The sequence below is a fragment of the Sphingomonas sp. AC522 genome, from assembly GCF_979258125.1.
Map to the genome: position 1 here is coordinate 108,609 of NZ_OZ409836.1, position 113,150 is coordinate 221,758.

Annotated in this window: 102 protein-coding genes (2 of these 102 cut by a window edge); 64 read left to right on the plus strand and 38 right to left on the minus strand. The window is 65.1% G+C overall.

Annotated elements, in window-relative coordinates; genetic code table 11:
- Nucleotides 1–435: the 3' portion of a phosphatase PAP2 family protein gene (locus ACZZZM_RS00630; protein WP_463593177.1), read on the plus strand. 279 nt of this gene lie to the left of the window's left edge; 435 of the gene's 714 nt are visible here — the last part of the coding sequence; its start codon lies beyond the left edge, outside the window; it ends in the stop codon at nucleotides 433–435.
- Between the two features lie 159 nt (nucleotides 436–594).
- Here ACZZZM_RS00630 and galE read toward each other — a convergent pair whose 3' ends face one another.
- Nucleotides 595–1,587, minus strand: a complete 993-nt coding sequence (gene galE, locus ACZZZM_RS00635; RefSeq protein WP_463596349.1) for a UDP-glucose 4-epimerase GalE — start codon at nucleotides 1,585–1,587, stop codon at nucleotides 595–597.
- Between the two features lie 80 nt (nucleotides 1,588–1,667).
- Here galE and msrA point away from each other — a divergent pair, with 80 nt between their 5' ends.
- The gene (msrA, locus tag ACZZZM_RS00640; protein ID WP_463593178.1) at nucleotides 1,668–2,213 is read left to right on the plus strand and encodes a peptide-methionine (S)-S-oxide reductase MsrA; all 546 of its coding nucleotides are present in this window, start codon (nucleotides 1,668–1,670) and stop codon (nucleotides 2,211–2,213) included.
- Here msrA and ACZZZM_RS00645 read toward each other — a convergent pair.
- The gene (locus tag ACZZZM_RS00645) at nucleotides 2,210–3,169 is read right to left on the minus strand and encodes an L-threonylcarbamoyladenylate synthase (protein ID WP_463593179.1); all 960 of its coding nucleotides are present in this window, start codon (nucleotides 3,167–3,169) and stop codon (nucleotides 2,210–2,212) included. The two genes, msrA and ACZZZM_RS00645, sit on opposite strands and share 4 nt — an antisense overlap.
- A 46-nt stretch (nucleotides 3,170–3,215) precedes the next feature.
- Between ACZZZM_RS00645 and ACZZZM_RS00650 the strand changes: the two genes are divergently transcribed.
- Entirely contained in the window at nucleotides 3,216–4,919 is a 1,704-nt protein-coding gene (locus tag ACZZZM_RS00650; RefSeq protein ID WP_463593180.1) for an acyl-CoA dehydrogenase, read from the plus strand.
- Here ACZZZM_RS00650 and ACZZZM_RS00655 read toward each other — a convergent pair.
- The 4 genes from ACZZZM_RS00655 to ACZZZM_RS00670 all read right to left on the minus strand — a co-directional run bounded on the left by ACZZZM_RS00655 (nucleotide 4,916) and on the right by ACZZZM_RS00670 (nucleotide 7,032).
- On the minus strand, nucleotides 4,916–5,086 hold the full coding sequence (locus ACZZZM_RS00655; RefSeq protein WP_463593181.1) for a putative quinol monooxygenase: 171 nt from the start codon (nucleotides 5,084–5,086) through the stop codon (nucleotides 4,916–4,918). The genes ACZZZM_RS00650 and ACZZZM_RS00655 overlap by 4 nt on opposite strands.
- Before the next feature lie 127 nt (nucleotides 5,087–5,213).
- Nucleotides 5,214–6,056, minus strand: coding sequence for a signal peptidase I (gene lepB, locus ACZZZM_RS00660; RefSeq protein ID WP_463593182.1), 843 nt, complete (start codon nucleotides 6,054–6,056; stop codon nucleotides 5,214–5,216).
- Nucleotides 6,057–6,060: 4 nt separating this feature from the next.
- The gene (locus ACZZZM_RS00665) at nucleotides 6,061–6,417 is read right to left on the minus strand and encodes a GntR family transcriptional regulator (RefSeq protein WP_463593183.1); all 357 of its coding nucleotides are present in this window, start codon (nucleotides 6,415–6,417) and stop codon (nucleotides 6,061–6,063) included.
- A gap of 18 nt (nucleotides 6,418–6,435) precedes the next feature.
- Nucleotides 6,436–7,032, minus strand: a complete 597-nt coding sequence (locus ACZZZM_RS00670) for a nitroreductase family protein (protein ID WP_463593184.1) — start codon at nucleotides 7,030–7,032, stop codon at nucleotides 6,436–6,438.
- 177 nt (nucleotides 7,033–7,209) lie between these two features.
- Here ACZZZM_RS00670 and ACZZZM_RS00675 point away from each other — a divergent pair, with 177 nt between their 5' ends.
- Complete coding sequence (locus ACZZZM_RS00675; RefSeq protein ID WP_463593185.1) at nucleotides 7,210–8,808, plus strand: peptide MFS transporter; 1,599 nt, start codon at nucleotides 7,210–7,212, stop codon at nucleotides 8,806–8,808.
- A 24-nt stretch (nucleotides 8,809–8,832) separates the two neighbouring features.
- Complete coding sequence (locus tag ACZZZM_RS00680; RefSeq protein ID WP_463593186.1) at nucleotides 8,833–9,522, plus strand: NnrU family protein; 690 nt, start codon at nucleotides 8,833–8,835, stop codon at nucleotides 9,520–9,522.
- Between the two features lie 98 nt (nucleotides 9,523–9,620).
- On the opposite strand, the gene ACZZZM_RS00685 is transcribed toward ACZZZM_RS00680, so the two are convergent.
- Nucleotides 9,621–11,660 (minus strand): M13 family metallopeptidase, encoded by a 2,040-nt coding sequence (locus ACZZZM_RS00685; RefSeq protein ID WP_463593187.1) that lies wholly within the window; start codon nucleotides 11,658–11,660, stop codon nucleotides 9,621–9,623.
- Between the two features lie 69 nt (nucleotides 11,661–11,729).
- A complete protein-coding gene (gene acs / locus ACZZZM_RS00690; protein ID WP_463593188.1) occupies nucleotides 11,730–13,667 on the minus strand; it encodes an acetate--CoA ligase in 1,938 nt (645 codons plus the stop codon).
- Nucleotides 13,668–13,788: 121 nt separating this feature from the next.
- On the opposite strand from acs, the gene ACZZZM_RS00695 reads away from it, so the two are divergent.
- The 4 genes from ACZZZM_RS00695 to ACZZZM_RS00710 are packed head-to-tail and all read left to right on the plus strand — an operon-like array spanning nucleotide 13,789 to nucleotide 18,517.
- Nucleotides 13,789–15,219, plus strand: coding sequence for an efflux transporter outer membrane subunit (locus ACZZZM_RS00695; protein ID WP_463593189.1), 1,431 nt, complete (start codon nucleotides 13,789–13,791; stop codon nucleotides 15,217–15,219).
- A complete protein-coding gene (locus tag ACZZZM_RS00700; RefSeq protein ID WP_463593190.1) occupies nucleotides 15,209–16,609 on the plus strand; it encodes an efflux RND transporter periplasmic adaptor subunit in 1,401 nt (466 codons plus the stop codon). The genes ACZZZM_RS00695 and ACZZZM_RS00700 overlap by 11 nt, the downstream gene beginning before the upstream one ends.
- Entirely contained in the window at nucleotides 16,596–17,309 is a 714-nt protein-coding gene (locus ACZZZM_RS00705; RefSeq protein WP_463593191.1) for an ABC transporter ATP-binding protein, read from the plus strand. Before ACZZZM_RS00700 ends, ACZZZM_RS00705 begins: the two co-directional genes overlap by 14 nt.
- On the plus strand, nucleotides 17,309–18,517 hold the full coding sequence (locus ACZZZM_RS00710; RefSeq protein ID WP_463593192.1) for an ABC transporter permease: 1,209 nt from the start codon (nucleotides 17,309–17,311) through the stop codon (nucleotides 18,515–18,517). Before ACZZZM_RS00705 ends, ACZZZM_RS00710 begins: the two co-directional genes overlap by 1 nt.
- Nucleotides 18,518–18,524: 7 nt before the next feature.
- On the opposite strand, the gene ACZZZM_RS00715 is transcribed toward ACZZZM_RS00710, so the two are convergent.
- Nucleotides 18,525–19,118 (minus strand): nucleotidyltransferase family protein, encoded by a 594-nt coding sequence (locus tag ACZZZM_RS00715; protein ID WP_463593193.1) that lies wholly within the window; start codon nucleotides 19,116–19,118, stop codon nucleotides 18,525–18,527.
- A complete protein-coding gene (locus ACZZZM_RS00720; RefSeq protein WP_463593194.1) occupies nucleotides 19,105–20,016 on the minus strand; it encodes an XdhC family protein in 912 nt (303 codons plus the stop codon). Before ACZZZM_RS00720 ends, ACZZZM_RS00715 begins: the two co-directional genes overlap by 14 nt.
- Before the next feature lie 73 nt (nucleotides 20,017–20,089).
- Here ACZZZM_RS00720 and ACZZZM_RS00725 point away from each other — a divergent pair, with 73 nt between their 5' ends.
- Nucleotides 20,090–21,130, plus strand: coding sequence for a glycerophosphodiester phosphodiesterase (locus ACZZZM_RS00725; protein ID WP_463596350.1), 1,041 nt, complete (start codon nucleotides 20,090–20,092; stop codon nucleotides 21,128–21,130).
- 8 nt (nucleotides 21,131–21,138) lie between these two features.
- On the plus strand, nucleotides 21,139–21,432 hold the full coding sequence (locus tag ACZZZM_RS00730) for a hypothetical protein (protein WP_463593195.1): 294 nt from the start codon (nucleotides 21,139–21,141) through the stop codon (nucleotides 21,430–21,432).
- Here the strand turns inward: ACZZZM_RS00730 and ACZZZM_RS00735 are convergent.
- Nucleotides 21,429–22,148: an esterase/lipase family protein gene (locus ACZZZM_RS00735; RefSeq protein WP_463593196.1), complete on the minus strand. Its 720-nt coding sequence runs from the start codon at nucleotides 22,146–22,148 to the stop codon at nucleotides 21,429–21,431. The genes ACZZZM_RS00730 and ACZZZM_RS00735 overlap by 4 nt on opposite strands.
- A gap of 46 nt (nucleotides 22,149–22,194) precedes the next feature.
- Between ACZZZM_RS00735 and phhA the strand changes: the two genes are divergently transcribed.
- Complete coding sequence (gene phhA / locus ACZZZM_RS00740; protein WP_463593197.1) at nucleotides 22,195–23,067, plus strand: phenylalanine 4-monooxygenase; 873 nt, start codon at nucleotides 22,195–22,197, stop codon at nucleotides 23,065–23,067.
- Nucleotides 23,068–23,108: 41 nt separating this feature from the next.
- On the opposite strand, the gene ACZZZM_RS00745 is transcribed toward phhA, so the two are convergent.
- Genes ACZZZM_RS00745 through ACZZZM_RS00760 form a run of 4 tightly spaced genes read right to left on the minus strand, consistent with a single transcriptional unit; the run spans nucleotide 23,109 to nucleotide 27,503 of the window.
- Nucleotides 23,109–24,074, minus strand: a complete 966-nt coding sequence (locus tag ACZZZM_RS00745) for a 50S ribosomal protein L11 methyltransferase (protein ID WP_463593198.1) — start codon at nucleotides 24,072–24,074, stop codon at nucleotides 23,109–23,111.
- Entirely contained in the window at nucleotides 24,071–24,775 is a 705-nt protein-coding gene (locus tag ACZZZM_RS00750; protein WP_463593199.1) for an SDR family NAD(P)-dependent oxidoreductase, read from the minus strand. Before ACZZZM_RS00750 ends, ACZZZM_RS00745 begins: the two co-directional genes overlap by 4 nt.
- Before the next feature lie 24 nt (nucleotides 24,776–24,799).
- Nucleotides 24,800–26,167, minus strand: a complete 1,368-nt coding sequence (locus ACZZZM_RS00755) for a methyl-accepting chemotaxis protein (protein ID WP_463593200.1) — start codon at nucleotides 26,165–26,167, stop codon at nucleotides 24,800–24,802.
- A 10-nt stretch (nucleotides 26,168–26,177) separates the two neighbouring features.
- Nucleotides 26,178–27,503, minus strand: a complete 1,326-nt coding sequence (locus tag ACZZZM_RS00760; protein ID WP_463596351.1) for a methyl-accepting chemotaxis protein — start codon at nucleotides 27,501–27,503, stop codon at nucleotides 26,178–26,180.
- 210 nt (nucleotides 27,504–27,713) lie between these two features.
- On the opposite strand from ACZZZM_RS00760, the gene sdhC reads away from it, so the two are divergent.
- The 9 genes from sdhC (at nucleotide 27,714) to ACZZZM_RS00805 (ending at nucleotide 36,660) form a co-directional block, all read left to right on the plus strand.
- Nucleotides 27,714–28,136, plus strand: a complete 423-nt coding sequence (sdhC, locus tag ACZZZM_RS00765; protein ID WP_463593201.1) for a succinate dehydrogenase, cytochrome b556 subunit — start codon at nucleotides 27,714–27,716, stop codon at nucleotides 28,134–28,136.
- The gene (sdhD, locus tag ACZZZM_RS00770) at nucleotides 28,129–28,515 is read left to right on the plus strand and encodes a succinate dehydrogenase, hydrophobic membrane anchor protein (RefSeq protein ID WP_463593202.1); all 387 of its coding nucleotides are present in this window, start codon (nucleotides 28,129–28,131) and stop codon (nucleotides 28,513–28,515) included. The genes sdhC and sdhD overlap by 8 nt, the downstream gene beginning before the upstream one ends.
- A complete protein-coding gene (gene sdhA, locus ACZZZM_RS00775) occupies nucleotides 28,515–30,320 on the plus strand; it encodes a succinate dehydrogenase flavoprotein subunit (protein ID WP_463593203.1) in 1,806 nt (601 codons plus the stop codon). The genes sdhD and sdhA overlap by 1 nt, the downstream gene beginning before the upstream one ends.
- Before the next feature lie 159 nt (nucleotides 30,321–30,479).
- Complete coding sequence (locus tag ACZZZM_RS00780) at nucleotides 30,480–31,445, plus strand: C13 family peptidase (RefSeq protein WP_463593204.1); 966 nt, start codon at nucleotides 30,480–30,482, stop codon at nucleotides 31,443–31,445.
- A gap of 279 nt (nucleotides 31,446–31,724) precedes the next feature.
- Entirely contained in the window at nucleotides 31,725–32,345 is a 621-nt protein-coding gene (locus ACZZZM_RS00785; RefSeq protein ID WP_463596352.1) for an ATP-dependent Clp protease proteolytic subunit, read from the plus strand.
- A 68-nt stretch (nucleotides 32,346–32,413) separates the two neighbouring features.
- A complete protein-coding gene (locus tag ACZZZM_RS00790; RefSeq protein ID WP_463593205.1) occupies nucleotides 32,414–33,199 on the plus strand; it encodes a succinate dehydrogenase iron-sulfur subunit in 786 nt (261 codons plus the stop codon).
- A complete protein-coding gene (locus ACZZZM_RS00795) occupies nucleotides 33,196–33,666 on the plus strand; it encodes a PaaI family thioesterase (protein ID WP_463593206.1) in 471 nt (156 codons plus the stop codon). The genes ACZZZM_RS00790 and ACZZZM_RS00795 overlap by 4 nt, the downstream gene beginning before the upstream one ends.
- Before the next feature lie 10 nt (nucleotides 33,667–33,676).
- Nucleotides 33,677–34,789, plus strand: a complete 1,113-nt coding sequence (gene zapE, locus ACZZZM_RS00800; protein WP_463593207.1) for a cell division protein ZapE — start codon at nucleotides 33,677–33,679, stop codon at nucleotides 34,787–34,789.
- Between the two features lie 29 nt (nucleotides 34,790–34,818).
- Nucleotides 34,819–36,660 (plus strand): glycoside hydrolase family 2 protein, encoded by a 1,842-nt coding sequence (locus tag ACZZZM_RS00805; RefSeq protein WP_463593208.1) that lies wholly within the window; start codon nucleotides 34,819–34,821, stop codon nucleotides 36,658–36,660.
- On the opposite strand, the gene ACZZZM_RS00810 is transcribed toward ACZZZM_RS00805, so the two are convergent.
- Nucleotides 36,657–37,199: a winged helix-turn-helix transcriptional regulator gene (locus tag ACZZZM_RS00810; RefSeq protein WP_463593209.1), complete on the minus strand. Its 543-nt coding sequence runs from the start codon at nucleotides 37,197–37,199 to the stop codon at nucleotides 36,657–36,659. The two genes, ACZZZM_RS00805 and ACZZZM_RS00810, sit on opposite strands and share 4 nt — an antisense overlap.
- Nucleotides 37,200–37,254: 55 nt before the next feature.
- Between ACZZZM_RS00810 and ACZZZM_RS00815 the strand changes: the two genes are divergently transcribed.
- The 9 genes from ACZZZM_RS00815 (at nucleotide 37,255) to ACZZZM_RS00855 (ending at nucleotide 47,643) form a co-directional block, all read left to right on the plus strand.
- Nucleotides 37,255–37,671: a VOC family protein gene (locus tag ACZZZM_RS00815; protein WP_463593210.1), complete on the plus strand. Its 417-nt coding sequence runs from the start codon at nucleotides 37,255–37,257 to the stop codon at nucleotides 37,669–37,671.
- 157 nt (nucleotides 37,672–37,828) lie between these two features.
- Complete coding sequence (gene mdh / locus ACZZZM_RS00820; RefSeq protein WP_463593211.1) at nucleotides 37,829–38,791, plus strand: malate dehydrogenase; 963 nt, start codon at nucleotides 37,829–37,831, stop codon at nucleotides 38,789–38,791.
- Between the two features lie 55 nt (nucleotides 38,792–38,846).
- Nucleotides 38,847–39,137: a GIY-YIG nuclease family protein gene (locus ACZZZM_RS00825; protein ID WP_463593212.1), complete on the plus strand. Its 291-nt coding sequence runs from the start codon at nucleotides 38,847–38,849 to the stop codon at nucleotides 39,135–39,137.
- A gap of 53 nt (nucleotides 39,138–39,190) precedes the next feature.
- Nucleotides 39,191–40,075 carry a succinate--CoA ligase subunit alpha gene (sucD, locus tag ACZZZM_RS00830; RefSeq protein ID WP_463593213.1) on the plus strand — a complete coding sequence of 295 codons (885 nt, stop codon included), beginning with the start codon at nucleotides 39,191–39,193 and terminating at the stop codon, nucleotides 40,073–40,075.
- A gap of 55 nt (nucleotides 40,076–40,130) precedes the next feature.
- Nucleotides 40,131–43,061, plus strand: coding sequence for a 2-oxoglutarate dehydrogenase E1 component (locus ACZZZM_RS00835; protein WP_463596353.1), 2,931 nt, complete (start codon nucleotides 40,131–40,133; stop codon nucleotides 43,059–43,061).
- 1 nt (nucleotide 43,062) lies between these two features.
- A complete protein-coding gene (gene odhB, locus ACZZZM_RS00840) occupies nucleotides 43,063–44,292 on the plus strand; it encodes a 2-oxoglutarate dehydrogenase complex dihydrolipoyllysine-residue succinyltransferase (RefSeq protein ID WP_463593214.1) in 1,230 nt (409 codons plus the stop codon).
- Nucleotides 44,293–44,320: 28 nt separating this feature from the next.
- Nucleotides 44,321–45,715, plus strand: a complete 1,395-nt coding sequence (gene lpdA, locus ACZZZM_RS00845; protein WP_463593215.1) for a dihydrolipoyl dehydrogenase — start codon at nucleotides 44,321–44,323, stop codon at nucleotides 45,713–45,715.
- Nucleotides 45,716–45,887: 172 nt separating this feature from the next.
- Nucleotides 45,888–46,250, plus strand: coding sequence for a DUF2314 domain-containing protein (locus ACZZZM_RS00850; protein WP_463593216.1), 363 nt, complete (start codon nucleotides 45,888–45,890; stop codon nucleotides 46,248–46,250).
- A 55-nt stretch (nucleotides 46,251–46,305) separates the two neighbouring features.
- Entirely contained in the window at nucleotides 46,306–47,643 is a 1,338-nt protein-coding gene (locus ACZZZM_RS00855; protein WP_463593217.1) for a serine hydrolase, read from the plus strand.
- A gap of 144 nt (nucleotides 47,644–47,787) precedes the next feature.
- Here ACZZZM_RS00855 and ACZZZM_RS00860 read toward each other — a convergent pair whose 3' ends face one another.
- Entirely contained in the window at nucleotides 47,788–48,429 is a 642-nt protein-coding gene (locus ACZZZM_RS00860; protein WP_463593218.1) for a YoaK family protein, read from the minus strand.
- A 50-nt stretch (nucleotides 48,430–48,479) separates the two neighbouring features.
- Between ACZZZM_RS00860 and ACZZZM_RS00865 the strand changes: the two genes are divergently transcribed.
- Together ACZZZM_RS00865 and ACZZZM_RS00870 are read left to right on the plus strand one after the other, a co-directional pair.
- The gene (locus ACZZZM_RS00865) at nucleotides 48,480–49,127 is read left to right on the plus strand and encodes a trimeric intracellular cation channel family protein (protein ID WP_463593219.1); all 648 of its coding nucleotides are present in this window, start codon (nucleotides 48,480–48,482) and stop codon (nucleotides 49,125–49,127) included.
- Nucleotides 49,128–49,157: 30 nt separating this feature from the next.
- On the plus strand, nucleotides 49,158–50,078 hold the full coding sequence (locus ACZZZM_RS00870) for an SRPBCC family protein (RefSeq protein WP_463593220.1): 921 nt from the start codon (nucleotides 49,158–49,160) through the stop codon (nucleotides 50,076–50,078).
- Here ACZZZM_RS00870 and ACZZZM_RS00875 read toward each other — a convergent pair.
- The 3 genes from ACZZZM_RS00875 to sppA are packed head-to-tail and all read right to left on the minus strand — an operon-like array spanning nucleotide 50,075 to nucleotide 52,964.
- The gene (locus tag ACZZZM_RS00875; protein WP_463593221.1) at nucleotides 50,075–50,458 is read right to left on the minus strand and encodes an STAS/SEC14 domain-containing protein; all 384 of its coding nucleotides are present in this window, start codon (nucleotides 50,456–50,458) and stop codon (nucleotides 50,075–50,077) included. The two genes, ACZZZM_RS00870 and ACZZZM_RS00875, sit on opposite strands and share 4 nt — an antisense overlap.
- A gap of 53 nt (nucleotides 50,459–50,511) precedes the next feature.
- Complete coding sequence (locus ACZZZM_RS00880; RefSeq protein WP_463593222.1) at nucleotides 50,512–51,072, minus strand: N-acetyltransferase family protein; 561 nt, start codon at nucleotides 51,070–51,072, stop codon at nucleotides 50,512–50,514.
- The gene (gene sppA, locus ACZZZM_RS00885) at nucleotides 51,069–52,964 is read right to left on the minus strand and encodes a signal peptide peptidase SppA (RefSeq protein WP_463593223.1); all 1,896 of its coding nucleotides are present in this window, start codon (nucleotides 52,962–52,964) and stop codon (nucleotides 51,069–51,071) included. The genes ACZZZM_RS00880 and sppA overlap by 4 nt, the downstream gene beginning before the upstream one ends.
- Nucleotides 52,965–53,212: 248 nt before the next feature.
- Between sppA and ACZZZM_RS00890 the strand changes: the two genes are divergently transcribed.
- From ACZZZM_RS00890 to pepF, 4 genes are all read left to right on the plus strand, one after another.
- A complete protein-coding gene (locus ACZZZM_RS00890; RefSeq protein ID WP_463593224.1) occupies nucleotides 53,213–54,616 on the plus strand; it encodes an MATE family efflux transporter in 1,404 nt (467 codons plus the stop codon).
- 112 nt (nucleotides 54,617–54,728) lie between these two features.
- On the plus strand, nucleotides 54,729–55,016 hold the full coding sequence (gene groES, locus ACZZZM_RS00895) for a co-chaperone GroES (protein WP_463593225.1): 288 nt from the start codon (nucleotides 54,729–54,731) through the stop codon (nucleotides 55,014–55,016).
- A 55-nt stretch (nucleotides 55,017–55,071) separates the two neighbouring features.
- Nucleotides 55,072–56,715 (plus strand): chaperonin GroEL, encoded by a 1,644-nt coding sequence (gene groL, locus ACZZZM_RS00900; protein ID WP_463593226.1) that lies wholly within the window; start codon nucleotides 55,072–55,074, stop codon nucleotides 56,713–56,715.
- A gap of 431 nt (nucleotides 56,716–57,146) precedes the next feature.
- Nucleotides 57,147–59,009 carry an oligoendopeptidase F gene (pepF, locus tag ACZZZM_RS00905; protein ID WP_463593227.1) on the plus strand — a complete coding sequence of 621 codons (1,863 nt, stop codon included), beginning with the start codon at nucleotides 57,147–57,149 and terminating at the stop codon, nucleotides 59,007–59,009.
- Nucleotides 59,010–59,011: 2 nt separating this feature from the next.
- On the opposite strand, the gene ACZZZM_RS00910 is transcribed toward pepF, so the two are convergent.
- Nucleotides 59,012–59,608, minus strand: a complete 597-nt coding sequence (locus ACZZZM_RS00910; RefSeq protein WP_463596354.1) for an aspartyl/asparaginyl beta-hydroxylase domain-containing protein — start codon at nucleotides 59,606–59,608, stop codon at nucleotides 59,012–59,014.
- A gap of 49 nt (nucleotides 59,609–59,657) precedes the next feature.
- On the opposite strand from ACZZZM_RS00910, the gene ACZZZM_RS00915 reads away from it, so the two are divergent.
- Nucleotides 59,658–60,764: a hypothetical protein gene (locus ACZZZM_RS00915; protein WP_463593228.1), complete on the plus strand. Its 1,107-nt coding sequence runs from the start codon at nucleotides 59,658–59,660 to the stop codon at nucleotides 60,762–60,764.
- Here ACZZZM_RS00915 and ACZZZM_RS00920 read toward each other — a convergent pair.
- Nucleotides 60,730–61,776 (minus strand): mannose-1-phosphate guanylyltransferase/mannose-6-phosphate isomerase, encoded by a 1,047-nt coding sequence (locus ACZZZM_RS00920; protein WP_463593229.1) that lies wholly within the window; start codon nucleotides 61,774–61,776, stop codon nucleotides 60,730–60,732. The genes ACZZZM_RS00915 and ACZZZM_RS00920 overlap by 35 nt on opposite strands.
- A gap of 176 nt (nucleotides 61,777–61,952) precedes the next feature.
- Here ACZZZM_RS00920 and ACZZZM_RS00925 point away from each other — a divergent pair, with 176 nt between their 5' ends.
- The 6 genes from ACZZZM_RS00925 to ACZZZM_RS00950 all read left to right on the plus strand — a co-directional run bounded on the left by ACZZZM_RS00925 (nucleotide 61,953) and on the right by ACZZZM_RS00950 (nucleotide 70,742).
- Complete coding sequence (locus ACZZZM_RS00925) at nucleotides 61,953–63,341, plus strand: TIGR03013 family XrtA/PEP-CTERM system glycosyltransferase (protein ID WP_463593230.1); 1,389 nt, start codon at nucleotides 61,953–61,955, stop codon at nucleotides 63,339–63,341.
- Nucleotides 63,341–65,395 carry an XrtA/PEP-CTERM system histidine kinase PrsK gene (prsK, locus tag ACZZZM_RS00930; RefSeq protein WP_463593231.1) on the plus strand — a complete coding sequence of 685 codons (2,055 nt, stop codon included), beginning with the start codon at nucleotides 63,341–63,343 and terminating at the stop codon, nucleotides 65,393–65,395. Before ACZZZM_RS00925 ends, prsK begins: the two co-directional genes overlap by 1 nt.
- Nucleotides 65,392–66,750: a PEP-CTERM-box response regulator transcription factor gene (gene prsR, locus ACZZZM_RS00935; protein WP_463593232.1), complete on the plus strand. Its 1,359-nt coding sequence runs from the start codon at nucleotides 65,392–65,394 to the stop codon at nucleotides 66,748–66,750. The genes prsK and prsR overlap by 4 nt, the downstream gene beginning before the upstream one ends.
- Entirely contained in the window at nucleotides 66,734–68,800 is a 2,067-nt protein-coding gene (locus tag ACZZZM_RS00940; RefSeq protein ID WP_463593233.1) for a tetratricopeptide repeat protein, read from the plus strand. Before prsR ends, ACZZZM_RS00940 begins: the two co-directional genes overlap by 17 nt.
- Nucleotides 68,801–68,841: 41 nt before the next feature.
- Entirely contained in the window at nucleotides 68,842–69,651 is an 810-nt protein-coding gene (locus ACZZZM_RS00945; RefSeq protein ID WP_463593234.1) for an ATP-binding protein, read from the plus strand.
- A gap of 74 nt (nucleotides 69,652–69,725) precedes the next feature.
- A complete protein-coding gene (locus tag ACZZZM_RS00950) occupies nucleotides 69,726–70,742 on the plus strand; it encodes a sensor histidine kinase (RefSeq protein ID WP_463593235.1) in 1,017 nt (338 codons plus the stop codon).
- Here ACZZZM_RS00950 and ACZZZM_RS00955 read toward each other — a convergent pair.
- Nucleotides 70,739–72,514 (minus strand): ABC-F family ATP-binding cassette domain-containing protein, encoded by a 1,776-nt coding sequence (locus ACZZZM_RS00955; RefSeq protein WP_463593236.1) that lies wholly within the window; start codon nucleotides 72,512–72,514, stop codon nucleotides 70,739–70,741. The genes ACZZZM_RS00950 and ACZZZM_RS00955 overlap by 4 nt on opposite strands.
- Before the next feature lie 147 nt (nucleotides 72,515–72,661).
- Between ACZZZM_RS00955 and ACZZZM_RS00960 the strand changes: the two genes are divergently transcribed.
- The 5 genes from ACZZZM_RS00960 to ACZZZM_RS00980 all read left to right on the plus strand — a co-directional run bounded on the left by ACZZZM_RS00960 (nucleotide 72,662) and on the right by ACZZZM_RS00980 (nucleotide 76,690).
- Nucleotides 72,662–72,925, plus strand: a complete 264-nt coding sequence (locus tag ACZZZM_RS00960) for a hypothetical protein (RefSeq protein ID WP_463593237.1) — start codon at nucleotides 72,662–72,664, stop codon at nucleotides 72,923–72,925.
- A gap of 22 nt (nucleotides 72,926–72,947) precedes the next feature.
- Complete coding sequence (locus ACZZZM_RS00965) at nucleotides 72,948–73,610, plus strand: response regulator transcription factor (protein WP_463593238.1); 663 nt, start codon at nucleotides 72,948–72,950, stop codon at nucleotides 73,608–73,610.
- Between the two features lie 100 nt (nucleotides 73,611–73,710).
- Nucleotides 73,711–75,018, plus strand: a complete 1,308-nt coding sequence (locus tag ACZZZM_RS00970; RefSeq protein WP_463596355.1) for a sensor histidine kinase — start codon at nucleotides 73,711–73,713, stop codon at nucleotides 75,016–75,018.
- A gap of 83 nt (nucleotides 75,019–75,101) precedes the next feature.
- Nucleotides 75,102–75,830: a hypothetical protein gene (locus ACZZZM_RS00975; RefSeq protein ID WP_463593239.1), complete on the plus strand. Its 729-nt coding sequence runs from the start codon at nucleotides 75,102–75,104 to the stop codon at nucleotides 75,828–75,830.
- Between the two features lie 38 nt (nucleotides 75,831–75,868).
- Nucleotides 75,869–76,690, plus strand: a complete 822-nt coding sequence (locus tag ACZZZM_RS00980; RefSeq protein ID WP_463593240.1) for a hypothetical protein — start codon at nucleotides 75,869–75,871, stop codon at nucleotides 76,688–76,690.
- 192 nt (nucleotides 76,691–76,882) lie between these two features.
- Here the strand turns inward: ACZZZM_RS00980 and ACZZZM_RS00985 are convergent, their stop codons facing one another.
- Nucleotides 76,883–77,875, minus strand: a complete 993-nt coding sequence (locus tag ACZZZM_RS00985) for an LLM class flavin-dependent oxidoreductase (RefSeq protein ID WP_463593241.1) — start codon at nucleotides 77,873–77,875, stop codon at nucleotides 76,883–76,885.
- A 65-nt stretch (nucleotides 77,876–77,940) separates the two neighbouring features.
- On the opposite strand from ACZZZM_RS00985, the gene ACZZZM_RS00990 reads away from it, so the two are divergent.
- From ACZZZM_RS00990 to ACZZZM_RS01005, 4 genes are all read left to right on the plus strand, one after another.
- Entirely contained in the window at nucleotides 77,941–78,609 is a 669-nt protein-coding gene (locus ACZZZM_RS00990) for a pyrimidine 5'-nucleotidase (protein ID WP_463593242.1), read from the plus strand.
- Nucleotides 78,606–79,406, plus strand: coding sequence for a 2,3,4,5-tetrahydropyridine-2,6-dicarboxylate N-succinyltransferase (gene dapD / locus ACZZZM_RS00995; protein ID WP_463593243.1), 801 nt, complete (start codon nucleotides 78,606–78,608; stop codon nucleotides 79,404–79,406). The genes ACZZZM_RS00990 and dapD overlap by 4 nt, the downstream gene beginning before the upstream one ends.
- A gap of 108 nt (nucleotides 79,407–79,514) precedes the next feature.
- Nucleotides 79,515–80,270, plus strand: coding sequence for a tryptophan 2,3-dioxygenase (locus ACZZZM_RS01000; RefSeq protein WP_463593244.1), 756 nt, complete (start codon nucleotides 79,515–79,517; stop codon nucleotides 80,268–80,270).
- The gene (locus tag ACZZZM_RS01005; protein ID WP_463593245.1) at nucleotides 80,267–81,376 is read left to right on the plus strand and encodes an aminotransferase class V-fold PLP-dependent enzyme; all 1,110 of its coding nucleotides are present in this window, start codon (nucleotides 80,267–80,269) and stop codon (nucleotides 81,374–81,376) included. The genes ACZZZM_RS01000 and ACZZZM_RS01005 overlap by 4 nt, the downstream gene beginning before the upstream one ends.
- A 41-nt stretch (nucleotides 81,377–81,417) precedes the next feature.
- On the opposite strand, the gene ACZZZM_RS01010 is transcribed toward ACZZZM_RS01005, so the two are convergent.
- Nucleotides 81,418–81,711, minus strand: a complete 294-nt coding sequence (locus tag ACZZZM_RS01010) for a UrcA family protein (RefSeq protein WP_463593246.1) — start codon at nucleotides 81,709–81,711, stop codon at nucleotides 81,418–81,420.
- Nucleotides 81,712–81,874: 163 nt separating this feature from the next.
- Between ACZZZM_RS01010 and ACZZZM_RS01015 the strand changes: the two genes are divergently transcribed.
- Nucleotides 81,875–83,440 (plus strand): winged helix-turn-helix domain-containing protein, encoded by a 1,566-nt coding sequence (locus tag ACZZZM_RS01015; RefSeq protein ID WP_463593247.1) that lies wholly within the window; start codon nucleotides 81,875–81,877, stop codon nucleotides 83,438–83,440.
- Here ACZZZM_RS01015 and ACZZZM_RS01020 read toward each other — a convergent pair.
- Complete coding sequence (locus ACZZZM_RS01020; RefSeq protein WP_463593248.1) at nucleotides 83,437–83,865, minus strand: CoA-binding protein; 429 nt, start codon at nucleotides 83,863–83,865, stop codon at nucleotides 83,437–83,439. The genes ACZZZM_RS01015 and ACZZZM_RS01020 overlap by 4 nt on opposite strands.
- 3 nt (nucleotides 83,866–83,868) lie before the next feature.
- Complete coding sequence (locus ACZZZM_RS01025) at nucleotides 83,869–84,825, minus strand: Mrp/NBP35 family ATP-binding protein (RefSeq protein WP_463593249.1); 957 nt, start codon at nucleotides 84,823–84,825, stop codon at nucleotides 83,869–83,871.
- Between the two features lie 72 nt (nucleotides 84,826–84,897).
- On the opposite strand from ACZZZM_RS01025, the gene hflK reads away from it, so the two are divergent.
- The 4 genes from hflK (at nucleotide 84,898) to ACZZZM_RS01045 (ending at nucleotide 90,226) form a co-directional block, all read left to right on the plus strand.
- Nucleotides 84,898–86,007, plus strand: coding sequence for a protease modulator HflK (hflK, locus tag ACZZZM_RS01030; RefSeq protein ID WP_463593250.1), 1,110 nt, complete (start codon nucleotides 84,898–84,900; stop codon nucleotides 86,005–86,007).
- Nucleotides 86,004–86,861, plus strand: coding sequence for a protease modulator HflC (hflC, locus tag ACZZZM_RS01035; protein ID WP_463593251.1), 858 nt, complete (start codon nucleotides 86,004–86,006; stop codon nucleotides 86,859–86,861). Before hflK ends, hflC begins: the two co-directional genes overlap by 4 nt.
- A gap of 110 nt (nucleotides 86,862–86,971) precedes the next feature.
- Nucleotides 86,972–88,468, plus strand: a complete 1,497-nt coding sequence (locus tag ACZZZM_RS01040) for a Do family serine endopeptidase (RefSeq protein WP_463593252.1) — start codon at nucleotides 86,972–86,974, stop codon at nucleotides 88,466–88,468.
- 99 nt (nucleotides 88,469–88,567) lie between these two features.
- On the plus strand, nucleotides 88,568–90,226 hold the full coding sequence (locus ACZZZM_RS01045; RefSeq protein WP_463593253.1) for a helicase HerA-like domain-containing protein: 1,659 nt from the start codon (nucleotides 88,568–88,570) through the stop codon (nucleotides 90,224–90,226).
- A 48-nt stretch (nucleotides 90,227–90,274) separates the two neighbouring features.
- On the opposite strand, the gene ACZZZM_RS01050 is transcribed toward ACZZZM_RS01045, so the two are convergent.
- Together ACZZZM_RS01050 and ACZZZM_RS01055 are read right to left on the minus strand one after the other, a co-directional pair.
- Entirely contained in the window at nucleotides 90,275–91,117 is an 843-nt protein-coding gene (locus ACZZZM_RS01050; RefSeq protein ID WP_463593254.1) for an ABC transporter permease subunit, read from the minus strand.
- Nucleotides 91,110–92,036 (minus strand): ABC transporter ATP-binding protein, encoded by a 927-nt coding sequence (locus ACZZZM_RS01055; protein WP_463593255.1) that lies wholly within the window; start codon nucleotides 92,034–92,036, stop codon nucleotides 91,110–91,112. Before ACZZZM_RS01055 ends, ACZZZM_RS01050 begins: the two co-directional genes overlap by 8 nt.
- Before the next feature lie 160 nt (nucleotides 92,037–92,196).
- Here ACZZZM_RS01055 and ACZZZM_RS01060 point away from each other — a divergent pair, with 160 nt between their 5' ends.
- Nucleotides 92,197–94,221, plus strand: a complete 2,025-nt coding sequence (locus ACZZZM_RS01060; RefSeq protein ID WP_463593256.1) for an OPT family oligopeptide transporter — start codon at nucleotides 92,197–92,199, stop codon at nucleotides 94,219–94,221.
- A gap of 144 nt (nucleotides 94,222–94,365) precedes the next feature.
- Here the strand turns inward: ACZZZM_RS01060 and ACZZZM_RS01065 are convergent, their stop codons facing one another.
- From ACZZZM_RS01065 to queF, 3 genes are all read right to left on the minus strand, one after another.
- Entirely contained in the window at nucleotides 94,366–95,652 is a 1,287-nt protein-coding gene (locus ACZZZM_RS01065) for a glycoside hydrolase family 130 protein (RefSeq protein WP_463593257.1), read from the minus strand.
- A 40-nt stretch (nucleotides 95,653–95,692) separates the two neighbouring features.
- Nucleotides 95,693–97,963, minus strand: a complete 2,271-nt coding sequence (locus ACZZZM_RS01070) for a glycosyltransferase family 4 protein (protein ID WP_463593258.1) — start codon at nucleotides 97,961–97,963, stop codon at nucleotides 95,693–95,695.
- Nucleotides 97,964–98,106: 143 nt separating this feature from the next.
- On the minus strand, nucleotides 98,107–98,553 hold the full coding sequence (gene queF, locus ACZZZM_RS01075) for a preQ(1) synthase (RefSeq protein WP_463593259.1): 447 nt from the start codon (nucleotides 98,551–98,553) through the stop codon (nucleotides 98,107–98,109).
- 53 nt (nucleotides 98,554–98,606) lie between these two features.
- Here queF and ACZZZM_RS01080 point away from each other — a divergent pair, with 53 nt between their 5' ends.
- The 4 genes from ACZZZM_RS01080 to ACZZZM_RS01095 all read left to right on the plus strand — a co-directional run bounded on the left by ACZZZM_RS01080 (nucleotide 98,607) and on the right by ACZZZM_RS01095 (nucleotide 103,232).
- A complete protein-coding gene (locus ACZZZM_RS01080) occupies nucleotides 98,607–99,434 on the plus strand; it encodes a sulfurtransferase (protein ID WP_463593260.1) in 828 nt (275 codons plus the stop codon).
- On the plus strand, nucleotides 99,431–100,618 hold the full coding sequence (metC, locus tag ACZZZM_RS01085) for a cystathionine beta-lyase (protein ID WP_463593261.1): 1,188 nt from the start codon (nucleotides 99,431–99,433) through the stop codon (nucleotides 100,616–100,618). Before ACZZZM_RS01080 ends, metC begins: the two co-directional genes overlap by 4 nt.
- Nucleotides 100,618–101,889, plus strand: coding sequence for a mechanosensitive ion channel family protein (locus ACZZZM_RS01090; protein WP_463593262.1), 1,272 nt, complete (start codon nucleotides 100,618–100,620; stop codon nucleotides 101,887–101,889). Before metC ends, ACZZZM_RS01090 begins: the two co-directional genes overlap by 1 nt.
- A 206-nt stretch (nucleotides 101,890–102,095) precedes the next feature.
- Nucleotides 102,096–103,232 (plus strand): GNAT family N-acetyltransferase, encoded by a 1,137-nt coding sequence (locus ACZZZM_RS01095; protein ID WP_463593263.1) that lies wholly within the window; start codon nucleotides 102,096–102,098, stop codon nucleotides 103,230–103,232.
- 5 nt (nucleotides 103,233–103,237) lie between these two features.
- Here ACZZZM_RS01095 and ACZZZM_RS01100 read toward each other — a convergent pair whose 3' ends face one another.
- The 6 genes from ACZZZM_RS01100 to ACZZZM_RS01125 form a co-directional block, all read right to left on the minus strand.
- Nucleotides 103,238–104,923, minus strand: coding sequence for a hypothetical protein (locus ACZZZM_RS01100; protein WP_463593264.1), 1,686 nt, complete (start codon nucleotides 104,921–104,923; stop codon nucleotides 103,238–103,240).
- Nucleotides 104,924–104,967: 44 nt separating this feature from the next.
- Nucleotides 104,968–106,740, minus strand: a complete 1,773-nt coding sequence (locus tag ACZZZM_RS01105; protein ID WP_463593265.1) for a hypothetical protein — start codon at nucleotides 106,738–106,740, stop codon at nucleotides 104,968–104,970.
- On the minus strand, nucleotides 106,737–108,248 hold the full coding sequence (locus tag ACZZZM_RS01110) for an NAD(P)/FAD-dependent oxidoreductase (RefSeq protein ID WP_463593266.1): 1,512 nt from the start codon (nucleotides 108,246–108,248) through the stop codon (nucleotides 106,737–106,739). Before ACZZZM_RS01110 ends, ACZZZM_RS01105 begins: the two co-directional genes overlap by 4 nt.
- Nucleotides 108,188–109,126, minus strand: coding sequence for a hypothetical protein (locus ACZZZM_RS01115; RefSeq protein WP_463593267.1), 939 nt, complete (start codon nucleotides 109,124–109,126; stop codon nucleotides 108,188–108,190). The genes ACZZZM_RS01110 and ACZZZM_RS01115 overlap by 61 nt, the downstream gene beginning before the upstream one ends.
- A 92-nt stretch (nucleotides 109,127–109,218) precedes the next feature.
- Nucleotides 109,219–109,518 (minus strand): hypothetical protein, encoded by a 300-nt coding sequence (locus ACZZZM_RS01120; protein ID WP_463593268.1) that lies wholly within the window; start codon nucleotides 109,516–109,518, stop codon nucleotides 109,219–109,221.
- Between the two features lie 92 nt (nucleotides 109,519–109,610).
- Nucleotides 109,611–110,855 carry an argininosuccinate synthase gene (locus tag ACZZZM_RS01125; protein ID WP_463593269.1) on the minus strand — a complete coding sequence of 415 codons (1,245 nt, stop codon included), beginning with the start codon at nucleotides 110,853–110,855 and terminating at the stop codon, nucleotides 109,611–109,613.
- A 139-nt stretch (nucleotides 110,856–110,994) separates the two neighbouring features.
- On the opposite strand from ACZZZM_RS01125, the gene ACZZZM_RS01130 reads away from it, so the two are divergent.
- Nucleotides 110,995–112,071, plus strand: coding sequence for a tetratricopeptide repeat protein (locus ACZZZM_RS01130; protein WP_463593270.1), 1,077 nt, complete (start codon nucleotides 110,995–110,997; stop codon nucleotides 112,069–112,071).
- A 43-nt stretch (nucleotides 112,072–112,114) separates the two neighbouring features.
- A protein-coding gene (locus tag ACZZZM_RS01135; protein WP_463593271.1) for a tetratricopeptide repeat protein crosses the window boundary here: on the plus strand, nucleotides 112,115–113,150 show its 5' portion. 41 nt of this gene lie beyond the right edge of the window; the window shows 1,036 of its 1,077 coding nt (coding positions 1–1,036); its start codon is at nucleotides 112,115–112,117; its stop codon lies beyond the right edge, outside the window.

Here is a 113,150-nt window from a genome sequence, read left to right on the forward strand (position 1 = left end):
ATCGCGACCGCGGTTTTCCTCGGCCTTCGGGGGCGGATGCGCAGCCTGTTATTGGTGGTGCTGGCGACGACGCTCGGCTCGCTCGCGATCACGCTGATCAAGGCGCTGGTCGGCCGCAGCCGCCCCGAACTGATCGACCGGCTGATGGACGAGACTTCGCACAGCTTTCCCAGCGGCCATGCCGCAAACAGCGCGATCGTCTATCTGACGTTGGCCACATTGCTCTTCCCAGTGCTCAAGGACCGCCACATGCGCGCCTTCGTGCTCGGGATCGCACTGCTGCTCACCGGCGCCATCGGCACCAGCCGCGTCTATCTCGGCGTCCACTGGCCCAGCGACGTCGTCGCCGGCTGGGTGTTTGGCGGCTTCTGGGCGATGCTGTGGTGGTGGATCGAGCTAAGGCTGCTGGGTGCCAAACCAAGGCTTGCAATGTAGGATTTCGCCTGCTTGGATCGATCGGGCGGCAGCTGTCGCCCGCTCTTTGAGACCGTCGATTCAACCCGCGAGTGCGCACGTCAGCCTCGCCGTCGCGCCGGGGTCCAATGCCCTTGGCCAATGCCCTTGGTCAGTGCGAACATTGGGAAGATTCGCGCCTCAGCGCTCGGCGAGCTTGCGCTCCCAGGCCAGCGCATCGCGAACGATCTGGTCGAGATCGTCATTCTTCGGCCGCCACGGCAGCGCCGCGAGAATTGCGCTATTGTCCGAGATCAGCAGGTCGGGATCGCCCGCCCGGCGCCCCTCCAGCTTGCGCTCGATCGTCATGTTGGTCACCCGATCGACGGCGTCGAGCACTTCGAGCACTGAGAAACCCCGGCCATAGCCGGCATTCATCGTGTGATTGCGCGACGGTTCCGCAATCAGCAGGTCGAGCGCATCGACATGGGCCGCCGCAAGATCGCTGACATGGATATAGTCGCGCACCCCGGTGCCGTCGGGCGTGTCGAAATCGGTGCCGAATACGCCGACCGAGTCGCGCTTTCCCGTGGCCGCTTCTACCGCGACCTTGATCAGATGCGTGGCACCCGCCGTCGATTGCCCCGAACGCCCCTGCGGATCCGCCCCCGCCACGTTGAAATAACGCAGCGCGCAATAATTGATCGGATGCGCCGCTGCTACGTCCTTGAGCATGATTTCGGTCATCAGCTTGGACATGCCATAGGGGTTGATCGGCAGCTTCGGGCTGTCTTCCTTCACCGGCACCACTTCGGGAATGCCATAGGTCGCCGCGGTCGAAGAGAAGATGAAGTGCTTCACGCCCTCTGCCACGGCGCTCTCGATCAGCGCCCGGCTGGCGACAGTGTTGTTGCGATAATATTTGAGCGGGTCGCTGACGCTCTCGGGCACCACCACCGATCCGGCGAAATGCATGATCGCGACGACATGATGCTCGCGGATCGTCGCGCGAACCTTGGCATCGTCCTCGATATTGGCGACCACGAGGCTGGCACGCTCGTCCACCGCCCAGTCGAAGCCGGTGACCAGATTGTCGATCACCACGACCTTCCAGCCCGCATCGAGCAGCGCCAGCACGGCATGGCTGCCGATATAGCCTGCCCCGCCCGTCACCATCACCGTTTCGTCGCGCATCATCGTCCCCGAGTTGCCTTGGCCCGCATTGCCGTTGCCGCGCTCAATCCTATCTTGGGGAGGTAAGCAAGGAGTTCCCAATGACGATCGAGACCGCGACGCTGGCAGGCGGATGTTTCTGGTGCACCGAAGCGGTGTTCAACGACGTGATCGGCGTGACCGGCGTCGAGAGCGGCTATATCGGCGGCTCGGTCGCCAACCCGACCTACAAGCAGGTCTGCAGCGGCTCGACCGGCCATGCCGAGGCGATCCGGGTCAGCTTTGATACCGATCAGATCAGCTATGGCGAGATCCTCGACATCTTCCTCGCCACCCATGATCCAACCCAGCTCAACCGCCAGGGCAATGACGTCGGCACGCAATATCGCTCGGCGATTTTCCCGCATTCGGCCGAGCAGGAACAGGAAGCCGCCGACGCACTGGAACGCGCCCGCCCCGATTGGCCGCAACCGATCGTCACCAGCGTGGAAACTCTCGGCGAATGGTGGCCGGCCGAGGAATATCACCAGGAATATTGGGCCGGCGAAGGCCAGCGCAATCCCTATTGCCTGGCGATCATCCCCCCCAAGCTGCGCAAGCTCCGCAAGAGTTTCGCCGCCCGGGCCAAGGCGGGCGAGACTGCCTAATCCCGATGCGCGGCGCGGCGAAGGCGATCGTTGATCGCCACGCCCACGCCGGTCTCGGGAATCGGCGCGACGGCGATTGCCTGTGCCGCGGACGCATCGGCACGATGCAGCGCATCGAACAGGTTCGCGGCGGCCTCGGCGAGGTCGCCGCTCGCCGAGAGCGTATCGTCGCCCGCGATTTGACCAAAGCCGATCAGCCATTCGCTATTGCTGTCGGTCGCGTTCAACCGAAGTGGCTTACTCGGCGCGTAGTGGCTCGCGAGCTGGCCGGGAGCAACCACCCCTGCTTTCCCCGGCGAAGGCCGGGGCCCAGACTTGAGCTCCGAGGCTGGGCCCCGGCCTTCGCCGGGGAAAAGCTCTTCGGCCGACAAGGGCCCGGGCCGCAATACACGACCACCCATCACGATCGTCGATTCCAACCCAGCCTGCGTAGCCCCATCGTCAATCACCAGCGGTACCCGCCCAGCCAAACTCGCCGCAACATGCCCCGCCCGAGTAGGACTGATCCCCCCGCTAGCATTTGCGCTCGGAGCCGCCAGCGGCACCCCGCAAGCCGCCAGCAAAGCTTGCATAGCCCGATGCGCCGGCACCCGAACCGCAATCGTATCCAGCCCCGCCGTCACCAGCGAAGCGATCCCGCTCCCCTCGCGCACCGGCAGCACCAAGGTCAGCGGCCCCGGCCAGAACCGATCCGCCAGGCCCCGCGCCGCATCGTCGAACACCGCGATCCGCTCCGCTGCCGCCAGGTCCGCTACATGCACGATCAGCGGGTTGAAGCTCGGCCGCCCCTTCGCCGCATAGATCCCCGCCACAGCCCGCGAATCGGTAGCGTCGGCGGCGAGCCCATAGACCGTCTCGGTCGGCACCGCGACGCACTCGCCCGCCGCAATCAGCCGCGCCGCCTCGGCAATCGCGGCCTGGCCGTAAGGTAAGATACGGGGGTTTGTAGCACTCACCCGAGCGGCGCTATAGCCCTGGCAACCAGCATACAAGAGAGGCTCGATGTTCACTCCCGCAGTCGCCGACCAGCGCTTCGTTCTCGACCATATCGTGCGGCTGGGAGAATTGTCCGACGAGGCGACGCCCGACTTGGTCGATGCAGTCCTCGAAGGCGTCGGCCAATTCGCGGCGGGTGAGTGGGCGCCGCTCGAGCGCGTCGGCGATCAGGTCGGCGCTAAATGGACCGAGCAAGGCGTGGTGATGCCCGAAGGCTTCGCCGCCGCCTACAAGGCCTATGTCGAAGGCGGCTGGGGCACGATCGGCTCACCGACCGCTTATGGCGGCCAGGGCCTGCCGGTCAGCCTCGCCACCGCTGTGATCGAGACGCTCGGCACCTCGAACATCGGCTTCGCGCTCGCACCGATGCTGACTGTCGGCGCAATCGAGTCGCTTGTTCACCACGGCAGCCAGGCCCAGCAGGACGCCTATCTGCCCAAGCTCGCCACCGGCGAGTGGACCGGCACGATGAACCTCACCGAGCCGCAGGCCGGATCGGATGTCGGCGCGCTGCGCACCACCGCCACGCCGCGCGGCGATGGCAGTTTCCTGATCAAGGGCACCAAGATCTTCATTTCGTTCGGCGACCACGACATGGCCGACAACATCGTTCACCTGGTCCTGGCCCGCACGCCCGGCGCGCCCGCGGGCACCAAGGGCATCTCGCTCTTCCTCGTCCCCAAATATCGCCTTCAGGAGGACGGAACGCCAGGCGAGTTCAACGACGTCCGCGTCGTGTCGATCGAGCACAAGATGGGAATCCACGCTTCCCCCACCTGCGTGCTCAGCTTCGGCGACAATGAGGATTGCGTCGGCGAGTTGATCGGCAATGAGATGGGCGGGATCGTCGCCATGTTCACGATGATGAACAATGCGCGGTTGAATGTGGGACTTCAGGGCGTCGAAGTTTGCGAGCGTGCCACCCAGCGCGCCGTCGCTTATGCCCGCGAGCGCATCCAGTCCGCCCGGCCTGGCGCAAGCCGCGAACCCGTCGCGATCATCGAACACCCCGACGTTCGCCGCATGCTGCTGCGCATGAAGGCGCAGACCCAGGCATCACGCGCACTCGTCTATTATGCCTTCGGCCAGCTCGACCGCGCGCATGCCGGGGATGCCGCCGCCAAGGCCCGCCTCGAGCTGCTCACGCCCCTCGCCAAGGCCCATGCCACCGATATAGGCAACGAAGTCGCCAGTCTCGGCGTGCAGGTCCATGGCGGCATGGGCTATATCGAGGAGACCGGCGCCGCGCAGCATTTCCGCGACGCGCGCATCTTCCCGATCTACGAAGGCACCAACGGCATCCAGGCGGCAGATCTGGTCGGCCGCAAGCTTGGCATGGACAATGGCGGAACGCTGTTCGGCCTGTTGCAGGAGATGCGCGGCGATGCCGAGGACCGCGAGCTGATCCGCCTCGTCGACGCATGCGAGGAAGTCGCTCGCAACCTGCTCGCCTCCGAGACCGACGACCGCCTCGCGGCGAGCTACCCCTTTCTCACCATGCTCTCCACCGCAGTGTGCGGCTGGCTGATGGAAGAAAGCGGTCGGATAGCAGTGCGCTCGGAAGGCGACCCGGCATTCCTCAAGATGAAGGCCGTGGCGGCGCGCTTCTATGTCGAGCAGATCGTGCCCGAGGCACTTGGGCTGAAGGCTGCCGCGATGGCGAAGGCAGAGGTGCTGTATGCCGTGAATGCGGAGGAATTCGCGGCCTAGCAGGCGGCGCCCTCGTCCGTCTGGAACAGCGTCAGGCTCCGTTCGCCGACCCCCAGCGCCGGCCAACTCGCGCGCCATGCCTTGATGTGATCGGCAACACCGTGCGCTACCAAGGCTTCGCGGCTAGACCAATGCTCGATGACGTGGATCAATCCGGGATCAAGCACGTCCTCGCCATAGCTATAGTGCAGGCACCCCCCTCGGCGCGGCTGGCACCGATCATTGCCGCCATGTGCGAGCGCGCGGCCTCGAGATTTGCGGGCGGCACGCGGAACGTGCCGGTGATCACCAGCATCAGCGCCGTTCGGGGCGCAGCGATGTTCCGGCGCGGCCGCCCCGCAGCTCGCTCACCCAACTCATCGGATTCCACCACGCAGCGTCGCCATTATAGCTGTGCGTGACGAACTCGGCGCGGCCGCTGATCGTCTCGAGCGGGACCGGGCCGCCCAGCCCCTTCTCTTCAAGCGTGAAGCGGCTGTCAGCGGATTGGTCGCGATTGTCGCCCATCAGGAAGACATGGCCCGCGGGCACGCGCACCGCAGCGAAATTGTCGCGCGGGCTGAGATAGCCATTGGGCAAATAGGTGTCGCCGAGATCGACCGTGTCGTAGCTCGCGCCACCCGGCAGCGTCTCGCGGTACAGCGGTAGCTGGCAGTAGAGCGCACCATCGGGGCCCGGCTTGCGGAACGGGCGGACCATCTCGGCATCGCAAGGCGTGTTCGCATCGACCGGGATCATCGCATGGCCGTTCGCCACACGCGGTACAGCCATGCCGTTCAATATCACCCGGCCGTGGCTGACTGCGATCGTATCGCCCGGCAGCCCAATGACGCGCTTGATAAGATCCGCACCATCCCCGCGCCGCGCGACCGTGACGATATCGCCGCGCTCGGGCATCCCGCCGAACAGCCGCCCGGGCACCACATCGCGCCCATGGATCGAGAGCGAGGAATAGGCATAGCCATAAGGGTATTTGCTGACGAGCAGCCGATCGCCGGTAAGCAGCGCAGGCATCATCGATTGGGAGGGAATGTAGAAGGGTTTGGCGATCGCGGTCTGGAAGGTGAAGGTGCCGAGCACCAGCAATATCCAGGGAGTGAAGGGGCGCAGCCAATTGGGAATGGCGAGCCGCTTCATCGCGTCAGGCCAGCTCGCGGCCCAGCAGCTCGTTCGCATCGAGCCCGAGCAGGGCGATGTGATCCTTCACGCGCGGCCAATAGCCGGTCAGGAAGCGCTCGCGCTCGGCAACGCGGAGGCGCTCGACGGCGCCCGGCAGCACGAACATGCCCACGCCGCGGCGAACCTCGACATAGCCATCGTCTTGGAAGCTCTGATAGGCCTTGGCGACAGTCAGCGGATTGGCGCCGTGCTCGGCGGCTAACGCCCGCACCGAGGGAAGCTGATCGCCCGCGCGAAACTGGCCGCGCAGGATCGCCGCGGAGATGCTCGCGCGGAGCTTGAGATATACGGGCGAGTCTTCGTGCTCTAGCGCTGTCATGCTGCTATAATACACCGACTAGCCCGGCTGTCCATACCCCGATTCCCAAAACTGTACGATTTCGGACACTAGCGGTCGCGGGCGCTCCGACAGTTCGCGCTCGGCGCTGCCGATAAAGACGAATCCGGCGATGCGCTCGTCCTTCTTGCCGAACAGATCTCGAACTGCTTCAGAATAGGCGGCCCAGCCGGTAAGCCAGCCACCGACAAAGCCGAGTGCATGGACGGCGTGAAGCAGGTTCATGCACGCGGCACCCGCCGAAAGCTCCTGCTCCCACAACGGAATTTTGTGCTCGCGAACCGGCGCGGACAAGACCACGATCAGGGCCGGAGACTGGGTGGCGAACTGCGCCGCGGCCTCGACATCGCGCTCGGTGCAGTCTGCCTTTTCGGCGCGGACGATCTCGCCCAGCCGCTGGGCCAGCGCGTCCCTCGCCCCGTCGGGCACGATCACGAAGCGCCACGGGAAGAGCTTGCCGTGATCGGGCGTGCGCGAGGCGATTTCGACCATTTCGAGCAATTGCTCGCGGCTCGGCCCGGGCGCGACCATGTCGCGTGGCTTGCCCGAGCGGCGGGTCTTGAGGAGCGAGAGCGGCGTGGTGCGATCGTTGAACATGGCTCGCATCTAGGGTTGCCGGACGGCGGCGGCAAATCCGTCTGCCGCCGCGAGCGATAGGAGCAGCGCCGCGAACTCGTTGCAAATGCAACCATTCGGGGCTTCACAGCCGGACAAACCCCGTTAGGGTGCCGCCCAATCGGCTCCGAGCCAAGGAAACTAAGGGGTTACGGTCGCATGGCCAGCACGCAAGCCGCCGGCGGGGGCATTCCCGCCGACGCGAAGACATTCCTGGGGCACCCGCGCGGGCTCTACATGCTGTTCTTCGCCGAGATGTGGGAGCGCTTCTCCTATTACGGGATGCGCGCCATCCTGATCTTCTACCTCACCAAGCACTTCCTGTTCGACAAGGACCCGGCCTACGCCATCTACGGCGCCTACACCTCCATGGTGTACATCACGCCGGTGATCGGTGGCTATCTGGCCGATCGCTATCTGGGCGCGCGCAAGGCTGTGCTGGCCGGCGGCGTGTTCATCGCGATTGGGCATCTGCTGATCGCCTTGGTCGAAGGACCAACCGGCGAGCAGGGCTTCTATCTCAATGGCTTCTATGCGGGCCTCGCCTTCATCATCGTCGGCACCGGCTTCCTCAAGGCCAACATCTCGGTGCTGGTCGGCCAGCTCTATCGCCGCGACGATGTGCGCCGCGATGGCGCCTTCTCGATCTTTTACATGGGGATCAATCTGGGCGCGTTCATCGGCCCGCTGCTGGTCGGCTATCTCGGCGAGCGCGTCGGCTGGTCCTATGGCTTCGGCGCCGCAGGCGTCGGCATGCTGCTCGGCCTAATCGTGTTCGTGCTGTTCCGCCGCGAGCTCTACAATGCGGGCGAGCCGACCAACCCGGCGTTGCTTGTCCAGCGCACCTCGGTCGGTATTTCGCGCGAATGGCTGATCTATCTGGGCGCGCTCGCAACCGTCGGCATTGCCTGGCTGCTCATCCGCGACGAAAGCGTGGTCGGAACGCTGCTGCTCGCCTGTGTCGGCCTCACTTTCCTCTATATCTTCTATCGCGCGATCTTCACGCTTCCCAAGGTCGAGCGGCACCGGATCTTCGCCGCGCTTTACCTGATCGCGCTGTGCCCGCTCTTCTGGGCATTGTTCGAGCAGGCCGGATCGTCACTCAACGTGTTCACCGACGAGCAGGTCGATCGCCATTTCCTCGGCTTCGAGATGCCCGCTTCGTGGTTCCAGTCGGTCAACAGCTTCTGGATCATCACCCTCGCGCCGCTGTTCGCGATGCTCTGGACGTGGCTGGGCAAGCGCGGTCTCGAGCCAAGCGCGCCGCTCAAGTTCGCCTTTGGCTTCATCCAGATCGGCCTCGGCTTCCTGGTGCTTGTCGCGGGCGCAGGTCAGGGCGGCGCGATGACTCCGATGATCTTCGTCATTCTGCTCTATCTGTTCCACTCGACCGCGGAGCTCTGCTTCTCGCCGGTGGGGCTTTCGAGCATGACGCGGCTGTCGACCGGATCCATGGTCGGCCTGATGATGGGAACCTGGTTCCTCTCGACCGCGGCGGGGAATTTCCTCGCGGCAAAGATCGCCCAGGCAACGGGCGGCGAAGGCGCGGGGCCGGATCGCGTGCTCGAAGTCTATCAGTCGATCGGCTGGTACATCATCATCATCGGCGTGGTCGCGATTCCCATCAGCTGGTTCGTCACCAAGCTGATGCATCTCGACACGATCGGCCAGGACGAAGCGGGCCATGGACTGGCGGGCGAAGCGCAGCTCGCCGAGCCGGCCGCGCCCGGCACGCGGACGCGCAACGAAACGCTATGAGGGTTTAATCGGGGAGAGACAGAAATGGAGTCGTTGATCGCAGCGAGTGTCGCGTTCGTAGGGTTCCATTTTCTCCTCTCGCATCCCTTGCGAAGGCCCCTTGTCGATCGGATCGGCGAGGGGCCTTTTCTTGGGCTGTACTCCATGGTTGCGCTGGGTAGCTTCGCCTGGATGGCGCTCGCTTTCCGCGCCGCGCCGCCCGAGCCGCTCTGGTGGGACCTGGGCGATACCGGCTGGGCCATTGCCAGCGCGGCGATGCTGCTGGGCAGCGTGCTGTTCGTCGGATCGCTGTTCGGTAACCCCGCTTTCCCCAACCCAAAAGCCGGCGGGCATGAGGCGATCGGCGCGGCCAGCGGCGTCTATGCAGTCACGCGGCATCCGATGATGTGGGGCTTCGCGATCTGGGCGCTGGTCCATTTCACGGTGTTCGCAACGAGCGGGAATCTGGTGCTGACCGCGGCGATCCTGATCCTCGCGCTGGTCGGCGCCGCGCTCCAGGATACCAAGAAGACCGGGCTCATGCCCGCATGGCGCGACTGGAAGGCGGGGACGTCATATTTGCCCTTTGCTGCACAGATCGCGGGGCGTGCGCAATGGTCGCTCGGCGGGGGCCGCGCGATCCTCGGTGGGCTAATTCTGTGGCTGGCCGCGACCTGGGCGCACGAGCCGCTGGGCGGCCCGCTCGCCGCGGGTATCTGGCGCTGGCTTCATTAGCCCCTCATCCCCAACGTCGTCCGGAATCCACGAACAAACAGGTGACAAAAAGAAGAGCGCCGCACTCTCGTGCGACGCCCTGCCTTCCATTCGGTCGGTTACCAGATATGCACGCGCTTCTCTGGAGCGAGATACAGCGCGTCGCCCGGCTGGATGTTGAACGCCTTGTACCAGGCATCGACATTGCGGACGATGCCGTTGACACGATACTTGGCGGGCGAGTGCGGATCGGTGAGCAGCGCCTGGCGCTCGGAATTCTCCCGCACCTTGGCCTGCCACGCCTGGGCATAGGACAGGAAGAAGCGCTGGTCGCCGGTCAGACCGCCGATCACCTTCGCCTTGCCGTGCTTGACCTGATAGCGCTGATACGCGGCATAGGCCGCCTCGACCCCGCCAAGATCGCCGATATTCTCGCCGAGCGTCAGCTTGCCGTTGATCTTGGTGCCCGGGATCGGCTCGTACGCATCATATTGCGCGGCGAGCGCAACGGTGCGCTCCTTGAACGCCGCCTTGGCCGCGTCGGACCACCAATTCTCGAACTTGCCCGTCGGGCCGAACTGGCTGCCCTGATCGTCGAAGCCATGCCCCATTTCATGGCCGATGATCGCACCGATCGCACCATAATTGATCGCCGGATCGGCGTTCGGATCGAAATAAGGCGGCTGGAGAATCGCCGCGGGGAAAGTGATCTGGTTGGCAAGGGGGCTGTAATAGGCGTTCACCGTCTGTGGAGTCATGTTCCACAACGAGCGGTCCACGGGCTTGGGGAAGCGCTGGAGCTGCAGCTGATGCTGGAATTCCGCCGAGCGCATCGCATTGCCGAGCAAATCGCCGCGATCGACCTTCATCGACGTGTAATCGATATAGTTTTCCGGATAGCCGATACGCGGCTCGAACGCAGCCAGCTTGACGAGCGCAGCCTTGCGCGTTGCCTCGTCCATCCAGGTCGAGCCCTGGATCCGCTCCTGATAAGCGCCGCGCAGATCCTCGATCAGCTCGGTCATCTGCGCCTTCGAAGCGGGCGGGAAATATTTGGCGACATAGATCGCGCCGACCGCTTCGCCGAGTGCGCCATTGACGAGCTGGATGCCGCGCTTCCAGCGGTCGCGCTTGGTCTGCACGCCGCTAAGCGTCGTGGAATAGAAGCCGAAGCGCGCGTCATCGAACGCCTTGGGCAAGAAGCCGGCATTGTCACTGACGAAGCGGAAGGCGAGATAGTCCTTCCAGGTCGCGAGCGGCGTTGCCACCATGATCTTGCCGATCTCGGTCAGCGCGGTGTTGTTTCCCATGATGATCGTCGGCGCCTTGTCGATGCCCGCGGTCTTGAGCATCAGCTCCCATTCGAATTCGGGCGCCTTGGCCTCGAGCCCGGCGATCGACTGCGGATCGTTGAGCTTGGCGAGGTCGCGGCTTTCCTGGGGCGACCATTGCTTCCTGGCGATCGCAGTCTCCAGCGCAATGATCGCATCCGCCTTGGCCGCGGCATCGGCAATGCCCGCAAGCTCCTGGATCTTGACGACATAGGCGCGATAGGCAGTGCGGAAGGCGTCGTATTTCTCGCCTTCGAGCAGGTAATAATCGCGCGGCATGCCGAGCCTGCCCTGCGATACCATCGCAGTGTAGCGCGTCGGATCGGCGAAATCGGGGATGACCTCCACGTCCACCGGCGAGGCATAGCCGACGCTGGCGAACAGCACCTGGAGCCCGGCGAGATCCTGCACGCCGGCGATGCGCGTTAGATAGGGCTTGAGCGGCGCAGTGCCGCGGGCTTCGATGCCCGCCTCGTCCATCCAGGCCGCATAGAAATCGCCGACCTGCTTGCCGGTCGCGCCATAGGCAGCGGGGTTCTTCGCCATGTCGTCGAGGATGGTGCGGACATTTGCTTCCGCCTCGAGCACCAGCTGGATGCCATAGCCGGCGGCAGGAAGCTCAGGCGCAATCTGCACGGTATCGGCCCAGCTACCGTTGGCATAGGTCCAGAAGTCTTCGCCAGGCTTCACGGTCTTCTTCTGCCCGCTCGTGTCGATGCCGAACGTACCGTAGCGCGGCGCATTGGGCGCAGTCTGCGCGAGCGCGGGAATCGCGCCGGCAAAGAGCGCCGCACCCGCCATCAGGCGCGCCAAAGTCTTGATTTTCATATGGTATCCTCGTGCCGGAAGCTGTGTTGGCAAGATATAACGCCGTGCCGGCATTGCCGCAACTTAGTTTCAATCGATACGGTTCGCCACCAGATCGTCCACCACTGCCGGGTCCGCCAGCGTGCTGGTGTCCCCAAGCGAGGACACGCCCCCCTCGGCGATCTTGCGCAGGATGCGGCGCATGATCTTGCCCGAGCGGGTCTTGGGCAGGCCCGGCGCGAATTGCAGCGCGTCGGGGGTGGCGATCGGACCGATCTCGGTGCGCACCCATTTGCAGAGCTCGTCGCGCAATTCCTCGGACGCGGCCACGCCGCTGTTGAGCGTGACATAGGCATAGATGCCCTGCCCCTTGATGTCGTGAGGCATGCCGACGACAGCGGCCTCGGCGACATTGGGATGGAGCACCAGCGCGCTCTCGACTTCGGCCGTGCCCATGCGGTGGCCGCTCACATTGATCACGTCGTCCACCCGGCCGGTGATCCAGTAATATCCGTCCTCGTCGCGGCGGCAGCCGTCGCCGGTGAAATATTTGCCGCGATAGGTGCTGAAATAGGTCTGGAAGAAGCGTGCATGATCGCCCCAGACGGTGCGCATCTGCCCCGGCCAGCTGCGCGCGATGCACAGATTTCCCTCGGTGGCGCCGTGCAGCACATTGCCCTCGGCATCGACGATCTGCGGATCGACTCCTGGCAAGGGCAGTGTCGCCGAGCCGGGCTTGAGCGCAGTGGCGCCCGGCAGCGGCGAGATCAGCATGCCCCCCGTCTCGGTCTGCCACCAGGTATCGACGATAGGGCAGCGGCCCTCGCCGACTACTTCGTGATACCAGCGCCACGCCTCCGGATTGATCGGCTCGCCGACAGTGCCGAGCAGCTTCAATGATTTGCGGCTGGTCGCGCTCACATATTGATCGCCCTCCCGCATCAACGCGCGCAACGCCGTGGGCGCAGTGTAGAGGATCTCGACCTGGTGGCGATCGACGACCTGCCAGATGCGCGACGCATCGGGCCAATTGGGCACGCCTTCGTACATCAGCGTCGTGCCGCCATTCGCCAGCGGGCCATAGACGATATAGCTGTGCCCGGTGACCCAGCCGATATCGGCGGCGCACCAATAGATTTGGCCGGGCCGGTAATCGAAGACCAGCTCGTGCGTGTAGCTCGCCCAGAGCAGATAGCCGCCGCTGGTGTGCAGCACGCCCTTGGGCTTGCCGGTCGATCCCGAGGTGTAGAGGATGAAGAGCGGGTCCTCCGCGCTCATCGGCTCGGCCGGGCACTGGTCCGAAACCTGCGCCGCGGCTTCGTGATACCAGACGTCGCGGTCCGGCTGCATCGTCACTTCGCCACCCGTCGCGCGCACGACGATCACTTTCTGCAGCGCCGGCGCATTCCTGGCGGCGGCATCGACATTAGCCTTCAACGGCACCTTCCGCCCCGCGCGCCGGCCCTCATCGGCGGTAATCACCACCGCGCTGTCGCAATCGGTGATCCGGCCGGCCAGCGCCTCGGGCGAGAAACCGCCGAACACCACCGAATGGATCGCGCCGATCCGCGCACACGCAAGCAAGGCAAACGCCGCCTCGGGAATCATCGGCATATAAACCGTCACGCGATCGCCCTTGGCCACGCCCTGGGTCTTCAGGACATTGGCGAAGCGGCAGACCTCGGCATGCAACTGACGGTAAGTATAGCTTCGCGGTGCCTCCGAAGGCTCATCAGGTTCCCACAGGATCGCCACCGCGTCGCCCCGCTTGGCGAGATGCCGGTCGATGCAATTGGCCGAGACGTTGAGCTTACCGTCCGCGAACCACGAAATGTGGAAATCGCCCTCATCGAACGACCAGTCGCCGGCCAGTTCGGGCCGCTTGATCCAGTCGAGCCGCTTCGCCGCATCCAGCCAGAAGGTCCCCGGATCGGCCAGGCTGCGGCCGTGCAACTTCTCATAACCAGCCGCATCCACGCGAGCCTTGCGCGCCCATTCTGCGGGAACGGGATAGACGCTGTCGGACATCGGTTTCTCCTTAGTTCGTCCCTGATAGGAGCCGCGGCCGCGCGCGCCAAGCGATCCACTGCGACAAACTGCGACAATGTTTTGGTGGAACTGAATCGCTCGCGAAACCATCTACGAGGTCATGATCAGCCGCCCCTTCGCCTGGACGCTCGCACTCGCGATCCCGCTCGCCGCCTGTTCGTCCGGGCCGGATTACCGTCCGCGCGCCGCCGCCGAACTCGGCGTGCCCAATGATTATTCGGTCGCGGCCAACCAACAGGCGCAGGAAGACCTGACGCATTGGTGGACCAAATTCGATGATCCGACGCTCGCCAGCCTGGTCGATCGCGCCCGCGCAGCCAATCTCGATATCGCGCTCGCCGTTACTCGGCTGCGCCAAGCGCGCGAATCGCTCACCCAGTCGCGCGCCAGCCTGTTGCCGACGATCAGCGGCGGCGCGGGCTATTCGCGGGGCCTCCCGATCGCCGGCGGCAGCTTCGGATCGAACGACAATTTCTCGATCGGCGCGGACGCCAATTACCAGGTCGACTTGTTCGGCGGCGTCCGCCGCGGCGTCGAGGTATCGCGTGCCGGTTATGAAGCGAGCGGCTTCGATTATGCCGCGGTTCTGATTTCGATCCAGGCCGAGACCGCCCGCAATTACGTGCTTGCGCGCCTTGCCCAGGCAAACCTCGCCAATGCCCGCGACGCGCTGGCGATCCAGGACGACAATCTCCAGATCGCTGGCTGGCGCGTCCAGGCAGGTTTAGTCTCCTCGCTCGATCAGGAACAGGCGCGCGCCAGCCGCGCCCAGACCGCGGCTTCGATCCCCTCGCTCGAAGCGAGCTATAACAGCTTCGTCTCGCGGCTGGGCGTGCTGACCGGCCAGGCGCCGGGCGCGCTCAAGGCCGAACTCGAATCGCCCAAGCCGATCCCGCGCGGCCCCGCCAGTGTCGCCACCGGAATCCCCGCCGACGCCCTCCGCCAGCGTCCCGATGTGCGCGCTGCAGAGCGCAATCTGGCGGCCGCGACTGCCCAGATCGGCGTCGCCACCGCCCAGCTTTATCCGGCGCTTTCGATCGGCGGCAGCCTCGATGGCGGAGGCGGAGCGCTCTCAACGATCTTCGACGCGATCAGCGGACGGCTGTTCGCCAATATCGCGCAGACTATCTTTGACGCCGGGCGCACGCGCAGCCAGATCCGCTCCACCGAGGCCGCGGCCGAAGGCGCGTTCCTCAGCTACAAGCAGACCGTGCTGACCAGTCTGGAGGATATCGAGAATGCAGTCGTCGCGCTCCAGTCGGCCCAGCGCCGCGAGACCGAGTTCCGCGTCGCGCTCGATGCCGCGAACAACCAGACACTGCTGGCGCGCCTGCAATACCGCTCCGGGCTGACCGATTTCACCACGCTCAACCAGGCCGAGGCCAGCCTGCTCTCCGCGCGCAACGGCCTCACCCAGGCGCAGGCCGATCAATCGACGGCGCTGATCCAACTCTATCTCGCATTGGGCGGCGGCTGGGACAGCAATGTCACGCCCACCGCTCCCGAACAGGCTCGCAATAATGGCAACTGATCCCAAGAAGCTCGACGAATTCCTCGGCACGCCCGCCGCGCCTTGGTGGCGGCGCTATCTGAAATGGGTACTGATCGGGATCGGCGTGCTGCTTCTGGTGCTGCTCGCCTTTCGCCTGTTCGGCGGCTCGGGCGAAGTCAGCTATTCGACTGCGGAAGTCGAGCGCGGCAATCTGACGGTCACGGTTTCGGCGACGGGCAAGCTCGCGCCGACCAACCAGGTGACGGTCGGCTCGGAGCTTTCGGGCCTCGTCGAAAACGTCAGCGCCGACGTCAACGACCGCGTCGTAAAGGGCCAGCCGATCGCTTTGCTCGATACCTCAAGGCTCGATGACGCGATCGCGCAAAGCGTGGCTGCGTTGAATGCCAATATTGCCCAGGTCTCGCAGGCTGCGGCCACGGTGAGCGAATCACAGGCGCAGTTGGCGCGTCTCGAGGAAGTCAGCCGCCTTTCGGGCGGGCGCGTCCCCGCCAAGGTCGAGCTCGAACAGGGGCGCGCCGCCGTGCAGCGCGCAGTCGCCGCACAGCGCGCGGCGCAGGCCAATGTCGCCTCCGCGCGCGCCGCGCTCTCGTCGAACCAGACCCAGCGCGCCAAGGCCGTCATCCGCTCGCCCGTCAACGGCGTCGTCCTCGCGCGTCAGATCGAGCCGGGCCAGACCGTCGCGGCATCGTTCAATGCGCCAGTTCTGTTCGTGATCGCAGAGGATCTCTCGGCAATGGAGCTTCAGGTTTCGATCGACGAAGCCGATGTCGGCTCGGTCCAGCAGGGCCAGACCGCGACCTTCACGGTCGATGCCTTCCCCGGCAAGACCTTCCCCGCGACGATCACGCGCGTCGATCTGGGCTCGAACCTCTCGGCATCGACCACCACCACCACATCGACCACGGCACAGGTAGTCTCCTATGCGGCGACGCTCAGCGTCTCCAATCCCGATTTGCAGCTGCGCCCCGGGATGACCGCCACCGCGGAAATCACCACCAAGGCCAAGCCCAATGTCCTGCTCGTCCCCAATGCGGCGTTGCGCTTCACCCCGGCAGTGGCGGGCGCTGCGGACAGCAGCGGCAAGAGCGGCATCACTGGTGCGCTGGTGCCCAGCCGCCCGCGCCGCGGCAACCAGGCCGAAAAGACCGCTACCGTCGCGCGCGGCGCGCAGCAGACGGTCTACATCACCGGCGAAGACGGCAAGCCGCAGGCCGTTCAGGTCACCACCGGCGATACCAACGGAACCGTCACCGAAGTCACCGGCGGCCAGCTCAAGCCCGGCGACAAGGTCATCACCGGCCAGCTTTCGGCAAACGGTGCCAGCAGCAAGCGCGGCTCCGGCCAGCGCCGCCAAAGCGGTGCAGGCGGCCAAAGCGGCCAAAGCGGAGGTCAGCGTGGCGGACAATGAAGCTCCGCTGATCCAGCTGCGCGGCGTCACCAAGATCTATGGCGAGGGCGCGACGCAGTTCCAGGCGCTGAAGGGCATCGACTTGGACATCGCCGCGGGAGATTTCGTCGCGGTGATGGGCCCGTCGGGTTCGGGCAAGTCAACGACGATGAATATCCTCGGCTGTCTCGACGTGCCTTCGGGCGGCGAATTCCGCTTCAAGGGCGTGCATGTCGAGCAATTGGGCCGCGATCAGCGCGCCTTGCTTCGCCGCAAATATCTCGGCTTCGTCTTCCAGGGCTTCAACCTCCTCGCGCGCACTTCGGCGCTCGAAAATGTCGAATTGCCTTTGGTCTATCGCGGCGACGCCAAGCAGGCGCGGCGCGATGCGGCGATGGCGGCGCTCGAGAAAGTTGGCCTCGATAAATGGTGGGACCACACCCCCGCCGAGCTTTCGGGCGGCCAGCAGCAGCGCGTCGCGATCGCCCGCGCGATCGTCACCAACCCCGACGTGCTCCTCGCCGACGAGCCGACCGGCAATCTGGATTCGGAGCGCTCGGTGGAGATCATGCAATTGCTCACCGACCTCAACCAGAACAGCAACATCACCGTTCTGATGGTCACCCACGAGCCCGACATGGCCGCCTTCGCGCGCACGCTGGTCCACTTCAAGGACGGGCTGGTCGAGCGGATCGAGCATAACGACAAGGTGCCTGCCTGATGTTCGGCACCACCTTCATCCTCGCGATCCGATCGATCCTTCGCCACAAATTGCGCTCGATCCTGACTGCGCTCGGCATCATCATCGGCGTCGCCGCGGTCGTGACGATGGTCACGCTCGGCAAGGCGACCACTGCCGCGGTCCAGCAGCAGATATCGTCGCTCGGTACCAATATCCTCCAGGTCCGCCCCGGCCAGGGCTTCGGCCGTGGCGGCGGCGGCCCGCGTCCTGCCGATTTCGAAGAAGAGGACGTCTCGGCGATCCGCTCGCAGGTCGCCGGCGTCACCGCTGTTGCGCCCCAGGCCCAATCGACTGCGACGGCGATATATAACGGTGCCAATTGGTCGACCACGGTCAATGGCACGACCGCCGATTTCTTCCGCGTCCAGCCTTGGCCGCTGGCGCAGGGCCGCATCTGGAACCGCACTGAGGAACAGGCCGGCAAGGCAGTCTGCATCATCGGCAACACGGTGCGCACCAATCTCTTTCGCGGCGGCAGCGCGGTAGGTGAGCGCGTCCGCGTCAACGGCGTTTCGTGCGATGTCATCGGCGTGCTCACCGCGCGCGGCCAGGCAGGGTTCGGCGGCGATCAGGACGATGTGATCATCATGCCGATCAAGCAGGTCCAGCGCCGCTTCACCGGCAATCGCGACATCCGCCTGATGCTGGTCGGCACCGATCCAGATTATGAAAGCGCGCAGGTCCAGTCGGGCATCACCGATCTCTTGCGCGAACGCCGCAACATCTCGGGCGGCAAGCAGGACGATTTCAATATCTTCGACACGGCCCAGATCAGCCAGACGCTGACCGGCACGACGACCCTGCTGACGCAGATCGTCGCGGCGGTGGCCGGCATCAGCCTGGTCGTCGGCGGGATCGGGATCATGAACATCATGCTCGTCTCGGTTACCGAACGGACCCGCGAGATCGGCATCCGGCTGGCGATCGGCGCTGTCGCGAGCGAAGTGCTGATGCAATTCCTGGTCGAAGCCGTGGTCCTGTCGATGCTCGGCGGCGTGATCGGGCTGGTGCTGGCGCAGCTTGCCGTCGGGATCATGTCCTATCTCGGCAGCCTGCCCTTCCTGTTCGACGTGCAGATCAACGTCATCGCCTTTGCAATCTCGGCAGTGATCGGCGTGGTTTTCGGCTATTTCCCGGCTCGGCGCGCGGCAGGGCTGAACCCGATCGACGCGCTGCGGCACGAATGAGCAACGCCTATTTCCCGTCCGTGGGCAGCCCATAGAGTTCGCGCAATTTTTCGAGCTCGTCCCGCGTATCGATATCGACCAGTTCCGCAGGCGAAGTCACCACATGCCGCCCGCTCTTGATCAACTCGCGCGCGCCCTCGTCGCCGTCGAGCGCGAGCAAGTCATCGAAGCGGCCGCTGCCGAACAAAGCCGGCGGCATCGGTCGCACCCCGTCGCTCGACGCCACGATCGTGTCGGGGCCATTGGCGGCGTCGAACAGCCGATAGACATGCGCCGCCGTCACCCGCGGCATGTCCGCAAGCGCGACGAGCACATAATCGCACCCGGCCTCCTTCGCCGCGCTAACGCCATGGCAGAGCGAGCGCGCCTGTCCGAGCGACGGATCGGGGTTCTCGACCACGCGGTAACCCCGCTCGGCGAAATCGAGCCGCGTATCGGAGACGATTGCAATCCGCGCACAGAACGGGATTTTCTCGAGCGCCGTCACCACATGATATGCCAGCGGCTTGTCGAGAAATTCCTCGCTCAGTTTGTCGCCGTCGAAACGCCGCGAGCGCCCCGCGGCAAGCAGCACCAACGCGACTTGCTCAGGCTCGATCATGGAAGCTCCGCACCATCGACGCCGCTATAGACAAGGCGATCTCGGCAGGGCCGATCGCGCCGAGATCGAGGCCGGCCGGCCCTTCGATCCGCCCCAGATCGTCCGCACTCGCGCCCGCCGCCGCCAGTCGCGCGAGCCGCGCCGCATGGCTTTTGCGCGATCCCAGTGCGGCGACATAGCCCGCGGGGCTGGCCAGCGCGGCAGCCAGCGCGGCATCGTCGATCTTGGGATCATGGCTGAGCGTCACCACCGCGGTGGCACGGTCGGGCCGCAGGGCGGTTACGGCCTCGTCGGGCCAGCGGTCGTCCAATGTCACTCCGGGGAAACGCTCGGGCGTCAGAAATCTCCCGCGCGGATCGATGACGATGGTCAGTATTCCCAGTTCGCGCGCCAGCCCGGCAAGCGATTGCGCGATCTGAACCGCGCCGACGATCAGCAGCCGCCGCGGCGGATCGTAGCGATTGAAGAACCCGCCCGCGCCGATCGCGCTGATGCCGGTCGCGAGGTCCGTCCCCACATCGAGCGGTGTCCCGGCGCCCCGTGCCGCGGCGATGCTGTCAAACAGGGCGGGAGGAAACCCAGCGTCAGATACCGGCTGCACCAGAACCTCGATCGTCCCGCCGCAGGGAAGCCCGACTTCCCAGGCCGCATCGTCCGCGACGCCATAGCTCTTGAGCATCGCGGGAGCCCCGGCAATCACTTCGGCAGCCGCCGCGAGGATATCGCTCTCGACGCACCCGCCCGAGACCGACCCCTCGAAACGTCCATCGGCATGCACGATCATGTGCGAGCCCCGCGGCCGCGGCGCCGATCCCCAAGTCGAGACCACTGTCGCCAGCGCCATCGCGGAACCCTTCCACGCTTGCGCCGCCGCAATCACGCTGTCGTTTTCCGCCACGCTTCGCCTCGCTCCCGTCACATCGTTGCGCTATCGCTACCGTGTGAAGCGGGCACTGGCGAGATCGTTGATCATGGCGGCATGGCTGACTGCAGGGGGCTGCGCGACGACTGCGGAGCATGAAACCGAAACCGCACCCCTGATCATCGCCCATCGCGGCGCCAGCGGCGAACGGCCCGAGCATACCCTGATAGCCTATGAATTGGCGATCAAACAGGGCGCCGATTTCATCGAGCCCGACCTCGTGCCGACCAGGGACGGCCATCTCGTCGTCCGTCACGAAAACAATATCGTCGAAACCACGGACATCGCCCAGCATCCCGAATTCGCGAAGCGGCGGACAACCAAGACGATCGACGGCGTGACCGAGACCGGCTGGTTTACCGAGGATTTCACTCTCGCCGAGCTCAAGACGCTGCGCGCCATCGAGCGGCTCCCGCAGATGCGCCCCGCCAACATGCGCTTCAACGGCCAGGCCGAGATTCCCACGCTCGAAGAAGTCATCGCCCTTGCCAAAAGCGCCAGCGCCAAGACCGGCCGGACGATCGGTATCTATCCCGAAACCAAGCACCCCAGCTATTTCGCGAGGCTAGGCCTGCCGATCGAACCGACGCTGCTGGCCGCGCTCAAAAAAGCCGGTTGGGACCGTGCGGACGCGCCAGTCTTCATCCAGTCGTTCGAAGTCAATAATTTAAAAGCGCTGCGTAAGCAGACCCACATCCGCCTCATCCAGCTGATCAAGCCTGCCACGGCGCCGGCAGACGGCTCCTATGCGACCTATCGCGAGATGGTCGCGCCCAAGGCGCTCGGCGAAATAGCGCAATATGCGTACGGCATCGGCCCCGAGCTCACCCTGATCCTCGCGCCGGACAACAAGCCTACAACGCTGGTTGCCGACGCGCATGCCGCGGGGCTCAAGATCCATCCCTGGACCTTTCGCGCCGAGAATGCATTCCTCAACCTGGCCTATCGCACCGGCACCAACCCAGCGGAACATGGCCGGCTGCTGGAGGAAATGCAGTATTTCATCGGGCTAGGCGTGGACGGTTTCTTCACCGATTACCCCTATATCGGATCCCAGGCGCGTGCGTCTTTCCGAACGCCCGCAAAGTAAGGACCGACATGCGCAAGATCCTCATTCCACTCATCGTGGCATTGCCGCTGCTCTCGGGCGGCTGCATCGCCAAGACCATCGTCGATGTCGCGACGTTGCCGATCAAGGCCGCCAGCCAGACCGCCGACTGGGCGACCACCAGCCAGGAAGAGTCCGACCGCAACTACGGCAAGAAGATGCGCAAGAAGGAAGCCGAGGAAGGTCGCGCCAAGCGCGCAGCCGCGGAGGAAGAGGCCTGGAGTGACGCCGAGCTCAAGGAAAAGCAGCGCAACGACCGCAAGCGCAAGCGCGACGACCGCTAAGCGCTTCCCCCGAGCACCTGCGCAACCGCGCGCAGCGTCTCAGGCTTCATCTGCACGAACAAATGGCTGCTGCTGATCTCGATCGCGCGGGCGGCGGCGCCTTCCTCCTCACGGCAGATCAGCCCGTTGACCAGCCCGTCGCTGCGGCTCCAGATCGCAGTCGCCGGCATGGGCAAAGGCCGCGCAGCCTCCTCACGCCGGGCGATCACCGCGGCGTCGCCGATCTTCTCGCCGGTCAGCAATTCGAACTGGCGCCATACATTGGTCGCGGTCGGCGGCCCGGCAAAGGGCGAGCTGATCGTGATGACTTCGCGGACCAGCTCCGGGTTCCGGTGCGCCGCCAGCCGCGCCATGATCCCGCCCAGCGAAATGCCTACCAGCGTGACTTTTTCCCGAGTCTCGGCATGAATTTCGGCGATCCGCGCGATCAGCCGCTCATTCTCCGCGCCGACCGTGCGCACTCCGAAATTGCGCCCTAATCCCCAGCCATAAGCGCGGTAGCCGAGCTTGCGGAGCAGATGGCGCAGCGCGAGGTTCGAGCGGTCGGTATTGAACAGCCCCGGCAGCGCCAGCACGGGCCGCCCATCGCCCGGCGGCAGGTCCTTCGCCCAGCCCCCCATCGCCAGCCGCGCGACTGTCCACGCCGCGCGCGGCCATTCGAGCGCTACTGCGGCCTTTGGCGGCGGGACGGACGCATCACGCGGGGTCGGCAGCATCAAAGCCTCATTTCATCGCAAGTAGACGCCATGCTATGTAGTGGGCATGATTCAGGAAACCCATGTTCTCGACCGTCCCCCCGAAGGTGCCGCGCCCGATTGGACGATCCCGCAGAATTGGCAGGCATATACCGCCGAAGAGCATTCCACCTGGGACACTTTGTTCGCACGCCAGGCGAAACTGCTCCCCGGCCGCGCCAGCAAGGCCTATCTCAAGGGGCTTGATGCGCTTCGGCTGTCCGATGGCGGCATCCCCAATTTCGAAGAACTGTCCGAGCGGCTGATGAAGCTTACCGGCTGGCAGGTCGTGGCAGTGCCCGGGCTCGTTCCCGACGAGGTGTTCTTCGATCACATGGCCAATCGGCGGTTCGTGGCGGGCAATTTCATCCGCCGCCCCGATCAGCTCGATTACATCCAGGAGCCCGACGTCTTCCATGACGTGTTCGGCCATGTCCCGATGCTCGCCGATCCGGTCTTCGCCGATTATCTCGAAGCCTATGGCCGCGGCGGCAATCGTGCGCTCGAGCTTGGCGCACTCAAGCAACTCGGCAGGCTCTATTGGTACACGGTCGAATTCGGCCTGATCGAGGAAGAAGGGAATCTGCGCATCTACGGCTCCGGGATCGTCTCGAGCTTCGCCGAAAGCATCTTCGCGCTGGAAGACCCCAGCCCCAACCGCATCGGCTTCGATTTGAAGCGCGTGATGCGCACCGATTACCGGATCGATGATTTCCAGCAGAATTACTTCGTCGTGCCGAGCTTCGACGAATTGCTGCGCGTAACGGTCGAAACCGATTTCGCGCCGCTCTACCAGGAAATCCTCGCCCAGCCAGACATCCCGATCGCGGCGATCCTGCCCGAAGACTGCGTTATTACGCGCGGCACGCAGGAATATGCTGCCTCGAAGGGCCAACTCTAACTTGTCACCCCGACCTTGTGCCGGGGTGACAATCTCTGGATTCACCAGCTTCCGAACCCCGGCGCCTCGCCCTTGCCCCGGCTCAACCGGGTAACTCGCTCGGTCCCGAACCGGCTCCGCTTCTGCAGGATCAGCGTCGGCCAGTCGCCGCGATCGAGCCGACCGACGAGCCGCAATCCCTGCCGGCGATATGCCCGTGCGACGGTCTCCGCCTGCTTGTCGAGCAGCCCCGCCATCACGAGAGTGCCGCCTTCCTCCAATGCCATGCCGATTGTCGGCGCAAGCTCGGTCAGCGGCCCGGCTAGAATGTTGGCGATGACAAGATCATAGGGTGCACGGCCGATCAGCAGGGGATGCTCCAGCCCCGCGGCCGCTGCGAGCGACACTTGCCCCCGCCCACCGCCAAGCGCCACGCCGTTCAATTCGGCATTTTCCGCCGTCACGTCGATCGAACGCGGATCGATGTCCGATGCTGTCGCATAAGCACGCGGCCACAAGTGCATCGCGGCGAACGCCAGCAGTCCGGTGCCAGTACCGACATCGATGAAGTTGCGCACCTGCAGCCCGCGCGCCTTGAGCTCGCCCAGCGCAATCAGGCAGCCCGAAGTGGTCTCGTGCGTGCCTGTCCCGAAGGCGAGCCCGGCATCGATCCGGAATGCTTTGGTGTCAGCCGGCACGCGACCCTTGTTCGTGCCCGTATGCACATAGAAGCGCCCGGCATGGACCGGCTCGATCCCCGATTGGCTGAGCGTAACCCAGTCCGCATCGCGGATCTTCTCGGCAACCGGCCTGACGCCCTTCGAACTCGGCACCAGCGCCTGTACCGCTGCCAGCGCGGCGCTATTGGGCTTACCATCGAAATAAGCCTCGAGCTGCCAGCTGGCGGGATCGTCGGGCACCCGCTCGCTGGTGAGCAATACGGGCAAGGGATCGAGATCCAGATCCTCGACTTCGAGCATTTCCGCCTCGTCGCGGGTGCAGGGCAGTGTAAGTTTCCAGCTACTCATCGCACATAGCTCGCACCATTCACGTCCAGTACCGAGCCGGTCATCGAGGGCGGCGCCTCCAATGCACAAAACCTCGCCAGCGTCGCGACTTCGGCGGGTTCGGCCACACGGCCCAAGGGGATGTCTGCCAGCAATTTGTCGCCACCGCGGCTGGCGAGATAGTCCTCGGCCATTCCGGTCATGGTGAAGCCGGGGCAGATCGCGAATGCCAGCACGCCTTCACTTGCATAGCCGCGGGCGATGCTCTTGGTCATGGCCACCATGCCGGCCTTGGATGCGGCATAATGCCAATGCGCCGGGCTGTCGCCGCGATAGGCGGCGCGGCTGGCGATGTTCACGATGCGGCCGCCGCGATCACCTTCCTGCCAATGGCGGATCGCCAAACGGCAGAGCTCGGCAGAGGCAGTCAGATTGACGCGCATCGTCCGCTCCCAGCCGCTGACCCAATCCTGATGGTCGAGGCCGATGGGGTTGCTCTCGAAGATGCCGGCATTGTTGATCAGCACATCGATGCGACCGTCAAGCGCGTCGAGTGCCTTTTGCCAGAGCATCTCCGCCCCGCCCGGCTTGTCGAAATCGGCGGCGATGCCGCTCTGCGTTCCATGCCCGATCAGGCGCACATCATCGTCGGCGAAGGATTCGGCAATCCCCGCGCCGATGCCGCGGCTACTTCCGGTGAGGAGAATGTGAGTGGAGGCCATCGGCCTCCACTAACCCAAGCCGCGTTACGCCGCCACCGAGCTTGAGAAACTCTCGGCGGCATCGCGTAACCGGTGCAGCCGTTCGTCCACTTCCGTCACGTCGCGCTGGAGCGTGTCGATCTCGCTGGTCACGCTCTTGGTATCCTCGCGGATCGCCCCGATCGTCGCCGACATCGAATCCGCTGCCAGTGCAGTCTCATCGACTGCGGCCGTGATCGCCGTCACGGTTTGCGCCTGTACTTCCATCGCCGCGCGGATGCGGTGCGCGCTTTCCTGCACTTCGCTCACCGTCGAGCGGATCGAGATATTGGTCTCGACCGTCGATTTGGTCGCCGACTGGATCGCCGCGATCTTGGCCGCGATGTCGTCGGTCGCCCGCGCCGTCTGGTTCGCGAGCGATTTCACTTCCTGCGCCACGACCGCAAAGCCGCGCCCGGCATCGCCTGCGCGCGCCGCTTCGATCGTCGCGTTCAAGGCGAGCAGATTGGTCTGCCCGGCAATGTCGCGGATCAGCCCAAGGATCGATTCGATCGACTTGGCGTGATCACTCAGCGCCTCGCTCGAACCCACCGCCATGCCCGCCTGACCCGAAGCACGCGTCGCGATCTCGGCCGCAGCCTCGACTTCCATCCGGGCATCCTCGATCGCGCGGATCAGCCCCGCCGCAGTCGACGCCGCCTCGCGCATCGCAACCGCCGATTGCTCCGCCGCCGCAGCGACTTCGGAAGCCTTGCCCAGCATGCCCCGCGCCGAACTCGACGCACCCTGCGCCTGAACGCGGATGCGGTTGCCGGCTTCGTTCGCGCTCTGGATCGATTCGGCGATGCTCGCCTGGAACTGGAGCGAGCGCTCGCGGCGCTCCTGGGTGACCTGTGCCGCATCGCGCGCGCCCAGATGTCCCGCCATCAGATCGGCCTCTGCCATCGCCATGCGCTGCACCACGTCGCACAGCCGCCCGAGCCGCTCGGCATCGTCGCCCAGTTTCTCGCGAAGCACCCGCATTGTCTCGCTATGCGCATAGGAAAAGGCGGCGACGACCGCGGGAAGCGGAATGCCGATGCGATAGGTCTGCGCAGCATAGCCGCACACCATCTCGACCCACTCGTCGCTGAACGGCTTCTCGAACTTGAGCGTGCCATAGCGCGTGCCATGCTCGACCTGCGCTTCATATCCCTTGGGATCGTTGAGCAGCGCCATCATCGGCGCGCTGGTCGGCATCGCCTTGAAGTGCCGCCAGAATGCCTCGGCGATTTCGCGCTGGCGCCCGCCGACAAGCTCGGCGATTTCGCGGCAGCCGGGCTCGATCGCGCCGTCCCAATCATATTCGCGGCGATGATCGGCGACGGAGCGGGTTCCGCCGCTCCACTGGCCGGGTTCGCGGGCTTCCACCATCATCTTCTCCTTATGCCGCGACTTTGGCGATGAAGTCGCCCGCACTGGTCTTGAGGCTGCCGAGCTGGCCGTCGAGGGCGGCGAAGCCCTGGCCCACCCGATCGATTTCGCTGGCGACCGATTCGGTATCCTCGCGGATCGCGCCGATCGTCGCCGACATGGAATCCGCCGCGAGCGCAGTCTCATCGACTGCCGCAGTGATCGCAGTCACGGTCTGTGCCTGGATTTCCATCGCGCTGCGGATGCGGTCGGCGCTTTCCTGCACTTCGGTCACGGTCGAGCGGATCGAGACATTGGTCTCAACAGTCGATTTGGTGGCCGATTGGATCGCGGCGATCTTGGCGGCGATGTCGTCGGTGGCGCGCGCAGTCTGGTTGGCGAGGCTCTTCACTTCCTGCGCCACGACTGCGAACCCACGCCCGGCATCGCCCGCGCGGGCTGCCTCGATGGTGGCGTTAAGCGCCAGCAGATTGGTCTGTCCGGCGATGTCGCGGATCAGGCCGAGAATGGATTCGATCGACTTGGCATGATCGCTCAATGCCTCGCTGGTGCTCACGGCCGCGCCTGCCTGGCCCGATGCGCGCGTGGCGATATCGGCGGCGGCCTCGACTTCCATCCGGGCGTCTTCGATTGCGCGGATCAGGCCCGCCGCGGTCTGCGCGGCTTCGCGCATCGCGACGGCCGATTGCTCGGCCGCAGCCGCAACTTCCGATGCCTTGCCCAGCATGCCCCGTGCCGAGGCCGAAGTATGGACAGCTTGCACACGAAGCGCATCGCCTTCGCGCGACGCCCGTTCGACGGTCGCGCCGATCGAGTCGCGGAAATCCGCGGCAAGCCGGTCGCGTGCAGTCTGCGCGCTATATTCGCGGTAGAGATTATAGAGTTCGACCGTAATGTCGCCTTCGAGCGCCGAGAGCCGCATCAGCGTGTCGATCAGAACCGGAAGCCTGGAATTCTCCGATCCCACTCGGCGCATCAGCACTTCCAGCGCCGCGCGGTCGCTCGCGCTGATCATCGAAAGCAACGCCATCGGCGGCACGGCCTTGGCATAGGCCGCGGCGACCGAGCGCTCGATCGATTCGATCCAGGCCGTGCCCGCGGTGTCGAGGAAGCGGTTCTTGAGGAACACCGCGCCCACATCGATCATCTTCTGCGTATCATCAGGCGCCCAATTGCTCTCGTCGGCAAAGCAGCGCAGCCATTGCTGCCAGTAAGCCCCTGAGACCGCCTGGATCTCGGGCTCGAGCGTGTCCCAGACTTCGCGGCTCGAAGAGACCAGCGAGCCTTCGAAATCGAAGATGCGCAGCCGCGAAGCCACGTCGATTCGGGCAGTCATCGTGCCAGGCGCAGGCAGGCTGGTATTGAGTGCGGCAGTCGTCACAGAGGTCCCCTTCGCACGAGCGGCCGAGCCACTCGATCCTTTGGGCAAAGCTATGCGCTGAACTGGTTAAGAGCCGGTTAGCCAAAGCGGCGCGCCACACCATCCGGCTTGCATCCCCCGACCGCCGGACTAAGGAAGCGGCAACACGCCCGAAAGGAACGCCATTTGGCAAATGTCCGCAACGAAGCGCGCCCGCTGTCGCCGCATCTCTCGATCTGGAAATGGGGGCCGGGCATGACCGTCTCGATCGTCCACCGCGCCACCGGCACGGGGATGGCGACGCTCGGCACGATCCTGTTTGTCTGGTGGCTCGTCGCGGCTGCGACCGGCCCGGCGGCTTATTCGGGTTTCCTCGACCTCTTCACGCTGAGTTCGGGCAAGCTCAACATTGCCGGCTGGATCCTGGGCGTCGGCATGAGCTGGGCGTTCTTCCAGCATATGGCCTCGGGCGTGCGCCACCTGTTTCTCGATCAGGGCGCCAATTTCGAACTGCACGCCAACAAGCGCTCTGCGCTGACGACCTTCCTCGTCTCGGTGCTCTTCACCGCGGCGTTCTGGGTCTGGATCCTGGAGAAGAGCAATGGGTGACGGCACCAGCATCGGCCGCGTGCGCGGGCTCGGCTCGGCGCATGAGGGCACGCATCACTGGTGGCACCAGCGGCTGACCGCGGGCGGAAACCTCATCCTCGTCCTGTGGTTCGTGCTGAGCATGGCATTGCTGCCGGCGTACGATTGGGAAACCGTTCACGCCTGGGTCGGGCAGACCTGGGTCGCGGTGCCGCTGATCCTGCTGGTCATCAATACCTTCTATCACTTCCGCCTGGGGCTTCAGGTCGTGATCGAGGATTACCAGCATGACGAGACCCGCGTGGTGCTGCTCGTGCTCCTTAACTTCTTCACCATCGCCGCCGCCACGACCGCGATCTTCGCGATCCTCAAGACTGCGTTCACTGCCGGAGCGATCTGATGGCCACGGCCGCATACAAGATTATCGATCACACCTATGACGCCGTCATCGTCGGTGCCGGCGGCTCGGGCCTTCGCGCCACGATGGGCTGTGCCGAAGCCGGCCTCAAGACCGCGTGCATCACCAAGGTGTTCCCGACGCGCTCGCACACGGTGGCCGCGCAGGGCGGCATCGCCGCTTCGCTCGGCAACAATTCGCCCGATCACTGGTCGTGGCATATGTACGACACCGTCAAGGGATCCGACTGGCTCGGCGACCAGGACGCGATCGAATATATGGTCCGCGAGGCGCCCGCCGCAGTCTATGAGCTTGAGCATGCCGGCGTGCCGTTCAGCCGCAACGACAATGGTACGATCTACCAGCGCCCGTTTGGCGGCCACATGCAGAATATGGGCGAAGGCCCCCCCGTCCAGCGCACTTGCGCCGCGGCGGATCGCACCGGCCACGCGATGCTCCACGCGCTGTACCAGCAGAGCCTGAAGTACGACGCGGACTTCTACGTCGAATATTTCGCGCTCGATCTGATTATGGAGAATGGTCAATGCCGGGGCGTGATTGCCTTGTGCATGGAAGACGGCTCGATCCACCGCTTCCGCAGCCATGCCGTGGTCCTCGCCACCGGCGGCGGCGGGCGCATCTATCAGTCGGCAACCAGCGCACACACCTGCACCGGCGACGGCAACGGCATGGCGCTGCGCGCCGGCATCGCGCTCCAGGACATGGAATTCGTCCAGTTCCACCCGACGGGCATCTACGGCGCCGGTGTGCTGATCACCGAAGGCGCACGCGGCGAAGGCGGCTATCTCACCAATAGCGAGGGTGAGCGCTTCATGGAGCGCTATGCCCCGTCGGCGAAGGACCTCGCCTCGCGCGACGTCGTCTCACGCTCGATGGCGATGGAGATTCGCGAGGGCCGCGGCGTTGGCAAGGAGAAGGACCATATCTTCCTTCACTTGAACCATATCGACCCCAAGATCCTCCACGAGCGGCTGCCCGGCATCACCGAGACCGGCAAGATCTTCGCCAATGTCGATCTGACCCGCCAGCCTCTGCCGGTAGTTCCCACCGTCCACTACAATATGGGCGGCGTCCCGACCAACTATCACGGCGAAGTCGTCCATAATAAGGACGGCAACCCGGACAGCGTAGTCCCCGGTCTGTTCGCTGTTGGCGAAGCGGCGTGCGTCTCGGTCCATGGCGCCAATCGCCTCGGCTCCAACTCGCTGATCGATCTGGTCGTCTTCGGCCGCGCCACGGGCCTGCGCCTCAAGGAAATCCTCAAGCCCGGCACTGCGCACAACGCCCTGCCCGCCGGCTCTGAGGAATTCGCCCTCACTCGCCTCGATCACTTCCGCCACGCCAAGGGCGCGGCTCCCACATCGCAGGTCCGCGCCGACATGCAGAAGACGATGCAGCGCAACTGCGCCGTGTTCCGCGACAGCGAATTGCTGACCGAGGGCGTCGACAAGATCGGCAAGGTCTATCAGAGCTTCCAGGACGTTGGCATCACCGATCGCTCGCTGATCTGGAACACCGATCTCGTCGAGACGCTCGAGCTCGACAATCTCATCAGCCAGGGGGTCGTCACCATGGAATGCGCCGCTAACCGCAAGGAATCGCGCGGCGCACACATGCACGAGGATTTCCCCGAGCGCGACGATGCTGGCTGGATGAAGCACACCGTCGCCACCTTCGAAGGCTGGGGCGGCAAGGGCGGATCGACTGCAATCGATTACCGCCCGGTCCATGATTACACGCTCACCGACGCGATCGAGTACATCAAGCCGAAGAAGCGGGTTTACTGAACGCTACTCCGGTCGAAATGCGAAGGGTGCGGCTGGCGACGGCCGCGCCTTTCCTGTTTAGCTGCCCCGTTCTCGACGACGCGGCGGATAGCAGCGCTTGACTCCACCTCCACACCCGCGAGACTGGCGTTAACCAATTCCCGGGGGCCAGTTCCGACCATGCGTTTCCTGTTAGCGTTGCTTGCCGCGTCCCTCGCCGCCGCTCCCGCCACCGCGCAGACGGCGCCTCCGGACAAATCGGCGCAATGGCCCGGCATCATCTCAGGCGAAGGGCCGGTCGAGGGCTTCTCCTCCGGCCCCGAGCTCCAGCGCGGGCGCACTGCCAAGTGGATGCTCGAAGACAGCCGCCGCGTCAGCAAGGCGCTGGCCGCACTCGCCCCGCAGCGCAAGAAGCTGATCGATGCCTATGTCGTCTCGGTCGCGCTCGACAGCGATCCTGTATTCGGCCGCGAGGCGCGCGAGGCCGGCAAGGTGCTGGCCCGCCGGTACGATGCCGCAGGCCGCACGCTAGTCCTTGCCGGCACCGACGGCTCGGGCCCCAGCACGCTCCCTAACGGCAGCTTGGCCTCGCTCACTCTCGGCCTCGCCCGCATCGCCGAGCTGATGGACAAGAGCCAGGACGTGCTGGTGCTCTACACCACCAGCCACGGCGCCAAGGTCGGCATCGCCTATCATGACGGTAATAACGGCTATGGCATTCTCGCCCCCGAAAGGCTGGCCGGCTTGCTCGACGAGCTCGGCATCAAGAACCGCGTGCTGATCCTCTCGGCCTGTTATTCAGGCATCTTTGTGCCGGCGCTGTCGAGCGAGACCACTGCGCTGTTCACTGCCGCCTCCTCCGAGCGACCCTCCTTCGGCTGCATGGCCGAGAATGACTGGACCTTTTTTGGCGACGCGATGATCAACCACGGACTGCGCAAGCCGCAGCCGCTCGAAAAGGCATCCGACGAAGCCCGTACCCTGATCGGCGAGTGGGAGGGCGGGGCCCGCCTTCCCTCCTCCAACCCCCAGGTGAGCATCGGCGATAAAGTCCCAACCTGGCTGACTCCGCTGGAAGCCCGCATGCCCAAGGCGGCAACCGAACCGGTCGGCCGCCCGGCGACCGACGCGCTCAAGGGCGGATAGGTGGCGCGCGGCAAAGAGACGCTGCTCGAGCGGCTGATCCCGGGCGATCTGGAGCACCAAATCCCCGCCGCGGTAAATAAGGTGCTGCCCGGCGGCTTCAGGAACCGCCTGATCCAGATTGCTTTGGGCGCACTGATTACCTTCGGCTTTTCGTTCGTGGTGCGGAGAATGCTCGAAAAGCGCGAGGCCAGGGCAACGCTCGGCCGCCCCCGTGCGCCGGAATCCCTGCCTCGTCCTTTTTCCGCGGAACCCCTTCCGCCCCCGCCAGTTGCGCAGGCCATGACCGAACCAGCCAACATTACAGCACCCTCCGCCACGCCTTCTTCGCTCTCGCCGGAGAGCCGCGCGACTCGCTATCCGCTGCTCAGCACGCCGCACATCGTCCTTTCGGGCACCGTCGATCAGGAAATGTACCAAGCCTTCCGACAGCAGCTGATCGCGGCGCCGCAGGACGGCCCGCTAGTGGTCTCGATTTCGACGTTGGGCGGCGACCCCGAAGTTGCGCGGCTGATGGGCGACGAGCTCCGCCTGATCCGCGATTATACCGGGCGCGAGATGCTCTTCCTCGGCAAGGTCGCGGTCTATTCGGCTGGCGCCACCTTCATGGCGACCTTCCCGGTCGACAAGCGCTTCCTGACCCGGGGCACCCGGCTGATGGTCCATGAGCGGATCATGAGCAAGACGGTCGAGGTCTCCGGCCCCCTCAAGACCTGCGTCGCCGTGCTCAAGGCCACGCTCCACGAGATCGAGGAATCGATTCGTATCGAGGAGGAAGGCTTTCGCGATTTCGTCGCAGGCTCGGGCGTGCCCTTCGAGGACGTATGCAAGCGCGCGCCCGCCAATTGGTACATCGAGGCCGAGGAAGCCCGCACCATGGGGCTGGTACTCGACGTCATCTGATACGCGCATAGGTGGTTGAGCCGCCCGCGCCGATTGGCTATCGCGCGCACCAGCACAAGGAACGCGTGATGGCCGAATTTCTCCTGCCCAAGAACAGCAAGATCAATTCCAAGGGCAAGGAGCACAAGGCGGCGCCGGGCGCCAAGCGCGTCAAGACCTTCAAGATCTACCGCTACGATCCCGATGCCGGCGAGAACCCGCGCTACGACAAGTTCGAGATCGACCTGGATGAATGCGGCCCGATGGTCCTCGACGCGCTCATCAAGATCAAGTCCGAAACCGATAGCTCGCTGACCTTCCGCCGCTCGTGCCGCGAAGGGATTTGCGGCTCATGCTCGATGAACATGGACGGCCGCAACGGCCTCGCCTGCACCACTGCGATCGAGGACATCAAGGGCGATATCCGCATCACGCCGCTGCCGCACATGGACGTGATCAAGGACCTCGTCCCCGACTTCACGCATTTCTACGCACAGTACAGCTCGATCAAGCCGTGGCTGCAGACCGTCAGCACCACGCCTTCGGGCAAGGAGCGGCTCCAGAGCCCCGCGCAGCGCGAGAAGCTCGACGGCCTGTACGAGTGCATCCTGTGCGCCTGCTGCTCGACTTCGTGCCCTAGCTATTGGTGGAACAGCGACAAGTTCCTGGGCCCGGCGATCCTGCTCCAGGCCTATCGCTGGCTGGCCGACAGTCGCGACGAGATGACCGGCGAGCGGCTCGATCAGTTGGAAGATCCGTTCCGCCTCTATCGCTGCCATACGATCATGAACTGCGCGAACGTTTGCCCCAAGGGCCTCAACCCGGCCAAGGCGATCGCCGAGATCAAGAAGATGGAAGCCGAGCGCACGCTTTGAGCGAGGGCCAGGGTTCGGGCGGGGAGCCCCGCTTCACCTTCCAGGACGATCCCGACCTTCCCGGTTGGAAACGCTGGGAACTGACCGACAAGACGCGCTTCAACGCGCTGTTCGGCCCGCTTTCGGCCAAGCTCGAAGATGGCTTCGTCCGCGTCCGCTTCACTCCGGGCCATGCCCATTCGAACCTCAGCGACAATGTCCATGGCGGCGCATTGCTCGGCTTCATCGATATGGCGCTGTTCGCCGCGGCGCGCACCTATGGGGTGCTCGGTGCGGGGCGTGCCTCCACCGTCGATCTCGCAACGCACTTCATCGCCGGCGCGCCCGTCGCGGACGGCGCCGTAGAGGCGCGCGTCGAACTGTTGCGCGAGACCGGACGGTTGCTGTTCCTTCGCGGGCTGATCTACCAGGGCGAGACGATCGTCATGGATTTCTCCGGCACCGTGCGGAAGTCGTCTTCGCAGTGAGCCCCCAAACTTGAGCAACGTCCTCGAACGCTATCGCGCGCTGGTCGCTGCGGGCGAGCTCAAGCCCGATGCCGAACAGGAAACCGCAGCGCTCAGGCTCAACGTGCTCGCCTCACAGCTCGAAGCCGTGCCCAAGAAAGGCAGCATCCTGTGGCGCGCGCTCGGCCGCGCACCCGAAGCGCCGCGCGGCGTCTATCTCTGGGGCGGCGTCGGCCGCGGCAAATCCATGCTGATGGATTTGCTGTTCGAATGCGTGCAGATTCGCCGCAAGCGCCGCGTCCATTTCCACGAATTCATGCTCGAAGTGCATTCGCGGCTCAACGAAGAGCGCAAGAAGGAAACCGCCGATCCGGTGATCGCGGTAGCCGACGCGCTGGCCGAGGACATCCGCCTGCTCGCCTTCGACGAGATGGTGGTCAACAATCCCGCCGACGCGATGATCCTCTCGCGTCTCTTCACCGAGATGATGCGCCACGGGCTGACCATCGTCGCCACGTCGAACCGCGTGCCGCAAGATCTCTACAAGGACGGTCTCAACCGCCAGCTCTTCCTGCCCTTCATCGACCTGATCGAAGCGCGGATGGACGTGCTCGCGCTCAACGGCCCGGTCGATTACCGGCTCGACCGGCTCGGCCGCATGGACACCTGGCTCGTCCCCAACGGGACCGAGGCGACCGCGCAACTCTCCGCCGCCTTCTTTCGCCTGACCGACTATCCGCCCGAAGACCGCGCCCACGTACCCGCCTGCGACCTGCCCGTGCAGGGAGGCCGCGAAATCCACGTGCCGAAGTGTCTAAAGGGCGTCGCGGTATTCTCGTTCAAGCGGCTATGCGGCGAAGCCCGCGGCGCGGCCGACTATCTCGCCATCGCCCGCCGCTTCCATACAATCATCATCGTCGGCATTCCGCGGCTAGGCCCCGAAAACCGCAACGAAGCGGCGCGCTTCGTCACGCTGATCGACGCGCTCTACGAGCACAAGGTCAAGCTCCTCGCAGCCGCCGATGCCCAGCCCGAGCACCTTTACGAAGCAGGCGACGGCCGCTTCGAATTCGACCGCACGGTCAGCCGCCTCATGGAAATGCGCTCGGACGAATATCTGGCGGAAGGGCATGGCGAGCGTTAGGCTCGCGCAAAACCACCGGGAGAGATGCGATGGGCAAGGCGATGCGTTGGCTGGCGATGCTGATGACAGCGCTGACCGCTTTCGGCCTCCCCGCCGCCGCCCAGACGCTCGCCGCCGCGGACATGCGCCCCTCGCAAAGCCTCGACGGGGCATGGCACTGGTCGGTCGATCCCTATCGCGACGGGGTCGCCGGCTTCCATGGCGGGCCTCCCGGCGAGAGCACGAGGCGCTGGGCCGATCTGATCCAGGCCGATGTCGCCGAAGCCAACCCGCTCAAATGGTTCGAATTCGACATGCAGCAATCGCCGCAGACGCATCTGCCGGGCAGCTGGATCGGCCACGCCCCCGAGATGCGCCACTATCAGGGCCTAGTCTGGTATCAGCGCAGTTTCGATTTCGCGCCGCGGCCCGGCAAGCGCCTGTTCCTTCGCTTCGGCGCCGCGGATTATGCCGCCAGCGTATATCTCAACGGCAAGGCCGTCGGCGAGCACCGCGGCGGCTTTACGCCGTTCGCGTTCGACGTGACCGACGAGCTCCGCCCCGGCAGCAACCAGATCACTGTCGGCGTGGATAGCGCCCGCACCACTGCCGACATCCCGCCGCCGGTCACCGATTGGGAAACCTATGGCGGAATCACTCGCTCGGTAACGCTGGTTGCCGTGCCCGAAACCTATGTCGATGACGCATTCGTCCGTCTCACCCGAGACGGACGCATCGCAGTCTCGGCGCGGCTCGATGGCACGCACAAGGGCGGTGCCCCGATCCGGCTCGCCATCCCCGCGCTCGGCCTCAAGCTAGAAGGCCGCACGGACGGCATGGGCGCCTGGGAAGCCAGCCTCCCCGCCCCCCGCGCGCTCAAGCGTTGGTCGCCCGAAAGCCCTGCACTCTATGATGTGTCTGTGACCAGTGGCGACGACACTCTCGCCGACCGCATCGGTTTCCGCACCGTCGAAGTGCAAGGCGCGCGCATCCTGCTCAACGGCAAGCCTGTCTTCCTGCGCGGCATTTCGATGCACGAGGAGGAATTGGGCAAGGACCCCGTTCGCGCCATTACCCTGGCCGCGGCGCGCGCGCTGCTCACCGAGATCAAGCAAGGGCTGAATGGCAATTTCGTCCGGCTTGCCCATTATCCGCACAGCGAAGTTATGACTCGTATGGCCGACGAGATCGGCCTGCTCGTGTGGAGCGAAGTGCCTGTCTATTGGCGCGTCGCCTGGGACAATCCGGACGCGCTTCGTGACGCTCGCGCGATGCTCGCCGAGAATATCCGTCGCGACCGCAATCGCGGCTCGATCATCCTGTGGAGTGTCGCCAACGAAACGCCCGTGGGCGAGGCGCGCAATGCCTTCCTGCGCACGCTGATCGCCGACGTCCGCGCGCTCGACGACAGCCGCCTTGTCACGGCCGCCTTGCTCAGCAAGCGCGAGGGCAAGGTCTCGACGATCGACGATCCGTTGGTGCCCGATTTGGATGTGATGGCGATCAACACCTATAATGGCTGGTATTCGGGAGACCCGCTATCGGCACTCCCCGGCCTTGAGTGGCGCACCCCGGTTCAGAAGCCGCTGATCTTCTCCGAGTTCGGCGCCGATGCGATGGCCGGCTATCACGACGCCGCCCCCGCCCCGCACAAGTTCAGCGAGGAATATCAGGCCGAATATTACCGCCAGACGCTGGCAATGGCGGACAAAGTCCCCTTCCTCACCGGGCTCTCTCCCTGGATCCTCAAGGACTTCCGCTCGCCCCGCCGCCAGCACCCGGTCTACCAACAGGGCTGGAACCGCAAGGGCCTGATCTCGGAGACAGGCACGCGCAAGGCGGCGTTCGGAGTGCTGGCGGAGGAGTATCGAAAGCGGGCGACCAAGCCCTAGCCGGCAATCGCGCCCGCAAGATCCCGCCCACGCCCAGTCAGCCCATATAACGCAACCGGCGGATATCGGTCCTCAATCCGCCGCCCGACCAGATCATGCCCGATCATTGCCTGCAGGGTCTGCGACAGGGCCCGCGGCGTCACCGGCTTGAGCCGCGTCTGCAATTCTCCGAAACGCGTCCAGTCGGGCGCCAGGCCTGCCACGATGGGCAGCGACCAGCGCGGCAGGTCCGCAGCCGCCAGCCTTAGCCGTTCGCGCTCCGCCGCAATCCGTTCGCACAACGCCCCCACTGGCCGCCCTGCCGCGCTCAGCAGATATTCGGGACGCAGCGGATGCCCGTGCCCGGGATTCGGGATCACCCAGCCGCTGCCCCGCAAATGCTCGAGGCACCGGGTCAGGCTGTGGTGCGACAGGTCATATGCCCGCGCGATCACTGCAAAGCGCGCGCCGCCTTCGCGGCTGAGCAGCGCCATCACCGGCACCGCCCAGCGATGGCCGCCCAGCGCGCGCAGGGTTTCGGGAGGAAGGGGCGTTGACATCGGCTCCGTTATGATATCGACTATATAAACGGAACCATAGAGTCGGAGAAGCAGCATGGCAACAGTCGAACCTCAAGCGCTTGCGGGACGCATCGCATTCGATGGCGGACTCACTTGCTCGATCGGCGTCGCCAGCCTGGATCGCTCGATCCCATGGTATGAGGAGATGTTCGGCGCACAATTGGCGTATCGGATCGACGACATGGCCTGGTGCGAGCTTTCGAGTCCCGTTGCGCGCGTCAGCATCGGCCTCAGCCAGGTCGAGAAGCTGGAGCAGGGCGGCGGCGCGACGCTGACTTTCGGCGTGACTGACCTCGACGCCGCCAAGGCCGCGCTCGACGCCGCAGACGTGCGCCAGGACGGGCCTATCATCGAGATTCCCGGAATGGTCCGCCTGCTCACCTTCTATGATCCGGACGGCAATGCGCTGATGTTCTATCAGGATCTCGCGGGCGGCGAAGGCACTCCTTGAAGTCTACACTAAGCCCTTATTGCACTTGCGAATAAGTCGCAAAGATAATCCGCCCGATCGAACCTTCTTGGTTGCGACCTTTGCCCAATCGGCCTAAGCCCCGCCCGAAATTCGCGCGGGGTGCGCCCTCGCGCCCTGGCTAGTGCAAGGAGTTTCCATGGCTCGCAAGAAGATCGCGCTCATCGGCGCCGGCAATATCGGCGGCACGCTCGCCCATCTCGCAGCACTCAAGGGCTTGGGCGACATCGTCCTGTTCGACGTGGTCGAAGGCGTGCCCCAGGGCAAGGCGCTCGATCTCAGCCAGTGCGCCCCGGTCGAAGGCTTCGACGCCAAGATCACCGGCACCAATGATTATGCCGATATCGCCGGCGCCGACGTGATCATCGTCACCGCCGGCGTCGCCCGCAAGCCGGGCATGAGCCGCGACGACCTGCTCGGCATCAACCTCAAGGTGATGAAGGCGGTCGGCGAAGGCATCGCCGCCAACGCCCCCGACGCGTTCGTGATCTGCATCACCAACCCGCTCGACGCGATGGTCTGGGCGCTGCGCGAATTCTCGGGACTGCCTCATCACAAGGTCGTCGGCATGGCCGGCGTGCTGGATTCGGCGCGCTTCAGTCACTTTCTCGCCGACGAGTTCAACGTCTCGGTCAAGGACGTCACCAGCTTCGTGCTCGGCGGCCATGGCGACACGATGGTGCCGGTGATCGAATATTCGACCGTCAGCGGCATCCCCGTCCCCGACCTCATCAAGATGGGCTTCTCAACCCAGGAGCGCATCGACGCGATCGTTCAGCGTACCCGTTCGGGCGGCGGTGAGATTGTCGCTCTGCTCAAGACCGGCTCGGCTTATTACGCGCCCGCCACCAGCGGCATCGCGATGGCCCAGGCCTATCTTTACGACCAGAAGCGCGTGCTTCCGGCCGCGGCGCACCTCACCGGCCAGTACGGCATCGACGATCTCTATGTCGGCGTCCCGGTGATCATCGGCGCCGGCGGTGTCGAGAAGGTTGTCGAGATCAAGCTCAATGACGAGGCCAAGCAGAACCTCGCAGTGTCGGTCGACGCAGTGAAGGAGCTACTGGTCGCCTGCAAGGGCATCGATAGCTCGTTGAACTGATCTCCCTGTTCCCCTGCGAAGGCAGGGGTCCAGACTCGGAAGGTAAAGCATAACGGTGGAGAAGCCCGGCTACGTCTACATCATGGCGAGCGGCCGGAACGGAACGATCTATAACGGCGCGACGAGCGATCTTCCCGGCAGGGTTTATCAACATCGCAACGGCCTGGTCGATGGCTTTACCAACGAATACGGTTGCAGATTACTGGTCCGGCATGAGGGGCACGCCGATATCGAAGCCGCCCGGACCCGCGAATTGCAGATGAAGAAATGGAAGCGGCTCTGGAAGCTGCGTGTGATCGAAACGATGAATCCGGATTGGGCCGATCTCTACGATCACCTGTTCTAGATTCCCAATCTGGGCCCCTGCCGTCGCAGGGGAACGAGAAGGAACGAGATTAGATGAGCATCCTCGTCGATAAGAACACCAAGGTCATCACCCAGGGCATGACCGGGGAGACCGGCAGCTTCCACACCAAGGCGGCGCTCGAGTACGGCACGCAGATGGTCGGCGGCGTCACGCCGGGCAAGGGCGGCACCGAGCATCTTGGGCTCCCCGTCTACAACACCGTCGCCGAGGCCAAGTCGAAGACCGGCGCGGACGCATCGGTGATCTATGTACCGCCGCCCTTCGCGGCCGACTCGATCCTCGAGGCGATCGACGCCGAAATCCCGCTGATCGTGACGATCACCGAGGGCATTCCGGTGCTCGACATGGTCAAGGTCAAGCGCGCGCTCAGCGGCTCCAAGTCGCGGCTGATCGGGCCGAACTGCCCCGGCGTGCTGACCCCCGGCGAGTGCAAGATCGGCATCATGCCGGGCTCGATCTTCTCGAAGGGCTCGGTCGGCGTCGTCAGCCGTTCGGGTACGCTCACCTATGAGGCGGTGTTCCAGACGACGAACGCCGGCCTCGGCCAGACCACTGCGGTGGGCATCGGCGGCGATCCGGTCAACGGCACCAACTTCATCGACGTGCTCGAATTGTTCCTCGCCGACGAGGCGACCAAGTCGATCATCATGATCGGCGAGATCGGCGGCGATGCCGAGGAGCAGGCCGCGCAGTTTCTGATCGACGAGGCCAAGCGCGGTCGGCGGAAGCCGATGGCGGGCTTCATCGCCGGCCGCACCGCGCCTCCGGGCCGCCGCATGGGCCATGCCGGTGCGATCGTCTCGGGCGGCAAGGGCGATGCCGAGAGCAAGATCGCAGCGATGGAAGCCGCCGGCATCCGCGTCGCCGCCAGCCCGTCCGAGCTCGGCTCGACGCTGGTGGAAGTGCTCAAGGGGTAATTGGTTAACGCGCGCCCTATATCGCGCGCGTTGGACTGACGGATTGGATTTGACGATGGGCTATGAGGGCCTCGACTTCGACGACATTGCCGGCGGCGTGAGCCCCGCCTTCGTCGAGACGCTGTACAAGCGCTTCAAGGCCGACCCGGCTTCGATCGAGGCCGGCTGGCGCGCCTGGTTCGAAGGGCTCGAAGGCAGCGCGCAGGGCCCAAGCTGGAAGCAGGCCAATTGGCCGCTGACCGAAACCGATGCGCTCACCGCGGCGCTCGATCCGACCCAGATGGAGCCGGCGCCCAAGCCGGCCAAGCCCGGCGCTGCCCCCAAGCCCCTCGCCGCCGCGCCGTCCGAAGCCGATATCGCCAAGGCCGCGGGCGATTCGATCCGCGCGATGCTCCTCATCCGAACCTATCGCGTGCGCGGGCATCTCGCCGCCAATCTCGATCCGCTCGGCCTCGCCCGCCAGGATCTGCCCGAGGATCTTCGCACCGAATATCACGGCTTCACCGACGATCAGCTCGATTCCCCCATCTATCTGGGCGGCGTGCTCGGCCTGCAATGGGGCACCGTCCGCGAGATCGTCGACATCCTGCGCGCAAATTACTGCGGCAATGTCGGCCTCGAATATATGCACATCGCCGATGTCGAGGAGCGCCGCTTCCTCCAGGAGCGCATGGAGGGCAAGGACAAGGAAATCCAGTTCACTGCCGACGGCAAGAAGGCGATCCTCTCCAAGGTCGTCGAAGCCGAGCAGTGGGAGAAATTCCTCGGCAAGAAATATGTCGGCACCAAGCGCTTTGGCCTCGACGGCGGCGAAGCGATGATCCCGGCGATGGAAGCGATCATCAAATATGGCGGCGCGCAGGGCGTCCGCGAGATCGTCTACGGCATGGCGCATCGCGGCCGGCTCAACATGCTCGCCAACGTCATGTCGAAGCCCTTCCGCGTGATCTTCCACGAATTCGGCGGCGGCTCGGCCAACCCGGAAGAAGTCGGCGGGTCGGGCGACGTCAAATATCATCTTGGCACCAGTACCGACCGTGAGTTCGACGGCGTCAGCGTCCATATGTCGCTGGTCGCCAATCCCTCGCACCTCGAGGCGGTCGATCCTGTCGTGCTCGGCAAGGTCCGCGCGCTACAGACCGTCCGTGACGATCTCGGCGACCATAACCAGGTGCTCCCGGTGCTCATTCATGGCGATGCCGCGATGGCGGGCCAGGGCATCGTCTGGGAATGCCTCGGTTTCTCGGGCATCCGCGGCTACAACACCGGCGGCTGCGTCCACTTCGTCATAAACAACCAGATCGGCTTCACGACCAGCCCGCAATTCGCGCGCTCCTCGCCTTATTCGTCGGATGTCGCCAAGGGCGTGATGGCCCCCATCCTCCACGTCAATGGCGACGATCCCGAAGCGGTGACCTTCGCCTGCAAGGTCGCGATCGAGTTCCGCCAGAAGTTCAAGCGCGACGTTGTCATCGACATGTGGTGCTATCGCCGCTTCGGCCATAACGAAGGCGACGAGCCCAGCTTCACCCAGCCGCTGATGTACGCCCGCATCAAGCAGCACCCCCCGGTCAGCGAAGTCTATGCCAAGCGGCTGACGGCAGAAGGCGTAGTTCAGGGTGATTTCCTGGGGCAGAAGGTCGACCAGTTCACGCAATTGCTCGAAGGCGAGTTCGAAGCAGGCAAGGCGTATCTCCCGAACAAGGCAGACTGGTTCGCCGGCCGCTGGTCCGGCCTCGGCGCGCCCGTCGACGCCGAGAATGCGCGGCGCAGCGTCGATACCGGCATCGAGAAGAAGCTGTTCGACAGCCTTGGCCGCACGCTGACCACGGTTCCCGAAGGCCATGAGATCCACAAGACGCTCGGCCGCGTGCTCGATGCCAAGCGCGAGATGTTCAAGTCGGGCGCCAATTTCGATTGGGCGACCGGCGAGGCGCTCGCTTTCGGCGCGCTCCTGTCCGAAGGCTATGGCGTCCGCCTGTCAGGTCAGGATTCGGGCCGCGGCACCTTCAGCCAGCGCCACGCCGTCTGGGTCGATCAGAAGACCGAGGCGAAATATATTCCCCTCGCCACCATTCCGCACGGCAAGTTCGAAGTGCTGGACAGCCCGTTGAGCGAATATGGCGTGCTCGGCTTCGAGTACGGCTATGCCGGCGCCGATCCCAAGACTCTGGTGCTGTGGGAAGCGCAGTTTGGCGATTTCGCCAATGGCGCGCAGATCATGATCGACCAGTTCATCGCCTCGGGCGAAGCCAAGTGGCTCCGAGCCAACGGCCTGGTGATGCTGTTGCCGCACGGTTACGAAGGCCAGGGGCCAGAGCACAGCTCGGCCCGCCCCGAGCGCTTCCTTCAGCTCTGCGCGCAGGACAACATGCAGGTCGTCAACATCACGACGCCGGCCAATTATTTCCACCTGCTACGCCGCCAGATGCGCCGCAATTTCCGCAAGCCGCTGGTACAGATGACGCCCAAGTCGCTGCTCCGCCACAAGATGGCAGTCAGCAGCGCAGAGGAGTTTCAGGGCGACAGCCAGTTCCGCCGCATCCTCTCCGATCCCTCGGCGCCGGCCGATGCGGACGTGCGGCGCCTCGTGCTCTGCTCGGGCAAGGTCGCCTATGATCTGATCGAGGCGCGCGACGCCGCGGGCGACAAGAACACTGCGATCGTCCGCATCGAGCAGCTTTATCCCTTCCCGGACGAGCCGCTGATCCGTCGCCTGAGCCGCATGACCAACCTCGAAGAGGTCGTCTGGGCGCAGGAAGAGCCGAAGAACAATGGCTATTGGACCTTTGTCGAGCCGTTCGTCGAGCAGTGCATGGTGGATGCCGGCATCAAGCCGCAGCGCCCGCGCTATGCCGGCCGCGCCGCTGCCGCATCGCCCGCAACCGGCCTGATGAAGCGCCACCAGGCTGAGCAGGGCGCGCTCGTCGCCGATGCGCTCGGCCACTCCGTTCGTGAAGAAATCCGCCGTACCCGGAAGGCCTGATATGACCGACGTAACTGTACCCGTGCTGGGCGAATCGATCACCGAGGCGACGTTGGGCGAATGGCTCAAGCAGCCCGGCGACCCCGTAAAGGCCGATGAGCCGATCGCCAGCCTCGAGACCGACAAGGTCTCGGTCGAAGTTCCCTCGCCCGTCTCCGGCGTGATGGGCGATCACATCGTCAAGGTCGGCGACACCGTCTCGGTCGGCGCAGTCATCGCCACGGTTGGCGACGGCGGCGGCGCGGCCGCTGCGCCCGCATCGGCACCCGCCGCGCCTGCGCCTGCCACCGACGGCACCCAGACCGGCCCGGGCGAGCAGGTGCGCGAAGTCGAAGCCGCCGCGCTTTCGCCTTCGGTCCGCCGCGCAGTGCTCGAGCATGGCGTGGATCCCGCGACCGTTCAGGGCACCGGCCGCGACGGCCGCCTGACCAAGGAAGACGTCGTCGCCGCCGCGAGCAGCAAGCCTGCCGCTCCGGCCCCCGCCGCCCCCGCTCCGGCAGTATCGCCTGCGCCTGCAGCCCCCAGCGGCGGCCGCAAGGAAGAGCGTGTCCGCATGACGCGCCTGCGCCAGACGATCGCCAAGCGCCTCAAGGACGCACAGAATACCGCCGCTCTCCTGACCACCTTCAACGATGTCGACATGACCGCGGTCATGGAAGCGCGCGCCAAGTACAAGGACCTGTTCGAGAAGAAGCATGGCGTCCGCCTCGGCTTCATGGGCTTCTTCGTGAAGGCCGCGGTGATGGCGCTCAAGGACATCCCCAGCGTCAATGCGTCGATCGAAGGCGAGGAGATCGTCTATCACGATTATGCCGATATCTCGGTCGCAGTCTCGTCGCCGGGCGGCCTCGTTGTTCCCGTCATTCGCGACGCGCAGGATCTGAGCGTTGCCGGCATCGAAAAGACCATCGGCGACTTTGGCAAGCGCGCCAAGGAAGGCACGCTCAAGATGGAAGAAATGAAGGGCGGCACCTTCACCATCTCGAATGGCGGCGTGTTCGGGTCGCTGATGTCGACGCCGATCATCAACCCGCCGCAGAGCGCCGTTCTCGGCCTCCACCGTATCGAGGAACGCCCGGTTGTCCGCGACGGCCAAATCGTGATCCGCCCGATGATGTATCTGGCACTCAGCTACGATCACCGCCTGATCGACGGCCGCGAAGCCGTGACCTTCCTCGTCGCACTCAAGAACGCGATCGAGGATCCGACGCGACTTCTGATCGACCTTTAAGCTCCCCATATCCGGAGCGGAGAAGAAAATGGCTGAATACGACTTCGACGTCCTCGTGATCGGTGCCGGCCCCGGCGGCTATGTCGCGGCGATTCGCGCCGCGCAACTCGGCCTGCGCACAGCCTGCGCCGAAGCGCGCGAGACGCTGGGCGGCACGTGCCTCAATGTCGGCTGCATCCCCTCCAAGGCTCTGCTCAATGCCAGCGAGAAGTTCTACGAGGCCGCCTCCGGCGCGCTCGCCAAGCATGGCGTCAAGCTGGGCTCGGTCGAACTCGATCTCCCGGCGATGATGGCCGACAAGGACAAGGCCGTCACCGGCCTGACCGGCGGCATCGAATTCCTGTTCAAGAAGAACAAGGTCGAATGGGTCAAAGGCCTTGCCACTTTCGTCGACGCGCACACCGTCCAGGTCGGTGACCGCAAGGTGACCGCCAAGAATATCGTCATCGCCACCGGCTCGACCGTCACGCCGCTGCCCGGCGTCGAGATCGACCAGAAAACGGTCGTCGACTCCACCGGCGCAATCGCGCTGGAAAAGGTCCCCGAGCATCTAGTCGTCATCGGCGGCGGCGTGATTGGGCTCGAGCTCGGTTCGGTCTGGGTCCGCCTCGGCGCCAAGGTCACCGTGGTCGAGTATCTCGATCAATTGCTCCCCGGTATGGACGGCGAAGTCCGCAAGGAAGCCGGCCGCATCTTTAAGAAGCAAGGCATGGAGATCAAGCTCTCCACCAAGGTCACCGGGGTCGCCGTCAATGGTGGCAAAGCCAGCGTCACGGTAGAGCCCGCTAAGGGTGGTGCTGCCGAGACGATCGAGGCCGATGCCGTGCTGGTCTCGATCGGCCGCCGTCCGAACACCGACGGTCTAGGCCTCGACAAGATCGGGCTCAGCGTCAACCAGCGCGGCCAGATCGAGACTGGCCATGATTTCCGCACCGCAGTCGACAGCGTCTGGGCGATCGGCGACGTCATCCCCGGGCCGATGCTCGCGCACAAGGCCGAGGACGAAGGCATCGCTGTCGCCGAGAACATCGCCGGCCTCACCGGCATCGTGAACCACGATATCATCCCCTCGGTGGTCTATACCCATCCCGAAATCGCCGGCGTAGGCCTGACCGAAGAGCAGGCCAAGGAACGCGGCGAGATCAAGGTCGGCAAGTTCCCGATGGCGGGCAACAGCCGCGCCAAGGCGATCGACGACACGGTCGGCTGGGTGAAGGTCATCGCCGATGCCAAGACCGATCGCGTGCTCGGCGCCTGGATCATCACCTCGGTCGCCGGCACGATGATCGCGCAGGTCGCGCAGGCAATGGAGTTCGGCGCGACCAGCGAGGACATCGCCTACACCTGCCATGCGCATCCGACGCACAGCGAGGCGATCAAGGAAGCTGCGATGGGCGTTAACGGCAAGCCTATTCACGTATGAGCCGGCGATGAAATTAGCGCAGCTAATTTCAAGCGAACTAGGCTCACACGGCCGGCGGCACCGAAAGCGCCGACCGACGGCGTGGCTTTGCCACGCCGCAGTCCTCCTGGTCGCCCCGCTAGCCGCGCAAGCCCAGGACGCGACCATAGCGGTCGCCGCCAACGATCCTGAAATGCGCGCCGCCATTGCTGAGGCGAAGCGCGGCCTTCCCGTCTTCTTTGGCCACGCCACTTCGCCCGGCCCCGGCGAGACGCGCTTCGTCGTCAAATATGACCTGGTCCCCGAGGACAAGGCCGAGTTCGTCTGGGCCGAAGTGATCGCGCACCGCGCCGACATCACCATCGCCCGCCTGCTCAACGTGCCCCTGGACCGCCGCTGGCACCGCGACGATCAAGTCACCATCCGCGATGCCCAGATCGTGGACTGGGCCTATTTCCGCGACGGCCAAATGCAGGGCGGCGCCACGATGCGCGTTCTTATTGGCCGCATGGAGCCCGGCGAGGCTCGCCAAATGCTCGATCGTTTCGGCTGGTAAATCCTTGCGCACCTACGCCTTGCGTGTTAGTTCAGTAATACACAGGGAGTTTCCAATGCGCTATCTGATGCTGGGCTTGATCGTCACCACCACGCTCGCCGCCATGCCGGCGCGGGCACAGGATCCCGCCCGCATGGAGGCCGCCGCCCGCACCGAAGCCGATTCGGGCGCGTTCATGGGTGCGGTGCTGGTCGCGAGGGACGGCAAGATCCTGCTCGACAAGGGCTTCGGCTCGGCCAATCTCGAATGGAAGATCCCCAATGACGGCGACACCAAGTTCCGCCTCGGATCGGTCACCAAGCAGTTCACCGCAGTGTCGATCCTGCTCCTCGCCGAGCGTGGCAAGCTTGGCCTCGATGCGCCGGTCAAGACCTACCTGACAGATGCGCCCGCCGCCTGGGACAAGATCACCGTTCGCAACCTGCTCAATCACAGCTCGGGCATCGCCAATTTTACCGGCTTCGACGATTACAAGACCTTCAAGATGCACGCGGCGACGCCGGCGGACCTTATCGCCCGCTTCCGCGACAAGCCGCTCGAGTTCCAGCCGGGCGAGAAGATGGCTTATTCCAATTCCGGCTATGTCGTGCTCACCGCGATCGTCGAGAAGGCCAGCGGCCAATCCTATGCCGCCTTCGTCACCGACAATATCTTCAAGCCGCTGGCCATGGCCGATAGCGGCTATGACAGCCACGCCGAAGTGCTGCCGCGCCGCGCATCGGGCTATAGTCCCAGCCCCAAGGGCGTCATGAACACCGAATATATCGACATGACGATCCCGCAGGGTGCCGGCGCGCTCTATTCGACCACGCATGACTTGCTCAAATGGCAGACCGGCCTGTTCGGCGGCAAGCTGCTCAAGCCGGATTCGCTCAAGGCCTACACCACGCCTTACAAGAACGATTACGCGCTCGGCGTCACCGTGAGCAGCAAGGATGGCAAGACGCTCTACTCGCACGGCGGCGGGATCGAAGGGTTCAACACCTGGCTGGGCTATGATCCGGACGCCAGGATCACCGTGGTCGTCCTCGCCAATCTCAATGGCCCTTCGGCCGGCAAGCTCGGCGCTTCGCTGGTGACGCTGGCGCGCGGCGGCGAAGTGACTCTGGCCGGCGAACGCAAGCCAGTGACGCTCGCCGCGGATGTGCTCAAGGGCTATGAAGGCACGTACCAACTCAGCCCGGAGTTCGGCCTGGTCGTACGCTTCGACGGCACCAAGCTGACCGTGCAGGCGACCGGACAGGACGCGTTCGAGATGTTTGCCGAAAAGCCCGATCGCTTCTTCCTGCGCGTGACCGACGCCCAGATCAGCTTCAACCGCGATGCAGCGGGCAAGATCGAGTCGGCCACGCTCCACCAGGGCGGCCGCGACGCGGTTGCCAAGAAGCAGTAAGCGCCTCCAAGCGGCAATAGCCATCCAGAAGGATAACCGTCATCCCCCCGAAAAAAGCGGGGACCTAGGGTGTCGAGGCGATGCGTTGCTTGGCACTGGGTCCCCGCTTTTCGCGGGGGATGACAATTTCGCGGCCTAAGTGATCTATGCCCGCACCCTGCGGAGCGCCACCGTCAGCGCCGCCGCAGCGACTGGCGCGGCCCATAAGGCCCCCCAGCCCCAGCGGCCATGCGCCGCCGCGCCGAGCACCACGCCCGAGACGAAGCCCAGCCACAGCGCCAGATAGGGCACCCAGCCCCAGCGGTCCGCGTCGCCCATCAGCGCGTTCGCAGCCTTCTGGCCCATCCGCACCAAGGTGCCGGTCATATAGGTCACGCCGATCGAGACCTCGCCGTCGCGGTGGAACACGCCATTCTCGCATCCCATCGCGCCCGCGAGCAGCAGCAGCACCGCGGGTCCCGGCGCGACCGCTGCCAGCGCCGCCGCCGCCAGCAGCAATACCGTGACCGCCACCATCACTGCGGGCTTGTCCGCCGCGGGTCGAGCGCGGGCGATCACGCTCGCTAGGATCACCCCCGCGACGAAGCTCAGGACCAGCGCCAGCGCAGTCGCCGCCACGCCCAGTTCGCCGACACTGCCCAGCCCCACGCCCAGCCGCGTCGAATTGCCGCTCATGAACGAGGCGAAAAATCCGCCCAGGCTGGTGAAGGCCAATGCATCGACGAAACCCGCCAGACAGGCGAGGCACATGGCGATGACGATGAGCGGCGAAGCGGTACGGTCCATGCCTTCCTTCTAGCGTTTGACGCGCCAGCGCCAAAGAGTGAAAAGCCCGCATGGACCCAATCGCCGCCGCCGAACGCCTGGGGCCAATCCTGCCCTGGCTGGACTTGTTGGGGATCGCCCTGTTCGCAATCACCGGCGCGCTGGCCGCGGCGCGGCGCGAGCTCACTTTCATCACGCTGGCATTTTTCGCACTGATGACCGGGGTCGGCGGGGGCACGATCCGCGACCTTTTGATCGGCGCGCCGGTCTTCTGGGTGCACGATACCAGCGTCGCCGCTTTGTGCCTGGGCATGGCAGTGCTCGTCTGGTTCACGCCGCAACGCTGGTGGACCAGCAATATGTTCGATTGGCTCGATGCCGCCGGCCTTGCCGCCTATGCCGCGTTCGGCGCGGCCAAGGCGCTGAGCTACGGCATTCCCCCCGTACCGGCGATGGTGATGGGGGTGCTGACCGCCTGCGCGGGCGGCATGATCCGCGACGTGTTTGCAGGTGAGCCTTCGATCCTGCTGCAGCCCGAACTCTATGTTACTGCCGCCGCGGTCACCGCCGCGCTGCAGGTGGGGCTATCGCTTGGCGGCCTGCCCCCGTTCGCCGCCGGGCTGATCGCGGCACTGGCCGGATTTGCGCTGCGTGGTGCCGCGATCCACTGGAAAATAGCTATGCCTGCCTATCGCCGAGGGCCTCGCACCGACGCTTGATTGATCAACACTCGCAGGAAGGAAAGTCCCATGCGTCTGATCGCCCTCGCACTGGCCCTCGCCTGTTCCACCCCGGCAATCGCGCAAGACGCGATCGGCACCGAGGCCGATGGCACGCGCACCCTGGTGACCGAGGTCTTCGCCGCCGCACGGTCCGCGCGGGTATGGGCTGCGGTCAGCACGCCCGAGGGCTGGAAGCAATGGGCGGTCCCGCATGCCTGGGCGATCGAACCGGATCTGCTCGAAACATCCTACTCCCCCGATGCCAAGCCGGGCGACCCGGCCAATATCCAGCAGCGCGTCTCCGCTCCGCAGCCGGGCCGCAAGCTCATCTTGCGCACGGTCAGGACGCCTCCCGGCTTTCCGCATGCCGACGCCTATATGCGCGTCACCAGCAGCTTCGAGCTGATCCCGGAGGGCACGGGCACCCGCATCCGCTTGACCGGTACGGGCTATCCCGCCGGCGCCGAGGGCGATGCGCTGCTCGTTTTCTTCGAGAAGGGCAACCGGCTGACGCTCGAAAAGCTCGCCGCGCGGCTGGGGCTCGATCCACTCGATTTCCTCGCCGGCCATTGCTGGCAGGGCACGCTTCCCACCGGCGACGCCAACACGCATTGCTTTACGCGCGAGGAAGCCGGCATCCGCGATCGCCACGTCGCGGTACGCGCCGGCAACACCGTCTATTCGGCTGAAACCCTCTACAGCTGGGACGCAAAAACGGCAGTCATCCGCTTCACCTACTCAAGCGGCGGCAAGATTGTCGGCGAGGGAAGTGTCAGACCGATCGAGGGCGGCCTTGATTTCGGCACCAACGAATATGGCCAGGGCGAAAAGAAAGTGACGATCTCCAGCCGCTGGCTGCGCATCGGCGACAAGGCCTATGATGCAGTGGATTCCGGCCCCGGCGCGCCCGCCTTCGATCACACCATCCGCTACACGCGGGCGGACTAGGCCGCGAGCAGCCAGTCGATCGCTTCATCGCGATCGCCGAAGATCCCGATATCGGCACGCGCGTCGCGCAGCCTCTGCCATTGCATCCGCCCCAATGCCGATTTGGTCAGGATCGCCACCTTGCGCGCCCAGAGCGGCCGCACCTTCGGGTTGGCGAACATGCTCTTGACCGCTTCAACGGTCTCGTTCGGAGCGATGCTGAGGCCGGTGGCGTCATAGAGCGTAACATGCTGGCCGGCGCCAGTGCCGAGCGCCAGGATCGCCGCGCGCAGCTCCTCGCCGGTCCAGGCAGCGTCCTCGGCAGTGAAGAAGCCCGACAGGCGAACTTCGATCAATTTGCGGTCGGAATCGATCCGGATCGTCTGCACGGGAGCCTGCATGCCACCGGTTTAGCGCGATTTTCCTGCCAAAAAGTTGCGAAGCTCTGCAGGCCTTAGTCGCGCACCACGCCGACATCGCTGAACTTTCGCGGCTCGACCGGCGGCACGCTCGGCTGGTTGAGCTCCGCCTGCCAGATGCCGACATCGATCCAACGGCCATGCTTGAACCCGACTTCGCGATACACGCCTGCCCGCCGGAACCCGACCGATTCGTGCAGCCGGATCGAAGCATCGTTGGGCAGAGCGATCGCGCCCAATGCATGGACGAAACCCTGCGCACGCAGCGTGTCGATCAGCGCGTCATAGAGCAGCCGCCCCGCGCCCTGCCCCTGCGCCACATCCGCCATGTAGACCGAAGTCTCGCAGACATAGCGATATGCCGGGCGATCCCGGAAACGAGTCGCATAGGCATAGCCGATCACGCCACCGGTCGCGTCGCCGTTCGTCGCGACGATCCAGGGATAGAGGCCTTCGCTCGCTGCCATTCGCGTGCGCATCGCCCGCGCATCGGGCGGGTCGGTCTCGAACGAGACGGTGCCGGTCAGCACGTGCGGCGCATAGATCGCCGCAATCGCGCCCGCGTCTTCCGGCGTCGCGGCCCTGATCGCGATCATCCGATGAAGCGCGCGATCAGCAGGTCGAACAGGCTGCGATCCTCTGCATTCACCGCCACCGGCCCCAGCCCGCCGCATTCGAGGCAGCGTGCCTGCACCGATCCCCCCTTGGCCAGCCGCCGCGCATCGCCCAGCGCCTGCGCCACCAGCGCACGCTGTTCGCCGGCGATCCGCGCGAACGCGTCCCCGCCGCCCGGCGCATCAGCCCAGTCCTCGTCCTTATTGTCCTCGCGCGCGACGTCGCTGAAGAATTTCAGCCAGCCCGAGCTTTCTTTTTCAAGATAGACGGCATGGACCTTGGCGGGATCGAGCTTGGCGCGCCGCGCGGCTTCGTCGATCGCCGCCTGCAGTCCACCGAAGCGATCGACCAGCCCCAGCTGATGCGCCACCCCGCCCACCCAGACGCGGCCCTGGCCGATCTCGTCTACGCGCTGCGGCGTCATCTTGCGCGCGCCCGCGACCAGCGAGACGAAACGCGCATAGCCCTGCTCGATCGTCGTCTGCAGCAGCCGCCCGGTCTGCGGGTTCAGCCCGCCCATCACGTCGGGCTGGCCGGATAATGGCGTGGTGCGCACCCCGTCGGTGGTCACGCCAATCTTGGCGAGGCTGTTCTCGAAGGTCGGCAGGATGCCGAAAATGCCGATCGATCCAGTGATCGTGCTGGGCTCCGCGAAGATCGTGTCGCCTGCCGTCGCCACCCAGTATCCACCACTCGCCGCCAGGCTGCCCATCGATACCACCACCGGCAGCCCCTGCGCCTTGGCCTGGAGCACGGCCTGGCGGATCTGCTCGGAAGCGAGCGCCGATCCGCCGGGCGAATCGATCCGCACCACCAATGCCTTGAGCTTCTTCTCGGCAAGCCCCTTGAGCAGCAGCGCCGAAACGCTGTCGCCACCGGCAGTGCCCGGCCCGGCCTTGCCGTCGACGATTTCGCCGGCGACGGTGATCACGCCGATAGCGTCGCCGCTGGTCGAAGCCGGATTGGCGGCAACGAAATCAGCGAGCTTGATCGCCTTGAAGCTTCCCGCCGCCTTGCCGCTTTGCGTGCCGGCGATCTCCGCGACGCGCTTGCCGAAGGCCAGCCGGTCGCCGAGCTTGTCGACCAGTCCCGCGTTCAGATTGGCCTGGGCGATATCGCCCTTGGCCGCGGCGACCACTTCGTCGGGCTTGGTCAGATAGTCGCCGATCCGCGCCCTGGGCCGCGCCTTGGCGATCGCCTGCTGCCACTGGCCGAAGAGCGAGCCATACAGCGCCTCGCTCGCCTCGCGCGCCTCGGGCGACATGCCGGTCAGGATATAGGGCTCGACCGCGGACTTGAACTTGCCGACCTTGAAGACGTGCGTATTGACGCCGAGCTTGTCGAGCAGGCCCTTATAATAAAGGCTGGTGCCTCCCGGCCCGGCGAACAGCGTGCCGCCCATTGGATGCACCCAGACTTCGCTGGCATTGGCCGCGATCGCATAGCTGTCGTCGGTATAGCCCGTCGCATAAGCCAGCACAGGCTTGTTCGCCGCACGGATCCTGGCCACTGCTTCGGCGACTTCGTTCACTGCCGCGGGATAGCCGCCCATGAAGCGGTCCATGTCGAGCACCACTGCCTTCACCCGGTCGTCGGTACGCGCCACGTCGAGCGCGCGCAGCACGTCGCGCAGCCGCAATTCCTTCATTGCGTCGCCGCCGCCGCCCAGGCCGGCAAAGGGATCGGGATCGCTTGGCTGCTCGGTCAGCACGCCGTTAAAGGCGACGACCAGCGCCCCTTCGCGGACGCTCGCCGCATTGGGCTTGTACGACAATGCCGCAAACAGCGCCGTGAAGAACAAGAGCATGAAGACCAGGACAAGGAAGTCCTTGATCCCGACCAGGATTTTCCAGGCGCCACGAACCAGCTTCACGTACTTCTCCTCGTCCCCGGCACAAGCAGGCACAGGCCCTCATAGCGGCCCGTGTCCTGTTTGAGCAATACGCTGTGCAGAGGCGAGTGTCCTGCCTGGCGCAGCTAAATAACCCGTCATCCCGCAAAAGAGGGTACCCAGGGTTAAAGGACATCGTCTTGGGCCTTGCTCTCGCTTCCGCGCGGACGACGAACGATGCCCGGCACCACCCATTTCCCTTTCATGCCTAACCCTCTAACCCCCGCCCCATGTCCGCCACGATCCCCTCTACCGCCGTAACCGGCCCCGCGCCCGCGACCTTCAAGGCCGAGTTGCGCGCGCTTATCTGGCTGGCGGGGCCTCTGGTCGGCGCCAATCTGCTCCAGATGGCAGTGTCGGCGGTCGACGTGATTTTCGTCGCCCGACTCGGCACGGTCGAGCTCGCCGCGGCGACGCTCGGCGTCTTCCTGTTCAACATCCTGATGTACGCGCTGATTGGCCTCACCAGCAGCGCCGCGCCGATCATCGCCGCCGAGCTCGGCCGCCGCAAGCATGCCGTCCGCGAAGTCCGCCGCAGCTTCCGCATGGCCTTGTGGGTCGCCGCGGCCGGCTCGATCCCCGTGCTCCTCATCCTCGCCCATGGCGAGACCTTGTTGCTGCTCGCCGGACAGGATCCACTGGTCGCGCGCCGCGCCGGCACCTTTCTCGACATCATCCTCCTCGCGCTCGTGCCGGGAGTGGCGGCCGGCGTGATGCGCACCACCGCCGCCGCGCTCGATCGCGCCGGATGGGTGTTCCTCGTCACGGCAGTGGCGCTTGGCGTTGCGATCCTTTCCAACTGGCTGCTCGTCTTCGGCAATTGGGGATTCCCCGCGCTCGGGCTCGAAGGCTCGGCGATCGCCAGCGTCGTGACGATGACCGCGATGATGCTCGCTTATGCGCTGATCCTGGCCAGCGACCGGCGCCTCAAGCGTTTCCGCCTGTTCGGGCGCTGGTGGCGCACCGAATGGACGCGCTTCCGCGAGATCGTCCGCATCGGCACGCCGATCATGTTCACTTGGTTCTTCGAAGGCGCGCTGTTCGGCGGCGCGGCGATCCTGATGGGGCTGATCGGGGTCGCCGAAGTCGCCGCCCATGCCGTGGCGCTCAATATCGCCGCGATCGCCTTCCAGATCCCCTTCGGCATCTCGCAGGCCGCCACCATCCGCGTCGGCATGGGCTATGGCGCGGCGGATCGTGAATGGATCGCCCGGGCGGGCAAGGCCGCGCTGTGCGTCGGCATCGGCATGATGGCGGTCACGGCCAGTGCGATCTGGCTGATCCCCCGGTTGCTGATCTCGGCCTATGTCGATGTGAACAATCCCGACAATGCCCGGGTGGTCACGCTGGCGATGCAATATCTGGTGCTGGCGGCAATCTTCCAGCTTGTTGACGGCGCGCAGGCCGTTGCCGCCGGGGTGTTGCGCGGGCTCCAGGATACGCGCGTGCCGATGATCATTGCCGGGCTCGGCTATTGGGTCGCTGGCTTCGGCACGGCGATTGCGCTCGGCTTCGGTCTTGGCTGGGACGGCGTCGGTATCTGGACCGGCTTGGCCGTCGGGCTGCTTTTCGTCTCGGTGCTGCTGCTGTGGCGCTGGCACATGCGCGCGCGGCTCGGCCTACTCCCAGCCTGAATTTTTGTTCCGTGACCGGTTGACGGCAGATGAACGGCTTCACATATCCCGGCTGCTGGCACTCGATTCCGTTGAGTGCCAAAACCGTCATATTTCGAGAGGGACCACAGCAATGAACTTCCGTCCGTTGCACGACCGCGTGCTCGTTCGCCGCGTCGAAGCCGAGCAGAAGACCGCCGGCGGCATCATCATCCCCGACACTGCCCAGGAAAAGCCGCAGGAAGGCGAAGTCGTCGCCGCCGGTTCGGGCGCCAAGAACGAAAAGGGCGAGATCACGCCGCTCGACGTCAAGGCTGGTGACCGCATCCTGTTCGGCAAATGGTCGGGCACCGAGGTCAAGGTCAATGGTGAGGATCTCCTCATCATGAAGGAAAGCGACATCCTCGGGATCGTCGGCTGACCCTCGAAAAGCCTAAACTTCATCAACATATTCAGAATTTGAAAGGGTAGCCAAAATGGCAGCCAAGGACGTAAAATTCGGCCGCGACGCGCGTGAGCGCATTCTCCGCGGCGTCGACATCCTCGCCGATGCAGTCAAGGTCACGCTGGGTCCGAAGGGCCGCAACGTCGTCATCGACAAGTCGTTCGGCGCACCGCGCATCACCAAGGACGGCGTCACCGTCGCCAAGGAAATCGAACTCAAGGACAAGTTCGAGAACATGGGCGCGCAGATGGTCCGCGAAGTCGCTTCGAAGACCAACGACGTTGCCGGTGACGGCACCACCACCGCGACCGTGCTCGCCCAGGCGATCGTTCGCGAAGGCATGAAGTCGGTTGCCGCCGGCATGAACCCGATGGACCTCAAGCGCGGCATCGATCTCGCCGTCCTTAAAGTCATCGAAGACGTCAAGGCGCGCTCGAAGCCTGTCTCGGGCACTTCGGAAATCGCCCAGGTCGGCATCATCTCGGCCAATGGCGACAAGGAAGTCGGCGAGAAAATCGCGGAAGCGATGGAGAAGGTCGGCAAGGAAGGCGTGATCACCGTCGAGGAAGCCAAGGGCCTCGAATTCGAGCTCGACGTCGTCGAAGGCATGCAGTTCGACCGCGGCTATCTCTCGCCTTACTTCATCACCAATCCGGAGAAGATGTCGGTCGAGCTCGCCGATCCGTACATCCTGATTCACGAGAAGAAGCTGTCGAACCTGCAGGCGATGCTCCCGATCCTGGAAGCCGTCGTCCAGTCGGGCCGTCCGCTGCTGATCATCGCCGAGGATATCGAAGGCGAGGCTCTGGCCACGCTCGTCGTCAACAAGCTGCGCGGCGGCCTCAAGGTCGCAGCGGTCAAGGCACCCGGCTTCGGCGATCGCCGCAAGGCGATGCTGGAAGACATCGCGATCCTCACCAAGGGCGAAGTCATCTCGGAAGACCTCGGCATCAAGCTCGAGAGCGTTACCCTCGGCATGCTCGGTACCGCCAAGCGCGTCACGATCGACAAGGACAACACCACCATCGTCGATGGCGCTGGTGAGCATGAGTCGATCAAGGGCCGCACCGATGCGATCCGCCAGCAGATCGAAGTCACCACCAGCGATTACGACCGTGAGAAGCTCCAGGAGCGTCTCGCCAAGCTCGCCGGCGGCGTTGCGGTGATCAAGGTCGGCGGTGCTTCGGAAGTCGAAGTCAAGGAGCGCAAGGACCGCGTCGACGATGCGCTGCACGCAACCCGCGCAGCCGTCGAAGAAGGCATTGTCCCCGGCGGCGGTACGGCTCTGCTGTACGCGTCGAAGGCGATCGAAGGCATGGAAGGTGCCAACGAAGACCAGACCCGCGGCATCGACATCGTCCGTAAGTCGCTGACGTCGCTGGTTCGCCAGATCGCGCAGAATGCCGGCCATGACGGCGCTGTCGTTTCCGGCAAGCTGCTCGACGGCAACGATCCGACGCTCGGCTTCAACGCCGCGACCGACACCTATGAGAACCTGGTCTCGGCCGGCGTGATCGACCCGACCAAGGTCGTCCGCACCGCGCTGCAGAACGCAGCTTCGGTCGCCGGCCTCCTCATCACGACCGAAGCGGCCGTGAGCGAGATGCCGGAAGACAAGCCGGCAATGCCCATGGGCGGCGGCGGCATGGGCGGAATGGGCGGCATGGACTTCTAAGTCCTGACTACCATTTCCGTGTCGAAAACAATGAGGGGCCGGAAGATCATTCTTCCGGCCCTTTATTATCAAAATGGCCGGTCGCCTGCTTGACCCGCCACAACGATTGTTGAAATTAGTCTCGCAATTATTTGGGGAACCTGGTGTTTCACAAAATCATCGGTCGGCTCCGCTGCCTGCGTGGCCAGCACGAGCGGTCGCAAAAACACGCTCGCAAAGTAGGCGACTGCGACCGCTACACCAGCGTCTGCAGCTTTTGCGGCATTCCGATGGAGCGCCGCGCCAAGCGTGATTGGATCGTGACGCCCAAGCGCTAATCTGCGCAGGTGTATTGGCACAACAAAACGCTTCCCTTATTGGACTTTCAGCGACAGATTGCGGGCTTCAACCAGCGCTGAGCCTACCGGCGCTGTCCCTGGGGAAGCACAATCATGACCGAAGTCACGCGCCGCGAAGCGCTCACTGCAGCCGCGCTCGTCGGCCTCGCCGCCGCCGCACCCGCCTGGGGCCAGACCGCTGGCGCCGCCGCGGGGCCGATGTGGGACCTGACCGAAATCTACCCCGATGACGCTGCCTGGGATGCCGCACGCAAGGCCGCGCTCGCGGCCCTTCCCGGCATCACCAAATATAAGGGGCGCCTCGGCGAAAGCGCCGCGACGCTTGCCGAAGCGCTCGTCCTCCAGTCCGATCTCGGCCGCACGATCGCCCGCGTCTATGTCTATACCAGCCTCAAGGGCGACGAGGATGTCCGCAATTCGGGCTATCAGGAGAAGCTCGCCCAGTCGCGCGATCTCTACACCGCATTCGGCGAAGCAACCTCGTGGATCTCGCCCGAATTGCTGACTGTCGGCGAGGCCAAGATCAAGGGCTTCGTCGCCGCCAACCCGACGCTCGCCAAGCGCTTCGACTTCTATCTGGCCGACATCGTCCGCCAAGCCGCGCACACGCTCTCGCCCGAAGGCGAGTCGCTCCTCGCCAGCGTCGGCTCGCCGCTCGGCGCGCCGGGCGAGATCTCGGGGCAGCTCCGCTCTTCCGACATCCCCTGGCCGACGATCAAGCTGTCGACCGGCAAGGAAGTCCGCCTGGATTCGCAGGGCTATACGCTCAACCGCGACGCCCCCAATCGCGAGGACCGCAAGGCAGTCTTCAACGCCTTTTGGACCGCGCACGGCGATTTCAAGAACAGCTTCGGTGCTACCTACGCCGCCAAGGTCAAGAGCGACATCTTCTACGCCAAAGCGCGCAAATACCCGACTTCGCTCGCCAATGCGCTATCCGGCGCGAACGTGCCCGAGACGGTCTATCGCACGCTGGTCGCAGAGGCGAACAAGGGCCTGCCGCAACTGCACCGCTATTTCGAGCTGCGCCGCCGCATCCTAAAGCTGCCCGATATCGGCTATCACGACATCTATCCGCCGCTCGTGTCGCTCGATCGCACCTTCACGCTCGACCAGATGCGCGTCACCACTCTGGAGGCACTCAAGCCGCTAGGCGCGGATTACCAAACCCGCATCGCCAAGGCGACCGCAGCGCGCTGGCAGGATCCCTGGCCGCGAGAGGGTAAGCGCCCCGGCGCGTACATGCAGCCCGGTGCCTATGACGTGCACCCGTTCCTGCTGCTCAACCTCAGTGAGAAATATGACGGCCTGACCACCTATGCGCATGAATGGGGCCATGCGCTTCACTCGCTGCTGTCGAACGCCACGCAGGTTTACGAGAAGGCCGCTTACCCGATCTTCCTCGCCGAGATCGCCTCGACGCTCAACGAGCAGCTCCTCGTCGCGCACATGCTGAAAAACGCCAAGACCAAGGAAGAGAAGCTCTTCTATCTCGGCCAGCAGATGGAGAATTACCGCGGCACTTTCTACCGCCAGACGATGTTCGCCGAATTCGAACTGATCGCGCACGACCGCGCCGAAGCGGGTGAAGGGCTTTCCGGCGAGAAGTTCAACACGATCTATTTCGACCTGCTGAAGCGCTATCATGGGCCGAACCTCAGCCTCGAGCCGAGCTACGCCAACGAATGGGCGTTCATCCCGCACTTCTATAACAGCTTCTATGTCTATCAGTATGCCACCTGCATCTCCGCCGCGACCTTCTTCGCCCAGGCGATCCTCAAGGGCGGCGCCAAGGAGCGCGACAATTTCCTCAGCGTGATCAAGGCCGGCGGCTCGGACTATCCGGTCGAAATCCTCAAGCGTGCGGGCCTGGATATGGCCGGCCCCGCGCCATACCAGGCGCTGGTCGCGGACTTTAAATCGGTGCTCGACCAGGCCGAAGCGCTGATGGCCTGAACCTAGCTGCTGGCCGCCCCGCTTTCGAGCTGCGTGGCCAGCCAGGCATCGACCTCGGCGTCGATCACCAGATGCACTCGATCGGTGGCGCCGCGATTGGCGGCGCTGTGGCGGTCGGAAAGGCGAAGATACCAGGCCTCACCGGGCGCCATCGAGACAGGCGCGCCGTTGAGCAGGAACTCGACATCCGGGTTGGTCGCGATCGGCACATGGATCCGGGCCCAGCCCAACTCGGCGGCGAGATCGTCGTCACTATGCTCGAGGATCGCCGAGCCGGGCGTCAGCCGCATCAGCCGAACCGCACGGAGCGGGCAGCGGAGCGCTTCAACCACCGCGGCCACCGCAGGGAGCTGGGCCAGCAAAGGCGTATCGACAAACTCGCTCGCGGTCGGATCCGAATAGATCATCATGATCGGATGCGTCGCGCCGGCCTTGGCGCGCAGCGGCAACGCGCTCCAGTCGCCAGTGTAGTTCTGCGGGACGTAATGCGCGGTCCACTCCATTCCCGCGAGCAATGCCAGGTCGGCCGCCAGCGCGGCAGCATCGAACGCCAGCGGCAGCCGGACGCGATCGGGCCAAGCCGGCTGTTGTTGAAGCATCGTGGCCACGTTAGCCTTCCCCCTACACGTCAACCTATCGGACCCCGCGATGAATGAGAAGGAGCCGGACCCTGCGCTCGACCACTTTCGCGCCGCGGTGATGGCCGATCCAGCCGCGCAGCAGATGCTCGCAGCGCCTCACGACCCCGCGCAGTTCGAAACGCTGGCACTCGCTTATGCCGCACGCCGCGGCATCGCGCTCACTCCCGACATGCTCCCGCACCGGGGTCCGCCTTACGTCGGAAGTGACTGGCCCGACGCAGCATGGCTCCCGATTGCTCTCATCGAAACCGGCATCGACTGGGCGCATTTCGCCGGAGCCAAGCCCGACCGGCCGTTCTTCGACGATTCGGTCCGCACCGCCACGTCACGCCCGTTCAATCGCCTGTTCCGGCATCACACTCCGCTCGACGCATTCATCGCCAGCGCTCCCGACTCGCTGCCGATGCCGCGAGGGCTGATCTTCCACATGTCGCGGTGCGGTTCGACGCTCGTCGCGCAAATGCTCGGGGCAGCGCCCGAGAATGTCGTACTGGCGGAAGCCCCGCCCCTGGATTCCGCACTCGAGCATGGACGCGACGCGATTCGCGCAACCGCGGCGGCCTTGGGGCGTGGCTACGAAAACTATTTCCTCAAGACCGATGCCTGGCACACGCGCTCGATGCCCGCGATGCGCGAGGCATTTTCCGGCGTGCCCTGGATATTCCTCTACCGCGATCCGATCGAAGTCCTCGCCTCGCACGCCCGCATACCCGGCCTCCATGTCGTGCCCGGCCTTGTCCCCGCGCTCGACGGCCTCGTCCGGGCTACGCATGGCATGGACTATGCCGCGCAAATCCTCGCGCTGATCTGCCAGGCCGCGATCGAGAACTACGCGCTTGGAGGGGGCTTGCTCGTCAATCACAGCGAGCTGCCGGATGCAGTCTTCTCTCGCATCCTTCCCCATTTCGGCATTGTGTCATCGCCGGAAGAGAGCGCGCTGATGGCGCAAGCGGGAACGCGCGACGCCAAGGCTCCCGACAAGGCCTTTCAACCCGACGGCGCATCCAAGCGCGAAGAAGCGAGCGACGCGGTGCGCGCTGCCGCCTGCCACCTCGCGCGCCTATATGCCGAGCTCGAAGCTATCCGCGCTGCATCGCTTCCAGCAGCCGCTTGACCTCCTGGCTACGTCCGCGCGGCAGGATCAATATCTCGTCCCCGCTCGCCACTACGATCAGGTCGGATACGCCGACCAGCGCCACGCGCTTGCCGCTCTCGGCGCGCACCATGCAGCGGTCGGTATCGATCGCCACCACGTCGCCGCGCAAGACATTGCCGCCGTCATCGGCATCGCTGATCGCATGCAGCGCATCCCAGCTGCCGACATCGTTCCAGCCCATGTCGACCGGCACCACTGCGACGCGCGGCGCGCGTTCCATCACGGCATAGTCGATCGAATCCGAAGGACTGGCGGCAAAGGCATCCCGGTCGGGCCAGATCCGCGCGCCGTCACGTGTCCCCTTCTGCATCGCCTGCTGCGCCGCCGCGAGCATCTCGGGCGCATAGGAAGCGAGCGCCTCCAGATAGACGTCCGCCCGGAACAGGAAGATTCCGCCGTTCCAGGCATGATCGCCGCTGGCGAGCATTTCCTCGGCCTTCTCCCGCGGCGGCTTCTCGACGAACTTGTCGACGCGGTGGACACCTTCACCGATTGCCTCGCCCACCTTGATATAGCCATAGCCGATTTCGGGAGCGTCGGGCGCGATCCCGAACGTCACCAGCCAGCCCTGTTCGACCAGCGGCAGCGCCGCCTGGATCGCGCGGTGGAACGCCGCCACATCGGCAATCACATGGTCCGATGGCATCACCAGCAGCGGAGCCGCGCCGCCGCCTGCCGCCAGCGCGGCAAGCGCGATCGCCGGCGCAGTGTTGCGGCCCATCGGCTCGAGGATCAGCGCCTGGGCGGCAGTGCCCACTGCGCTTAGCTGTTCCTCCACCATGTCGGCATGCGCGGCGTTCGCCACCACGATCGGCGCTGCGAAGCGCTCGCCCGCCGTCCGCTGCGCCGTCAATTGCAGCATCGTCTCTTCCGCGGTCAGCGCCAGGAGCTGCTTGGGCCGCTCGGCGCGCGACATTGGCCACAGGCGTGTGCCCGATCCTCCCGATAGGATGACAGGGGTGATGGGCATGGAATCCGGCACTGTTCGGACCTTTCAAATTTTACGTCGGATGCGGGGTGCGCGCCCGCCCGTCAAACACACAGATTGCACCATGGTTTCGCACCCGGACCGAATTTGCGTCAAGCGCGCCGACAGGTCCGCTCGTGTCGGATTTGTTTACACTTCGCAGCTAATGCGATGGGGTCATGATCCGCTTGTTCAAGCATTATGTCCCCAATGCCGTGCTCCTGCTCGGCGCGCTGGACATTCTCCTGTTGCTCGCAGCGGGCGAAATCGGCTGGACGATCCGCGCCCATCAGGTGGGCATGACGCCGCTGCCGATGTCGTCGCGCTGGCCGCAGCTGATCAGCTATGCGCTGTTCCTCCAGGTCGCGATGATGGCCATCGGCGTTTACGGCACGGATGCGCTGCAATCTTTGCGCTATGCCACGGCGCGGCTGATCGTCGCGGTCTCCCTGGGTGTGATCGGCCTCAGCGTACTCTATTTCCTGATCCCCGAGATCGGCTTCTGGCGCTCGAACCTGCTCTACGCGATGGGCGCTTCGATCGTGATGCTGGTGTTCCTGCGCATGCTGCTCGGCAAGGCGCTGGGCAGCCAAGCCTTCAAGCGGCGTATCGTCGTGCTCGGCGCGGGCGCCCGCGCGCAGCGGCTCAAAGACCTGTCGAAGACGCCCGGCGCAGGCTTCGCGGTGGTCGGCTACATTTCGATGAGCGAAGCCAATCGCGTGATCCCCGAAGCGATCGCGCGTGATGCGATTTACAATCTCGCCGATCATGTCGTGCTGCTGAATGCCAGCGAGGTGGTCCTCGCATTGGAAGAGCGTCGCAACGCGCTTCCGCTCAAGGATCTGCTGCGGATCAAGACCACCGGCGTCCACGTCAACGAAATCTCGACCTTCCTCGAGCGCGAGACCGGCCGGGTCGATCTCGACAGCGTCAATCCAAGCTGGCTGATCTTCTCCGACGGCTTCTCGTCGGGCCGCATGTTCTCCAGCGCGTTCAAGCGGCTGTTCGATATCGCCGCGAGCCTGATTCTGCTCAGCCTGATGCTCCCCGTCATCCTGCTCACGGCCATCGCGGTGAAACTCGAGAGCAAGGGTCCGGCTTTCTACCGCCAGCGCCGCGTCGGGCTGTTCGGCGTGGGCTTCGACGTGATCAAATTGCGCTCGATGCGCCAGGATGCCGAAATCGGCGGCAATGCCGTCTGGGCCGAGAAGAATGATCCGCGAGTGACCCGCGTCGGCAACATCATCCGCAAGCTGCGGATCGACGAGCTTCCTCAATGCTGGAGCGTCCTCAAGGGCGAGATGAGCTTTGTCGGCCCGCGTCCCGAACGCCCCCAATTCGTCGAGGATCTCGAATCCAAGCTGCCTTATTATGCGGAGCGCCACATGGTGAAGCCCGGCATCACCGGCTGGGCGCAGATCAATTATCCCTATGGGGCGTCGATCGAGGACAGCCGCCAGAAGCTCGAATACGACCTCTATTACGCCAAGAACTACTCGCCCTTCCTGGATTTGCTGATCCTGCTCCAGACCGCGCGCGTCGTGCTTTTTCCGGAAGGTGCGCGCTGATGGGCTCCGAACTGGTTCTTTGGAGCCACGCCCTCGCCGCGCTTCTGTTCGGCGGCTTGACCGTTGCCGCATGGCGCACGCGTGAGGCGCGCCTGCCGCGCCGGGCATTGGTCCTCGCGCTGGGGATGACTGCGCTATGGGCGCTCGCCGTCTCAGGCATCGGCGGGGCCGAGATGGTCACGCGCGTGGCCGAGACGCTCCGCAACATCGCCTGGCTCGGCTTTATGATCGCGCTGCATCGGCGCGGCGGCAATGTCCGCCCCCCGGTCGCGATCGGCACGGTCTATGGCGTGGTCGCAATGGTCGCGGTCGCGTCGCTGGTCGTGCACATCGTCGGCAATGCCGCGGCGCCCGAAATCGCCGTTACGATCGAGACGGCCGGGCTGCTGCTGCGGATGCTCGTCGCCGTCGCGGCGCTGGTGCTCGTCCAGGAGCTCCATTCGGCGCTGCATCCCTCGGCTGGCGGTGGCCTGCGATGGATCGTCATGGCGCTTGCCGGCATCTGGTTCGCCGACCTCGCTTTGTTCACTGCCACCTATCTCACCGCGCGGTGGGAAGCATGGCAAGTGGCCGCCCGCGGCCTGGCAATGATCCCTGTCGCGTTGGCGATCGCCACCGGCCTCCAGCGCAAGGGCGAATGGAACGTCCATGTCTCGCGCGCCGTCGCCTATCAGTCGCTCTCGCTGGTCGCGATCGGCGCCTATTTCGCGCTGCTGGCATTGGCCACCTGGGGCATTGCCGCAATCGGGGGCGAAAATGCCCGCGTTTTCCAGACCGCCTTCGTGTTCGGCTCGACCGCCGCGATCCTCACCCTCGTCTCCAACTCGTGGCTGCGCGCCTGGATCAAGGTCAAGCTCGCCAAGCACCTGTTCCGCCATCGCTATGACTATCGCAGCGAATGGATGCGCTTCACCGAGACGCTGGGCGCGCCCGAGGGTGGCGCCGCGCTAGACGAGCGCATCGTCAAGGCGATTGCCGACCTCACCGATTCCCCCGCCGGCGTGCTACTCGTCCCCGATGCAGGCGGGCTTGGCCCAGGCGCCAGCTGGAACTGGGATCGCACGACGCTGCCGCTCACCAGCGACTCGGCGCTTGCCCACCATCTTCACGCAACCGGCCGCATCGTGGATCTCGATGCGCTTCGCGCCCAGGAAGCGACCGGCCCCGATGCCGCCGCGGTCCCGCAATGGATGCTCGACACGCCCGAGGCCTGGGTGCTCGTCCCACTTCCGCATCTAGGCAGCCTCGCCGGCGCAATCCTGCTAGCCCGGCCGCCCGTCAGCCGCCCGCTCGACTGGGAGGATCTCGACTTGCTCAAAGTCGCCGGCCGCCAGGTTGCCTCCTATCTCGCAGAAGCCCGCGCGCAGGACGCGCTTGCCGAGGCCCAGCGCTTCGATGAATTCAATCGCCGCTTCGCCTTCATCCTCCACGACATCAAAAATCTGGTCAGCCAGCTTACCCTCACCGCGCGCAATGCCGAGCGCCACGCCGACAAGCCCGAGTTCCGCGCGGATATGGTCGCGACCCTCCAGGATTCGGCCGATCGGATGAACGCGTTGCTCGCGCGCCTGTCGCAGCACCATCGCGGCCGCGCCGAAGCGCCGCACGCCATTGAAATCGTCCCGCTGGTCGAGCGCGTCGCCGCCGCCCGCCGCGGCCAGCATCCCGTGCTCGCTTCGGGTGCGCGCGCCGCAATCGCCCAGGCCGATCCCGCTAGTCTCGAGAAACTGCTCGGTCATCTCGTCCAGAACGCGATCGAAGCGAGCCCAGCCAACGAGCCCGTCACTCTCGCCGTCGCGGCCGATGGCTTGCAAGTGACGATCGACGTGATCGACGCCGGTGCCGGCATGTCGCCCGCCTTCGTGCGCGATAAGCTGTTCAAGCCCTTCGTCTCGTCCAAGCCCGGCGGGTTCGGCATCGGCGCGTTCGAAGCGCTTCAACTCGCCCAGCAGATGGAAGGTCGCATTGAAGTAACCTCGCGAGAAGGCAATGGCAGCCGCTTCCGGGTGATCCTCAAGGCCGCGCACGTCGCCGATCTGGAACATGCTGCATGAGCGACAAGCGCGCCCTTCCCAAATTGCTGATCGTCGAGGACGATGCCGGACTCCAGCGCCAATTGCGCTGGGCCTATGACGGCTACGAGATCTTCTGCGCATCGACCCGCGAGGAAGCCACTGCGCTGATCCGCGCCGAGGAGCCGCCGGTGGTCACGCTCGATCTTGGCCTGCCGCCGGATCCCGACGGCACAGCGGAAGGCTTCGCCACGCTGGCAACGATCCTGCGGCTACGCCCCGATACCAAGGTTATCGTCGCATCCGGCCATGGCGCGCGCGAATCGATGCTGCGCGCGATCGAGATGGGCGCCTGGGATTTCTATCAGAAGCCGATCGACATCGACGCGCTGGGGCTCATCGTCGCCCGCGCTTTCCACGTCCATGCGCTGGAGGCCGAGAACCGCCGTCTCGCCCAGCGCGCTGAGTCCGGCGCGGTGCTGGGAGGGATGATCACCGGCAGCCCGGAAATGCTCAAGGTCACGCGCACGATCGAGCGCGTCGCCGGCGCGGACGTCTCAGTGATGCTACTCGGCGCCAGCGGCACCGGCAAGGAATTGCTCGCCCGGGGCCTGCACGACGCCAGTCGCCGCAAGGGGCAGTTCGTCGCGATCAACTGCGCCGCGATCCCCGAGACCCTGCTCGAGTCCGAATTGTTCGGCCACGAAAAGGGCGCGTTCACCGGCGCGGTCAAGACCACCGAAGGCAAGATCGAGCAGGCCCAGGGCGGCACGCTGTTCCTCGACGAAATCGGCGATGTGCCGCTGCCACTCCAAGTCAAATTGCTCCGCTTCCTACAGGAGCGGGTCATCGAGCGGATCGGCGGACGCAAGGCGATCCCCGTCGATGTCCGTGTCGTCTGCGCAACGCACCAGAATGTCGATGCGATGGTCGCGGACGGGCGCTTCCGCGAGGATCTCTATTACCGCCTGGCCGAGATCGTCGTCCGCATCCCCTCGCTCGCCGAACGTCCGGGCGATGCCGGCCTCGTCGCGCGCCACTTTCTCCACAAATATGCCGATGCGATGAAGACCGGCGTGCGCAATTTCGCTCCGGACGCGCTTGCCGTAATCGACGCGTGGAGCTGGCCCGGCAACGTCCGCGAGCTTGAGAATCGCGTCAAGCGCGCCGTGATAATGGCCGATGGCAAGCTCGTCACCGCCGCCGACCTCGACTTGGAATCGAAGGGCGAGTCCGGCCCCGTCAACCTCAAGGCCGCGCGCGAAATGGCGGACCGCAAGGCGATCCGCCATGCGCTCGCCCGCGCCGAAGGCAATATCTCCGGCACCGCGCGCCTGCTCGGGATCAGCCGCCCAACCCTCTATGATCTGATGAAGGCCTATGACCTCCAGCCGTAAACGCACTCGCGCCGTCCCGGTACGCCGCCTTCTGGTAATCGCCGCCGGACTGGTGGTTTTCGCCGTGATCGCCTGGCTATGGTTCCGTCCGCCTGGGGCGAACCCCGTAGCCGCGCGCGACGCGATCGCGCGCAGCCTCGCCCTGCTCAAGGCCAGCAACGCCAATGGCGCAAAGGGCGAGGCGCTTACCGCGGTTCGCGGCGACCCCGACAGTGCCGACGCTCATATCGTCCTCGCACAGGCGATGCTGGCGCTCGACGACGGCGTCGGCGCCGAAGCCGAGATTCAGCGTGCCGTCGATGCCGGCTACAATCCAAAATTTGCGCCGCATCTGCGCGCCCACGCCCTCCTGCTCGAAGGCGAGGAGGAAAAGGCGCTCGCCGAGACCGACAAGACCGATCCGCTATTCCGCATCTATGGGCTCCGTATCCGTGGCAAGGCGTTCACTGCTCTCGGCAACTATGCCGCCGCGATGCAGGCGCTCGACGAAGCGGCTCGCCTTGCGCCCAACGATCCCGAGGTCTGGACCGAAATCGGCCGCTTCCGCTTCACTGCTGGAGACTTGCTCGGCGCCGCTGAGGCTTCCGAGCGCGCAGTCAAGCTCGCGCCCGGCAATGTCGAGGCCCTAGTGCTGCGCGGCGAGCTGGTCCGCAGCCAATTCGGCCTGACCGCGGCCCTGCCCTGGTTCGAGCAGGCCTTGGCCCGCGACCAATATCATCACGACGCGCTGATCGAATATGCCGCCACGCTCGGCGATTCGGGCCGCACCGTCGATGCCCTGACCGCCACTCGCCGCGCGCTCGAATCGCGCCCCGGCAGCCCGCAAGCACTCTACCTGCAGGCAGTGATCGCCGCCCGCGCCGGCAAGTTCGATCTCGCCCGCGCCATTGTAGAAAAGACCGGCGGCGCGGTGGACGCGCTTCCTGGTATGCTGCTTCTGCAGGGGACGCTCAACATCCAGTCCGGCGAATACGAACAGGCACTCGCCCGGCTTCGTGAGCTCGTCTCGCGCCAGCCGATGAACATCACGGCGCGCAAGCTTCTCGCAGTCGCGCTGCTGCGCACCGACAGCGCGCGCAACGCAATCGACACACTGCGCCCCGTCGTCGCCCGATCCGATGCCGATAGCTATGCGCTGACCCTCGTCGCACGCGGCTTCGAACGGATCGGCGAGCGCGGCGAGGCCGCCCGCTATCTTGATCGCGCCGCCTATCCCGCGACCGGCGACGCCGGCTCTTTCTCCGCCGACGATTCGACCCCCGTACTCGCCGCAGACGCCGCGCAGCGCCCCGGCGACCCCGGCGCGATGGTGCCGCTGATCCGGGCATTGCTGAGCGACGGTAACAAGACTGGCGCGCTCGCCAAGGCGCAGGACATTGCCTCGAAGAACCAGGGCGCGCCTGCCGCGCATGTGCTGCTCGGCGACATGCTGATGCTTGCAGGCCGATCGGGTGACGCCGCTGCCGCATATCAGCGCGCGGCGGATCTACGCTTCGACGAGCCGACCATGCTCCGGCTGATCGAAGCGCTCGACGGTTCCGGACGCCGCGCCGATGCTGCGAATGCACTGGCACTGTTCGTCTCGCAGAACCCGGTCAGCCTGGCCGCACTTCGCCTCTCCGCGCACTGGCAATTGGCCGCCGGCGAATATGATGCCGCGATCGACAGCCTGGAGGATCTCCGCGCCCGCATCGGCGATGGCGATGCCGCTCTCAATGCCGAGCTTGCCGCAGCCTATACCGGGGCAGGCGAATTCGGCACCGCGCTGGAATTCGGCGAGGCCGCCTATGGCCTCGCCCCCGGCAACCCCGCCATCGCCGATGCCTATGGCTGGGCGATGTTCCGCGGCGGCGATGCTGGCGGCGCAATCGAATTGCTGCAAAAGGCAGTGACGCTCGCGCCGCGCCATGCCGGCCTGCGCTGGCATCTGGCGCAAGTCTATGCCGCTGCGAACCGCAAGGCCGAAGCCAAGGTTCACGCCCAGGCCGCGTTGGCGGACTTAAGTTTCACGGATCGGGCTGCGGCGCAGGAATTGCTGGCGAAGCTGTAAAATCTTCCCCCTCCGGGGGAGGATCGCGTATCGCTTGCCCGATGACCGACCCCCTTGCCCGGATCGCCGACGCGCTCGAACGGCTCTCACCACCCCCCGCCTCGCTAGCCGACCTCCGTGCACACCCGGCTTATGTCTGGCGCGGCGACGCCCTCACCCCCGCCCGTGCCTTCGCCCCGCTGCCGCTCGGAGTCCTTCAGGGCCTCGACGCCCAGCGGGACGCGCTGCTTGCCAATCTCCGTCGCCTCGCCGCCGGCCATGCCGCGCAGGACGTATTGCTCTGGGGGGCACGCGGCACAGGCAAGTCGGCGCTGGTCAAGAGTGCCGTGGCTGCGGTCCAGGCCGACGGCGCGGACCTTGCTTTGGTGGAAGCTGCAACGCATCATCTCGACACGCTGCCGCAGCTGTTCGCATCCCTCGCTTCTGTCGGGCGTCCCTTCGCAATCTTCCTCGACGATCTCGGCTTCGACGCTGCTGGCGACGCTCGCGCGTTGCGCTCGCTGCTCGAAGGCGGCGCAGAGGCGCGGCCCGCAAATGCCCGGCTGGTCGTCACCTCTAACCGCCGCCACCTGATTCCGCGCGACATTGCCGAGCAGGCCAGCGCGATCAATTCCCGCGACAGCGTCGACGACAGCCTCGCCCTTGCGGATCGCTTCGGGCTCAGCCTCGGCTTCCACGCGATCGACCAGGACACCTATCTGGACATCGTCCGCGGCTATGCGGCTGCCCACGGCCTCGCCATGGATCCGGCCGAGGCGATCGGCTGGGCGACCCGGCGCGGCAGCCGCTCGGGCCGCGTCGCCTGGCAATATGTCGTCGATCTCGCGGGCCGCTCGGGCAAGTCGCTCTGATTGCTTGATCCCCATCAACTTAACGCCGCATTGTCTTGACTCGCCGCCCTGCCTCCGTCTCACCTGCCCATTCCATGGGGCGAATAGCAGAACTCGATCTACCGGACCGGCTCGCGCCGACCATTCCGCGCTGGGTGACGTCGATCGGCGTCGGCCTGCTCGCAACCGCCTGCGCCGCGATCGTTCGCTTTGTCATGGACACGGTCGTGCCAGGCGCGGCGATCTTCGCGCTGGTCTTCCCCGCCGCGATGGTAGCCACCTTGTTCGCGCGCTGGTTGGCAGGAGCGACGGCGGCGGCGGTGTCCATCCTCTATGGCTGGTATTATCTCTTCCCGATCAAGAACTCGTTTCGCTTCGAGACGTCGGCCCAGGCGGTGACGATGGCGTCGGTGATCGTCTCGTGCGTCTTTACCGTAGCACTGGCGGAGATGTTCCGCCGCTCGGTGCGCCGTGCGGCCGCCGAGCGCGATCGCGAAGTCGCGGATCGCGACCTGTTCCTCGAGGAATTCGATCACCGCGTGAAGAACAACTTCACGCTCGTCGCAAGCCTGCTCGACATGCAGCGCCGCCGTGCCGGCGAAGGCGCAACCGCTGAGGCATTGGGTGCGGCGCTATCTCGCGTCGAGAGCATCGCCCGCGCGCACCGCCACCTTTATCGCGGCAGTGGCACGTCGCCCGGAAGCGTCGATATGGCGGCCTATCTCCACGAGCTTTGCTCGGCGCTCTCGGACGCTCTGTTCCTCCGCGGCGCGATTACGCTCGATTGCCATTCGGACCATGCCGCGATCCCTCGCGACCGCGCGGTTTCGATCGGCCTGGTCGTCAACGAGCTCGTGACCAACGCAGTCAAGCATGCCTTTCCCGGCCGTGACGAGGGCCATATCAGCGTCCGCTTCGAACGGGCGGAAATCGGTTGGCTGCTTACGGTGCGCGACAACGGCGCCGGCATGTCTGTGGCGCCAAGGGAGAAGAGCCGCGACGGCGGGCTCGGCCAACGCCTAGTCGATGCTTTCGCCCGCCAGGCCCAGGGCGTGGTGACGACCGACAGCTCGCCTGCGGGAACTTCGGTGACGGTGAAGTTCGAAGCCTAGCCCAATCCCTCGACCATCTCGGCGAGCTCGAGCCAGCGCATTTCCGCGGCTTCCTTCTCGTCGCGCAGCTTGGCGATGCCGTCGCTCAGCGCCTGAAAGCGCTTGGGGTCGCGCGTATAGAGCGCCGGATCTGCCATCGCGGCTTCGTCACGGACGATCTGCGCCTCGATCTCCTCGACCCGCTTGGGTAGCAGATCATAGTCGCGCTGATCCTTGTAGCTGAGCTTGGTCCGGACCTTCGGCGCGTCGGCCGCAGGCTTGGCCACGGACATCTTCTTCGCTTCGCCTCTTGGCTTACGCTTCGCTTCCCAATCGGCATAGCCGCCGGCCACGACATCGACCGTGCCCGAGCCGTCCAGCCCGAGGGTCACTGTCACCGTCCGGTCGAGAAAGTCGCGATCGTGGCTTACGATCAGCACCGTGCCGTCATAATCGGCGATGACTTCCTGGAGGAGATCGAGCGTCTCGAGATCGAGATCGTTGGTCGGCTCGTCGAGCACCAGCAGATTGGAAGGACGCGCGAACTCACGTGCAAGCAAGAGGCGCGAGCGCTCGCCGCCCGATAGTGTGCCGATCTTGGCATCGGCTAGCGAAGGCTCGAACAGGAACTCCTTCAGATAGCCGTGGATGTGCTTGCGCACGCCCAGCACTTCGATCCATTCGCCGCCTTGCGTGAGCACATCGCGAACAGTCTTTTCGGGATCCATCAGGCTGCGCTGCTGGTCGATGAACACCTTGTCGAGTGTCTTGGCGAGGCGGATATGCCCTTCATCGGGGGCCAGTTCGCCGGTCAGCAGCTTAAGCAAGGTCGTCTTGCCCGCGCCGTTGGCACCGACGATGCCGATGCGATCGCCCTTGGTGACCCGCAGCGTCAGATCCTTGATGATCGTGCGTTCGCCAAAGCGCTTGGTCACGCCCTTGACGTCGATCACCACCTTGGTCTGCGCGCCGTCCGATCCGATCGCCAGCTTGGCCGCGCCGGCCGGCCCGATCATCGCCGCGCGTTCGGCGCGCATCTCGTGGAGCTTGGTCAGCCGGCCCATGTTGCGCCGCCGCCGCCCGGTCACGCCGCGAAGCAGCCAATGCTCCTCGATCTTGAGCTTGGCATCGAGCTTCTGCGCGTTGCGCTCTTCCTCAGCATAGACCTGCTCGGTCCAGGCCTCGAAGCCTCCGAAACCGACCTCGGCACGCCGGATTGCCCCGCGATCGAGCCAAAGGGTCTGCCGCGTCAGGCGCGTCAGGAACGTGCGATCATGGCTGATCGCGACGAATGCGCCCGTGAAGCGGCCGAGCCAATTCTCGAGCCAATCGATCGCCGCGATGTCGAGATGGTTGGTCGGCTCGTCCATCAGCAACACGTCTGGGTTCTGCGCCAAGGCGCGAGCGATAGCAGCACGACGCCGCTCGCCCCCCGAAGCCGTCGCCGCCTCGCGGCCCAGATCGACGCCAAGCTGCCCCGCAATCGCCTCGACTTCGTAACGCTGCGGCGCGTCTTCCCCGCCTAGCGTGAAATCAAGCAGGGTCGCGAACCCTTCGACGCGCGGATCCTGCTCGAGGATCACGACATTGGTGCCGGGCTGGATCACCCGCCGGCCCTCGTCCGAATCGATCCGCCCCGCGATCAGCCGCAGCAGCGTCGACTTGCCCGCGCCGTTGCGGCCGATCAGCGCCAGCCGGTCGCGCGCGCCGATATAGAGATCCAGGCCGCGGAACAGCCAGCCATGTCCCTGGACGAGTCCGAGACCTTCATACGCGAGAACGGGTGCAGCCATGCGCGGGCACCTAGTGGCGACACCGCCCAGCCGCAACCTGACACGCGCCTGTCGTGCCCGTTCAGGGGCTATTCAATGCGCCAACCCCATGGCAGATGCATGAAGATGCTGGCGAAAACGGTTTTCTGCGCGTGCGCGGCGGCGATTATGCTGCCCGTAGCCGCATTTGCGTCGCCGCCAGCCAGCGCGGCACAGGACAGCCAGGGCAAGCGCCGCGGCCAGGGACCGACCATCTCGGTCCGCGAAATCGAGCGCCGCGTAATCCCGCGGATGCCGGGCGCGCAATATCTCGGATTCGATTACGATCCATCGTCGGACGTTTACACGCTCAAATTCCTGCGCAATGGATCGGTGATCTGGGTGGACGTCGATGGCCGCACCGGCAACATCGTGCGTCGCGCCGGCAATTGAGCCGCTGGAGGGGACAGAAATCATGCGTCTATTGATCGTCGAGGACGAACCCACGCTCGGCCAGCAGCTCAAGAACGCGCTTGAGGGCGCGGGCTATGCCGTCGATCTCGCCACCGATGGCGAGGAAGGCCTCTATCTCGGCTCGAACGAGCAATATGACGCGATCATCCTCGATCTCGGCCTGCCCGAGATCGACGGGCTGACCGTGCTCGATCGCTGGCGCAAGGAAGGCAAGGCCACTCCCGTCCTTGTCCTCACTGCGCGCGACAGCTGGTCGGACAAGGTCGCCGGGCTCGACGCCGGTGCCGACGATTATGTCGCCAAGCCCTTCCAGACCGAAGAGTTGATCGCCCGCCTCCGCGCGCTGATCCGTCGTTCTTCGGGCAATGCCTCGGCCGAGCTGACCGCGGGCGACATCCGCCTCGACACGCGCTCGGGCAAGGTCACCAAGGCGGGCGAGCCTGTGAAGCTGACCGCGCAGGAATATAAGCTCCTCAGCTACCTGCTCCACCACAAGGGCAAGGTTGTCAGCCGCACCGAGCTGATCGATCATATCTACGATCAGGATTTCGATCGCGATTCGAACACGATCGAAGTGTTCGTGACGCGCATCCGCAAGAAGCTCGGCGCCGAAATCATCACCACCATCCGCGGCCTGGGCTACAGCCTGGACGAGCCTTCCTAAGGCAGTGCACGCGGGTCATCAGGAAGACACCAACGACGCGGTCTCCGCCGAGCCACGCCCGCGAACCTATGTCCGCGCCACCGGCTCGGTCAGCCGGCGCATGCTGCTCGTCGCGATCGCCTGGATCATGCTGCTGCTCGTCGGCGGAGGCTATGCGCTCGATCGCGTGCTGGTGACCACCGTCACGCGCAATTTCGACGATCAGCTCGATTATCTGCTCAAGGCGATGATCTTTACCGCGGAGATCGATTCCAACGGCGAAGTGATCAACAATCGCGAACTCGCCGACCAGCGCTTCCTCGAATATAATTCCGGCGCCTATTGGCAGGTCAGCGGCAAGGGCCACGAAGCCTATATTTCGCGATCGCTGTTCAACCGCAATCTGCGCACCGACAACCTGCACCGCGACAACGACGTCCACGTCTATGAGAGCCGCGAGATTCCCGGTCAGCTGCTCCGCATCGCCGAGCGCGACGCCAAGCTGCCCGGCTCAGACGTCCGCTGGCGCTTTCAGGTCGCGCAAAGCCGCGAGACGCTCGATACCCAGATCACTACGCTTCGGACCACGCTGGTGCGCAGCTTCCTGCTGCTCGGGTTCGGCCTGATGGTGATGGTCGGGCTGCAGACCTGGTATGGTCTGTTGCCACTGCGCCGCGTCCGATCCGAGATCGCCCGATTGCGCGCCGGCCAGTCGGCGCGGATCGAGAAGCCGATGCCTGCCGAAGTCGCGCCGATGGTCGAGGAATTGAATGCATTGGTCGAGCATAACGACCGCCAGGCCGAGGAAGCGCGCCGCCATGCGGGCAACCTCGCCCATGCCCTCAAGACTCCCTTGAGCGTGATCATGAACGCCGCCGCCGCCGGCCAGGCCGACCTGGCGCCCGCCGTGATCCGCGAGGCGCGGACGATGCGCCGCCAGATCGATCACCACTTGGCTCGCGCCCGCGCCGTCGGCCGCCGCGGCAGCGCGCATAGCCGCGCTGCGGTCTGGCCCTCAATCGAAGCGGTCGAGCGCGCCGTCGCCCGATTGTATCCGCAGGTCCGGATCGACGTGGACGGCTCCAAGGACCTGGTCGCGCATATCGAGCGCCAGGATCTCGACGATCTGCTCGGCAATCTGGTCGAGAATGCCGCGAAATATGGTGGCGGCAGCGTCTTCATTACCGCAGGGATTCAAGCCGGGTTCGTCGAAATCATGGTCGAGGACGACGGCAAGGGCATTCCCGAGGCCGACCGCATCCGCATCTTCGACCGCGGTGTACGCCTCGATAGCGGCAAGCCCGGCACCGGCCTCGGCCTCGCCATCGTTCGCGACGTCGCCGAGATTTACGACGGTACGGTCAGCCTGGAAGAGAGCGAGGATCTGGGCGGCCTCCTCGTGCGGTTGAGGCTGCCCGCCGCTTCCTGAGGCATCGGGCGGTTGTACGCCGCTGAGAAAGCTGCGACCACTGCGTAGCCGGCGGGTTTCCCTGCCGGATCAAGGGGGCACGCATGATAGTTCGCACGATCCTGGGCTCGGCTTTCGCGCTCGCCGCGCTTTCGGCATGCGGCGACAAGGCTGCGGACAATTTGTCGGCCCCGGCCAATGCGACTGCAGCGGTGCGGGAATGCCCCAAAAGCGTGGCGCCGCTTCCCATCACCGGCCTGTGCGAAGCCGAAGCCGCCGCGCTGCTGCTCTCGTCGCCCGGCGCGCAGCCCGCCCCCGAAGACTGTTTCTGGCGGGTCAGCGAGGCAAAGGTTCTCGAAGGCGCGCTGCTCTACCGCGCTGCGCAGTGCAAGGGCGGAACGGCGAAGGTCGAATTCGTCCCCGGCGCGCGCATGGCGAGCTTCGACTTGGTCGACACGCCCTATGGCCCGCAGGAAAAGCCCGAGACCATCGTCCAGATGCTGGGCGGCGACGATGCCAACGCAGCGATCCTCGCCGAGGCGCGCCGCCTGATCGAAGATCCTGCCGAGCGCGCCCGCTGCCAACTCCGCCCCGCCAAGATGGAGGGCTGGCCCACCGATGCGCTGGTCGTCGACGAAGTGCCTGCCCCGCCCGCCGACGGCATCCGATCGGCATGCGGCGAACTTGGCCTCGACGAAGGCTCGCAGACCTTCTGGCGTGTCGCCCAGGGGACCGCGTGGTTCTTCCAGTTGGGCCAGGAAAGCCCGGTGATCGATGCGGGTTCCTTCACGCTTGTGAGGCGCGACGCCGCCGGCAAGTGGGTCCGCACATAGGCTTGCGCAATTGTGTATTATTTATATAATACACTCCCATGCTGACCCTGCTACTTGCCCTTGCCACTCAGAATGTGCCCTGCGAGGCGCGTCTGCTCGCTTATGCCGACTGGAAGCCCGCGCCCGACCAGAAGTGGGACCTAACGCTGGCAGCGCCTGGCGAGGGGTCGCTCACGCTGATCGGCGCTGAGCATCTGCGCGATCCCGCCCACCCGCAATTCGCGCGCATCGCATCGGCGTTCGCCGCGACGAAACCCAGCCGCGTGTTCTTCGAGGGGCCCGACCGGGGCACTGCCGAAACTGCCGATGCCGCAATCAGCACCATGGGCGAATCGGGCTATGTCCGCTTTCTCGCCAAGGCCGCCGGGGTCCCGGCTGCATCGCTCGAACCCGGCCCGGTCGAGCAGCTCGCCGGCCTTCGCACCGGCTTCAGCGATGATCGGATCATGCTGTTCTTCCTGCTGCGCGAAACTGCACGGCTGCGTGACCGCGAAGGCAGATCGGGCGAAGCGCTCGATGCGGCGGTGACCGCTCTGCTCGCCAAGGCTGCGCCACTCATCGCCAAGGCCGGATTGCAGACCAGCATCGCGGATCTTGCCGGTCTCTCCGCGGCGGCGGAGCGCGAATGGCCTGGCCGCGATTGGCGCACACTGCCCGGTGACTGGTTCTCGCCGATCGCGCGCGACCCGCAAGCCGGTTTCCTGACCGCGATAAATGCGGCCGATAGCAGCTTCCGCAACGCGCACATGATGCGCCGCTTCGTCCATGCCGCATCGAAGGGCGAGAAGGTGTTCGTTCTGGTCGGCCGCAATCATGTGCCGATGCTGGAACCCGCGCTTCGCTGCGCCTTAAAACCCTGACCGTCGAGCGCGAATCTTCCCAATGTTCGCACTGACCAAGGCGGCCGAAAGTTGCCGCCACAAGTGCATCGCATCGACGGATTCAAAGAGCAGGCCGGCAGCACCAGCCGCCTGGGCCAAGCAAACCAAATCCTACATTGCAAGCGTAAAGCGCGTCATCGACCTTCATGATACTTGAAGGGCAAATGGGAGTTATCCGAGCGAGCGCACTGCCTCTGCGGCGATCGTCAGACTCTTCTTGCGCGCATCATGATCGAACATCGCGCTGGAGATCATAAGCTCGTTCGCGCCCGTTTTTTCGACGAACGCCGCGATCTCGCGCTTGATCTTGTCGGGGCCGCCGATCGCGCTGGCCGACAGGACCTGATCGAGCATCGCCATGCCCTGCCGGCCCAGGCTTTCGCGATAACCGGCGACCGGCGGCGGCATCTGGATGCCGCGCCCGGTGGTGCGGATCGCGACGAACGCCTGTTGCTGCGAGGAAGCCAGCAATTCGGCTTCCTCGTCGGTGTCGGCGGCGAACACATTGAAGCCGAGCATCAGATGCGGTTTGTCGAGGAATTCGGACGGACGGAAATTGCGGCGATACACGTCCGCCGCCTCCATCATCAGACCCGGCGCAAAGTGCGAGGCAAAGGCATAAGGCAGGCCGAGCGCCGCCGCGAGTTGCGCGCCGAAGGTGCTCGAACCCAGGATCCACAGCTTGACGTCCGCGCCCGCGCCCGGCGTCGCGCGGATGCCCGTGCGGCCATCGTCTGCGAAGTAGCTCTGTAGCTCCATCACGTCCTGCGGGAAGGCATTGGCATCGGTCTCGAGCGTCCGCCGAATCGCCTGCGCCACCTTCTGGTCCGATCCCGGCGCGCGACCGAGGCCCAGATCCACGCGCCCGGGAAACAGTGCATCCAGGGTGCCGAACTGCTCGGCGATCTGGAGCGGCGCATGGTTGGGCAGCATGATTCCGCCCGCGCCGACGCGGATCGTAGAGGTCGCCGCGCCGACATGGCCGATCACCACGGCGGTTGCCGCACTGGCGATCCCCTCCATCCCGTGATGCTCGGCGACCCAATAGCGGGTATAGCCCTGCGCCTCGGCATGGCGGGCCAGATCGGCGGCGTTGGCGAATGCCTGGGAGGCGTTCCCGCCCTGAATGATCGGAACGAGGTCGAGCAGCGAATATGCAGTCATGGACCAGCAGATGGGGTGCGCCCGCCGCCCTTGCCACCCCGCGCCGCAAACCTTACCGCGCGCCCATGAAAGCCGCGCTATCGCATATCGACAATTGGATCTTCGATCTCGACAACACGCTCTATCCGGCGAGCGGCGATCTCTGGTCGCAGATCGATGCCAAGATCGGTCAATATGTCCAGACGCTGCTCGATTGCGGCCCGGAGGAAGCGCACCGCATCCAGAAGGGCTATTTCCACAGCCACGGCACGACGCTCAACGGGCTGATGACCGAGCATGATATCGACCCGCATCATTATCTGCACGATGTGCATCAGGTGGATATGAGCGGCATCCAAGCCGATCTCGCGCTTACCGAGGCACTGGTCCGCCTGCCCGGCCGCAAGCTGATCTTCACCAACGCCGATGCGCCCTATGCAGCCCGCGTTCTCGAGCGGCTGGGCATGACCGATACGTTCGAAGCGATCCACGATATCCACACCACCGAATACCGCCCCAAGCCCGATCCCGCGGCCTATGCCGGTCTCCTCGCGGCCTATGATCTCGATCCCAGGCGCTCGCTGTTCGTCGAGGACATGGCACGCAATCTGAAGCCCGCCAAGGCGATCGGCATGACCACGGTGTGGATCGACAATGGCTCGGAGCAAACCGGCGACGCGGACCGCAGCTTCATCGATTACACCATCACCGATCTCGGAGCCTGGCTCCACGAAATCCTGGAGGACCAAGCGTGACTCTTGAAGTGACAATCGACGCGGCCTGGGAGGCCCGCGCTGGCCTAAGCACGGCCACGCAGGGCGAGGTCCGGGATGCAGTGAACGAGGCGCTAAACCTGCTCGACAGCGGACAGGCGCGCGTCGCGGAGCCGGTGGCGGATGGCTGGCAAGTCAATCAATGGCTCAAAAAAGCCGTGCTGCTGAGCTTCCGCCTGAACGACAACAGCGTCATGCCGGGCGGGTTCGACAAGGTGCCGCTCAAGACCGCGGGCTGGGATGATGCCCGCTTCCGCGAAGCCGGCTTCCGCCAGGTCCCCGGCAGCATCGTTCGCCACGGCGCGCACATCTCGAAGGGCGTCGTGCTGATGCCGAGCTTCGTAAACATCGGCGCCTATGTCGGCGAAGGATCGATGGTCGATGGCTGGGCGACGGTCGGCAGCTGCGCGCAGATTGGCAAGAACGTTCATCTGTCGGGCGGCGTCGGCATAGGCGGGGTGCTCGAGCCGCTCCAGGCCGATCCGGTGATCATCGGCGACGGCGCGTTCATCGGCGCGCGCGCGGAAGTGGCGGAAGGCGTCCGCGTCGGCAAAGGCGCAGTGCTGTCGATGGGCGTCTATCTCGGCGCCTCGACCAAGATCGTCGATCGCGCAACCGGCGAAGTGCATCGCGGTTTCGTCCCGCCATATTCGGTGGTCGTGCCCGGCACGCTTCCCGGCAGGGATGGCGGGCCGGGGCTGTATTGCGCGGTCATCGTCAAGACCGTTGATGCCCAGACGCGCAGCAAGACCGGGATCAACGAGCTGCTGAGGGACTAGACCTCCGTCACCCCCGCGAAAGCGGGGGCCCGCTTCTTCTTGGCGGAAAACGAAGAAGAAGCGGGATCCCCGCTTTCGCGGGGAAGCCGAAAGTGGGATGGTATCCGCATGACCGAACCGATGACCTATGGCCGCTATCTCGCGCTCGACCGGCTGCTCGATGCCCAGCACCCGATTTCGGAGCGCGATGACGAATTGCTGTTCATCATCATCCACCAGACGAAGGAGCTGTGGCTCAAGCAGATGCTAGTGGAAGTGCGCCAAGCGATCCGTCTGGTCCGCGGCGACAAGCCGGTGGAGGCGTATAAATCGCTCGCGCGCGTCAGCCGTATCCAGGCGGTGATGACTTTGAGCTGGGACGTGCTCGCGACAATGACGCCGTCCGATTATACGCGCTTCCGCGAAGTCCTCGGCACATCGTCGGGCTTCCAATCGGATCAGTTCCGCGCCGTCGAGACGCTGCTGGGGGTGCGCGGCGGTGGCGTGCCCGGGCCGCTCACCGATGCGGCGCTTGCCGAGCCGAGCCTGTGGGATGAGGCCAATGCCGCGCTCGCCCGCGCCGACTTTGCGCTGCCCGTCGAGCGCGACTGGGCGCAGCCTTATCAGCCGAGCAAGGCGGTGGAAGACGCTTGGGCGCAGATCTACCGCGACACCGATCGCTATTGGGAGCTCTATCAGCTGGCCGAAAAGCTGGTCGATGTGGACGACGCGCTCGCCACGTGGCGGCACAAGCATGTCATCACCGTCAGCCGCGTCATCGGCATGAAGATGGGCACCGGCGGCACCGCGGGCGTGCCCTATCTCGAATCGACGCTGTCGAAACGCGCCTTTCCCGAGCTCTGGTCGCTCCGCACCCAATTGTGAGCTACAAGCACCTTTTCCAGCGCGCGCTTGCCGCCGCGCCCGAGCGCCTCCATTTCGCCGCGCATTCGCACCATCTCTGGCCCGACGCGTCCTATGTCGGCCAGCTCGCCGCCTGGGACGATGCCGTCCGGCTGGCGGACCGCAAATGGGAGCGGGTGATGGGGGATATCTGGCCAGCCGCGCAGGTCCATGTCGCGACCGAGCTCAAGCTGCCCGACCCCGGCACCATCGTCTTCGCGCCCAACACGCATGATTTGCTGCTCCGCATCGTCTCGGCGCTGCCGAAGCGCCCGTTGTGCATCCTGACCAGCAATGGCGAATTCCATAGTTTCCGCCGCCAATCCGAACGCTGGGAGGAAGCGGGCACAGCCATTGTCGAACGCGTGCCGCTGGAGCGCATCGTCGAACGTGCGCGATCGGGCGAACATGATCTGGTCTTCGTCAGCCATGTCCAGTTCGGCACCGGCCATGTCTTCGACGGTATCGCCGATCTCGCTGCGCTCTCCCGCCCCGAGGGGCCATGGGTGGTGGTGGACGGCTATCACGGCTTCATGGCGATGGAGACCGACCTGTCCGCGGTTGCCGAGCGCATCTTCTACCTCGCCGGGGGCTACAAATATGCGATGGCAGGCGAAGGTTCGGCGTTCCTGCATGCGCCTCCGGGCTTTGGCGCGCGCCCCGAAATTACCGGTTGGTATGCAGAGTTCGACGATCTCTCGGCAGCGCCCGGCACGATCGGCTACGCGCCGGACGCGCGGCGCTACATGGGCTCGACCTTCGATCCTTCGGGCATCTACCGCTTCGTGGCAGTGCGCGACATGCTGGCGGACGAAGGGCTGAGCACGGGCGGGATCGCTGCGTATGTGGATGGCCTTCGCGCACAATTGCTGGCCGATCTCCCGCTGGAGGCCGATCTGCTCAACCCTGGCTCGCACGCCCGCTTCGTAGCGCTGCGCTCCTCCCATGCCCAAAGCTGGAAGGCCGAACTCGAAGCTCAGGACATCATCACCGATGTTCGCGGCGACGTGCTGAGGATCGGCCTCGGGCTATATCAGGATGCGCGCGACGTAGCCCGCCTGATCGAAGCGCTGCGGGACTTGCGATAAAAGCGACCGGGCGCGACGTGCCCGGTCGAGTTGGTGCCCCGTTAGCGCGCCGCGACCTGCTGAGCGCTGCGCGTGAGTTGCGCCGCAACACTCCGTCGGACTTCAGCGCGGCATTTTTCGATCTCGATGATTTGGTCGAACCGGGCGCCTGCATAGTACCCGCAGACACGCTCCGTTGCATGGGCGATGCGGCGATCGAATTTGGCGCGGCCCGTAGCGCTCGACAGATCGAGATCGGCGCGGCTGATGGTGACGGTGCGCTTTTGATCGCCGGCGAATGCAGGTGCGGCAACCAGCATGGCCGCAGTGGCGATCGGGGAAAGGAACCTGCGCATATGACTTCTCCTGTGGGGCCGGCAGGGGGTCTTCCGGCGTCCCCAGGAATTCGCATTGCCGCCTTGGTCGCGGGAGGATGACCATCTGACGATCACCTGATGAAATGCCGATGATTCGCCGATAGTCTTGATTTGCCGGGGCGCTTGCCTGGATGGAGGGCGGGTGCAGAGCCGTATCGACCTTGCCCATGAGGCACCGTTCCGCCTGGGAGCGCTGGAGGTACGCCCGGCGCTGCGCCAGATCGTCCGCGACGACGGAGTGGAGGAAGTGGTCGAGCCGCGCGTGATGCAGGTGCTCGTCGCGCTTGCCCGTGCCGACGGTGCGATCCTCAGCCGCGACGATCTCACCCGCACATGCTGGGAAGGTCGGGTGGTGGGCGAGGACGCGATCAACCGCGTCATCTCGCGCCTGCGCCGCTCGGCCGAAGGAATAGGCCGGGGCGCGTTTCGCATCGAGACCATCACCAAGGTCGGCTACCGGCTGGTCCAGGACGATAGTGAGGCCGTGCCGACCCCGCCGTCCACGGCATTGGCGAAAGCGCTGGCCGAATCGCACCGGCTGCGTCTCGATCGCCGGGCGATGTTCGCGGGAGCGGGGCTTGCCGTTCTCGGCGCCGGCGGCTTCTCGGCATGGGGGTATTTCACGGCGGACCCCGAGGTGCCACCCTCCGACATTGCGCCTCTGCTCGATCAGGCGCGGATCGCAACACGCCAGGGCACTACTGAAGGCGCCAACCAGGCAATGGGCCTACTTCGCCGAGCTACCGAGATGCGGCCGGATTATCCGAATGGCTGGGGCTGGCTTGCGATGAGCTATGCCGGCGCGGCGGGTGGCATGGCGCCCGAGAACGAGAGCGATTACCAGACCCGCGCCCGCGCCGCGATCGATCGCGCGTTCAAGCTCGACCCCGGCAACGCCTATGCGCGCTTCGCCTCCGCGATGCTCGACCGCCGTCTGGGCGCCTGGGTGCGTGACGAGCGCCTGGCCCGCGACATATTGAAGAAGGATCCGAGCAATGAGACCGCTCTGGCCTGGCTGGCCGGTGTCTTTTCGAATGTCGGACGCTGCGCCGAAGCGGCGGACAAGGTCGAGCAGTTGCACAAGCAGGGCAGAAACGATCCGGGCACGGCTTATAGCCGGGCAGTCGTCTTATGGTCGGCCAACCGCCTCGACGAGGCCGACCGCGCATCGAACGACGCGATCTCGCTCTACCCCTCGCATTTCGCGGTGTGGTTTACGCATTTCTATTTGTTGATGTACACTGGCCGGGCGGGTGAGGCGCTGGCGATGTCCAGGAAGGTGCAACAGCGCCCGCCGGGCTTTTCCGACGAGAATTTCGCGATGATCGAGCAGATCGCCCAGGCGATGCTGAGCCGCGAGCCCGCCCAGGTGAACGCCGCCATCGCCACTGCGCTCGATTGGGCGCATCGCGGGGCCGGCTATGCCGAGAACAGCATCCAGTTCGCGGCAGCGCTGGGCGATGTCGACACTGCCTTTCGCATCGCCGACGCTTATTATTTCGGCCGGGGCTTCCAGACCGGCGACAATCGCTTCCAGCCCAACCAGCGCGTCTTCACCCGCCAGCATAACCGCCGCACCCAATTGCTGTTCTTTCCGTCCACCGCCGCGATGCGCAGCGACCCGCGCTTCGGCAAACTGACCGAGCAGCTGTATCTCCAGCAATATTGGCAGGCATCCGGCACGCGGCCGGATTACCAGAAAGCCTAGCCGACCCTGGCAACGCCGAGCCGGGGGATGTCGATCTTCGGGCAGCGGTCCATTACTACCTTTAGCCCGGCTGCTTCGGCCCGCGCGGCGGCTTCCTCGTTGATCACGCCGATCTGCAGCCATACCGATTTGGCGCCCGCCGCGATCGCTTCGTCGACTGCATCGCCTGCCGCGATCGAACGGCGGAAGATATCGACCATGTCGATCGGCTCGCCGATCTGAGAGAGTTCGCGGAACACGAACTCGCCGTGAATATGCTCGCCGGTGATCTGCGGATTGACCGGGATGACGCGATAGCCGCGGCTCTGGAGATAGGCCATCACACCATAGCTTGGGCGATCGGGACGATCCGAGGCGCCGATCATCGCGATCGTGCGAGTCTCCTCGAGCAGCGCCTTGATGTCTTCGTCACGCGTCAGCGGCATGCGTCACCTCTTGAGCCAGTGATCCACCTTGTCGGCCAGTTCTGCAAACACCTGCGCTTCCGGCCCGTTCCCGGCGGCCGGGGGCGTGCCGGCATCGGAGGCGGCGCGGATCGCCATTTCGAGCGGGATACGGCCGAGGAACGGGATTTCCAATTCCGCCGCGGCAGCCTCTGCCCCGCCCTTGCCGAACGGATCGGATATCTCGCCGCAATGCGGACAGGCATAGCCGCTCATATTCTCGACAAGCCCGATGATTGGAATGCCGGCCTTGCGGAACAAATCGATCGCGCGGGTGGCGTCGATCAGCGCCAGATCCTGGGGCGTCGAGACGATGACCGCGCCCGCAGGCTTGTGCTTCTGGATCATCGTCAGCTGCACGTCGCCTGTGCCCGGCGGCAGATCGAGCACCAGCAATTCGGCCTCGCCCCAATCGCCATCGACCAATTGGCCGAGCGCGCCGCCGGCCATCGGCCCGCGCCACGCAATTGCCTGGCCCTCGGCAACCAACCCGCCCATCGACAGCAACGGCACGCCATAAGGCGTCTCGACCGGGAGCAGGGTTTTTTCGCGCGCCTTGGGCTTTACGCCCTCGACGCCCATCAGCCGCGGCTGGGAGGGGCCATAGATGTCGGCATCGACCAGCCCGACGTTCCGCCCGCGATTCTTGAGCGCGATCGCGAGATTCGCGGCGACTGTGGACTTGCCGACCCCGCCCTTGCCGCTGGCAATTGCGATCAGCCGCCGCGTGCGCCGCTCGCTGGTGAGCAACACGCGCACTTCGCGGACCCCGGAGACCGCGCCCGCGGCGGCCCGGACATCGGCCTCCAGTTCCTCGCGCGCGGCTTCGCTCAGGCCCGTCACATCGAGCACGATGCTGGCGCGGCCATCCTCCAGCCGGGCAGTCGCGCGGCCGGCGGCCAGGGGCCCCAATGCGGCCTGGATCGTTTCACTATCGCTCATTGTGGAGCCAGATAGGGACAAGAATGCCGCGTGCCACTGTAAATCCGCGCCGGCACCCCTATAAGTAGTTCCATGGTGAACCTTACGGGCTGGCTATCATGGGCCGGCGCTCTCAAAAACGAACCTCCCAAAAGTCCCTGGGGCGGCGGCTCCGGTAATGGCGGAGGCAAAGGCGGCGACGGCGACGGCAGCGGTCCGCGTAATCCCTGGTCGCTTCCGCCCGGCGGCAAGCGCCCCGGCCGCGGTGCCGCGACCACGCTCGACGAATTGCTCCAGCGCGCCCGGCGCGGCGGTGGCGGCGGGGGAATACCCGGCGTCCCGCAAGGCGCCCGCTTCTGGGGCTTCATCGTCGCGGGACTGATCCTCGCCTGGGTGCTGTTTACCTCGATCCATTCGATCGGGCCGCAGCAGCGCGCCGTGGTCCAGACGCTCGGACGCTTCTCGGGCACGCTCGAGCCGGGCTGGCGCTTCACGCTGCCGGCGCCGCTGTCGCTGGTCGAGACCGTCGACGTCCAGGCGATCCGCGACGAGAAATTCCCGGCCGGCGGCTCCGGCGAGAATCTGATGCTCACCGGTGACCAGAATATCGTCGATCTCGCTTATCAGGTGCAGTGGCGCGTCCGCAGCCCCTCCGACTATGTGTTCCAGGTCAAGGATCCGGGCGCGACCGTGCGCGATACGGCAGAAACCGCGATGCGCGCCGTCGTCGCCAATGCGACGCTCAACGACACGATCACTTCGGGCCGCGCCAAGATCGAGGCCCAAGTCATTGCGCTGATGCAGCAGATCCTCGACGAATATAATTCGGGGATCTCGATCCAGAGCGTGTCGATCCAGAAGGCCGCTGCTCCCCAGGCAGTGGATGAGGAATTCAAGCAGGTCACGGCCGCGCAGCAGCAGGCGCAGGCCGCGAAGAACAACGCCAATGCCTATGCCCAGCAGGTGCTTGCCGCCGCGCAGGGCGAAGCGGCGGAGTTCGACAAGATCTACGAGCAATACCGCCTTGCCCCCGAAGTGACTCGCCGCCGCATCTATTACGAGACCATGGAGCAGGTGTTGGCCAAGACGAACAAGACGATCGTTGAGGCACCGGGCGTCACGCCCTATCTGCCGCTGCCCGGACTCGCCCGCAAGGGCGCCGAGCCGCCTGCCGACAAGCCGGCTCAGGGAGCCCCGCGATGACTGCCCGCCTCTTCCGCAATCCGATCGCGCTCGGCGCGATTGCAGTGGTCCTGCTCGCGCTGCTCTTCGGCTCGTTCTCGATCGTGCCCGAGACTCGCCAGGCCGTCGTGCTGCGGCTCAACGAGCCCTATCAGACGGTCAACGCTTATAAGCCCGGCGAGCAGTTTGGCCGGACGGGCTCGGGCGTGCTGTTCCACATCCCGTTCGTCGATCGTGTCGTGTGGGTGGAGAAGCGCGTGCTTTCGCTCGATCTGCCCAATCAGCCGGTGCTGTCGACCGACCAGCAGCGCATCGAAGTCGATGCCTTTGCGCGTTTCCGAGTGACCAACCCGCTGCGGATGGCGATCACCGTCGGCTCGGTCGAGCGCCTGACCGAACGACTCCAACCGCTGTTCAGCTCAGCGCTGCGCAACGAGCTCGGCAAGCAGCCCTTCTCGGCGCTGCTCAGCGCCGAACGCGGCCCGGTGATGGATAATATCCAGCGGAACCTGCAGACCTTCGGCACCCAATATGGCGTCGAGATCGTCGATGTGCGGATCAAGCATGCCGATCTGCCAACCGGTTCGCCGCTCGACAGCGCTTACGAACGGATGCGGACGGCACGCCAGCAGGAAGCCGCGACGATTCGTGCCCAGGGCCAGAAGGATGCGCAGATCATCCGCGCCACCGCCCAGGCGCAGGCCGCGCAAATCTATGCCGCCGCGTTCAACAAGGATCCGCAATTCTACGACTTCTATCGTGCGATGCAGTCGTATCGGACCACCTTCCTCAACACGGCGACGGACAAGGGCGAGACTTCGATCATCCTCAGCCCGCAGAACAGCTATTTGAAGGAATTCATGGGGCAACGCTGATCGTGGCGGCCAAAAGCCTGTCAAAGCGTTCATATTCAATCGCCGTTCAGGAAATCGGCGCGAGAATAGGCCCCTAGATTTCATTTCGTCCTTCGAGAGGATTTACGCCTGTGCGTTACGCCTACGCCCTTACGACCGCCATTTTGCTGAGTGGCGCCGCCACTGCATTGACGCTGAACCAGCCTGCGGGCGCGCAGACCGCGCAGAACGAGCCAGGCACGATCCAGGCCAGCGCGCCGCGTGCCGGCGCGCCGATGAGCTTCGCCGACATGGTGGCCAAGCTGCAGCCGGCAGTGGTCAACATCTCGACCACGCAGCGCGTCAAGGTCGACAACGTCAATCCCTTTGCGGGCACGCCGTTCGAGCAGTTCGGGCCGCAGGGCGGCCCCACCACGCAGCGCGCCGAATCGCTGGGATCGGGCTTCATCATCTCGGCCGACGGCTATGTCGTCACCAACAACCACGTCATCTCGGCCGGCAACCAGAAGGGCGTCGTGGTCGAATCGATCACCGTCACTTTGCCCGATCGCCGCGAGTTCAAGGCCAAGCTGGTCGGCAACGACACGCTGTCTGACCTCGCGGTTCTCAAGATCGACGGCCAGACCAACCTGCCCTTCGTCAAGTTCGGCGATTCGACGGCGACACGTGTCGGCGACTGGGTGGTCGCGATCGGCAATCCGTTCGGCCTTGGCGGTTCGGTGACCGCGGGCATCGTCTCGGCGGTGCATCGCGCCGCTGGCCAGTTCGACCGCTTCATCCAGACCGACGCCTCGATCAACCGGGGCAATTCGGGCGGGCCGATGTTCGACCTGAACGGCAACGTCATCGGCATCAATTCGCAGATCCTGTCGCCCACCGGCGGCAATGTCGGCATCGGCTTCGCGATCCCCGCGGAGCAGGCCCAGCCGATCATCGCGACGCTGATGAAGGGTGTCGCGGTCAAGCGCGGGTATCTCGGCGTCGGCATCCAGCCGCTCACGCCCGATATCGCCGATGCCTGGGGCGTACCCAAGGGCACGGGTGAGATCATCGCCGATGTCCGTCCTGGCGAAGCTGCCGAGAAGGCCGGGATCAAGCGCGGCGATATCGTCGTCAAGATCGGCGGCAAGGACGTGACGCCCGATCAGACGCTGTCGAACCTCACTTCCGCGCTTGCGCCGGGCGCCCGCGTGCCCTTCCAGATCATTCGCGACGGTAAGCCGATCACGCTCAACGTGACGCTGGGCACCCGTCCGCCCGAGGATCAGCTGCGTCAGCTCGACCCATCGGACGAGAATTCGGTTCCGGAGGGCGATAGCAGTTCGATGGCCGCGGCCTCGCTGGGCCTGCAGGTCAAGACGCTGACGCCCACCGATGCCCGCCAGCTCGGCATGGATCCGTCGACGCGCGGCGTGGTCGTGCTCAACATCGCGCCCAACAGCGATGCCGCGAGCAAGGTCCAGCGCTTCGACGTCATCACCGAAGTCAACAACCAGCCGGTATCGACTGCCGCCGAGATCGCCGCGATCGTGGCGCAAGCCAAGCGTGCGGGCCGGCCCACGGTCGGCCTCTACGTCCAGCGCCGCGGCGGTGGCGGCGGCTATGTCGGGGTCGAGATCCCGCGCTGATCCGGCGATCGGTGGATTTTCAAAGGCGGGGGCCATGCCCCCGCCTTTTCTTTTGCCCCAATCGCCCGCTAATCCGGGATATCGCGTGAAGGAGTGAGCATGACGGCACAATCGATTTTCATCGGCGCAGCTGCGGGCAAGCCGATCGAACTCGTCCTGCGCCGCGCCAATCGCCACGGACTGATCGCGGGCGCCACCGGCACCGGCAAGACCGTCACCATCCAGGGCATGATCGAGGGACTGTCCGCCGCGGGGGTTCCCTGTTTCGTCGCCGATGTGAAGGGCGATCTCTCTGGGCTGGCCATGGCTGGCTCGCCCACTTCGAAACTGCATGCGACCTTTGCCGCCCGTGCTGTCGAGATCGGCCAGGCGGACTGGGCCTATGCCGACACCCCCGCGCAATTCTGGGACCTGTATGGCGAGCAGGGCCATCCCATTCGCACCACGGTCAGCGAAATGGGGCCGCTGCTCCTCGCGCGCCTGCTCGATCTCAACGAAGTCCAGGCCGGCGTGCTCACCATCGCCTTCACTCTTGCCGACAAAGAAGGACTGCTGATCCTCGATCTCGACGATCTCCAGTCGATGCTGCTCCACTGCGCCGAGCGCGCCGACGAACTGACTGCCACCTATGGCAATGTCTCGAAGCAATCGGTCGGCGCGATCCAGCGCGCCTTGCTGCAGCTCCGCTCGCAGGGCGGCGAGCATTTCTTTGGCGAGCCGGCGCTGTCGATGGCGGACTTCCTCGCGCTCGACGATAAAGGGCGCGGCGTGGTCAACATCCTCGCCGCCGACAAGCTCATGGCCAGCCCCAAGCTGTATGCGACCTTCCTGTTGTGGTTGCTTTCGGCTTTGTTCGAATCGCTTCCCGAAGTCGGCGACCCCGACAAGCCGGTGCTCGCTTTCTTCTTCGACGAAGCGCACCTGCTGTTCGACGACGCGCCCAAGGCGCTGCTCGACAAGATCGAGCAAGTCGTTCGCCTGATCCGCTCCAAGGGCGTCGGCGTCTATTTCATCACCCAGAACCCGATCGACGTGCCCGACACGATCGCCGGGCAGCTCGGCAACCGCGTCCAGCACGCGCTCCGCGCCTTTACGCCGCGCGATCAGGCCGCGGTCAAATCCGCCGCGACCACCTTCCGCGCCAATCCCGGCGTCGATGTCGAGACTGCGATCACCGAGCTCAAGGTCGGTGAGGCCTTGGTCTCGCTGCTCCAGGACGACGGCGCGCCCGCCCCGGTCGAGCGCGCGCTGATCAAGCCACCCGGCTCGCGCGTCGGCCCGGTCACGCCTGTGGAGCGCGGCGTGCTGATCCAGACCGATGCGGTCGGCGCGAAATACGATACGCTGATCGATCGCGAATCTGCCGAGGAATTGCTTGCGGCGAAGGGCGCCGAAGCCGCTGCGGCAGCCGCCGAGGCGCAAGCCGCCACCGACGCCGAAAAGGCAGCGGCGGCGCAGGCCAAGGAAGACGCCCGTCTGGCCAAGGAAGCCGAGCGCGCGCGGCTGGCGGGGCAGCGCGATGCCGACCGTCAGGCCCGGCTCGAACGCCAGGCGCAGCGCGACGCCGAGCGCGAGGCGGCCAACAACCCGTGGAACCGCGCGATCACCTCCGCCACGCGCTCGGCCACGTCGGCGGCCGGCCGCGCAGTCGCGGGCGAAGTCTCCAAGGCAGTCTTCGGCAAAAAGAGCGGCATCGGCGCGAGTGTGATCGGCGGCCTGGTCCGCGGCGTGCTCGGGGGCCTGTTCAAGGGCCGGTGAGCGCCCTCTAAATTCCTCCCCCGCAAGGGGGAGGAATAAGGGCCAACCTTAATTGATGTCCTGCCGGCGGAAGACCCAGAAGGTCAGCGCCGCCAGCCCGACGATCCACGCCACCAGCGCAAGCGCCGAAGTCGTCTGCGAGCATGCAACGACCGCGCCGCTGGCGAGCTTTACCTGGAACCCGACGCCATCCTGCATCCAGCTCGCGAAGTTATCGAGATGATAGCCGGGCAGCACGCGGTACAGGACCGAGAGCCATTCCATGCCATATGCGCTCAGCAGGCCGATGAGCTTGCCGAACAATTCGTCGAACGTGATCAGCACCAGCGAGACGATGAACGCCGCCAGCGTCGAGCGCGTCAGCACCGCGAGTAAGCTGGCATAGCCCGCAGTCAGCAGCAGCGGCATCAAGCCATCGAACATCGCCGCGCCATGCCCATGGAGGATTGCCGGCAGCGTCACGCCTGCCGGGATCGGCAGACCGGTCATTATGGTCTTGGTGTATTCCGCAGCGACGGTCATCACTGCGGCGAGAGCCCAGGCCAGATAAAGTAGGCCGAGCGCCACGAGATATTTGGATGCGATCAGCTTCCAGCGCGGCGTGTGCGGGAGCACCAGCTTGAGGGTGTTCCAGCCATATTCGCCGGCAAAGACCAGCGCGATATAGGCGGCGATGAAATAGCGGCCCAGCGACAGCCCGGAAATGTGCCAGACTATCACGGTCTCGTCGATCCAGCCCGCCGCCACGGCCGCGCTCTTCGACATGCCGGGTTCGGCGATCAGCCCGATCACCAGGATCGCCGCGAAGATGATCGGATAAATCCACACCAGCAACCATGTGCCCTTGTGCGGCAGCAGCTTGGTCCACTCGGCGGACACGATGTTACGCATGGGTCGTCTCCGTCTGGGTGATCGCGAGAAACGCTTCCTCAAGGCTGCGTTCGTGCGGCGCGATGCTGAACAGTTCGACGCCCGCGGCGATCAGCCGCCGGGCAATCTCGGGCGCATCGGCCTTGGCGGCGCGGACGCGGAGCGCGGTTCCGGCGATTTCGCACGGCCAGCTTGGCGCCAGCGTGGCGCGCGCGGTTTCCAATGGCGTCGCCACGATCCGCAGACTGTCCTCTTCGTGGAGGATGCCGGCCACGCTGTCCTCGCGGATCAGCACGCCGCGATCGATGATCGCCAGCCGATCGCAGGTCTGCTGGACTTCGTTGAGCAAGTGGCTCGACAGGAAGACGGTCTTATTATGCTCTTCGGCAAGGCTGCGGATGAGCGCGCGCATCTCCTGGATGCCGGCCGCGTCGAGGCCGTTGGCGGGCTCGTCGAGGATCACCAGATCGGGATCGTTGAGCAAGGCCGCGGCGACACCGAGCCGCTGGCGCATGCCGGTGGAATAGCCCTTAACCTTGCGGCCGCCATCGCGCTCGAGCCCAACCTGGGCGAGCAACGCATCGATGCGGCTTGCGTCGAGCCCCTGTGTCCGCGCGAGTACGTCGAGGTTCCGGCGCCCGGAAAGGAAGGGATAGAATGCCCCGCCATCGACCAGCGAGCCGACCTTGCGCGGCGGCTGGCCGAAGCGGAGATCCTGCCCGAATAGCCGGATCGTGCCCGCGGTCGGCGTGATCAGGCCGAGCAGCATCCGAATGGTCGTGCTCTTGCCGGCGCCGTTCGCACCAAGAAAGCCATAGACTTCGCCTGCGCCCACGGTGAGCGACACATCCTGCACCGCCCGCACGCCGCCACTCCGCCGGGCATAAGTCTTGCCCAGCCCTGCTATTTCCAGAACCGGCTGCCCATTTGATTGCACCACTTCGCTGCTCCTCCGCGCCGCTGTACCGGATAACTAGTACACCAATGCACACCCGTCAACGTGGAGAAATGACTATGCTTGGCGAACCGCCTCTGCCACGCTTAGAGGCTCAATATGACCAAGACCGCGACAGGCGGCTGCGACGACAGGGGATCGAATAATGGCAAGCGCACCCGAACGCCCGATGGCAGAACTCACGCTCAGGGCAGTCCTTCTCGGCGCGCTGATCACCGTGCTGTTCACTGCCGCCAACGTTTATGCCGGGCTCAAGGTCGGGCTCACCTTCGCCACTTCGATCCCCGCCGCTGTGGTTTCGATGGCGATCCTGCGCTTCTTCCGCGGCTCTTCGATCCTCGAGAACAACATCGTCCAGACCATCGCCAGCGCCGCAGGCACGCTGGCCGCGATCGTGTTCGTGCTGCCGGGGCTGATCATGGTCGGCTGGTGGTCGGGCTTCCCTTATTGGACGACCGTCGCAGTGTGCACCACCGGCGGCGTGCTCGGCGTGATGTTCTCGGTGCCGCTGCGCCGCGCGCTCGTGACCGGCTCGACGCTCCCTTATCCGGAGGGCGTGGCCGCTGCCGAAGTGCTCAAGGTCGGCTCGAACTCGCGCGTCGGCGATGCCGAGAATGCGCGTGGACTGCGCACGCTGATGATCGGGTCGCTCTTCTCGGGCGGCTTCGCCTTGCTCGCCAAGATGAAGCTGGTCGCCGAGGAAGCGGGCAAGAATTTCGCCGTCGGGGGCACCGCTACCGGCTGGTCCGCAAGCTGGTCGATGCTACTGATCGGCGTGGGTCATTTGGTCGGCATTTCGGTCGGTGTGGCGATGCTTTTCGGGATGCTGATTTCCTGGACGGTGCTGGTTCCGTGGTTCGCATCGGGCGGCGACATCGCCGGTGGCGTCGATGCGCTTGTCGGCGGCACCTTCCGCGGGCAGGTGCGCTTCATCGGCGCGGGCACGATCGGCGTCGCGGCGATCTGGTCGCTGCTCCGCATCATCCGCCCGATCGTCACCGGCCTGCGTTCGGCGCTCGCCGCATCACGCGCCCGCAAGGGCGGCGAGGCATTGGCTCTCACCGAGCGCGACATGCCGATCGGCGTGGTCGGGCTGGTCACCTTGCTGACCCTCGCGCCCATTGCCTGGCTACTGTGGGACTTCTCGGCGGGCGGGCCGGTGCATGACAATCCGCTGGCAGTGATCGGCGGATCTTTGCTCTACATTCTAATCGTCGGCGTGCTGATCGCGGCGATCTGCGGCTATATGGCGGGCCTGATCGGCGCTTCCAACTCACCGGTCTCGGGTGTCGGCATCCTTGCCGTGCTCGGCGCATCGCTGCTGCTGGTGCTGATCTTCGGCCAGCAGGCCAATGAGGCCGATACCAATGCGCTGATCGCCTATGCGCTGTTCACGACCGCGATCATCTTTTCGATCGCGACGATCTCGAACGACAATCTCCAGGATCTGAAGACCGGTCAGCTCGTCGGCGCGACTCCGTGGAAGCAGCAGTTCGCGCTTATCCTGGGTGTGATCTTCGGCAGCCTGGCGATCCCGCTGGTGCTTGATCTGCTTAAGAACACGCTCGGTTTCGTCGGCATGCCCGGCGCCGGGCCGAATGCGCTGTCGGCACCGCAGGCGGCCTTGATCTCGTCGATCGCCAAGGGCGTGCTCGGCGGCGATATCGATTGGGGGCTGATCGCGCTCGGCGCCGGCATCGGTGCGGTCGTGATCCTGATCGACGAGCTGCTCGGTAAGAGCGGCAAGATGCGCCTGCCCCCGCTCGCGGTCGGCATGGGTATCTATCTACCGATGGCGCTGACGTTGCTGATCCCGGTGGGCGCGGCGATCGGCTATCTCTACAATCGCTGGGCCAAGCGCCAGGCCAATCCCGAATTCGCCGAGCGGATGGGCGTGCTGGCGGCAACCGGCCTGATCGTCGGCGAGAGCCTGTTCGGGGTCGCCTATGCCGGCATCCTCGCCTGGGCGAATCGCGATTCGCCGATCCCGCCGAACGATGCCCCGCTGGCGCTGATGCCCGCGAGCTTCGAGCATATCGCGCTATGGATCGCGCCCCTGCTGTTCTTCGGGCTGATCTGGGTCGCTTATACCGTGACCAGGCGCATGGTCCGCAGCACGCCGCCGGCGAGTGAGCCGCCGGTCGATCAGGATATCGCCAACTTCCGATGACCTTTCTTCCTCCCTCGCTTTAGCGGGGGAGGTGGCAGGCCGAGGCCGACCGAGGGGCTTGGCCGCAGGCGATATCGCTCGCTGAGAGGCCCCCTCCTCCACTTCGTGGTCCCCCTCCCCCGCTTTGCGAGGGAGGAAAGGCGCTCAGCCCATCTGGTCGAGGATCGACTGGATGGGCACGAAGGCGAAGGCGACCGAGCTGTCGGCGACGCCATAAGGGATGAACAATTTGTCCCCATGGCGGATCGCGCCGCAGGTATAGACCACGTTGGGGACATAGCCTTCGCGGTCCTGGTCCGCGGCTGCGATCAATGGCTCCTTCGAGCGGGCGATGACCTTGGAGGGGTCGTCCTTGTCGAGCAGGGCCGCGCCGATCGAATATTTGCGCATCGCGCCGACGCCGTGGGTGAGCACCAGCCAGCCCTGATCGATTTCGATCGGCGGCCCGCAATTGCCCATCTGGACTAGCTCCCACGGATATTCGGGCTTCATCAACAGCTCGCCACCTTCCCAATTGGTCAGCGTGTCCGAGGCGTGGAGGAAGATGTTCTCGCCGTCCTGGCGCCCTAGCATCATATATTTGCCGCCGACCTTGCGCGGGAACAGCGCCATGCCCTTGTTGCGGGCGGCGCTGCCGGTCATCGGCACCAGATCGAAACTGCGCCAGTCGCGGGTGCGCATCAGCTCGGACTGGATGACCGAGCCATTATAGGCGGTGTAGGTCCCGATCCATTCCTCGCTGCCGTCTTCATGGTGGAAGTGGCAGATGCGCAAATCCTCCAGACCATTCGACTGCGCCTTGGTGATCGGAAAGATGACGGTGCCGGAAAGCGTCGAATCGCGGTGTCGGAAAACCGTCACCGGCCCCTCGGGCATCTGCGATTCTTCTTCCTCGCGCGCATCGGCGGCGGTGGCGAAGGGCGGCTCGGGGGCGAGAGTCAGTTCGTTTCGATCAGTGATGATGCCTTCGCGAAACGCCACCGACGAAATGTGCCCCTCGCCCACAGCGCGAAGACTCATCAGGATGCGCAGGCTCCCGCGCGGCATGCCGGTCTGGTCGTAATGCGGCACGGCGCTGGGGTTCATCAGCGCGGCGGCGGCATAGCTATATTCGTGGCAGAAATAGGCGCCGATCAGCTGGCGCTTCTCGTCGCCGATCTCGGCCCCGTTCAAATCGAGCAGGCCCTCGATCTCGTCATAGCGGGTCATGAACACGCGGCGCGTCTGCCAGTGGCGTGCCTCGAAATCCTTGAGAACCACTTCGAGCTGCTGGCCTGCCTCTGCCGGCGTCATCTGCAGGACGTTCGCGACCAGCCGCTCGCTGCGGCTCGGCCCGGAGCCGTTGGATGCCCAGGCTATATGAAACGGCCGCACCACCACGCGCGACGGGTCTGCCCGCAGTCGCAAGTCGTGATTGATCAGGTCGAGCATCGCACCCCCGGAAAGCCGAACAACGGCCGGCTAACCCCAATCAGGCGACGGCGCGCTCCGGTCCTGCCACGATTTTTGCAGACTTTGAAAGAGCCGAAATCGCGCAATTGGCGAGTTGGAGGGCCAAAATTGACTCTGCGCCCTGATTGCGGTTCAATCCGTGCGGCATCAGCCCGTCGAAGCAGCCGCCATCCTTGGCAGTGGCGAGCGGCATCTCAAGGTCGTTCGCGCCGAGATACCAGCGATAGGCCCGGGTCGCTTCTTCAACCCAGCGCGCGTCGCCGGTGATCTCATGCGCCGCGACACAGGCATCGACCGTGGCCTGCGCCTCGAGCGGCTGCTGATCGAAAGGCAGCGGATCGGCATAGGGCCGGCCGAAGCTCTCGGTACCAACCGCGCGGAAGCGGCCTTCAGGTGAAGTCTGGCGCTCGCAGATCCATTCGAGCGTCTCAAGCCCGACGCTGACGAACTCGCTGCGACCCAGCGCTTGCCCGGCGCGAAGCAGCGCCTCGGGCAAACGGGCATTGTCGTATGCCAGCACGATTTCGAACCAGCTCCATTCGGGGCGGCGGGCGCCGTCGAGCAGCTGGATCAATTCGCCGCCGAACCGATCGAGGATCTCGCGGCACAAAGCATGGCCCGGATGCGCGTCGAGCATCGCCGCGGCACCGAGCATGGCGAACGCGCGGGCGCGGGGGCTGCCGAGATCGAGCGCGATCGAGGCAGTGACGTCGAACAGGGTCGAGGCCCAGTCGCGATGCTTCTGCATGCGGGCGTCGCGCGCGGTGACGCCGAGCGCCCAGAGCGCGCGGCCGTTCGAATCTTCGGAGCCGACGTCTTCGCACCAGGTCCGGTCGAAATTCATGAAGTTGCGGAAGCGCCGTGCATCGGGGTTCCACGCATATTGGACGAAGGCGCCGAACACCGTGGTCCATTTGTCGCGCAGGGTCTCGTCGAGATCGTCGATCTGACACATCAGGATCAGCGCGCGGGCATTGTCGTCGATACAATAGCCGTGGCGGCGATCAGGCACCGAATAGATCGAATGCTGGAGCATACCGGTCGAATTGCTCATCCGCTCGACAGCGGCGATATCGGGCTTGAGCGCAGTGAGATCGAGCGTGGACTTGAACAAGCGGCGTGGCTTGGATGCCAGCACCTGCTGGAGCTCACCCATCGCGCGCTCGGCCAGGCGCGGCCACAGCATCGTGCGGCCACGCGCATACGCCCGCTCGGAAAGCGCGACCCGCTCGCCGGCATTGGTCAGCAGGCGCCCGATTTCGCAGGCGAACCCGGCCGAATCGCGGAATTCGACGAGCACGCCATGCCCTTCGCTGAGGATTTCGGTGGCGTGGACATAAGGCGTGGAGACGACGGCCTTGCCGACACCGACGGCATAGGAAAGCGTGCCCGAAGTGATCTGCGCGGGGTTGTGATACGGCGTCGCATAGATGTCCGCCGCCTGCAGATAATCGATCAGTTCGTCATATTCGACAAAGGCATCGATGAACTCGACATGGTCGGCAACGCCGCGGTCCGCCGCAAGCGCCTTCAGCCGGTCGCGATAGACTTCGCCCTCATGCGCGACGAGATTGGGGTGCGTCGCGCCGAGCACGACATAATGAGCCTTGGGATGCTGCGCGACGATCTCGGGCATCGCATCGATCATCGTCTCGATGCCCTTGCCCGGCGCAAGCAGGCCGAAGGTGAGGATGACGTCGCGGCCCTGCCAGCCGAATTCGGGCTTGAAGAGGTTGGGATCGGCGAAGGCACGATCGGGAACGCCGTGGGGGATCATCACGACCTTGCGGTCTTCCACGCCGTGCACGCGCTTGAGGATCTGACGGCCCTTTTCGGCCATCACGATCACGCGCGAGGAACGGCGCAGCAGTGCCTCCATCACCCGGCGTTCATCCTCATTGGGGCGCTCGAGCACGGTATGCAGCGTGGAGATGACCGGGATCGACAGCCGATCGATCAATGCGATCAGGAATTCGCCGGCCGGCCCGCCATAAATGCCATATTCGTGCTGGACCCACAGCGCCTGCGCGCCGCTCGCCTCGATCGCACGCGCAGTTTCGAGATAGGCGCTGCGCTCGTCCTGCGGGATCGCGGCAGTGACCGCTTCGGGATAATCGTAGCGCCCCGGATGGTCGTCCATCGCGTAGACATCAACACGAAGATCGGGATAGCGCTGCTTGAGCGCGTTGTACGTATCGGTCGTGAAAGTCGCGAGCCCGCACTTGCGGGGCAGGAAATTGCCGATGAGCGCAACGTGATTGATGTCGGTGCCGATCATCAGGAGTTTCATCCTTTCGCTAACGCACATTAATAATCAGGCAGGTTAGGCGTAATCGCCTGCTTTCCCCTTCCAAACTCTCGATTTTGAATATGGTTGCGTTCATGTTGCATTGCAACATGCAGAGTCGCGATGAATCGATATTAATCTGCGGTTCAGCCGCGGCCGCGGTATCCAGGCACCTCCTGCGCAGGCACCCAGACGCCCAATGGCGGCTCGCCCGATTGCCAGAAAACGTCGATCGGGATGCCTCCGCGCGGATACCAATAGCCGCCGATGCGAAGCCATTCGGGCTTCATTTCATCGAACAGCCGCTGGCCGATTCCGACCGTGCAATCCTCGTGAAAGGCACCGTGGTTGCGAAATGAGCCGAGGAACAGCTTGAGCGACTTGGATTCGACGATCGTCTCGCCCGGCACATAATCGATCACCAGATGCGCGAAATCGGGCTGGCCGGTGATCGGGCAGAGCGAAGTGAATTCGGGCGCGGCGAAGCGCACGAGATAGCGGCTGCCTCGCCGCGGATTGGGTACGTAATCGAGTTCGGCCTCCTCCGGCGAGGCGGGGAGCGACGAGGTCTTACCGAGATGCTTGGCGTCCATGCCCGCCATGTAGGCGTTTGCGCCTCGCTTTGCATCCCACTAGACCCTCAGCGATGGACGGACTGGTCTCGACCGAATGGCTGGCGGTGGCGCTGGGCGACGTGCTGGTGCTCGACGCGACTTACACGTCGACCATCCCGGGATCGCCGCCGCGCGACCCGCAGGCCGAGTTCGAGGCCGAGCATATCGCGGGCGCACGCTTCCTCGATCTCGACAGCCTTATCGATGACACCAGCCCCCTGCCCTCGACCATGCCCATCGTCGCCAGGATCGCCGAACGGCTGCGCGCATTGGGCGCCGACACCGAGACGCAGATTATCCTCTACGACAACGGCCCGCACCATACTGCCTGCCGCGCCTGGTGGGTGCTGCGCCTCGCCGGGGCCGACGCTGCCTTGCTCGATGGCGGCATGGCCAAATGGAAGGCCGAAGGGCGCGCGCTCGAAAGTGGTACGCACCGCGCCGAGCCCGGCAGTTTCGCGGCCCGCGCCCCCAAAGCAAACGCGCGCTCACTCGACCAGATGAAGGCAGCCACCGAGCAGATCGCCGATGCCCGCTCCGCGGCACGCTTTACCGGCGAGGAAGCCGATCCGCGCGCCGAAGTCGCGGCAGGGCACATCCCAGGCTCTCGCAACATCCCCTATCCGCGCTTCTTCAATGCGGATGGGACGTGGAAGCATCCCGAGCATATTCGTAGCGTGTTCGAGGAAAACGGGATCGACCTCGCCCGTCCGCTGGTCACGACCTGCGGTTCGGGCATTACCGCCGCGATCCTCGCATTCGGCGTGCACCTGCTGGGCAACGAGGCCGCTTTATACGATGGCAGCTGGACCGAATGGGGTTCGCGCCCTGAGACTGCCAAGGCATTGGGACCTGCATGAGCGACGACACGAAACCTGCCACCAAGATCGTCTCCGCCGGGCGACGCAAGGAATGGACGCAAGGGATCGTCAATCCGCCGGTGTGGCGCGCGTCGACGATCCTGTACGACGACGTTGCCGCGCTGAGGTCCAACAACAAGGCCGATACCCACCACAGCTTGTTCTACGGCCGCCGCGGCACGCCGACGCAATGGTCGCTGGCCGAAGCACTGACTGAACTCGAGCCTGGCGCCGAGGCTACCCTGCTCTATCCTTCCGGCGTCGCGGCAATGTCGTCATTGCTGCTGGCGTTGCTCTCGCCCGGTGACCATCTGCTGGTGCCCGACAGCGCCTATGACCCGACCCGCAATTTCGCCAATGGCATGCTCAAGCGGATGGGCATAGCGACGACGTTCTATGATCCGCTGATCGGCGCGGGGATCGCCGGCCTGTGCCGCGACGAGACCCGGGTGATCCTGCTCGAAAGCCCCGGCAGCCTCACCTTCGAAGTGCAGGACATCCCCGCGATCGTGGACGTCGCAAAGCGACGCGGGATCGCCACGATCCTCGACAACACCTGGGCAACGCCGCTGCTGCTGCCCGCGATCGCGATGGGCGTGGATTATTCGATGCTCGCCTGCACCAAATATGTGGTCGGCCATTCGGACGTGATGCTCGGCTCGGTTACCGCCGCGCGCGGCAGATACGACGCGCTGCGCAACGCGACTTATCAACTTGGCCAAATGGCCAGCCCCGATGACGCCTGGCTCGGCGCGCGCGGCCTCCGGACGATGGCGGTGCGGCTGAAGCAGCATGGCGAAGCGGCCTTGCGCATCGCACAGTGGCTGAAGACCCGGCCCGAAGTCGCGCGGGTGCTGCATCCGGCGCTGCCCGAATGCCCGGGTCACGAATTCTTCGTTCGCGATTTCAAAGGGGCGGCGGGGCTGTTCTCCTTCGTGCTGCGCGGCGGCGACGAGGCGGCGCGGGCGGCACTGATCGACGGACTTGAGCATTTCGGGATCGGCTATTCCTGGGGCGGCTATGAAAGCCTGGCCATCCCTGCCGATCCGCAGAACATTCGCACCGTCACCAAATGGCAGGCTGAGGGGCCGGCAGTGCGCCTCCAGATCGGGCTGGAGGACACAGACGATCTGATCGCCGATCTCGAAGCCGGGCTTGCCCGCTTTGCCAAGGTGCGCGGTTGATGCAGCGGCTGGGCGAGTGGCTCGCGGGCTATGGCCTGCCGACCGCGCCCGATCTGAGCGCGGCGGCGATCGCAGGGGCTCTGGCCTTTGCGGCACTGGCGATCGGATGGCTCTCCGGACGGCATCTCGGCGCGCGGGTGACTGCGCTATGGGCGAAGCGCGCGGGGGGCGTGGGCGAAGGACTCGGGCCGCGGATGAGCGGCATCTTCCGTCACGGCGTCGCGGCATTGCTACTCGCGATCATTTCCGCGGCATGGCCCTGGCCCCCGCTCGCCGCGCTCGGGCTGGGCGTGGCCACCGGCAGCGCGACAGCCATGCTCGCAGTGATTGTCCTGCGCGGACTCAACCTGCCGCGCTGGGCGGCATGGACGCTTGCCGCCTTGGCCTTCACGGCGATTCTCTCCCACGCGATCGGCGGCTTCTCGGTCGTCGAGACCACGCTCGACCGCGTTGGGGTCCAGGTCGGGGCGCGGCGCTTCACCTTGCTCTCGGTGCTCACCGTTGCCGTCACGATCTTGCTGCTCTTCGCCGCGGTCCGCTTCGTCAATCGCGTGCTCGCGCATTCGATCGGGGAGGCGCGTGGCTTCGATCCCACCCAGAAGCTGCTGATCCAGAAGCTGGCCAGCATCGTCGCGGTGGTGATGGCATTCTTCATCGGCGTCGATCTGCTCGAGATCGACCTGACGGCGTTCGCGATCTTCTCTGGCGCGTTCGGCCTCGCGATCGGCTTCGGGCTGCAGAAGACGATCGGCAATCTGATCGCGGGAATCATCCTGCTAATGGACCGCTCGATCAAGCCGGGCGACATCATCGTAGTCGGCGAGAGCTTCGGCTGGGTCAACAAGATCGGCGTCCGCGCGGTCAGCGTCGTCACCCGCGACGGCAAGGAGCATCTGATACCCAACGAGATCCTGATGACTCAGGAGGTCGAGAACTGGTCGTACACCGACCGCAACGTCCGCGTGCGAATTCCGGTGACCGTCTCCTATGATTGCGATCTCGCCCGGGCGCAGGAACTAATGCTCAAGGCCGCAGTCGAGAGCCCCCGCGCGCTGACCAGCCCCAAGCCGACGGTGCGCCTCTCGGCATTCGGCGAAAACGGCGCTGAGCATGAAATCCTTTGCTGGATCAGCGACCCCGAAGGCGGCGTCGGCAATGTGAAGAGCGACGTGCTCAACCGGCTGTGGCTGATGTTCAAGGAGGCCGGGATCACCATTCCGGTGCCGCAGCGCGAGGTGCGAATCACCAAGGAGACGGCGGCGGTTCGGTAATGTTGGCCGTTCGCGGGCTTAGCTTCACAGTTTTCCCGTGAATCGTGAAAGTTCGTTTCCTACAGGCGCATGAATGTTGCGCGGACTGAAAGCGCAGATCTGAACGGTTCAAAGAGCGACCGGAGCTAAGCAAAATGCGGCGCTGTAGGACAGCTTGACGCATCTCCCCCTCGCCGAGCCAGCGCGGGCATCCTAGATAGCGGATCGTGTCCTCCCCAATATCTGCCCGCATAGCCCAAGGTGTTTCCGCCATCCCCGCCGCCGAGTGGGATGCGTGCGCGGGGGCTGCTAACCCATTTCTCTCTTACGCTTTCCTGTCGATCCTCGAGCGCTCAGGCTCGGTATCGTCGCGCGCGGGGTGGCAATCGCTGCCGATCGTTATCGACGGGGCCGATGGCGCGCCCGCGGCGATTGCTCCGGCTTATGCCAAGAGCCACAGCCAGGGGGAGTATGTCTTCGATCACGCATGGGCGGATGCGTGGGAGCGGGCCGGGGGGCAATATTATCCCAAATTGCAGATCGCAGTGCCGTTTACGCCGGTGCCTGGGCCGCGGCTGCTGTTGCGCGACGAGGCGCTGGCGCCGGCGCTGATCGGGGCGATCGAGGCGGTGACCGATCAGAATGGGCTTTCCTCGGCGCACGTCACCTTTCTCGACGAGGCGCAGCTTGGCTGGTTCGAGGCGGCGGGGTGGCTGATCCGCGCGGGCACGCAATTCCATTGGCAGAATGACGGCTATGCGAGCTTCGACGATTTCCTGGCGGCGCTTTCGAGCCGCAAGCGCAAGGCAATCCGCAAGGAACGCGCAGCCGCGCTGGAGGGGCTGACCGTTCGCCATCTCACCGGCGCGGAGATCGGCGAGGCGCATTGGGATGCGTTCTGGGAATTCTATCAGGACACCGGCAGCCGCAAATGGGGGCGACCCTATCTGACCCGCGAATTCTTCTCGCTGCTCGGCGCCGAAATGGGCGATCGGGTGCTGCTGATCTTCGCCGAGCGCGACGGCGTGCCGATTGCCGGGGCGCTCAATCTGATCGGCGCGGACGCGCTATACGGCCGCTATTGGGGATGCCGCGAAGACGTGCCCTTCCTCCATTTCGAGCTTTGCTATTACCAGGCGATCGACGCTGCGATCGCGGGTGGCCTCGCCCGCGTGGAAGCGGGGGCACAGGGCGAGCACAAGCTGGCGCGCGGCTATGTGCCGGTGACGACCTGGTCGGCGCATTATATTCCGGACCCGGGGTTTCGGCGCGCAATCGCCGAGTTTTTGGAGCGCGAGCGTGCTGCGGTCGAGCAGGAACAGGAATTTCTCGGTGAATTGACGCCGTTCAAACGCGGCTGCTGAGACAGCTATTCCGGCGACATGGAATTGGTGACTTGATCCTCGGGCACGGCCGATAGCGGCTTGGGCTTAGGCAGATCGTGCGGGAGCGGCTGTGCGGCCTCGATGCTATGGTCGATGCGGAACAGGGCGCTGGTGCCGTCGCGCCATACCGGGATCAAGCCGCGCTCCAGCCGGCGGTCATAGGCTGGCGGGCGGATGATCCAGACATAGTCGAAGGTATCGCGCGGCAGCTTGGCGAGCATGAACGCGACCGGGCGCCAATATTCGCGCGGGCATTGGACGTCGGTGACGATCTGCGAGGGATCGTGGACGAAGCGGCGGCGGATGTCGCCGCGCGGCGTATCGCTCTGATAGCGCACGGTGAGCAATTGCCCGCCGGCCATCGACCACTGATCGTTGGTGTAGGCAAGCTTGCGTTCCAGCGCGAGCGCGGGGACGTGCTGGAGGCGCGTCATCCGCCACTCGTTGTAGCAGGTCTCGCCGACGAAGCTGACGAGGCGCGCGCCCTGGGGCAGATGCTCCAGCGCCTTCAATTCGCGATCGTAGCTGCGATCGTAGAGCGCGAAGCTCCAGGTCGTCGCGGCGATCCGAACGGTGAAGAACGCCATGCCGAGTATGGCGACAAGCGCCGCGCCGCGGATCGACATTCCGGGCTTGGGGCGGATCGCGACGATGCCGATCGCGAGCAGGAAGGGCACCAGCCGCATATCCGCATAGGCCGAGCCGAAGACGATGCGCGGGAGGAAGATATAGACTGCGAGCAGGAACAGGCCGGAAAGCGCGAGATTGCGCGAATATTGGATATTCGGATCGCGAACCGCCTTGAACAGCAGCAGGAAGAGCACGCCGACCGAGGCGATATCGAACAATTGCCAGCGATCGCGAAAGACCTGGACCACCCACAGGATCTTGGCGCGCCAATTGAACATATCCGCGGTCTGCCCGCCGACATGCCCGCCGCTCCGCCATAGCACCATCAGCACTGCCGGCGGGATCAGCGGCAGGCAGTGCAGCCCGGCATAGAAAGCAGGCTTGATCCATGCGCCGACCAGGTCGCGGTGCCACGGCTTGTCACGATTGGGGCGCAGATCGTGCTGGCGGATCAGCTCGGCCGAGAAAGCCAGCACGCCGAGCACGCCCCAGCCGAACGTATGCGCGACCCAGATTGCGCACGAGACCGGCACGAAGACGATCGCGCGAAACACCAGCCTGCCGGTGCGCGCCAGCCGCAGCCACCAGCCAAAGGCGAGCAGCGCCAGCGCCATCGACAGCGCGAAGTTCACGAAGCCGAAATGAAAGGGATAGGAATAAGCCAGCGGCAGCGCGAACAGAGCGGTGGCCGGAATGCGGCCATGGACTTCGCGGGCGATCCACAACAGCCCAGCGACGGTCATTGCGGGGATCGCAATGACGATCAGCTTCACCGCCAGCTCGAGCCCGAAGACCTTGCTCAGCGGAATGATGAGCAGATCCACGCCGAGATTGCCCATCAGGCTCCACTGGAAATTATACCATTCGCGGAGGTGCGGGAACTGATCGTAGACGAGCTGGACGCGGTACCGCCCCATATGCCCGGGCAAATCGACCAAAGGAGGGATTTCGGGCCAGAGCAGCGGCACGGTCGCGAGCAACGTGCACAGCGCCACGAACCACCGTGTCTGCCACCAATGCAGCGCTTCGCCCCTGTCCATTCCCGGCTTCTAGGCACGGCGGGGCCGATGCCGCAAGCGGATGCTTAGCGCAGGACTTTCCAGACGAGCACGGGGGAGCCGGGAATCGCGACGGGCTGAAGCCAGTCGAAGCGCTCGCCGCGTTCGAGCCGCGCCCAGAAGCCATTGGGCGCGGCCGATTTGTAGATCTCGGTCTCGTTCGCGCCGGGGCAGCCGACGACATAAGCGGCACCGCTTGCCATCACCGATGCGCGGGCGGCTTCGGGGGTGGCGAGGAAGGTGCTGAGCACGCGGCGGATCGATTCGGCGTTGCGATGATAACCGCTGCCGATCGCATGGTGCGGCGTCCAGGCGAGGAGATTGGGGCTGACGTCGAGCGGGGCGAACAGCGTGGATTTGGGCAGAGCGATCAGGTCGGCGATTTCATGGCCCTGGTCGCAGGGAGGAACCGACATCGCGGTCAGTTGCCGGTCGCCCGGCGTGGTGGCGCTGACCGGGGTGCCGAACAACGCGCTGGCGACGAGGCCGGGGGTGGCGGCGAGAAATGCGCCGGCGGTGGCAAGCGTGCGCAGCGGCACGCCGGGCACGGCGCGGGCGCGGGTGAGCAAGGCATGGAGCAGCCATGCGCCGCCGGGAAGCGCCAGCGCATTGGCAGTGGCGCCGGTGCGGATGATCAGGATCGACAGCGCGAAGGAGAGGGCCGCTAGCGCGAGCATCATCGTCCAGCGGGCGCGTTCCTCGCCATGGCTCGCGCGCCAGGCGAGCGCGCCGCCGATCAGGCCGACGATCGGGAAGCTTATCGTCATCAGTGCCCAGGGAAGCACCTGGTCCCACAGCGGCAGGCCTTCGGAGACGTTGCGATACCACAAGGCGTAGACCAGCGGATCGAGCGTCGCGAACGGCCCCTTGGTGCAGAGCGGGGCGTTGGTGGCGAGCACTGCCAGTGCGGCGGCGCCGGCGGCGGCGAGCATGGCAAGGCGCGCGAGCGGGCCGGTGCGCGGGACGGACATCGCCGCGCAGGCGCCGAGCGCGCCGATAGCCAGCGCGGCGATCCAGACGGGGGCGATGGCATCGCAGGCGGGGGCCAAGATCGCGGGGCCGCGCGTGGCGACGTGGAGGATGGCGACGCCGGCGACGAGCGTGGCGAGCGCCGCCACGGCCTGCTCGCGGCGGCTGGAATCCAACACCCAGGCGAGCAGCATCACGCCGAGGATCGCGGCAGTGATCGGCAGCCCCTCGAGCGAGACAGTGAGCAAGGCGGCGAGCGACAGGCCGGCAAGCGCGCCGCTGCGCGCATCGGGCTTGCCGAACAAGGCGACGACCGCCGCGACGGCAAGCGCGACTTGCCAGCCATGATGATCGATCCGCATCGGGCGGAGCTGATAGACGAGAGGCACCGATAGCGGGGCGAGGAGGACGGCCATCTTGGCGCGTTCGAGCCCGGCGATGCGGCGAGTGAGTTCGGCGCCGAGCGCGATGACCACGAGCAAAGTCAGCAGCGGCACCCCGGCGAGTGCGATCCGCTCGGCCCAATATGCGCCGATCAGCGGCTTGAGGACGAGCATCGCCAGCGCCAGCGGCAAATCGACCAGCCGCGACCAGTGCATCTGGAACTGACCGCCCCACAGGCGATGCTGGGTGACGTCCCACCAGCTCTGCCCGCCGATCCAGTCGCGGACTTCGAGCAGGCGCATCGCATCGTCGGGATCGGGGAACCAGAGATGCGCGATCTCGCGCACCGAGACGAGGGTCAGGACAAGCGCGGCGACGCCCCAGCCGATGAGGATCGTCGGCCAGAGGCGCTCGCCATTTGCCGGCAGGGCCGGTTCGGGCGTCATGCGGCCCTCAGTTTCTCCGGAACGAGCCGCTCCGAAGCGAGCGCTGCCTGTTCGCCTTCGCTGCCGCTCTCGTGATATTCGGCGTCTTCGTTGACGTTCCAGACATCATAGACGCGCGCGCCGAGCTCGATATTCTTGACCGTGAGCATCGCGGTCATCATTGCGTGATCCTGGTTGTTGTAGCGATGCATGCCGTTGCGGCCGACCATGTGGAGCGTCGGATAGCGCTCTTCGAGTTCGCGGCGCAGCGTGTCGACATTGTCGCGATAGCCCTCGTCATAGACCGGATAGGCCTTTTCCTGGCGCACGACCGCGCCGCCGACGACGGTGGCGGGATCGGCGAGGCAGAGCGTCGCGAGTTCGCTTGTGGCGAGTGCGATCAGATCCTCGTCCGAGGACGACCACAGCCCGTCGCCTTCGAAGCAGAAATATTCTAGGCCGACACAGGCGATCCCCTCATCGGGGACCATCTCGGGCGACCAGCTGCGGAAATTCTGGACGCGGCCGACCTTCACGCCCTGCTCATGGATGTAGATCCAATTGTCGGGGAACAGATCCTCCGAGCGGATCATCAGGGCGACGGTGAGGAAGTCGCGATAATGCAGGTCCATCGCCGCGGGGATGCTGGCGGGCATCGGCTGGATGCGTCCGGCCAGCTCGCGCATCGGCGCGGAGGAAATGACATGGCCGGCGTTGATCGTGACGGTCTCGCTTTGGTGCGTCGCCTGGACGTTCCAGCGCTGGGTAACTTCGTTAAAGGCCATCGCTTTCAGCGCATGATCCATCAGCACGCGATTGCCGCCCTCGACGACGCGGTCGCGCGCGGCTTCCCACATCATGCCGGGACCTTTGCGCGGATAGCGGAAGCTCTCCAGCAGCGTCTTGGTTTCCATCCCGTCATTGGGCTTCCGGTTGAGGTGGAGCGAGCGCTTGAGCCCGTCGATCACGGCCTTGCCGAGCGAAAGCCCCTTGATGCGCTGCGCGGCCCAATCCGCCGACATCTCGTCGCACGGCATGCCCCAGACCTTCTCGGTATAGGTCTTGAAGAAGATCGAATAGAGCTTGTGGCCGAACTGGTTGACCACCCAATCCTCGAACGATTTCACGTCCTTTTTGGGGAAGAGCTTGGCCTTGGCATAGCTCGCCATGCAAAGCGTCGAAGTCCAGATGCCGAGGTTGAACAGCGCCTCGAAGGCGCGGAGCGGGTAGCTGTAGAATTTGCCGCCATAGAAGATGCGGCTCATTCGCGGGCGCTCGATGAAATCGTCCGGCAGCAGCTCGTTCCAGAGATCGACCACTTCCGAGGATTTCGAGAAGAAGCGGTGCCCGCCGATATCGAAGCGGAAGCCCTGATGCTCGACGGTGCGGCTGATGCCGCCGACATAGACCGGATCCTTCTCGATCACCGCGACCGAATAGCCCGCCTTGGTCAGCAGATAGGCCGAAGTCAGCCCAGCCGGGCCGGCGCCGATGATCGCGACGTCAACGGCGTTCGTAGAAGCGGGCATCCTGGCATTTCCCCCGTGACATGTGCACGAAACTGGAAATGAAGAGAGAAGGATAATGTTGGGTTAACGCGGGGTCTCGAATCGGCGCTCAGCCCAGCGCAGTGGTCTTGCGGGGCGCAACGCTGCTGTCGTTGCCGCACGCCCATTTGCCGGTGCGGCTGACGAAGCAATAATCGCCCGTCACAACCCGGGTGCGATCCGGCCCCGACGAATATTGGTGGCAGATCACATAGGTCGAGAGAACCGGATAGAGCGGGGCATCGACCGGCGCGGCATCGGTGATCCGGGCGGGGGCCGACGCCGGGCTGCATCGTGATCTTGTTCTTGATCGGCGCGCGGACTGAAAATGCTTCGAACGTGACACCCGTCCACAGAAAGGCGGACCGCGGGAAAGTGTTGCCGCTTTCGATGACTTGCCTGAACAATGCGTTGCTCGCCGGCTGGGAGCCGGGGATCTCGACATAGGGCGTCTTCGGGCAGGGCGCGCCAGAGCCCTGCGGCGTCGGCGGCACGGGATTGGTCTTCACATATTGAGTCGGCGATATCGGCGCGTATCTTGTCGTGCCGCCCGCTGAGGCAGAGGCCGGAGCGTCCGCCGCTTCGGGATAGGGCGCCCGCCCGCTCGCCTGGTCGCGGGTCAGCGGCGCCAGCCCCTTGTCATAGCGCGCATTGTTCAAATCCTTCAGCAACTGTTCGGCGGGGTATCGGCGGAGACCCCCGCCGAGCAGCTCACCCTCACGGTAGATCTCTACCGAACACTCCTTGTAGCCGAGGAACGAATGATCGAGTCCGCATTGGACGATCTTCATCACTTCCCACTTGCCGTTCGGGATCAGCGTGCCGGCCGGAAGATCGATCGATACCGCCTGCGCCTCCACGACTTCGATCGATAGAGCGCATGCCGAAGCGAGGGCAATCCAGCGGAGGGCGTTCATCGGCAACCTTTCAGGCGAGGGAAGCAGGGAGGCTATTACTGCGTCCAGACGCGGAAGCTGTTCCCGTCCTGCCCGACCAGCGGATAATAGACGCCGCCGCGAAGCGCCATCTGGGCGCCGTCCTTGGTCACGATCTGGGTGCCCCGCGCCGGGAGGGTGACCGCCTTCTTGCGGTAATAGGGATAGCTCGGGCCGTTATTATTGTCCCAGGGCGCACAGCCCCACAGGAAGATGTTGACGACCCCGTTGCAGCCGGTGCCGGCAAAGGCGGGAGTCGCAGTGGACGCGGCGAACACCGCGGCGGCGATTCCGGCAATTCGTAGCTTGGCGATCACGCTAATCCCCTTGGAATATCTGCGCGGAAAAACGCTTCCGCGCAGACGAGCCTAGGGCGAAACCAGCACAATCATTGGATATTCACGCCAAATCAGCCCTCGCGCCGACCCAGCAGGCGGAGGCGCAGCGCGTTCAATTTGATGAAGCCCGCGGCGTCGCGCTGGTCATAGGCACCCTGATCGTCTTCGAAGGTGACTACTTTTTCCGAATAGAGCGTGTACGGCGACTTGCGGCCGGTGACGATGACATTGCCCTTGTAGAGCTTGAGGCGGACCGTGCCGGTCACCTTTTCCTGGCTATGGTCGATCGCGGCCTGGAGCATCTCGCGCTCCGGGGCGAACCAGAAGCCGTTATAGATCAGCTCGGCATAGCGCGGGGCTAGCTCGTCCTTGAGATGCGCGGCGCCGCGATCGAGGGTGATCTGCTCGATGCCGCGATGGGCCAAGTGATAGATGGTGCCGCCGGGGGTCTCGTACATGCCGCGCGACTTCATGCCGACGAAGCGGTTCTCGACCAGGTCGAGCCGGCCGATGCCGTGCTTGCGACCGAGTTCGTTGAGCGCCGCCAGCAGATTCGCGGGGCTGAGCGCCTGGCCGTTGAGGGCAACGCCGTCGCCGCGCTCGAAATCGATCGTGATCGTCTCCGGCGCATCCGGCGCGTCCTCGGGATTTACCGTGCGCGAATAGACATAGTCGGGAACCTCGTCCCACGGATCCTCGAGCACCTTGCCCTCGGACGAAGTGTGGAGAAGGTTGGCATCGGTCGAGAAGGGCGCTTCGCCGCGCTTGTCCTTGCTAACCGGAATCTGGTGCTGCTCGGCGAATTCGATCAGGCGGGTGCGGCTGGTCAGATCCCATTCGCGCCAGGGGGCGATGACCTTGATATCGGGGTTGAGCGCATAATAGCCGAGCTCGAAGCGGACCTGATCATTGCCCTTGCCGGTGGCGCCGTGGCTGACCGCGTCGGCGTTGACCTGGCGGGCGATCTCGATCTGGCGCTTGGCGATCAGCGGCCGCGCGATCGAGGTGCCGAGCAGATAGAGCCCTTCGTAGAGCGCGTTGGCGCGCATCATCGGGAAGACGAAGTCCCGGACGAACTCTTCCTTGAGATCGTCGATGAAGATGTGCTCGGGCTTTACCCCGGCCATCTCCGCCTTGCCGCGCACCGGCTCAAGCTCCTCGCCCTGCCCCAGATCGGCAGTGAAGGTCACGACTTCGCAATTATAGGTCTGCTGGAGCCATTTCAGGATCACGCTGGTGTCCAGGCCGCCCGAATAAGCGAGGACGACCCGATTGATACCGGCTTCGCCGGCTGGACGATTGATCTGATCGGACATGAAACGAACTCCGGGCTTTCGGGAACGGCGCGCTCTAGGGTCCCATGCACGGCTGTGCAAGCGGGGCACCTGTCAGCCTTTGTAACTTGTCCCCTCCCCGGGCGACTGCGAAACTTTGCAGGTTCATGGCCAAGGGGAAATGGCGATGCGTTTGGGGCTGATATTCGCAGTGGTTCTGGCCGGAACCACGGCCGCCGTGGCGATGCAAACGCAACATGGGCTGCCCGACATCGGCACCCAATATCATCACCGCCAGACTTGCCACGGCGCCTATGACCTGATCGTCGAGGACTTCAAGGCGGGCAAGACGGTCTCCCAGGCGGACAAGGATTTCGTCGCCACCTATGAAGCCAATGGCGAGGCGAACAAGCAGTGCCCGGTGCCGAGCGCGGAGCAGGCCAAGCGGGCCACCGACCGCATCGTCTCGACCGGGCCCGGGCTCAGCTTCCTCAACGTCTATCGCAAGCTCAATGACGGCGCGGCCTGGTTCGAACTCGCAGTCTCGACCTTCAACGGCAAGATCCCCGACCTCCAGCCGCCGATGGGGTGGCAGATGCTCGTCGAGGCCAGCAAGCTTGGCTATGCGCCCGCCAAATATCTGATGGCCACGCTTTATGCGGCGGGATCGGCGACGGGCAAGAAGGACTATGCCGCGGCGCTGCCCTTGTTCGAGGAAGCGGCAAAGCTCGATCATCCCGATGCGGCGTTCCAGGCGGCGAACTTCTATGCCGCGGGCTACGGCACCAAGAAGGATTCCAAAAAAGCCTTTGAATATTATGCCAAGGGCGCCGAGCTCGGCCACATCTATGCCGCCTATCTCGCCGCCTCGATGGTCAATGGCGGGGACGGCGTGAAGAAGGATCACGGGCTCGCCTATCGCCTGGCGCGCAACCTGGCCGATCAGGGCGAGCCGGTGGGCGCAGTGATCGCGGCGAGCGCGCTGCTGCAGATGAAGGACGCCAAGACGCACGAGAACGAAGTGCTCTATTGGATGGATGTGGCGATCCGCGACGGCGACGCCGAGATCCGCAAGCAGATGAGTGCGCTGCGCCCGCAGGTCATCGCCGCCTATCAGCGCGCCAATGCGCCGCCCGAATATCGCCCGCGCGTTCGCAAGGCCTGTCCGATGAAGACGGTTTGCTACGTCGATCGCTTCAGCGGCGCGCGCCAGAGCTGCACGACCAACAAGGATTATTGGAACGATTGCGACGGCTGACGCCGTCTCTCGATCCCAACTGTTTATCGAAGGGGAAAATCCGATGCGGATCGGTGGAATGCTGTTTGCGCTGGCGCTGACGGCGGCAGGGACGGTGGGCGCGCTGGCGCAGAGCAAGGGGGTGCCGCTGCCCGATGCCACGCGGCAATATTATCAGCGGCAGAATTGCCACCAAGTCTATGACATGCTCGTCGAGCAGGACCGCGCCGGCAATCGCCTCAACGATGCGGATGCCGGATGGGCCAAGGGTTATGAGGACAATGCCGGGACCGGCAAGCCCTGCCCCGCGCCGCCGCCGGCGCTGGCGCAGCGCGCCGCCAACCGCACGATGATCATGGCTCAGGCGATCAACAAGGCCGCGGACTATGCCGAGAAGGACGATGCGGCGGCGCTGTACGAGATCGCCTATGCAGGCCTGACCGGCACCACCAAGGAATTGACCACCGAACAGGCGCTCAACGTGCTGAGGAACGCGGCGGCGCTGGGCGATCCTTCGGCCAATTATCAGCTCTCGCAGCAATATTTCGTCGGCAACATGGGCAAGCCCCAGGATTATGCTGGCGGGCTGCCGGCCTTGCTCCGGGCGGCCGACGCCAACCATGTCGATGCGATCTTCCAGGCCGGCGCGATCTACGCCAACGGGCTGGGCGTGAAGAAGGACATGGCCAAGGCGTTCGGCTTCTTCCGCCGCGCCGCCGAGCAGGGCCATGTCTTCGGCACCTATCTGGCGGCGCAGATGGCGAACGAAGGCGCCGGCGTGAAGAAGGATCACGCCCTCGCCTATCGCCTGGGCCGCAACCTGGCCGATGCCGGCGAGCCCGCCGGCGCGATCTTCGCCTCCAGCGCGCTACTGCAGATGAAGGACGTCAAGAAGAACCAGGACGAGATCCTCTATTGGATGGACATGGCGATCCGCCAGGGCGATGACAGCGTCAAGGCGCAGATCAGCCCGCTCCGTCCGAAGGTCGTCGCATTGTTCAACAAGATGAACGCGCCGCCCGAATATCGCCCGCGCGAGCGCAAGGCTTGCCCGATGAAGACCGTATGCTACGTCAATCAATTCACGCGCGCGCAATCCT

Excerpts from the sequence above, each read along its gene's own strand:
- ACZZZM_RS00880 (WP_463593222.1), bottom strand. The coding sequence starts at position 51,072 with ATGATCGCGATCAGGGCCGCGACGCCGGAAGACGCGGGCGCGATTGCG.
- ACZZZM_RS00990 (WP_463593242.1), top strand. The coding sequence starts at position 77,941 with ATGAAAGCCGCGCTATCGCATATCGACAATTGGATCTTCGATCTCGAC.
- ACZZZM_RS00910 (WP_463596354.1), bottom strand. The coding sequence starts at position 59,608 with ATGCTTCAACAACAGCCGGCTTGGCCCGATCGCGTCCGGCTGCCGCTG.
- ACZZZM_RS00835 (WP_463596353.1), top strand. The coding sequence starts at position 40,131 with ATGGGCTATGAGGGCCTCGACTTCGACGACATTGCCGGCGGCGTGAGC.
- ACZZZM_RS00745 (WP_463593198.1), bottom strand. The coding sequence starts at position 24,074 with ATGAGTAGCTGGAAACTTACACTGCCCTGCACCCGCGACGAGGCGGAA.
- ACZZZM_RS00755 (WP_463593200.1), bottom strand. The coding sequence starts at position 26,167 with ATGGTGGAAGCCCGCGAACCCGGCCAGTGGAGCGGCGGAACCCGCTCC.
- ACZZZM_RS01000 (WP_463593244.1), top strand. The coding sequence starts at position 79,515 with ATGACCGAACCGATGACCTATGGCCGCTATCTCGCGCTCGACCGGCTG.
- ACZZZM_RS00870 (WP_463593220.1), top strand. The coding sequence starts at position 49,158 with ATGCGTCTGATCGCCCTCGCACTGGCCCTCGCCTGTTCCACCCCGGCA.
- metC (WP_463593261.1), top strand. The coding sequence starts at position 99,431 with ATGAGCGACGACACGAAACCTGCCACCAAGATCGTCTCCGCCGGGCGA.
- ACZZZM_RS01090 (WP_463593262.1), top strand. The coding sequence starts at position 100,618 with ATGCAGCGGCTGGGCGAGTGGCTCGCGGGCTATGGCCTGCCGACCGCG.
- phhA (WP_463593197.1), top strand. The coding sequence starts at position 22,195 with ATGATTCAGGAAACCCATGTTCTCGACCGTCCCCCCGAAGGTGCCGCG.
- ACZZZM_RS00730 (WP_463593195.1), top strand. The coding sequence starts at position 21,139 with ATGCGCAAGATCCTCATTCCACTCATCGTGGCATTGCCGCTGCTCTCG.
- ACZZZM_RS00925 (WP_463593230.1), top strand. The coding sequence starts at position 61,953 with ATGATCCGCTTGTTCAAGCATTATGTCCCCAATGCCGTGCTCCTGCTC.
- ACZZZM_RS00915 (WP_463593228.1), top strand. The coding sequence starts at position 59,658 with ATGAATGAGAAGGAGCCGGACCCTGCGCTCGACCACTTTCGCGCCGCG.
- ACZZZM_RS00945 (WP_463593234.1), top strand. The coding sequence starts at position 68,842 with ATGACCGACCCCCTTGCCCGGATCGCCGACGCGCTCGAACGGCTCTCA.
- ACZZZM_RS00865 (WP_463593219.1), top strand. The coding sequence starts at position 48,480 with ATGGACCCAATCGCCGCCGCCGAACGCCTGGGGCCAATCCTGCCCTGG.
- ACZZZM_RS01010 (WP_463593246.1), bottom strand. The coding sequence starts at position 81,711 with ATGCGCAGGTTCCTTTCCCCGATCGCCACTGCGGCCATGCTGGTTGCC.
- ACZZZM_RS00675 (WP_463593185.1), top strand. The coding sequence starts at position 7,210 with ATGGCCAGCACGCAAGCCGCCGGCGGGGGCATTCCCGCCGACGCGAAG.
- prsK (WP_463593231.1), top strand. The coding sequence starts at position 63,341 with ATGGGCTCCGAACTGGTTCTTTGGAGCCACGCCCTCGCCGCGCTTCTG.
- lepB (WP_463593182.1), bottom strand. The coding sequence starts at position 6,056 with ATGAAGCGGCTCGCCATTCCCAATTGGCTGCGCCCCTTCACTCCCTGG.
- ACZZZM_RS00975 (WP_463593239.1), top strand. The coding sequence starts at position 75,102 with ATGATAGTTCGCACGATCCTGGGCTCGGCTTTCGCGCTCGCCGCGCTT.
- groL (WP_463593226.1), top strand. The coding sequence starts at position 55,072 with ATGGCAGCCAAGGACGTAAAATTCGGCCGCGACGCGCGTGAGCGCATT.
- ACZZZM_RS00680 (WP_463593186.1), top strand. The coding sequence starts at position 8,833 with ATGGAGTCGTTGATCGCAGCGAGTGTCGCGTTCGTAGGGTTCCATTTT.
- ACZZZM_RS00875 (WP_463593221.1), bottom strand. The coding sequence starts at position 50,458 with ATGCAGGCTCCCGTGCAGACGATCCGGATCGATTCCGACCGCAAATTG.
- ACZZZM_RS00940 (WP_463593233.1), top strand. The coding sequence starts at position 66,734 with ATGACCTCCAGCCGTAAACGCACTCGCGCCGTCCCGGTACGCCGCCTT.
- groES (WP_463593225.1), top strand. The coding sequence starts at position 54,729 with ATGAACTTCCGTCCGTTGCACGACCGCGTGCTCGTTCGCCGCGTCGAA.
- ACZZZM_RS00785 (WP_463596352.1), top strand. The coding sequence starts at position 31,725 with ATGACCGAACCAGCCAACATTACAGCACCCTCCGCCACGCCTTCTTCG.
- ACZZZM_RS00715 (WP_463593193.1), bottom strand. The coding sequence starts at position 19,118 with ATGATCGAGCCTGAGCAAGTCGCGTTGGTGCTGCTTGCCGCGGGGCGC.
- ACZZZM_RS00970 (WP_463596355.1), top strand. The coding sequence starts at position 73,711 with ATGCTGCTCGTCGCGATCGCCTGGATCATGCTGCTGCTCGTCGGCGGA.
- lpdA (WP_463593215.1), top strand. The coding sequence starts at position 44,321 with ATGGCTGAATACGACTTCGACGTCCTCGTGATCGGTGCCGGCCCCGGC.
- sucD (WP_463593213.1), top strand. The coding sequence starts at position 39,191 with ATGAGCATCCTCGTCGATAAGAACACCAAGGTCATCACCCAGGGCATG.
- ACZZZM_RS01105 (WP_463593265.1), bottom strand. The coding sequence starts at position 106,740 with ATGACGCCCGAACCGGCCCTGCCGGCAAATGGCGAGCGCCTCTGGCCG.
- mdh (WP_463593211.1), top strand. The coding sequence starts at position 37,829 with ATGGCTCGCAAGAAGATCGCGCTCATCGGCGCCGGCAATATCGGCGGC.
- prsR (WP_463593232.1), top strand. The coding sequence starts at position 65,392 with ATGAGCGACAAGCGCGCCCTTCCCAAATTGCTGATCGTCGAGGACGAT.
- ACZZZM_RS01100 (WP_463593264.1), bottom strand. The coding sequence starts at position 104,923 with ATGGACAGGGGCGAAGCGCTGCATTGGTGGCAGACACGGTGGTTCGTG.
- ACZZZM_RS01060 (WP_463593256.1), top strand. The coding sequence starts at position 92,197 with ATGGCAAGCGCACCCGAACGCCCGATGGCAGAACTCACGCTCAGGGCA.
- ACZZZM_RS00815 (WP_463593210.1), top strand. The coding sequence starts at position 37,255 with ATGGCAACAGTCGAACCTCAAGCGCTTGCGGGACGCATCGCATTCGAT.
- ACZZZM_RS01110 (WP_463593266.1), bottom strand. The coding sequence starts at position 108,248 with ATGCCCGCTTCTACGAACGCCGTTGACGTCGCGATCATCGGCGCCGGC.
- ACZZZM_RS00685 (WP_463593187.1), bottom strand. The coding sequence starts at position 11,660 with ATGAAAATCAAGACTTTGGCGCGCCTGATGGCGGGTGCGGCGCTCTTT.
- ACZZZM_RS01020 (WP_463593248.1), bottom strand. The coding sequence starts at position 83,865 with ATGCCGCTGACGCGTGACGAAGACATCAAGGCGCTGCTCGAGGAGACT.
- ACZZZM_RS00780 (WP_463593204.1), top strand. The coding sequence starts at position 30,480 with ATGCGTTTCCTGTTAGCGTTGCTTGCCGCGTCCCTCGCCGCCGCTCCC.
- sdhD (WP_463593202.1), top strand. The coding sequence starts at position 28,129 with ATGGGTGACGGCACCAGCATCGGCCGCGTGCGCGGGCTCGGCTCGGCG.
- ACZZZM_RS01025 (WP_463593249.1), bottom strand. The coding sequence starts at position 84,825 with ATGAGCGATAGTGAAACGATCCAGGCCGCATTGGGGCCCCTGGCCGCC.
- ACZZZM_RS00850 (WP_463593216.1), top strand. The coding sequence starts at position 45,888 with ATGCGCGCCGCCATTGCTGAGGCGAAGCGCGGCCTTCCCGTCTTCTTT.
- ACZZZM_RS00985 (WP_463593241.1), bottom strand. The coding sequence starts at position 77,875 with ATGACTGCATATTCGCTGCTCGACCTCGTTCCGATCATTCAGGGCGGG.
- ACZZZM_RS01125 (WP_463593269.1), bottom strand. The coding sequence starts at position 110,855 with ATGTCCGATCAGATCAATCGTCCAGCCGGCGAAGCCGGTATCAATCGG.
- ACZZZM_RS01050 (WP_463593254.1), bottom strand. The coding sequence starts at position 91,117 with ATGCGTAACATCGTGTCCGCCGAGTGGACCAAGCTGCTGCCGCACAAG.
- ACZZZM_RS00805 (WP_463593208.1), top strand. The coding sequence starts at position 34,819 with ATGGGCAAGGCGATGCGTTGGCTGGCGATGCTGATGACAGCGCTGACC.
- ACZZZM_RS01080 (WP_463593260.1), top strand. The coding sequence starts at position 98,607 with ATGGACGGACTGGTCTCGACCGAATGGCTGGCGGTGGCGCTGGGCGAC.
- ACZZZM_RS00955 (WP_463593236.1), bottom strand. The coding sequence starts at position 72,514 with ATGGCTGCACCCGTTCTCGCGTATGAAGGTCTCGGACTCGTCCAGGGA.
- ACZZZM_RS00965 (WP_463593238.1), top strand. The coding sequence starts at position 72,948 with ATGCGTCTATTGATCGTCGAGGACGAACCCACGCTCGGCCAGCAGCTC.
- ACZZZM_RS00665 (WP_463593183.1), bottom strand. The coding sequence starts at position 6,417 with ATGACAGCGCTAGAGCACGAAGACTCGCCCGTATATCTCAAGCTCCGC.
- ACZZZM_RS01065 (WP_463593257.1), bottom strand. The coding sequence starts at position 95,652 with ATGCTCGACCTGATCAATCACGACTTGCGACTGCGGGCAGACCCGTCG.
- ACZZZM_RS00890 (WP_463593224.1), top strand. The coding sequence starts at position 53,213 with ATGTCCGCCACGATCCCCTCTACCGCCGTAACCGGCCCCGCGCCCGCG.
- queF (WP_463593259.1), bottom strand. The coding sequence starts at position 98,553 with ATGGACGCCAAGCATCTCGGTAAGACCTCGTCGCTCCCCGCCTCGCCG.
- ACZZZM_RS01045 (WP_463593253.1), top strand. The coding sequence starts at position 88,568 with ATGACGGCACAATCGATTTTCATCGGCGCAGCTGCGGGCAAGCCGATC.
- hflC (WP_463593251.1), top strand. The coding sequence starts at position 86,004 with ATGACTGCCCGCCTCTTCCGCAATCCGATCGCGCTCGGCGCGATTGCA.
- ACZZZM_RS00735 (WP_463593196.1), bottom strand. The coding sequence starts at position 22,148 with ATGCTGCCGACCCCGCGTGATGCGTCCGTCCCGCCGCCAAAGGCCGCA.
- ACZZZM_RS00650 (WP_463593180.1), top strand. The coding sequence starts at position 3,216 with ATGTTCACTCCCGCAGTCGCCGACCAGCGCTTCGTTCTCGACCATATC.
- ACZZZM_RS00790 (WP_463593205.1), top strand. The coding sequence starts at position 32,414 with ATGGCCGAATTTCTCCTGCCCAAGAACAGCAAGATCAATTCCAAGGGC.
- ACZZZM_RS00710 (WP_463593192.1), top strand. The coding sequence starts at position 17,309 with ATGTTCGGCACCACCTTCATCCTCGCGATCCGATCGATCCTTCGCCAC.
- ACZZZM_RS00855 (WP_463593217.1), top strand. The coding sequence starts at position 46,306 with ATGCGCTATCTGATGCTGGGCTTGATCGTCACCACCACGCTCGCCGCC.
- ACZZZM_RS00670 (WP_463593184.1), bottom strand. The coding sequence starts at position 7,032 with ATGTTCAACGATCGCACCACGCCGCTCTCGCTCCTCAAGACCCGCCGC.
- ACZZZM_RS01070 (WP_463593258.1), bottom strand. The coding sequence starts at position 97,963 with ATGAAACTCCTGATGATCGGCACCGACATCAATCACGTTGCGCTCATC.
- sdhA (WP_463593203.1), top strand. The coding sequence starts at position 28,515 with ATGGCCACGGCCGCATACAAGATTATCGATCACACCTATGACGCCGTC.
- ACZZZM_RS00950 (WP_463593235.1), top strand. The coding sequence starts at position 69,726 with ATGGGGCGAATAGCAGAACTCGATCTACCGGACCGGCTCGCGCCGACC.
- ACZZZM_RS00695 (WP_463593189.1), top strand. The coding sequence starts at position 13,789 with ATGATCAGCCGCCCCTTCGCCTGGACGCTCGCACTCGCGATCCCGCTC.
- msrA (WP_463593178.1), top strand. The coding sequence starts at position 1,668 with ATGACGATCGAGACCGCGACGCTGGCAGGCGGATGTTTCTGGTGCACC.
- odhB (WP_463593214.1), top strand. The coding sequence starts at position 43,063 with ATGACCGACGTAACTGTACCCGTGCTGGGCGAATCGATCACCGAGGCG.
- ACZZZM_RS00810 (WP_463593209.1), bottom strand. The coding sequence starts at position 37,199 with ATGTCAACGCCCCTTCCTCCCGAAACCCTGCGCGCGCTGGGCGGCCAT.
- ACZZZM_RS00760 (WP_463596351.1), bottom strand. The coding sequence starts at position 27,503 with ATGACTGCCCGAATCGACGTGGCTTCGCGGCTGCGCATCTTCGATTTC.
- ACZZZM_RS00960 (WP_463593237.1), top strand. The coding sequence starts at position 72,662 with ATGCTGCCCGTAGCCGCATTTGCGTCGCCGCCAGCCAGCGCGGCACAG.
- ACZZZM_RS01130 (WP_463593270.1), top strand. The coding sequence starts at position 110,995 with ATGGCGATGCGTTTGGGGCTGATATTCGCAGTGGTTCTGGCCGGAACC.
- ACZZZM_RS00920 (WP_463593229.1), bottom strand. The coding sequence starts at position 61,776 with ATGCCCATCACCCCTGTCATCCTATCGGGAGGATCGGGCACACGCCTG.
- ACZZZM_RS00725 (WP_463596350.1), top strand. The coding sequence starts at position 20,090 with ATGGCGGCATGGCTGACTGCAGGGGGCTGCGCGACGACTGCGGAGCAT.
- ACZZZM_RS00980 (WP_463593240.1), top strand. The coding sequence starts at position 75,869 with ATGCTGACCCTGCTACTTGCCCTTGCCACTCAGAATGTGCCCTGCGAG.
- acs (WP_463593188.1), bottom strand. The coding sequence starts at position 13,667 with ATGTCCGACAGCGTCTATCCCGTTCCCGCAGAATGGGCGCGCAAGGCT.
- galE (WP_463596349.1), bottom strand. The coding sequence starts at position 1,587 with ATGCGCGACGAAACGGTGATGGTGACGGGCGGGGCAGGCTATATCGGC.
- ACZZZM_RS00700 (WP_463593190.1), top strand. The coding sequence starts at position 15,209 with ATGGCAACTGATCCCAAGAAGCTCGACGAATTCCTCGGCACGCCCGCC.
- ACZZZM_RS00750 (WP_463593199.1), bottom strand. The coding sequence starts at position 24,775 with ATGGCCTCCACTCACATTCTCCTCACCGGAAGTAGCCGCGGCATCGGC.
- pepF (WP_463593227.1), top strand. The coding sequence starts at position 57,147 with ATGACCGAAGTCACGCGCCGCGAAGCGCTCACTGCAGCCGCGCTCGTC.
- hflK (WP_463593250.1), top strand. The coding sequence starts at position 84,898 with ATGGTGAACCTTACGGGCTGGCTATCATGGGCCGGCGCTCTCAAAAAC.
- ACZZZM_RS00860 (WP_463593218.1), bottom strand. The coding sequence starts at position 48,429 with ATGGACCGTACCGCTTCGCCGCTCATCGTCATCGCCATGTGCCTCGCC.